This is a genomic window from Pseudomonas sp. MAG733B, assembly GCF_036884845.1.
Lineage (GTDB): Bacteria > Pseudomonadota > Gammaproteobacteria > Pseudomonadales > Pseudomonadaceae > Aquipseudomonas.
In genome coordinates, this window is the sequence record NZ_CP145732.1 from 1893748 (window position 1) to 2007924 (window position 114177).

101 protein-coding genes, 2 tRNA genes and 1 pseudogene (2 of these 104 cut by a window edge) are annotated in these 114177 nt (G+C 60.1%); 54 read left to right on the top strand and 50 right to left on the bottom strand.

Going from position 1 to position 114177, the window contains the following annotated elements; genetic code table 11:
* From V6Z53_RS08550 to rimO, 3 genes are all read right to left on the bottom strand, one after another.
* Positions 1–596: the 5' portion of an rRNA pseudouridine synthase gene (locus V6Z53_RS08550; RefSeq protein WP_338585082.1), read on the bottom strand. It extends 115 nt beyond the left edge of the window; only the first 596 of its 711 coding nucleotides appear in the window; its start codon is at positions 594–596; the stop codon falls past the left edge of the window.
* Positions 597–784: 188 nt separating this feature from the next.
* On the bottom strand, positions 785–1258 hold the full coding sequence (locus V6Z53_RS08555) for a GNAT family N-acetyltransferase (protein WP_338585083.1): 474 nt from the start codon (positions 1256–1258) through the stop codon (positions 785–787).
* 123 nt (positions 1259–1381) lie between these two features.
* A complete protein-coding gene (gene rimO / locus V6Z53_RS08560) occupies positions 1382–2719 on the bottom strand; it encodes a 30S ribosomal protein S12 methylthiotransferase RimO (protein ID WP_338585084.1) in 1338 nt (445 codons plus the stop codon).
* A gap of 291 nt (positions 2720–3010) precedes the next feature.
* On the opposite strand from rimO, the gene V6Z53_RS08565 reads away from it, so the two are divergent.
* Entirely contained in the window at positions 3011–4912 is a 1902-nt protein-coding gene (locus tag V6Z53_RS08565) for a potassium transporter Kup (protein WP_338585085.1), read from the top strand.
* A gap of 171 nt (positions 4913–5083) precedes the next feature.
* Positions 5084–5374 (top strand): type II toxin-antitoxin system Phd/YefM family antitoxin, encoded by a 291-nt coding sequence (locus V6Z53_RS08570; RefSeq protein ID WP_338585086.1) that lies wholly within the window; start codon positions 5084–5086, stop codon positions 5372–5374.
* A gap of 154 nt (positions 5375–5528) precedes the next feature.
* Here V6Z53_RS08570 and V6Z53_RS08575 read toward each other — a convergent pair whose 3' ends face one another.
* The 4 genes from V6Z53_RS08575 to V6Z53_RS08590 all read right to left on the bottom strand — a co-directional run bounded on the left by V6Z53_RS08575 (position 5529) and on the right by V6Z53_RS08590 (position 10120).
* On the bottom strand, positions 5529–6827 hold the full coding sequence (locus V6Z53_RS08575) for an AcvB/VirJ family lysyl-phosphatidylglycerol hydrolase (RefSeq protein ID WP_338585087.1): 1299 nt from the start codon (positions 6825–6827) through the stop codon (positions 5529–5531).
* The gene (gene mprF / locus V6Z53_RS08580) at positions 6827–9469 is read right to left on the bottom strand and encodes a bifunctional lysylphosphatidylglycerol flippase/synthetase MprF (protein WP_338585088.1); all 2643 of its coding nucleotides are present in this window, start codon (positions 9467–9469) and stop codon (positions 6827–6829) included. Before mprF ends, V6Z53_RS08575 begins: the two co-directional genes overlap by 1 nt.
* Positions 9470–9747: 278 nt before the next feature.
* Positions 9748–9824 (bottom strand) — tRNA-Met (locus V6Z53_RS08585).
* 219 nt (positions 9825–10043) lie between these two features.
* A tRNA-Met gene (locus V6Z53_RS08590) sits at positions 10044–10120 on the bottom strand.
* A gap of 299 nt (positions 10121–10419) precedes the next feature.
* Between V6Z53_RS08590 and dinB the strand changes: the two genes are divergently transcribed.
* The gene (dinB, locus tag V6Z53_RS08595) at positions 10420–11481 is read left to right on the top strand and encodes a DNA polymerase IV (protein ID WP_338585089.1); all 1062 of its coding nucleotides are present in this window, start codon (positions 10420–10422) and stop codon (positions 11479–11481) included.
* Positions 11482–11604: 123 nt separating this feature from the next.
* On the opposite strand, the gene V6Z53_RS08600 is transcribed toward dinB, so the two are convergent.
* The 4 genes from V6Z53_RS08600 to V6Z53_RS08615 all read right to left on the bottom strand — a co-directional run bounded on the left by V6Z53_RS08600 (position 11605) and on the right by V6Z53_RS08615 (position 16392).
* A complete protein-coding gene (locus tag V6Z53_RS08600) occupies positions 11605–12558 on the bottom strand; it encodes a hypothetical protein (RefSeq protein WP_338585090.1) in 954 nt (317 codons plus the stop codon).
* 17 nt (positions 12559–12575) lie between these two features.
* Complete coding sequence (locus tag V6Z53_RS08605) at positions 12576–14291, bottom strand: proline--tRNA ligase (RefSeq protein WP_338585091.1); 1716 nt, start codon at positions 14289–14291, stop codon at positions 12576–12578.
* Positions 14292–14434: 143 nt separating this feature from the next.
* A complete protein-coding gene (locus V6Z53_RS08610) occupies positions 14435–15994 on the bottom strand; it encodes an AmpG family muropeptide MFS transporter (protein ID WP_338585092.1) in 1560 nt (519 codons plus the stop codon).
* A gap of 44 nt (positions 15995–16038) precedes the next feature.
* Positions 16039–16392, bottom strand: a complete 354-nt coding sequence (locus tag V6Z53_RS08615) for an MGMT family protein (protein WP_338585093.1) — start codon at positions 16390–16392, stop codon at positions 16039–16041.
* Between the two features lie 176 nt (positions 16393–16568).
* On the opposite strand from V6Z53_RS08615, the gene V6Z53_RS08620 reads away from it, so the two are divergent.
* On the top strand, positions 16569–17576 hold the full coding sequence (locus tag V6Z53_RS08620) for a DUF481 domain-containing protein (protein ID WP_338585094.1): 1008 nt from the start codon (positions 16569–16571) through the stop codon (positions 17574–17576).
* A gap of 158 nt (positions 17577–17734) precedes the next feature.
* Here the strand turns inward: V6Z53_RS08620 and V6Z53_RS08625 are convergent, their stop codons facing one another.
* Entirely contained in the window at positions 17735–17944 is a 210-nt protein-coding gene (locus V6Z53_RS08625; RefSeq protein ID WP_002554837.1) for a cold-shock protein, read from the bottom strand.
* A gap of 353 nt (positions 17945–18297) precedes the next feature.
* Here V6Z53_RS08625 and dcd point away from each other — a divergent pair, with 353 nt between their 5' ends.
* The 3 genes from dcd (at position 18298) to V6Z53_RS08640 (ending at position 19797) form a co-directional block, all read left to right on the top strand.
* Entirely contained in the window at positions 18298–18864 is a 567-nt protein-coding gene (dcd, locus tag V6Z53_RS08630; RefSeq protein WP_046816561.1) for a dCTP deaminase, read from the top strand.
* Positions 18865–18971: 107 nt separating this feature from the next.
* A complete protein-coding gene (locus V6Z53_RS08635; RefSeq protein ID WP_338585095.1) occupies positions 18972–19181 on the top strand; it encodes a hypothetical protein in 210 nt (69 codons plus the stop codon).
* Positions 19182–19428: 247 nt separating this feature from the next.
* The gene (locus V6Z53_RS08640; protein ID WP_338585096.1) at positions 19429–19797 is read left to right on the top strand and encodes a hypothetical protein; all 369 of its coding nucleotides are present in this window, start codon (positions 19429–19431) and stop codon (positions 19795–19797) included.
* A 58-nt stretch (positions 19798–19855) separates the two neighbouring features.
* On the opposite strand, the gene V6Z53_RS08645 is transcribed toward V6Z53_RS08640, so the two are convergent.
* The 8 genes from V6Z53_RS08645 to V6Z53_RS08680 form a co-directional block, all read right to left on the bottom strand.
* Positions 19856–20620, bottom strand: coding sequence for an ATP-binding cassette domain-containing protein (locus V6Z53_RS08645; RefSeq protein ID WP_056856146.1), 765 nt, complete (start codon positions 20618–20620; stop codon positions 19856–19858).
* Positions 20621–20633: 13 nt separating this feature from the next.
* Positions 20634–21752 carry a succinylglutamate desuccinylase/aspartoacylase family protein gene (locus V6Z53_RS08650; protein ID WP_338585097.1) on the bottom strand — a complete coding sequence of 373 codons (1119 nt, stop codon included), beginning with the start codon at positions 21750–21752 and terminating at the stop codon, positions 20634–20636.
* Between the two features lie 11 nt (positions 21753–21763).
* Positions 21764–22474 (bottom strand): ABC transporter permease, encoded by a 711-nt coding sequence (locus V6Z53_RS08655; RefSeq protein WP_338585098.1) that lies wholly within the window; start codon positions 22472–22474, stop codon positions 21764–21766.
* Positions 22471–23199, bottom strand: a complete 729-nt coding sequence (locus V6Z53_RS08660) for an ABC transporter permease (protein ID WP_338585099.1) — start codon at positions 23197–23199, stop codon at positions 22471–22473. The genes V6Z53_RS08655 and V6Z53_RS08660 overlap by 4 nt, the downstream gene beginning before the upstream one ends.
* A gap of 56 nt (positions 23200–23255) precedes the next feature.
* On the bottom strand, positions 23256–24038 hold the full coding sequence (locus tag V6Z53_RS08665) for a transporter substrate-binding domain-containing protein (protein ID WP_338585100.1): 783 nt from the start codon (positions 24036–24038) through the stop codon (positions 23256–23258).
* A gap of 205 nt (positions 24039–24243) precedes the next feature.
* Complete coding sequence (locus V6Z53_RS08670) at positions 24244–25932, bottom strand: ATP-dependent DNA ligase (RefSeq protein ID WP_338585101.1); 1689 nt, start codon at positions 25930–25932, stop codon at positions 24244–24246.
* The gene (locus V6Z53_RS08675; RefSeq protein WP_338585102.1) at positions 25929–26963 is read right to left on the bottom strand and encodes a ligase-associated DNA damage response exonuclease; all 1035 of its coding nucleotides are present in this window, start codon (positions 26961–26963) and stop codon (positions 25929–25931) included. The genes V6Z53_RS08670 and V6Z53_RS08675 overlap by 4 nt, the downstream gene beginning before the upstream one ends.
* Positions 26964–27153: 190 nt before the next feature.
* Entirely contained in the window at positions 27154–29604 is a 2451-nt protein-coding gene (locus V6Z53_RS08680) for a penicillin acylase family protein (RefSeq protein WP_338585103.1), read from the bottom strand.
* 137 nt (positions 29605–29741) lie between these two features.
* Between V6Z53_RS08680 and V6Z53_RS08685 the strand changes: the two genes are divergently transcribed.
* Complete coding sequence (locus V6Z53_RS08685; protein WP_338586469.1) at positions 29742–30299, top strand: cysteine hydrolase family protein; 558 nt, start codon at positions 29742–29744, stop codon at positions 30297–30299.
* A 168-nt stretch (positions 30300–30467) separates the two neighbouring features.
* Here the strand turns inward: V6Z53_RS08685 and V6Z53_RS08690 are convergent, their stop codons facing one another.
* The 4 genes from V6Z53_RS08690 to V6Z53_RS08705 form a co-directional block, all read right to left on the bottom strand.
* A complete protein-coding gene (locus tag V6Z53_RS08690; RefSeq protein ID WP_034146774.1) occupies positions 30468–30668 on the bottom strand; it encodes an SEC-C metal-binding domain-containing protein in 201 nt (66 codons plus the stop codon).
* A gap of 5 nt (positions 30669–30673) precedes the next feature.
* A complete protein-coding gene (locus tag V6Z53_RS08695) occupies positions 30674–31159 on the bottom strand; it encodes an LEA type 2 family protein (RefSeq protein WP_338585104.1) in 486 nt (161 codons plus the stop codon).
* A gap of 125 nt (positions 31160–31284) precedes the next feature.
* Positions 31285–31761, bottom strand: coding sequence for a YchJ family protein (locus tag V6Z53_RS08700; RefSeq protein ID WP_338585105.1), 477 nt, complete (start codon positions 31759–31761; stop codon positions 31285–31287).
* Positions 31762–31765: 4 nt separating this feature from the next.
* The gene (locus V6Z53_RS08705) at positions 31766–32263 is read right to left on the bottom strand and encodes a DUF6231 family protein (RefSeq protein ID WP_338585106.1); all 498 of its coding nucleotides are present in this window, start codon (positions 32261–32263) and stop codon (positions 31766–31768) included.
* A gap of 190 nt (positions 32264–32453) precedes the next feature.
* Here V6Z53_RS08705 and V6Z53_RS08710 point away from each other — a divergent pair, with 190 nt between their 5' ends.
* The 4 genes from V6Z53_RS08710 (at position 32454) to V6Z53_RS08725 (ending at position 35129) form a co-directional block, all read left to right on the top strand.
* The gene (locus V6Z53_RS08710; protein ID WP_338585107.1) at positions 32454–33149 is read left to right on the top strand and encodes an OmpA family protein; all 696 of its coding nucleotides are present in this window, start codon (positions 32454–32456) and stop codon (positions 33147–33149) included.
* Positions 33150–33238: 89 nt separating this feature from the next.
* Positions 33239–33952: an OmpA family protein gene (locus tag V6Z53_RS08715; protein ID WP_338585108.1), complete on the top strand. Its 714-nt coding sequence runs from the start codon at positions 33239–33241 to the stop codon at positions 33950–33952.
* A gap of 147 nt (positions 33953–34099) precedes the next feature.
* Complete coding sequence (locus V6Z53_RS08720; protein ID WP_338585109.1) at positions 34100–34378, top strand: DUF1145 domain-containing protein; 279 nt, start codon at positions 34100–34102, stop codon at positions 34376–34378.
* Positions 34371–35129, top strand: coding sequence for a collagen-like protein (locus V6Z53_RS08725; protein ID WP_338585110.1), 759 nt, complete (start codon positions 34371–34373; stop codon positions 35127–35129). The genes V6Z53_RS08720 and V6Z53_RS08725 overlap by 8 nt, the downstream gene beginning before the upstream one ends.
* 131 nt (positions 35130–35260) lie before the next feature.
* Here the strand turns inward: V6Z53_RS08725 and V6Z53_RS08730 are convergent, their stop codons facing one another.
* Positions 35261–35725, bottom strand: a complete 465-nt coding sequence (locus V6Z53_RS08730) for a CopD family protein (protein ID WP_338585111.1) — start codon at positions 35723–35725, stop codon at positions 35261–35263.
* 98 nt (positions 35726–35823) lie between these two features.
* Here V6Z53_RS08730 and dinG point away from each other — a divergent pair, with 98 nt between their 5' ends.
* The 5 genes from dinG (at position 35824) to pdxH (ending at position 43789) form a co-directional block, all read left to right on the top strand.
* A complete protein-coding gene (gene dinG / locus V6Z53_RS08735; RefSeq protein WP_338585112.1) occupies positions 35824–37968 on the top strand; it encodes an ATP-dependent DNA helicase DinG in 2145 nt (714 codons plus the stop codon).
* A 96-nt stretch (positions 37969–38064) separates the two neighbouring features.
* Complete coding sequence (locus tag V6Z53_RS08740; RefSeq protein ID WP_338585113.1) at positions 38065–40566, top strand: beta-galactosidase; 2502 nt, start codon at positions 38065–38067, stop codon at positions 40564–40566.
* 195 nt (positions 40567–40761) lie between these two features.
* Positions 40762–41907 (top strand): serine hydrolase domain-containing protein, encoded by a 1146-nt coding sequence (locus V6Z53_RS08745; protein ID WP_338586470.1) that lies wholly within the window; start codon positions 40762–40764, stop codon positions 41905–41907.
* 115 nt (positions 41908–42022) lie between these two features.
* Positions 42023–43117 carry an OmpA family protein gene (locus V6Z53_RS08750; RefSeq protein ID WP_338585114.1) on the top strand — a complete coding sequence of 365 codons (1095 nt, stop codon included), beginning with the start codon at positions 42023–42025 and terminating at the stop codon, positions 43115–43117.
* Between the two features lie 24 nt (positions 43118–43141).
* On the top strand, positions 43142–43789 hold the full coding sequence (gene pdxH / locus V6Z53_RS08755) for a pyridoxamine 5'-phosphate oxidase (RefSeq protein ID WP_338585115.1): 648 nt from the start codon (positions 43142–43144) through the stop codon (positions 43787–43789).
* 5 nt (positions 43790–43794) lie between these two features.
* On the opposite strand, the gene V6Z53_RS08760 is transcribed toward pdxH, so the two are convergent.
* Entirely contained in the window at positions 43795–44031 is a 237-nt protein-coding gene (locus V6Z53_RS08760; RefSeq protein ID WP_338585116.1) for a hypothetical protein, read from the bottom strand.
* Positions 44032–44200: 169 nt separating this feature from the next.
* Here V6Z53_RS08760 and V6Z53_RS08765 point away from each other — a divergent pair, with 169 nt between their 5' ends.
* Both V6Z53_RS08765 and V6Z53_RS08770 read left to right on the top strand, forming a co-directional pair.
* Positions 44201–44665, top strand: coding sequence for a glycine zipper 2TM domain-containing protein (locus V6Z53_RS08765; RefSeq protein WP_338585117.1), 465 nt, complete (start codon positions 44201–44203; stop codon positions 44663–44665).
* 162 nt (positions 44666–44827) lie between these two features.
* Positions 44828–45350, top strand: a pseudogene (locus V6Z53_RS08770) (RHS repeat-associated core domain-containing protein); the annotation flags it as partial.
* A 623-nt stretch (positions 45351–45973) separates the two neighbouring features.
* On the opposite strand, the gene nhaA reads toward V6Z53_RS08770, so the two are convergent.
* On the bottom strand, positions 45974–47161 hold the full coding sequence (gene nhaA, locus V6Z53_RS08775) for a Na+/H+ antiporter NhaA (protein WP_338585118.1): 1188 nt from the start codon (positions 47159–47161) through the stop codon (positions 45974–45976).
* A 248-nt stretch (positions 47162–47409) separates the two neighbouring features.
* Here nhaA and V6Z53_RS08780 point away from each other — a divergent pair, with 248 nt between their 5' ends.
* The gene (locus tag V6Z53_RS08780; RefSeq protein WP_338586471.1) at positions 47410–48507 is read left to right on the top strand and encodes a PLP-dependent cysteine synthase family protein; all 1098 of its coding nucleotides are present in this window, start codon (positions 47410–47412) and stop codon (positions 48505–48507) included.
* 141 nt (positions 48508–48648) lie between these two features.
* Here V6Z53_RS08780 and V6Z53_RS08785 read toward each other — a convergent pair whose 3' ends face one another.
* Together V6Z53_RS08785 and V6Z53_RS08790 are read right to left on the bottom strand one after the other, a co-directional pair.
* Positions 48649–50262: an NAD(P)/FAD-dependent oxidoreductase gene (locus V6Z53_RS08785; RefSeq protein WP_338585119.1), complete on the bottom strand. Its 1614-nt coding sequence runs from the start codon at positions 50260–50262 to the stop codon at positions 48649–48651.
* A 95-nt stretch (positions 50263–50357) separates the two neighbouring features.
* Positions 50358–51023, bottom strand: a complete 666-nt coding sequence (locus V6Z53_RS08790) for a hypothetical protein (RefSeq protein WP_338585120.1) — start codon at positions 51021–51023, stop codon at positions 50358–50360.
* Between the two features lie 262 nt (positions 51024–51285).
* Between V6Z53_RS08790 and V6Z53_RS08795 the strand changes: the two genes are divergently transcribed.
* Positions 51286–52344, top strand: coding sequence for an IS110 family transposase (locus V6Z53_RS08795; protein ID WP_338586444.1), 1059 nt, complete (start codon positions 51286–51288; stop codon positions 52342–52344).
* Positions 52345–52629: 285 nt separating this feature from the next.
* On the opposite strand, the gene V6Z53_RS08800 is transcribed toward V6Z53_RS08795, so the two are convergent.
* The gene (locus V6Z53_RS08800; RefSeq protein ID WP_338585121.1) at positions 52630–53226 is read right to left on the bottom strand and encodes a short chain dehydrogenase; all 597 of its coding nucleotides are present in this window, start codon (positions 53224–53226) and stop codon (positions 52630–52632) included.
* Between the two features lie 106 nt (positions 53227–53332).
* Here V6Z53_RS08800 and V6Z53_RS08805 point away from each other — a divergent pair, with 106 nt between their 5' ends.
* Complete coding sequence (locus V6Z53_RS08805) at positions 53333–54241, top strand: LysR family transcriptional regulator (RefSeq protein WP_338585122.1); 909 nt, start codon at positions 53333–53335, stop codon at positions 54239–54241.
* Positions 54242–54411: 170 nt separating this feature from the next.
* On the opposite strand, the gene V6Z53_RS08810 is transcribed toward V6Z53_RS08805, so the two are convergent.
* The 5 genes from V6Z53_RS08810 to V6Z53_RS08830 form a co-directional block, all read right to left on the bottom strand.
* Positions 54412–55113 (bottom strand): ABC transporter ATP-binding protein, encoded by a 702-nt coding sequence (locus V6Z53_RS08810; protein ID WP_020798122.1) that lies wholly within the window; start codon positions 55111–55113, stop codon positions 54412–54414.
* The gene (gene livG, locus V6Z53_RS08815; protein WP_338585124.1) at positions 55114–55881 is read right to left on the bottom strand and encodes a high-affinity branched-chain amino acid ABC transporter ATP-binding protein LivG; all 768 of its coding nucleotides are present in this window, start codon (positions 55879–55881) and stop codon (positions 55114–55116) included.
* Positions 55878–57134, bottom strand: a complete 1257-nt coding sequence (locus V6Z53_RS08820) for a high-affinity branched-chain amino acid ABC transporter permease LivM (protein WP_338585125.1) — start codon at positions 57132–57134, stop codon at positions 55878–55880. Before V6Z53_RS08820 ends, livG begins: the two co-directional genes overlap by 4 nt.
* Positions 57131–58054 carry a high-affinity branched-chain amino acid ABC transporter permease LivH gene (gene livH / locus V6Z53_RS08825; RefSeq protein WP_007947264.1) on the bottom strand — a complete coding sequence of 308 codons (924 nt, stop codon included), beginning with the start codon at positions 58052–58054 and terminating at the stop codon, positions 57131–57133. Before livH ends, V6Z53_RS08820 begins: the two co-directional genes overlap by 4 nt.
* 233 nt (positions 58055–58287) lie before the next feature.
* A complete protein-coding gene (locus tag V6Z53_RS08830; RefSeq protein ID WP_338585126.1) occupies positions 58288–59415 on the bottom strand; it encodes a branched-chain amino acid ABC transporter substrate-binding protein in 1128 nt (375 codons plus the stop codon).
* Positions 59416–59765: 350 nt separating this feature from the next.
* On the opposite strand from V6Z53_RS08830, the gene V6Z53_RS08835 reads away from it, so the two are divergent.
* Complete coding sequence (locus V6Z53_RS08835; protein WP_338585127.1) at positions 59766–60071, top strand: DUF2288 domain-containing protein; 306 nt, start codon at positions 59766–59768, stop codon at positions 60069–60071.
* Between the two features lie 271 nt (positions 60072–60342).
* Here the strand turns inward: V6Z53_RS08835 and V6Z53_RS08840 are convergent, their stop codons facing one another.
* Positions 60343–62544 carry a hypothetical protein gene (locus V6Z53_RS08840; RefSeq protein WP_338585128.1) on the bottom strand — a complete coding sequence of 734 codons (2202 nt, stop codon included), beginning with the start codon at positions 62542–62544 and terminating at the stop codon, positions 60343–60345.
* A 199-nt stretch (positions 62545–62743) separates the two neighbouring features.
* Between V6Z53_RS08840 and V6Z53_RS08845 the strand changes: the two genes are divergently transcribed.
* Positions 62744–63640 (top strand): NAD(P)-dependent oxidoreductase, encoded by an 897-nt coding sequence (locus V6Z53_RS08845; RefSeq protein ID WP_338585130.1) that lies wholly within the window; start codon positions 62744–62746, stop codon positions 63638–63640.
* Here the strand turns inward: V6Z53_RS08845 and V6Z53_RS08850 are convergent.
* The gene (locus tag V6Z53_RS08850; RefSeq protein WP_338586472.1) at positions 63597–65813 is read right to left on the bottom strand and encodes a bifunctional diguanylate cyclase/phosphodiesterase; all 2217 of its coding nucleotides are present in this window, start codon (positions 65811–65813) and stop codon (positions 63597–63599) included. The two genes, V6Z53_RS08845 and V6Z53_RS08850, sit on opposite strands and share 44 nt — an antisense overlap.
* Positions 65814–66095: 282 nt before the next feature.
* Here V6Z53_RS08850 and V6Z53_RS08855 point away from each other — a divergent pair, with 282 nt between their 5' ends.
* Entirely contained in the window at positions 66096–67445 is a 1350-nt protein-coding gene (locus V6Z53_RS08855) for an MFS transporter (RefSeq protein WP_338585131.1), read from the top strand.
* Positions 67446–67630: 185 nt separating this feature from the next.
* Here the strand turns inward: V6Z53_RS08855 and rapA are convergent, their stop codons facing one another.
* Positions 67631–70477 carry an RNA polymerase-associated protein RapA gene (gene rapA / locus V6Z53_RS08860; protein WP_338585132.1) on the bottom strand — a complete coding sequence of 949 codons (2847 nt, stop codon included), beginning with the start codon at positions 70475–70477 and terminating at the stop codon, positions 67631–67633.
* Between the two features lie 218 nt (positions 70478–70695).
* On the opposite strand from rapA, the gene V6Z53_RS08865 reads away from it, so the two are divergent.
* The 3 genes from V6Z53_RS08865 to ccoM all read left to right on the top strand — a co-directional run bounded on the left by V6Z53_RS08865 (position 70696) and on the right by ccoM (position 71557).
* Complete coding sequence (locus V6Z53_RS08865; RefSeq protein ID WP_338585133.1) at positions 70696–71037, top strand: aspartate-semialdehyde dehydrogenase; 342 nt, start codon at positions 70696–70698, stop codon at positions 71035–71037.
* A gap of 97 nt (positions 71038–71134) precedes the next feature.
* Positions 71135–71296 carry a hypothetical protein gene (locus tag V6Z53_RS08870; RefSeq protein WP_008016476.1) on the top strand — a complete coding sequence of 54 codons (162 nt, stop codon included), beginning with the start codon at positions 71135–71137 and terminating at the stop codon, positions 71294–71296.
* A 144-nt stretch (positions 71297–71440) separates the two neighbouring features.
* A complete protein-coding gene (gene ccoM / locus V6Z53_RS08875) occupies positions 71441–71557 on the top strand; it encodes a cytochrome c oxidase subunit CcoM (RefSeq protein ID WP_056856105.1) in 117 nt (38 codons plus the stop codon).
* Positions 71558–71727: 170 nt separating this feature from the next.
* Here ccoM and V6Z53_RS08880 read toward each other — a convergent pair whose 3' ends face one another.
* A complete protein-coding gene (locus tag V6Z53_RS08880) occupies positions 71728–73203 on the bottom strand; it encodes an inorganic phosphate transporter (protein WP_338585134.1) in 1476 nt (491 codons plus the stop codon).
* A 379-nt stretch (positions 73204–73582) separates the two neighbouring features.
* Positions 73583–73783, bottom strand: a complete 201-nt coding sequence (locus tag V6Z53_RS08885; protein ID WP_338585135.1) for a hypothetical protein — start codon at positions 73781–73783, stop codon at positions 73583–73585.
* 677 nt (positions 73784–74460) lie between these two features.
* Here V6Z53_RS08885 and pcaR point away from each other — a divergent pair.
* From pcaR to pcaC, 11 genes are all read left to right on the top strand, one after another.
* Positions 74461–75303 carry a pca regulon transcriptional regulator PcaR gene (gene pcaR, locus V6Z53_RS08890; protein WP_338585136.1) on the top strand — a complete coding sequence of 281 codons (843 nt, stop codon included), beginning with the start codon at positions 74461–74463 and terminating at the stop codon, positions 75301–75303.
* A 124-nt stretch (positions 75304–75427) separates the two neighbouring features.
* Entirely contained in the window at positions 75428–76774 is a 1347-nt protein-coding gene (locus V6Z53_RS08895; RefSeq protein WP_338585137.1) for an MFS transporter, read from the top strand.
* Between the two features lie 161 nt (positions 76775–76935).
* Positions 76936–77793: a CoA transferase subunit A gene (locus V6Z53_RS08900; protein ID WP_338585138.1), complete on the top strand. Its 858-nt coding sequence runs from the start codon at positions 76936–76938 to the stop codon at positions 77791–77793.
* Positions 77793–78572, top strand: coding sequence for a CoA-transferase subunit beta (locus tag V6Z53_RS08905; protein ID WP_338585139.1), 780 nt, complete (start codon positions 77793–77795; stop codon positions 78570–78572). The genes V6Z53_RS08900 and V6Z53_RS08905 overlap by 1 nt, the downstream gene beginning before the upstream one ends.
* Positions 78569–79774, top strand: coding sequence for a 3-oxoadipyl-CoA thiolase (gene pcaF / locus V6Z53_RS08910; protein ID WP_338585140.1), 1206 nt, complete (start codon positions 78569–78571; stop codon positions 79772–79774). Before V6Z53_RS08905 ends, pcaF begins: the two co-directional genes overlap by 4 nt.
* Positions 79775–79811: 37 nt before the next feature.
* Positions 79812–80516: a protocatechuate 3,4-dioxygenase subunit beta gene (pcaH, locus tag V6Z53_RS08915; RefSeq protein ID WP_338585141.1), complete on the top strand. Its 705-nt coding sequence runs from the start codon at positions 79812–79814 to the stop codon at positions 80514–80516.
* A 1-nt stretch (position 80517) separates the two neighbouring features.
* A complete protein-coding gene (gene pcaG, locus V6Z53_RS08920) occupies positions 80518–81084 on the top strand; it encodes a protocatechuate 3,4-dioxygenase subunit alpha (protein ID WP_338585142.1) in 567 nt (188 codons plus the stop codon).
* 192 nt (positions 81085–81276) lie between these two features.
* Complete coding sequence (locus V6Z53_RS08925) at positions 81277–82581, top strand: MFS family transporter (RefSeq protein WP_338585143.1); 1305 nt, start codon at positions 81277–81279, stop codon at positions 82579–82581.
* A gap of 43 nt (positions 82582–82624) precedes the next feature.
* Positions 82625–83989 (top strand): 3-carboxy-cis,cis-muconate cycloisomerase, encoded by a 1365-nt coding sequence (locus V6Z53_RS08930; RefSeq protein WP_338585144.1) that lies wholly within the window; start codon positions 82625–82627, stop codon positions 83987–83989.
* Positions 83990–84000: 11 nt separating this feature from the next.
* A complete protein-coding gene (gene pcaD, locus V6Z53_RS08935; protein ID WP_338585145.1) occupies positions 84001–84804 on the top strand; it encodes a 3-oxoadipate enol-lactonase in 804 nt (267 codons plus the stop codon).
* A gap of 13 nt (positions 84805–84817) precedes the next feature.
* Positions 84818–85210: a 4-carboxymuconolactone decarboxylase gene (gene pcaC, locus V6Z53_RS08940; protein WP_338585146.1), complete on the top strand. Its 393-nt coding sequence runs from the start codon at positions 84818–84820 to the stop codon at positions 85208–85210.
* A gap of 132 nt (positions 85211–85342) precedes the next feature.
* On the opposite strand, the gene V6Z53_RS08945 is transcribed toward pcaC, so the two are convergent.
* From V6Z53_RS08945 to V6Z53_RS08960, 4 genes are all read right to left on the bottom strand, one after another.
* Complete coding sequence (locus V6Z53_RS08945) at positions 85343–86602, bottom strand: OprD family porin (RefSeq protein WP_338585147.1); 1260 nt, start codon at positions 86600–86602, stop codon at positions 85343–85345.
* A gap of 432 nt (positions 86603–87034) precedes the next feature.
* Positions 87035–88495 (bottom strand): efflux RND transporter outer membrane subunit EmhC, encoded by a 1461-nt coding sequence (gene emhC / locus V6Z53_RS08950; RefSeq protein WP_338585148.1) that lies wholly within the window; start codon positions 88493–88495, stop codon positions 87035–87037.
* Entirely contained in the window at positions 88495–91656 is a 3162-nt protein-coding gene (gene emhB, locus V6Z53_RS08955; RefSeq protein ID WP_338585149.1) for an efflux RND transporter permease subunit EmhB, read from the bottom strand. The genes emhC and emhB overlap by 1 nt, the downstream gene beginning before the upstream one ends.
* A gap of 3 nt (positions 91657–91659) precedes the next feature.
* Entirely contained in the window at positions 91660–92817 is a 1158-nt protein-coding gene (locus tag V6Z53_RS08960; protein WP_338585150.1) for an efflux RND transporter periplasmic adaptor subunit, read from the bottom strand.
* Positions 92818–93083: 266 nt separating this feature from the next.
* Here V6Z53_RS08960 and emhR point away from each other — a divergent pair, with 266 nt between their 5' ends.
* Entirely contained in the window at positions 93084–93716 is a 633-nt protein-coding gene (gene emhR / locus V6Z53_RS08965; RefSeq protein WP_338585151.1) for an efflux system transcriptional repressor EmhR, read from the top strand.
* A 340-nt stretch (positions 93717–94056) separates the two neighbouring features.
* On the opposite strand, the gene V6Z53_RS08970 is transcribed toward emhR, so the two are convergent.
* The 3 genes from V6Z53_RS08970 to V6Z53_RS08980 all read right to left on the bottom strand — a co-directional run bounded on the left by V6Z53_RS08970 (position 94057) and on the right by V6Z53_RS08980 (position 96699).
* Positions 94057–95106 carry an alkene reductase gene (locus tag V6Z53_RS08970; RefSeq protein ID WP_338585152.1) on the bottom strand — a complete coding sequence of 350 codons (1050 nt, stop codon included), beginning with the start codon at positions 95104–95106 and terminating at the stop codon, positions 94057–94059.
* A gap of 30 nt (positions 95107–95136) precedes the next feature.
* Positions 95137–96303 (bottom strand): MFS transporter, encoded by a 1167-nt coding sequence (locus V6Z53_RS08975; protein ID WP_338585153.1) that lies wholly within the window; start codon positions 96301–96303, stop codon positions 95137–95139.
* 93 nt (positions 96304–96396) lie between these two features.
* Complete coding sequence (locus V6Z53_RS08980) at positions 96397–96699, bottom strand: metalloregulator ArsR/SmtB family transcription factor (protein ID WP_130904349.1); 303 nt, start codon at positions 96697–96699, stop codon at positions 96397–96399.
* Between the two features lie 169 nt (positions 96700–96868).
* Between V6Z53_RS08980 and V6Z53_RS08985 the strand changes: the two genes are divergently transcribed.
* On the top strand, positions 96869–97444 hold the full coding sequence (locus V6Z53_RS08985; protein WP_338585154.1) for an ACP phosphodiesterase: 576 nt from the start codon (positions 96869–96871) through the stop codon (positions 97442–97444).
* A gap of 121 nt (positions 97445–97565) precedes the next feature.
* On the opposite strand, the gene V6Z53_RS08990 is transcribed toward V6Z53_RS08985, so the two are convergent.
* Both V6Z53_RS08990 and olsB read right to left on the bottom strand, forming a co-directional pair.
* Entirely contained in the window at positions 97566–98357 is a 792-nt protein-coding gene (locus V6Z53_RS08990; protein ID WP_338585155.1) for a lysophospholipid acyltransferase family protein, read from the bottom strand.
* Entirely contained in the window at positions 98357–99112 is a 756-nt protein-coding gene (olsB, locus tag V6Z53_RS08995) for an L-ornithine N(alpha)-acyltransferase (protein WP_034146715.1), read from the bottom strand. The genes V6Z53_RS08990 and olsB overlap by 1 nt, the downstream gene beginning before the upstream one ends.
* A gap of 155 nt (positions 99113–99267) precedes the next feature.
* Between olsB and V6Z53_RS09000 the strand changes: the two genes are divergently transcribed.
* From V6Z53_RS09000 to V6Z53_RS09040, 9 genes are all read left to right on the top strand, one after another.
* The gene (locus V6Z53_RS09000; protein ID WP_338585156.1) at positions 99268–100146 is read left to right on the top strand and encodes an acyl-CoA dehydrogenase family protein; all 879 of its coding nucleotides are present in this window, start codon (positions 99268–99270) and stop codon (positions 100144–100146) included.
* A 175-nt stretch (positions 100147–100321) separates the two neighbouring features.
* Positions 100322–101416, top strand: a complete 1095-nt coding sequence (locus V6Z53_RS09005) for a serine hydrolase (RefSeq protein ID WP_338585157.1) — start codon at positions 100322–100324, stop codon at positions 101414–101416.
* On the top strand, positions 101413–101736 hold the full coding sequence (locus V6Z53_RS09010; RefSeq protein WP_338585158.1) for an amidase: 324 nt from the start codon (positions 101413–101415) through the stop codon (positions 101734–101736). The genes V6Z53_RS09005 and V6Z53_RS09010 overlap by 4 nt, the downstream gene beginning before the upstream one ends.
* Positions 101737–102060: 324 nt before the next feature.
* The gene (locus V6Z53_RS09015) at positions 102061–103236 is read left to right on the top strand and encodes a M20 aminoacylase family protein (RefSeq protein ID WP_338585159.1); all 1176 of its coding nucleotides are present in this window, start codon (positions 102061–102063) and stop codon (positions 103234–103236) included.
* An 81-nt stretch (positions 103237–103317) separates the two neighbouring features.
* Entirely contained in the window at positions 103318–104628 is a 1311-nt protein-coding gene (locus tag V6Z53_RS09020; protein WP_338585160.1) for a citrate-proton symporter, read from the top strand.
* A 20-nt stretch (positions 104629–104648) separates the two neighbouring features.
* The gene (locus tag V6Z53_RS09025) at positions 104649–106073 is read left to right on the top strand and encodes an amidase (RefSeq protein WP_338586473.1); all 1425 of its coding nucleotides are present in this window, start codon (positions 104649–104651) and stop codon (positions 106071–106073) included.
* Between the two features lie 70 nt (positions 106074–106143).
* A complete protein-coding gene (locus V6Z53_RS09030) occupies positions 106144–106914 on the top strand; it encodes an IclR family transcriptional regulator (RefSeq protein ID WP_338585161.1) in 771 nt (256 codons plus the stop codon).
* 150 nt (positions 106915–107064) lie between these two features.
* On the top strand, positions 107065–107655 hold the full coding sequence (locus V6Z53_RS09035; RefSeq protein ID WP_338585162.1) for a YceI family protein: 591 nt from the start codon (positions 107065–107067) through the stop codon (positions 107653–107655).
* Between the two features lies 1 nt (position 107656).
* Positions 107657–108814 (top strand): phosphatidylserine/phosphatidylglycerophosphate/cardiolipin synthase family protein, encoded by a 1158-nt coding sequence (locus tag V6Z53_RS09040; protein ID WP_338585163.1) that lies wholly within the window; start codon positions 107657–107659, stop codon positions 108812–108814.
* Positions 108815–108947: 133 nt separating this feature from the next.
* Here V6Z53_RS09040 and bglX read toward each other — a convergent pair whose 3' ends face one another.
* Positions 108948–111239: a beta-glucosidase BglX gene (gene bglX, locus V6Z53_RS09045; RefSeq protein ID WP_338585164.1), complete on the bottom strand. Its 2292-nt coding sequence runs from the start codon at positions 111237–111239 to the stop codon at positions 108948–108950.
* A gap of 236 nt (positions 111240–111475) precedes the next feature.
* On the opposite strand from bglX, the gene V6Z53_RS09050 reads away from it, so the two are divergent.
* The 4 genes from V6Z53_RS09050 to V6Z53_RS09065 all read left to right on the top strand — a co-directional run.
* A complete protein-coding gene (locus V6Z53_RS09050) occupies positions 111476–112081 on the top strand; it encodes a LemA family protein (protein WP_338585165.1) in 606 nt (201 codons plus the stop codon).
* 29 nt (positions 112082–112110) lie between these two features.
* Positions 112111–112866 (top strand): TPM domain-containing protein, encoded by a 756-nt coding sequence (locus tag V6Z53_RS09055; RefSeq protein ID WP_338585166.1) that lies wholly within the window; start codon positions 112111–112113, stop codon positions 112864–112866.
* A gap of 28 nt (positions 112867–112894) precedes the next feature.
* Positions 112895–113512, top strand: a complete 618-nt coding sequence (locus V6Z53_RS09060; RefSeq protein WP_338585167.1) for a TPM domain-containing protein — start codon at positions 112895–112897, stop codon at positions 113510–113512.
* 105 nt (positions 113513–113617) lie between these two features.
* Positions 113618–114177: the 5' portion of an SAM-dependent methyltransferase gene (locus tag V6Z53_RS09065; protein ID WP_338585168.1), read on the top strand. Its footprint extends 655 nt past the window's final position; the window shows 560 of its 1215 coding nt (coding positions 1–560); its start codon is at positions 113618–113620; its stop codon lies beyond the right edge, outside the window.

Sequence of the window (114177 nt, forward strand, 5' to 3'; positions counted from 1 at the left end):
CAGAACAGGGCGAGGATGCCTGGTTGCGGGTTCTTCATGGCGAAGCGCAGACGGTTTTCGTTCTGCCAGCTGGCCTTGACCGGCGGCAGTTCCTTACCCTTGTAGGTCAGGCCGTGCTGCAGGCGGTTGAGGCCGTGCTCGACCATGTTGCCTTCGACCTCGACCACGTATTCCTGCTCGATCTTGTTGGAGTCGGCAGTGAGCTTGCGCAGAATCTTCCAGTCCTGGGTGAACACCAGCAAACCGCTGGCGTTCGCCTGCAAGTCAGTGCTGGCGGTCAGGCGCTGGAAGTGGCCCTTGAGCGGGCGTTTGCCGTAGCGGTGTTCTTCGCTCAGGGTTTCGGCGGTGATGGTCGCCATGGCGGTGTCCGCGTCCATGCCGGCGGGCACGTTGAACAGGATGGTCACCGGTTCCGGCGCAGTGGCCTTGGCCTCTGGATCCAGCTCGACTTTTTGCGCGTCGACCTTGAACTGCGGCTCGTCGATGACTTCGCCGTCCACGGTGACCCAGCCGCCCTCGATGAACAGCTCAGCCTCCCGACGGGAACAGCCGACGAGTTCGATGAGGCGTTTGGAGAGACGAATCGGGTCAGTCATGACAGGGCCGTAACAAAAAAGGGGTGGGCATTGTACCTGCCTGGCGCCGGTTAAGCCCGATTCCATTTGCGGCATGTGGCTTTTTGTGGGAGCGGGCTTGCTCGCGAAAGCGGTAGATCAGTCGATTCATCTGTTGAGTGGCACACCGTATTCGCGAGCAAGCCCGCTCCCACATTTGTTCTATGTTGTCAGGCATGTTGCGAGCGTTGCTGGTTCTGGCGCATCCGCATATGCAACAACGGATACGGCTGCCCCATGCCGTCTACTTCCGAACGACCGATCACCTCAAAACCCTGCTTGAAATAAAATCCCAGGGCCTGCGGGTTCTGTTCGTTGACGTCCAGTTCATCGGCGTTGAGATTTTCCATCGCGTAGCGCAGCAATTTCTTGCCCAGTCCCTGGCCGCGATGTGCCGGGTCGATGAAGAGCATTTCGATCTTGCCCGCCGCGACCCCGGCGAATCCGGTAATGCGCTGGCTGGAGTCCTTGGTGCAGATCAGCATCACCGCATCGAGATAGCGGGTCAGCACCAGATTCTTTAGCAGTTCGATGTAGCTGTCCGGCAGGAAATCGTGGGTGGCGCGGACCGAGGCCTCCCAGACCTGGGTCAATTCTTCGTAATCGCTTTGTTTCGGTGTATGGATGACCGAGTGTTGGCGCATGTCCGCCTGCTCCTTATTTTTGCAACCGGCTGTAAAAGATGAGAATCCGTTCTTCACCAAACGATAGCCGTAAAAAAGCCCCGCATCTCGTCAAGAGAGCAGGGCTTTTCGTATTTTTTGCGTTTAGATCTGTTCAGCCCACAGGTCGTATTCGTCGGCGTCGGTCACTTTGCACCAGACTTTATCGCCCGGTTTCAGGTTGCTGCCGTTGTCGATGAATACGTTGCCGTCGATTTCCGGGGCATCGAAGAAGCAGCGGCCGACCGCGCCTTGCTCGTCGACTTCATCGACCAGTACTTCAATTTCACGGCCGATGCGCATTTGCAGGCGCGCCGAGCTGATCGCTTGCTGGTGCGCCATGAAGCGGTCCCAACGGTCCTGCTTGACGTCATCCGGAACAACTTCCAGATCCAGGTCGTTGGCCGGAGCGCCATCCACCGGCGAGTACTGGAAGCAGCCGACGCGGTCGAGCTGGGCTTCGGTCAGCCAGTTCAGCAGGTACTGGAAGTCTTCTTCGGTTTCGCCGGGGAAGCCGACGATGAAGGTCGAACGGATAATCAGGTCCGGGCAGATCTCGCGCCAGTTCTTGATGCGCGCCAGGGTCTTGTCTTCGAACGCCGGGCGTTTCATCGACTTCAGCACTTTCGGGCTGGCGTGCTGGAACGGGATGTCCAGGTACGGCAGGATCTTGCCGGCGGCCATCAGCGGGATCAGTTCGTCGACGTGCGGGTACGGGTAGACGTAGTGCAGGCGAACCCAGACGCCGAGGGTGCTCAGGGCTTCGCAGAGTTCGGTCATGCGGGTTTTCACCGGCGCGCCGTTCCAGAAACCGGTGCGGTATTTCACGTCGACGCCGTAGGCGCTGGTGTCTTGCGAAATCACCAACAGCTCTTTGACGCCGGACTTGACCAGGCGCTGGGCCTCGTCGAGAACATCGCCCACCGGACGGCTGACCAGTTTGCCGCGCATCGACGGGATGATGCAGAAGCTGCAGCTGTGGTTGCAGCCTTCGGAAATCTTCAGGTACGCGTAGTGACGCGGGGTCAGTTTGATCCCTTGTGGCGGCACCAGGTCGATCAGCGGGTTGTGGTCTTTACGCGGCGGCACGACTTCGTGCACGGCGTTGACCACTTGCTCGTACTGCTGCGGACCGGTCACGGCCAGCACGCTCGGGTGTACGTTGCGGATGTTGCCTTCTTCGACGCCCATGCAGCCGGTCACGATGACCTTGCCGTTTTCCTTGATGGCTTCGCCAATCACTTCCAGGGATTCAGCCTTGGCCGAGTCGATGAAACCGCAGGTGTTGACCACCACGACATCGGCGTCCTGATAAGTGGACACGACGTCATAGCCTTCCATGCGCAGCTGGGTAAGGATGCGCTCGGAGTCGACCAGAGCTTTCGGGCAACCCAGGGATACGAAGCCAACCTTTGGATTGGCCGGCGCGGGAGTGGTGGACATGTCTAACCTCGGTATTTTGTGACGCCGCTTGCCGGGGTGGGCAAAACCGACGGACGGGCGCTTGAACTGCGCCTCTGATCAAAAAGTGCGCAATTCTAGCGATGAGACGTTCACTTGACCAGCTTTATGCAGGGAAATGCGACGAGTGCTGCGCTATGCTTCGCGCCGTTGGGCTTTACCGATTTTTTACAGTCAACAAAACGTCTGTAACGTGAAGTAAAACAGCGCATGCTGCATGACAAAGCATAGTGCTTCGTTCGAAGAAGCCGGTTTGGGAATCAGGAGTTTTGGATGGGTCAGGCAAGTAGTCAGGCTGCGGGCGCCGAGCATTCGGCGGCGAAGCCGATCGGCATGCTGGTCGCGGCGGTCGGGGTGGTTTACGGCGATATCGGCACCAGTCCGCTGTACACCCTCAAAGAAGTGTTCTCCGGTGGCTATGGCGTGCCGGTCAACCATGACGGCGTGTTGGGAATTCTCGCGCTGATCTTCTGGTCGCTGATCTGGGTCGTGTCGATCAAGTACATGATGTTCGTCCTGCGCGCCGACAACCAAGGCGAAGGCGGGATCATGGCCTTGACCGCGCTGGCGCGGCGGGCGGCGGCAGGGCATGCCAAGCTGCGCGGCTTTCTGGTGGTTTGCGGGTTGATCGGTGCGGCGCTGTTCTATGGCGACAGCATGATCACCCCGGCGATTTCCGTGTTGTCGGCAATCGAAGGGCTGGGATTGGCGTTCGATGGCATCGACCATTGGGTGGTGCCGCTGTCGCTGGTGGTGCTGGTGGCGTTATTTCTCATCCAGCGTCATGGCACCGCGCGCATCGGCATTCTGTTCGGGCCGATCATGGTGACCTGGTTTGTGGTGCTGGGGGCATTGGGTGTCTACGGCATCATTCAGCATCCGGAAGTGCTGCAAGCGATGAACCCGGTGTGGGGCGTGCGTTTCTTCATCGTTCATCCCGGCATGGGCGTGGCAATCCTTGGCGCAGTGGTACTGGCGTTGACCGGTGCTGAAGCGTTGTACGCCGACATGGGCCACTTCGGCCGCAAGCCGATCGCGCGCGCCTGGTTCATCCTGGTGCTGCCGGCGCTGGTGCTGAACTACTTCGGCCAGGGCGCATTGCTGCTCGGTGATCCGGAAGCGGCGCGCAACCCGTTCTATCTGCTTGCGCCGAGCTGGGCGTTGATCCCGCTGGTAGGCCTGTCGACCCTGGCCACGGTGATTGCCTCCCAAGCCGTTATCTCCGGAGCTTTCTCCCTGACCCGCCAAGCGATCCAGCTCGGCTACATTCCGCGCATGCACATCCAGCACACCTCCAGCGCCGAACAGGGCCAGATCTACATCGGTGCGGTGAACTGGTCGCTGATGGTCGGCGTAGTGCTGCTGGTGCTTGGCTTCGAATCTTCCGGTGCCCTGGCCTCGGCCTACGGCGTGGCGGTGACCGGCACCATGCTGATGACCAGCATTCTGGTGTCGGCAGTGATTCTGCTGCTGTGGAAGTGGCCGCCGGTCCTGGCGGTGCCGATCTTGCTGGGTTTCCTTGTGGTCGACGGTGTGTACTTCGCCGCCAACGTGCCGAAAATCATCCAGGGCGGGGCTTTCCCGGTGATTGCTGGTCTCGCCTTGTTTGTCCTCATGACCACCTGGAAGCGCGGCAAGCAGTTGCTGGTGGATCGTATCGACGAAGGTGGGCTGCCGCTTGAGATCTTCATCAGCAGCATCGCCGTGCAACCGCCGCATCGGGTCCAGGGCACCGCGGTGTTCCTGACTGCCCGCCCCGACGCCGTGCCTCACGCGCTGTTGCACAACCTGTTGCATAACCAGGTGCTGCACGAGCAAGTGGTGCTGCTGACGGTGGTGTACGAAGACATCCCGCGGGTACCGCCGAGCCGGCGTTTTGAGGTCGATTCCTACGGCGAGGGTTTCTTCCGGGTGATCCTGCACTTCGGCTTCACCGACGAGCCGGACGTGCCGAAGGCGCTGAAACTGTGTCATCTCGATGAACTGGACTTCAGCCCGATGCGCACCACGTACTTCCTCAGCCGCGAAACGGTCATCGCCTCCAAACTCGAAGGCATGGCCCGCTGGCGCGAAGCGTTGTTCGCCTTCATGTTGCAGAACGCCAACGGCAATTTGCGTTTCTTCAATCTGCCGCTGAATAGGGTGATTGAGCTGGGGACGCAGGTGGAGATGTAAGTCCCATCAAAAAAAGCCCCCGTTGCCATTGCGGCAGCGGGGGCTTTTTTGTGTGTGCTGTTAGCTGCCCGATCAATACTGCGTTTTACAGCTTGCTGTACGTCAAATTCGACGCAATACTCTGCGTATAAGTCTGTGTTCAATTTTGCGTAAAAAGCTAGAGAGGTGAGTATGACTGCGTTATTAGAGCGTGCTGACCAAGCAATATCGGTGACAGCAATGGTCAGGGGGTTCAGTGCGAGACTCAAAGAGATCTCCAGCCGAGCCACCGAGCGTCTGGTAATTTTCAAAGACAATCAACCGGCAGCGGTCATTATCAATGTCGATGCATATCAGGAAATGCTCGACGAGCTGGAAGACTTTCGGATTGAAGCCGCGGCAAGGGAGCGACTGGTCGGGTTCGATCAGGCCAAAGCAATCAGTCACGACGATATGCGGGCACGGTACGCCAGGAAAGACTAAAGGAGCGGTGGATGGTTTGGGGCGTGATCTACTGATCGTTGCCGTCGGCGCTCGACGCGATGAAGAGGTCTACGCTTCGGCAGAACGTCGTCTCTAACTAAAAAAGCGCCCGCAACCTAACGGCTGCGGGGGCTTTTTGCAGGTGCGGCTCAGATCATTCCTGAGCTTCGGTTTCCTGTGCCTGACGCTTCTCGATCACACCTACCAACCGCTGTGCCAGCGCCGGGTAGTTCTCATCGAAGTGGTGGCCGCCGGGCAGTTTGATGACTTCGCCCACGGCGCTCTTGTCGGTGCAGCCGCTTTCATCGACTTCTTCTTCACCGTAGATGCACACCACTTTGGCGGCGGGCAGCTTGGCCATTTCCGGGCCGGTGGCGGCTTCTTTGCCGGCGTTGCCGAGCCAGCCTTCGACTTCGATTTCGAAGCTGCCGGTGCGGGCGAAGGCCAGCAGGATGATTGCGTCGACGCGATTCTGTTCCGACTCGGCCAGGCGATTGTAGATGGCCGGCAGTACGTCGGCACCGAACGAGTAACCGGTCAGGATGAAGCGCTTGGTGCCCCATTTCTGCCGGTAGTGCTGCATCAGTTCTGCCAGGTCCAGGGCGCTTTGCTCGGGACTCTTGTGTTGCCAGTAGTAGCGCAAGGTGTCGATGCCGACCACTGGATAGCCGATTTTCGCCATCTCGCCCGCAACATCGCGGTCGAGATCGCGCCAGCCGCCATCACCGGACAGGAACAGAGTCACGGTGTCCTTGGCCTGACCGGCCGGCACTTCGACCACTGGAATCTGCAGGCCACCTGCAGCTTTGTCGCCGCCGACAAGGATTTTGCGCAGTTCGTTGTTCAGCACTTGCGGCAGGTTGATGTCGTAGTCGCTGATGCTGGTTTCGGCGTTGGGCTGATCGCGCACGAAACCGGCGCTGGTGTCGTCCGGGTTGTCGTTCCACGCCACCAGCCAATGGCCGTGGGCGGCGCTTTTCGGCAGCAGGTGAGTGCAACCACCGGGTTTCTCCAGGGCCAGGTCCACCGAAACGGCCTGGGCCTTGTCGTTCTTCTGTTCCGACAACCAGCGCCAGGCCAGCACGGCGCCAGGGCCGATGCCGCTGACCAGCGTGGCCGGGCCTTTCAGTTCGCGCAGACCTGCTTGCAGGGCGCGGCTTTGCAGCAGGCAGTCCTTGGGCAGGATCACCTGGACGATTTGCGCCGAAGCGCTGCGGCTCAGGGTGGTCAGTTGCTTGTCATTGAGCTTCTGGTCGTCGTTGACCGCCACCAGCACCTGAGCCTTCGGCGTGGTGCCGGGGATGACGCGGGTCATGGCGGCGCCATCGGCCGGGGTGAGCTGTTCTAGGGTCGGTTCCGGTGCCGGGCGTTTGAGGTACCAGAAACCGCCGCCGAGAATCACGGCCAGCACAATCAGTGCGGCCAGGATGTACTTCAGGGAGCGTTGAATCATCAGCGTTTCACCAATCCAGTCAAGCCGCCCGCGATCAGGGCAGCAGTGTCGGCCAGGGCAACCAGCGGATCAAGTCCGGCGGGCACGGCCATATAACGGGGTTCCCAGTCAGGCTGGAACTTGTCTTTGAAGCGGCGCAAGCCTTGGAAGTTGTAGAGCTGCTCACCACGGCGGAATACCATCGAGCCCAGGCGCTGGGTCAGCGGTGCGCCGCGACGGGGTTGCAACCCCGACAACGGCACCATGCCCAGGCTGAAGCGCGCGTATCCGTGACTCTTATAATGTTGAATCAGGCCGACCATCATGAATTCCATGGTCAGCTTGGGAGCGTCCGGGTGCGCGCGCATCAGGTCGAGGCTGGCCAGGTCATGGCCGTAGGTCTCGAGCAGGTTGGCGAACGCCACCGGGCGCCCTTCGAAACGGATCACCGCAATGCGGAAATGCTTGAGGTAATCATCGCTGAAACGGCCGAGGGAGAAGCCTTTCTCGCGCACGTTCTTGCCGGTCAGCCAGGCATCGGAAATCACCTTGAGCTCATCCATCGGTGCCAGACCCGGCTCGTGAATCTCCAGCGACAGACCATCGCGGGTGCCACGGTTCCAGGTGTAGCGCAGGTCTTTCATCTCTTTGCCCTTGGCCTCGAGATCAAAACGCTTGAGATCGACCCGGGCTTCTTCGCCGAGCTTGATCGCGGTCAGGCCGATGTCCATGTAGTACGGCAGGTTCTCTGCGCGCACTTGATAGAACACCGGGCGGGCGTGATGGATGTCGCAAAGGTCGCGGAACTGCCAGATCATTTCCGCCCGTTGCTGGCCCGGGCCGATAGGGTCATACAGCGCCACCAGGCTGCGGCCACGGCGGGCGTACATCAGGAACGCTTCGTCGTTGGGGTGGAACAGCAACGCCTTGTCACCGGTCAGGGCCAGGCCACCGTCCGGTTGTGCCGACGCCATGAGGATCTTGCTGGCGCGTTCCAGTTCATCGGGTGTCGGCAGATGGATTACCGGGCGTGCGGTGCGCAGCAGCCAGGTCAGGGACACCACCACCAGCAACACGGCGGCGCCGAGCAGTGAGCGCAAGCCACGGGGGGCGTCGGCGTCGAGGGTGAACTGCCACCAGAGTTGATGGCTGTACGGCACGTCTTGATAGGCGAACAGCAGCAGCCACATCGAGGCGCCGAGTACGCACAGGCTCGCCACCAGATACAGCGGCGAGAACGGCAATTCAGTCAGGCGGCTGGGGCGATAGAACGAACGCCGGAAGACCCCGAGCAGGCTCGCCGTCAGCACCATCAGGCTGGCTTCCTCCCAGTCGAACCCCTTGAGCAAGGAGAGCAGGGCGCCGACCAGCAACAGAATGGTGGTCAGCATCCACGCCGCCGACAGTCGGCGACGCAGGCCCTGGGCCAGCAATAGGCAAAGCACGCCGACCAGGCTGGCGCCAAAGTGCGAGGCGTCGACCAGACGGTGCGGGATCAGGAAGCCGATGTGTTCCAGACGGGTGTCGATTTCGGGGGTGGCTCCGGAGAACAGCAGTACCACGCCCGACAGGAATACCAGCACCGCGAGGATCGGCGCGGCGAGGCCGGAGGCTGCGCGCAGGGTCTGGCGCGTCTGGAACAGGCGCTGCCCTTCGTTGATCAGCAGCAACAGGCAAGCCACCAGCATCGGCAGCACCACATAAATCAGGCGATAGAGCAGCAGCGCGGCGGCCAGAGGCGCAGCGCCGAGCTTGTCGGAGAACGCCGCAAGCAAGATCGCTTCGAACACCCCGACACCGCCCGGCACATGGCTGAGCACGCCGGCGGCCAGCGCCAACAGGTAAACCAGCAGGAATGCACCGAAGGGCGGCGCTTCCGGCAGTAACAGATAGAGCACGGCGGCGGCGGCTGCCACGTCCAGCGCGGTAATCACCAGTTGCAGGAAGGTCAGGCGGCGACCGGGCAGGCGCAGAGTGCGACGGCCGATTCTGACCAGCAGGTTGTCGGCGTAAGGTTGCTCCGGCAGGCGCCGACGGTAAATGCCGATGGCTACGACGGAAAACAGTACCAGCACGGCGCCCGCAACGGTGCCCAGCAAGGTTTCGGAAAGACCCAGGGCGGCAGAGGCGGCTGGCAGGTTGCTGAGCGTCGCGAGAGCGGCGAGCGGCGGCAGGGCGCAGCCGAGCGAGAGGCTGGCGAACAGCGTCATGTGGGCGACTTCAGTGGCCCCCAGTCCGTGGCGTGCATATAGACGGTAGCGAACCGAGCCGCCCGACAGCATCGAAAGGCCGATGGCATTGCCGATGGCGAAAGCGGTGAACCCGCCTAGCGCCAGAGTTCGCGGTGCCAGGGTCACGCCGGCGTAGCGACTGGCCGACCATTCGTAACCCAGCAGGATGATGAAACCCACCACGGTCGCGCCGAACGCACCGAGCAAGGCTGGTTTGGGGACTTCGAGGATCGAGTCGTGCAGAGCGTCCAGATCGAGTTCGCTCAGCAGGTGACGACAGGCAATCAGCGCGATCGCAAACAACAGCAGCGTGATCGCCAGGCCGATGGGCTGACGGTATTTGCTGACGCGATCAAGCAAGCGCAACCGCTCGGCCTTGATCGGTTGTGTTGCTGTGACGGTGTCTTGTGAATCAGACGAGTTGGCGCGCATCAATCACCTCTTGGATTGTGCGCGACAGGATGGAGGTATCCAGCCAAGTTACCAATCCCTGTAGAAAAAAATAATCACAAATATTAACGCCAATCACCGGCGGTCGGTGATTGCACATCATCAGTCGAAGAGGGCTGAGTCTGCGATTGAGCATAGACTGAACTCGGCGCATTGGTGACCCCCAACGGCTCACCACACGGTGACAGATCATTGTTGCGAAAGGACTTTTTCAACAGATACAAAAAAGGCCACTCTTTCGAGTAGCCTTTTTTGATGTTTGGTTGCGGGAGCCGGATTTGAACCGACGACCTTCGGGTTATGAGCCCGACGAGCTACCAGACTGCTCCATCCCGCGTCTGTGTGGCGGCATTCTATAGAGATACGCCGGGGTGTCAACCGTTAAAACCGAACCGGGTCAAATAAACGTATAAACGCGTCAAACGGTCGCAGGGTCGGCCTAAGTTTCGGAATCTGAACGAATTCTCATTTCGGCAGTGCGGACTCATGAGGTCGTGTTCTGCAAAACAGGCGCGCACAAAAAAGGCCACTCTTTCGAGTAGCCTTTTTTGATGTTTGGTTGCGGGAGCCGGATTTGAACCGACGACCTTCGGGTTATGAGCCCGACGAGCTACCAGACTGCTCCATCCCGCGTCTGTGTGTCGGCATTCTACAGAGGATCGACGGGGTGTCAACCGTCAATTTCGGTAAAACCTCTTCAGGTTCAATCGCTTAGGTCTTCGGCCACGGTATGGATTAGCCTGAGAGGCAGGCGTAGCAAGGCTTGTGGCTCTATTAGCGCCCGTTGTGCGATTGAAAAAATAAATTCATCCGGGTTTTCCTACAGCGGGAAAAGAACATTCACACTACTGGTGCTATATACAGGTGTCAGTGAGATACTGCTTTTCTGACACGGCATGCAGCCATTTCTTCATCCCTTAAACTGCTTTCATATGACCCAGCGAAAAATCATCCACGTCGATTGTGACTGTTTCTACGCCGCCATCGAAATGCGTGACGATCCGAGCCTCGCCGGCAAACCACTGGCGGTGGGCGGCTCGGCGGATCGGCGCGGGGTGATCGCTACCTGCAATTATGAGGCTCGGGCCTATGGCGTGCGTTCAGCCATGTCGTCCGGGCATGCGTTGAAGCTGTGCCCGGACCTGACCATCGTCAGGCCGCGTATGGATGCCTATAGAGAAGCGTCGAAGGAAATTCATACGATTTTTCGTGATTACACCGACATCATCGAGCCGCTTTCCCTCGACGAGGCCTACCTCGATGTGTCGGACTGCGCGCATTTCGGTGGTAGCGCCACACGCATCGCCCAGGACATCCGTCGCCGGGTCTCGAATCAGCTGCACATCACCGTGTCGGCCGGCGTGGCGCCGAACAAATTTCTCGCCAAGATCGCCAGCGACTGGAAAAAACCCAATGGTCTGTTCGTCATTACACCGGATCAGGTCGAGGGCTTCGTCAGTGGTCTGCCGGTCAGCAAGCTGCACGGGGTCGGCAAAGTCACCGCCGAAAAGCTGGGCAAACTGGGCATCGTCGATTGTGCGCAATTGCGCGAGTGGGACAAGTTGGCGCTGGTGCGCGAATTCGGCAGCTTTGGTGAGCGAATGTGGAGCCTGGCCCGTGGGATCGATGACCGCCAGGTGCATAACGACAGTCGCCGGCAGTCGATCAGTGTCGAAAATACCTACGATGTCGATCTGCCGGATCTGCGCAGTTGCCTGGACAAGTTGCCGGAATTGCTGGAAACCCTCAAAACCCGCATGGCACGAATCGACAGCAGCTACCGGCCGGGCAAGCCGTTCGTCAAAGTGAAGTTTCATGATTTCACCCAGACCACGCTGGAGCAGGCCGGGGCAGGGCGGGATTTGGGCAGTTATCAGCTATTGCTGACCCAGGCTTTCAATCGCGGCGGCAAACCTGTGCGGTTGTTGGGGGTGGGGGTCAGGCTGGAGGATTTGCGGGGCGGGTTCGAGCAGATGGAGTTGTTTGAGCGGTAGGGATGCAGGTTTGATGCAGTGGTGTCTATCAGGCCGCCTTCGCGAGCAAGCCCGCTCCCACATTGGATTTGTGAATGTCAGAGATCCAATGTGGGAGCGGGCTTGCTCGCGAAGCTTTTGCTTTTAATTCGGCCCCGGATCCGCCACCAATCGCCCGGCATCTCTGGTCAATGACTTGAGAAATTCGGTCTGCAGTTCAGGATCGTTGCGGGTCAGTTCGATCAGGCTCTGTTCCAGCTCGCTGGCTTCTTCCTCCAACCCCAGTTCCGACAGGCGTTTGACCCGGTGAACCCACTGGCTCACTTCGTCGTCTTCAAGGTCGTCGTAAATCAGCCCGTGGGCTTCGAGCAGTTTGCCGCGCAGGCTACTGCTGAGTGCCAGGGACGAGTCGCTATGCACGTCGTCCTTGGCGTCTTCGACATTGATCTGCAGCTTGCTCAAATGATTGAGGTCATGTTCCGCGAACGGGCTGTCCAACAGGTTCAGACGCAAGACGCCGTTTTTGTCGGTGCTCAGTTCGAAGGTTTCCTTGCCGGCCTTGACCTCGACCGGACGCTCGCTCCACGGCAAGCTCGAGTATTCCGTGCGCTTGTCGCGCTGGACTTCGTCGATTCCGGCCAGGTTCTGCTGCGCACGACCGTTGGATTGCACGTTCATGAACGGGTTGAGCCCGGCAAAGCCGTAACTGAACCAGTCCTTGGTCACGCTATCCGGAAGATTGCCGAGGGCGAACACGTTGACCACGTTCGCGCCGACACCACCGACCACCGCCACTGCGCCCAGAGGGATCTCGTAGATCTCCCGCCAGGGTTGGTATGGCGTGTAGCGATCGTAATGGCGCGTGACTTCGAACTCGGTGACTTCGAAGGTCTTTTGCTCGTGGATTTTCACCCGGCGTTGCGGCAGCTCAAGCACCTTGGGCTCACCAACATCGATCTGCAGGCTGTGATCGAGCAGTTTGCGCTCGACACGTTCCTCGTGCTCGCTGCGTTGCGACATGTGATTGGCACAGCCGCTGACCAGCAGGGTGCCGCACAGGGCGGCACCACCGAGGCCTAAGGTGTTTCGCTTGAACATGACGTCTCTATCTGGTTTCAGCGGCGGATACGGGCCTGAAGGAAGGACAGTACGTCAGCGACCGGCAGCGCTTGCGGCTCGGCCTCGGTACGGCTCTTGTATTCCAGGTTGCCATCGGCGAGGCCGCGGTCGCTGACCACGATCCGGTGTGGAATGCCGATCAGCTCCATGTCCGCGAACTTGATGCCCGGGCTGGTTTTCTTGTCGCGGTCGTCCAGCAGCACTTCGAAGCCTGCCGCCGTCAGTTCGGCATACAGCTTGTCGGTGGCTTCGCGAACCAGGTCGGTTTCGTAGCGCAGCGGCACGAGGGCGATCTGGAACGGCGCCAGGGTGTCGCTCCAGATGATGCCTTTGTCGTCGTTGTTCTGTTCGATTGCAGCCGCGACCACGCGGGAAACGCCGATGCCGTAGCAGCCCATTTCCAGAGTGACCGGCTTGCCGTTCTCGCCCAGCACTTCGCACTTCATTGCCTTGCTGTACTTGTTGCCCAGCTGGAAGATGTGCCCGACTTCGATGCCGCGCTTGATTTCCAGGGTGCCCTTGCCATCCGGGCTTGGGTCGCCAGTGACGACGTTACGCAGGTCGGCAACGGTCGGAACCGGCAGATCGCGCTCCCAGTTCACGCCGAAGTAGTGCTTGTCGTCGATGTTGGCACCGATGCCGAAGTCGCTCATCAGTTCGACGGAGCGGTCGATGATGATTGGCAGCGGCAGGTTCAACGGGCCGAGGGAACCGGCGCCCGCGCCAATGGCGTCACGCAGTTCGGCATCGCTGGCCATGACCAGCGGACTGGCTACGCCTGGCTGGTTCGCAGCCTTGATCTCGTTGAGTTCGTGGTCGCCACGGATGATCAGGGCAATCAACTTGCCTTCTTCCTCAGCGTGCACGATCAGGGTCTTGATGGTCTTTTCAATCGGCAGATTGAATTTTTCCACCAGTGCGGCAATGGTTTTGGTGTCTGGAGTGTCGACCAGGCGCAGCTCTTCGCTCGGTGCGGCACGCGAGGTTTCGCGAGGCACGGCTTCGGCTTTCTCGATGTTCGCCGCGTAGTCGGAACCGTTGCTGAAGACGATATCGTCTTCGCCGGATTCGGCCAGCACGTGGAATTCGTGGGAACCAGCGCCACCGATGGAGCCGTTGTCAGCTTCCACAGGGCGGAACTTCAGGCCCAGACGGGTGAACACGTTGCAGTACGCCTGGTGCATGCGGTCGTAGGTGACCTGCAGCGAAGGCTGGTCAGCATGGAACGAGTAGGCGTCCTTCATGATGAATTCGCGGCCGCGCATCAAGCCGAAGCGTGGACGGATTTCATCACGGAATTTGGTCTGGATCTGGTACAGGTTGATCGGCAGCTGTTTGTAGCTGCTCAGCTCGTTGCGCATCAGATCGGTGATGACTTCTTCGTGGGTCGGACCGGCGCAGAAATCGCGACCGTGGCGATCCTTGAAGCGCAGCAGTTCAGGACCATACTCTTCCCAGCGACCCGATTCCTGCCACAGCTCAGCCGGTTGAGTGCTCGGCATCAACACTTCGAGCGAGCCGGCGGCGTTCATTTCTTCGCGAACGACGGCTTCGACCTTGCGCATTACCCGCAAGCCCATCGGCAGCCAGGTGTACAGGCCCGAGGCGAGTTTGCGGATCATGCCGGCGCGCAGCATCAGCTGATGGCTGATCACGACCGCGTCGGAAGGCGTTTCTTTCTGTGTGGCGAGCAAAAATTGACTGGTGCGCATGGTTGGCCGTTATCGATTGCTGATGACGAGAAATGACGGAGCATTGTACGGGCGAGATCCGCTGTCGTACAGGCGTGCGGTCGGCGGTGTGGCAGGAGGGCGGGAATCGTTCCGTCCTCCGCGTTGTTTCCTACGGATGCTTCCTACGATTCTTCTGCGACCTGGGTCGGTACGGGTTCCGGCGTGGGCGTCGGACCTTCGCGGCGGCTCTCCTGGAACCAGTGCAAGGCGATCAGCACCAGTGTCGGAACGCCCAGCAGGGCGGTGATCAGGAAGAAATTGTGGTAACCGAATTTCTCCACCATGACCCCGGAATAACCGCCAATCAGGCGTGGCAGCAAGAGCATGATCGAGCTGAGTAGGGCGTATTGGGTGGCGGAAAATTTGAGGTTGGTCAGGCTCGACAGGTAAGCCACGAATGCCGAGGTGGCCAGGCCTGAACTGAAGTTGTCCAGGGAAATGGTCACGATCAGCATGTTCAGGTTGGCGCCCATGTCGGCGAGCATCAGGAACAGGATGTTGGTCGCTGCGGAGGCCACACCGCCGATGAACAGGATCGGCAAAATACCGAAGCGCACGATCAACAGGCCGCCCATACCGGCGCCTACCAGGGTCATGATCAGGCCGAAAATTTTACTGACGCTGGCGATCTGGTCCTTGGTGAAGCCCTGGTCGATGTAGAACACGTTGGCCATCACGCCCATGACCGTGTCGGACATGCGATAGGTGGCGATCAGTCCGAGCAATAGCAGCGCTTGCCAGCGATAACGCAGAATGAAGTCATTGATCGGGGTCAGCACGGGCGCCAGTCCGCGACGGCCCATGGCTGACAGGCACAGGGCGGTTAGCGTGGTGTAGAGGATCGCTCGCAGGAAGGCGCGGTCCTGAAGCAGCAGGTCGAGCAGGCTCACGCCTTCGAACAGCACACTGGCGAAGTCGGTGTTGTAGAGCTGGGTGAACATGGCCGGCACGGACACCAGCAATACGATCAGCACGAATACCGAGGCCAGTTGATGCACAAAGCTGTAGCGCCCGGCCTGCAATTGCGTGCGCAGTGGCACAGGCGGTTCGCGCATGAACAGGGAGGTCAGCAGCGCTGGGACCATCAACACCCCGAACAGGATGTAAGTGCCGGCCCAGGCGGAATGCTTGTAGTTGAAGCCGGTTGAACCGAAGCCTTCGGCGAAGTACAGCGCGCCCGCCGTGGCCAGCAGCGCTGCGATTCGATAGCCGGACATGTAACTGGCGGCCAGCGCGGCCTGACGATTGTCTTCGGCGATTTCAAGGCGATAGGCGTCTACGGCAATGTCTTGCGTCGCGGAGGCGAAAGCAACGACTACCGCGATGGCGATCAGCCAGGACAAATGCTTTTGCGGGTCGCAGAAACCCATGCCGATCAGGCCGAGGATCACCAGTGCCTGGGAAAGCACCAGCCATGAGCGGCGTCGGCCGAGCTTGCCGAGTAACGGCAGGCGCCATTGGTCAAGCAACGGTGACCAGACCCATTTAAAGGCGTAGGCCAGACCGATCAGGCTCGCATAGCCGATGGTTTCGCGCGCCACACCGGCTTCACGCAACCAGACCGACAGTGTCGAGAACACCAGCATGTAGGGCAGGCCGGCAGCGAAACCCAGCAATAGCAGTACAAGCGTCGAGGGGCTGGCATAGGCAGCAAGCGCGGCGCGCCAGGTTTTACGGGGCATGGGCTGGAGTCTGCCTCAAGAAATACGGAAACAAAGCGCGCACTCTAACCGCTGTGCTCTACCGGGCGCCACCCATGGCGCTGAATATCAACACGATTATTCAGGATACTGATGCCCTCCATGCGCAATCGCGCGCGTTGTTCGTCCCCGGATGGGCTGCCCACTGGCAGGCTGATGCGCCCGCCGGCGCCGAGCACGCGGTGCCAGGGCAGTTTGCTGTCGCCGGGCAGTTGGCTCAAGGTCCGACCTACCCAACGGGCGGCACGCCCCAGACCGGCCAGCTCCGCCAATTGACCATAGCTCACCACCTTGCCTTCGGGCACTTGCGCCAAGGTCAGGTAGAGCGCCGTGCGTCGGATTTGTGCAGCGCTTTCTGGTTCAGCATTGGGTTCGATCACGTGCCGTTCCTAAAACAAATGTTCCTGAAAAAATTCACAGTACCGTCCGTAGAGTAAATCCTGGATCGCCAGTTGAGAAATGAACTCAATAGAAATAGTCGGGTCAGTCCTTGCTAGGGCCTTATTCGTGCGGATAATGCCGACTTTTTTTCGCGAACCTGAGCCTGTATTTGCTTATGTTGTCCAGAACCCTGCTGTGCCTCGCTGTCGTCAGTGCTTCCACTCCCTTGCTCGCGGATACCGTCTGGTTGAAGAACGGTGACAAGTTGAGCGGCAAAATCATTCTGTTCGATGGTGGCAAGCTGTTGGTCCAGACCGAGTACGCCGGCGCCGTGCCGATCGATTGGAGCAAGGTGAAAACCCTGGAGAGTGATCAGCACCTGTTGGTCAAGCAGGATGCCTACACCGGGGAAGTGGCCAAGTCGCTGCACGCGGCGGAGGACGGCAAGGTGACCCTGGCCAACGGTGATGCGCCAAAAACCGTGGAACTGGCGAGTATCCAGCAGATGCTCAAGCCCAAGCCTGTGGTCGAAGACCTGGTGTGGAAGGGCAACATCGACGCAGCGCTGGACTATCAGCGCGCCGACAAGGACACCGACGATTACGACATCGATTTCAAGACCACTGCACGCCATGGTCGTTGGCGGCACACGGCGGAAGGCGAGTACAACCGCGAATTCCAGGATGACGTGGTCACCACGGACAACTGGCGAGCCGAGTATTCGCTTGACCGCTTCCTGACGGAAAAATGGTTCTGGCAGGGTCGCCTGGTCTACAAGCGTGACAAGGTCGAAGATCTGTCGCGTCAGCGCACGGTCGGTACCGGTCCGGGTTATCAGTTCTGGGATGACGAACTGGGTGCGTTCTCCCTTGGTTCGCTGGTCAACCGCACAGATTATGAATTCGCTGATGGCAGCAAAGAGAACTTCTATTCCGTGGCCATGAAGTGGGATTACAACCGCTACCTGATTGGCAAGAAAGTCGAGTTCTTCACCAATGGCGAGGTGGGCAAGCCGCTGTCGGGTGTGGCCGAATATGCGCTGGATTCAGAGATAGGGCTGCGCTACAAGGTGACAGACTGGGCTTCGCTCAATCTCAAGGCTGAGCGCAACATCATCGACGGCACCGACGATGCTGATCTGGACAAGACTCGCTATACCGCTGGCTTTGGCGTGACCTGGTAGATCGACAAAAGATCGCAGCCTTCGGCAGCTCCTACAGGTGTACACATGACCTGGTAGGAGCTGCCGAAGGCTGCGATCTTTTTTGTGCGGGCAAAAACACTTGCCCACAAAAAAGCCCCGCTTTTGAGGGCGGGGCTTTTTACTAAAGCAAGTACAAGTTAGATAACTTGAACTTCTTCAGCTTGCATGCCTTTCTGACCGCGGGTAGCGATGAAAGAAACCTGTTGGCCTTCTTTCAGGCTTTTGAAGCCGTCGGATTGGATAGCTTTGAAGTGAACGAACAGGTCGTCACCGGATTGTGGAGTGATGAAGCCGAAGCCTTTTTCATCGTTGAACCACTTAACGGTACCGGTTTGGCGATTAGACATGGTGTAACTCCTTGAACAAAGATAACTGCGACTCAGGAAGAACCCTGGCCGAGACTGAGTGCAAAGAGCAGGAAAAATTCTTGTAGATGGTTGGATCGAAATTCAACATATCGTGTAGAGATTCTCAGTGACACAAGCAGCACAGTGGCGCCACCTTAACCCTTTTTCCGGGACGTGCCAATGCTTCTTGCGAAGGTTTCTCGGTTTTCATGATCGACGGTGCACCGTATTGCTTCGAAGCTGCGCAAATCCGGCAGTATCGTCGAGAATTGTGTCCGGCACTTTGAACCCGGCGGCGCGCCCCGGTAAGATGCCGGACAGATTTTTCCACCTCGCTATTCAGGACACCCGCCATGAGCATCAAATCGGACAAGTGGATTCGCCGCATGGCGCAAGAGCACGGCATGATCGACCCCTTCGTAGAGCGCCAGGTACGTGGCAGCGACGATAGCCGTGTGATCTCCTACGGCGTGTCGAGCTACGGCTACGATGTACGTTGCACGAATCATTTCAAGGTGTTCACCAACATCAATTCGGCCATCGTCGACCCGAAGAACTTCGACGCCGGCAGCTTCGTCGATATCCACAGCGACGTGTGCATCATTCCGCCGAACTCCTTCGCCCTGGCCAGCACCGTCGAATATTTCCGCATTCCGCGCAATGTATTGACCATCTGCCTGGGTAAAAGCACCTACGCGCGCTGCGGCATCATCGTCAACGTCACGCCGCTTGAGCCTGAGTGGGAAGGGCACGTGACTCTGGAATTCTCGAACACCACCAACCTGCCGGCGAAAATCTACGCCAACGAAGGCGTGGCGCAGATGCTGTTCCTTGAGTCTGACGAAGAATGTGAAGTGTCCTACAAAGACCGTGGCGGCAAGTATCAGGGCCAGCGTGGCGTCACCCTGCCACGGACCTGAGTCAGCCGTCTGACAAACCGTGGGAATTCCTGAGCGAGCGTACACTCTATGGAGTGTACTGCTCCGATTCGCGCAAGGCGGATCGGGCCATCGCTCAGGAGTGCGTTATGAAGATCGATCCGCGAATAAGTGCCGAACTGGCAAGGCTTGAACCCAATCAAGTGGGCGTGCTGGCCTGGTCCTTGTTGGCGCATCCCTCGGTCGTCCAGGCTGGCGGGATCCCCGGTCAACCCGACCCCGATACCCCGAACGAGCAACCTACCGAGCCTGGCGAGCCAACGTTGCCGGATGAGCCGCCTCCTGCCCCTGTCGCCTGAATCCTGTTTTTGACAAGGTCAGTGCCCCGAGGTCGTTTTCGATCTCGGGGCGCTGGCCTTGTTTGCGTTTTCCGTTTATCAAACGGTCGCCGTTTTCAGCTCTGATCCTGACTTCTCATATTCGGAAATAAGTGTGTTCGCCGTTGAAACCAATCGGCGGAACAGCCGTGTTTTCATCTCGGCCTTCCACGCGCCCAAGGCCTTATGCAAAGGCCCGCGCACAACAATATGAAAAAGGAATTTCAGGATGAGTACGAATCGAACAGGACGTTTGAGTGCCGATGTGATCGCTGCGAACGGAACTATGGAGTTTCAGGTGACGCAGGGGCTGTATTACTACGAGCGCAATGGTCTGCACTGTATCGAGGCCAGTAACGGCGAAGGGAAGGAGTTTTACGTGTATCTGCCGGTCGGAATCCAAACCGGAAACTTCGGTTTGGGGCTGAGTGAGCGGTCACCCATGATTATTCATGTGACAGATAGTTCTGAAGCGGAGCTGTATCGAGGCACGCTTGAGCTGACAGTGGGCGGGGATGCGCAATTTGCCGGCAGCTTCAGTGGGCTGGATGCCGATGGCGTGGAGGTGGAAAACGGCAGCTTCAGGCTGGAGAACTAAGCGAGTATCTAATCCTGTAGGAGCTGCCGCAGGCTGCGGCAGCTCCTACCAAGGCGTATTACTTCAGATTGCCGCTCAAGAATTGCTTCAAGCGCTCACTCTTCGGATTACCCAACACGTCTTCCGGCGCGCCTTCTTCCTCAACCAGACCCTGATGCAAGAACAGCACCTGACTCGACACTTTGCGTGCGAAGCTCATTTCGTGGGTGACCATGATCATGGTCCGGCCTTCTTCGGCCAGGCCCTGGATCACCTTCAACACTTCACCGACCAGTTCCGGGTCCAGGGCCGACGTCGGTTCGTCGAACAGCATGACTTCCGGTTCCATGGCCAAGGCCCGGGCAATTGCCACGCGTTGTTGCTGACCGCCGGAGAGGAACGCCGGGTACTGATCGGCCACTCGTGCCGGCAAGCCGACCTTGTCGAGGTAGCGACGGGCACGGTCTTCGGCTTCCTGCTTGCTGCAACCCAGCACCCGGCGCGGGGCCATGGTGATGTTTTCCAGCACGGTCATGTGGCTCCACAGGTTGAAGTGCTGGAACACCATGGCCAGGCGGGTGCGGATTCGTTGCAATTCGTCGGGATCGGCGACGTGCATACCGTGGCGATCCTTGACCATGCGGATCGCCTGGCCGTCGAGGCTCATGGCGCCGTCGTTGGGCTGTTCGAGAAAGTTGATGCAGCGCAGAAAGGTACTTTTACCCGAGCCGCTGGCGCCGATCAGGCTGATGACGTCGCCGGTGTTGGCCTTGAGCGAAACGCCTTTGAGCACCTCATGATCGCCATAGCTTTTATGCAGGCCTTCAATGGTCAGTTTGTACATGGAACAAGCATCCTCAAGGCGAAAGTAGGTAGCCGCTGCGATAGGCTTCGGCGCCCGCGACGTGGGCGATCACCATGCCGGCGGTGGCCATGCGGCGCAGCGAGCGGGCGTACATCAACCCGGCGGCGGTGCAATGGACAGGCGTGACACGGTCAAGGATCGGGTCGATGATTTCGGCGATCAGTTGCCCGGCTTCCAGGTATTCCCCTGGCAGCGCGGTGAACACCAGCAGCCCGCCGACCGGCGTTGCGACGGGTTCAACACCGGCCAGCGGTGTGGCCGGGTAGGGCAGGTCGGGCAGTGGCGCCGGTTCGCCGGCAATCGCACCGAAGTGAATCAGGTAGTCGATCAGCGCCTGGCTGTCGAGACTGGCCAGCGGGTGATTGACGTCGCCTTGGCCGCGCAGTTCGACCGTCACCGAAAAACTCCCCGGTGGAATGTCGAAGTGTTCACCGAAGCGCTCCTTCAGTTGCCACCAGAGCAAGGTGAAGCATTCATCGAACGACTGACCGCCGGAATCCGTAGCCAGCAGACTGGCCTCTGCGCCGATGTAGCGCGCCAGCGGCTCGACCTGTGGCCAGGCCTCGGGCGTGGTGTACAGGTGCGCGACGGCTTCAAAATCACAATGCAGGTCCAGCACCATGTCGGCATCGCAGGCCAGCCGCTGCAGGGTCAGGCGTTGGGATTGCAACTGAGTACTGGCAGTCTGGCGGGCCAGTGCATTACGAAGGCTGCTGCGGATGAGTTCGAGGTTGCGTTGCGAGTCGTCGCCGAGTTGGCCTTCGATCTCGTTGCCGACCTCTTCGCTCAAATCGACGAACCAGCGGTTGAAGTTCTGTCCGCTTTCCAGCTCATAGCGGCCCAGCGGCACATCCATCAGCACTTGTTCGAGGCCGACAGGGTTGGCCACCGGCACCAGGACAATTTCGCTGCGCAGGCGGCCGGCGGCTTCAAGCTCCGCCAGGCGCTGCTTGAGGTGCCAGGCCACCAGCATGCCGGGCATTTCATCGGCGTGCAGGGAGGCCTGGATGTAGATCTTGCCTTGGGCCGATGCAGGCCCGAAGTGGAAGCTGTGGATCTGTCGTGCTGTCCCCGGCAGCGGGGCCAGCAGGTCATGAATCTGGTGGCGCATTGCGAAAAATCCTAGTGGGTCGGCCCAAGGAAGGCTAGCCAGCGACGTTCGGCGAGACGGAACAGGCCGACCAGCGCAAAGGTGACGGTCAGGTAGATCAGCGCGGCGATGCCGAACGACTGAAAGGTCAGGAAGGTCGCCGAGTTGGCGTCCCGAGCGACTTTCAGGATGTCCGGGATGGTTGCGGTGAACGCCACGGTGGTCGAGTGCAGCATCAGGATCACTTCGTTGCTGTAGTACGGCAACGAGCGACGCAGTGCCGAAGGCATGATCACGTAGGCATACAACTTCCAGCCAGTCAGGCCGTAGGCCTTGGCCGCCTCGACTTCACCATGGGCCATGCTGCGGATCGCCCCGGCGAAAATCTCCGTGGTGTAGGCGCAGGTGTTCAGGGCGAATGCGAGGATGGTGCAGTTCATCGCATCGCGGAAGAAGCTGTCGAGCACCGGTTGCGCGCGCACGGCGGCCAGACTGTAGATCCCGGTGTAGCAGATCAGCAACTGGATGTAGAGCGGCGTACCACGGAACAGGTAGGTGTAGAACTGCACCGGCCAGCGAATGTAGAAGTGCGGCGAAACTCGGGCGATGGACAGCGGAATCGAGACGATGAAACCGATGAAGATCGACGCGCTGAGCAGCCACATGGTCATGGCCAGACCGGTGATGTTCTGGCCGTCGGTGTAAAGGAAGGCTTTCCAGTATTCCTGCAGAAGTTCGATCATCGTACGGCCTCCCGGGTCCCGGCGGCGTAGCGGCGTTCGAGCCAGCGCAGAATAAAATTGGAAGCACTGGTGATCAGCAGGTAGATCAGCGCGGCGAGCACCAGGAAGTAGAACAGCTGATAGCTGCTTTTACCGGCGTCCTGGGCAGCCTTGACCAGATCGGCGAGGCCGATGATCGACACCAGCGCAGTGGCCTTGAGCATCACCATCCAGTTGTTGCCGATACCCGGCAGGGCAAAGCGCATCATCTGCGGGAACACCACGATGCGGAACCGCTGACCGCGCTTGAGACCGTAAGCGGTGGCCGCTTCGACCTGGCCGCGAGGCACGGCGAGGATCGCGCCGCGGAAGGTTTCGGTGAAGTACGCGCCGTAAATGAAGCCCAGGGTCAGGACCCCGGCGCTGAACGGGTTGATCTCGATGTATTCCCATTCCATGTAGTCGGTGAGCGACGTCAGCCAGGTTTGCAGGCTGTAGAAGATCAGCAGCATCAGCACCAGGTCCGGCACCCCGCGAATCAGCGTGGTGTAGCACTGGGCAACCAGGCGCAGCAGTTTGACTTTTGACAGTTTGGCACTGGCGCCGAGCAGGCCGAGCAACACGGCCACCAGCAGCGACATCGCCGATAATTTGATGGTCATCCAGGTGCCTTCCATCAGCAAAGGACCGAAGCCCTTGAGGCTGAAGGCTGAGAGCCCCAGATTTTGTAGGAGGTTTTCGAACATAAATCAGCAACCTGATCGAATGAAAAAAGCGCCCATCTCGCGATGGGCGCCGGGCATTATTTGCCGCTGTACAGATTCAGATCGCCAAAGTGTTTCTTCTGAATGGTGGCGTAGGTGCCATCATCGTGTAACGCTTTGATACCTTTATCCAAAAGTGCTTTCAGCTCGGTGTTACCTTTCTTAATACCGACTGCTGTTTTGGCTGGCAGCAGTTCGCTGTCGACCGGCTTGCTGATTTCGTAATCAGCGCCGTTTGGTGACTTCAGGAAGCCCAGTTCAGCTTGCAGCATGTCCTGGATGCCAGCGTCGAGACGGCCGGAAGTCAGGTCGGAATACACCTGGTCCTGGTTCTGATAGGCCTGGGTTTTCACGCCAGCCTTGTCCAGAACGGCTTTGGCATAGGCTTCCTGGATGGTGCCTTGCTCGTAGCCAACGGTTTTGCCTTTCAGCGAAGCGACGTCGGCGGTGATGCCGGAGCCTTTCTTGGACACGTAAGCGGTTGGGCCGGAGAACAGCTCGCCGGAGAAGTCGATGACTTTTTCGCGGGCCGGGGTGACGGTCATCGAAGAGATCACGCCGTCGAATTTATTGGCCTTGAGGCCAGGAATCATCCCGTCGAAATCGCTTTCGACCCATTTGCACTTGACCTTCAGCTCGGCACAGATTGCGTTACCCAGATCGATGTCGAAGCCCACCAGGCTGCCGTCGGCCGCTTTCGACTCGAACGGTGCGTAGGAAGGGTCAACGCCAAAACGCAATTCTTTGTATTCCTTTGCCATGGCGGAGCCAGCGGCCATGCACAACGCCAGTGCAGAAAGGGTCAGCAATGCTTTTTTCATTATTTATTCCCTAAAACCAATATGAGCGCTTGTGGCGCAGAATTATTGTTACTGGTAAGCGTAAGACCTAATGAAAGTAGCAATTTCCGAACCAGAGTGCCGAACAAGCGTTTAACAGGCATTCAGGAAATCGCCGGGATGGGATTAGTGCACGAAAACGGGCGCCGTGGAAGACCCGCACTCTTTTGGTTCTTCGGGAAGCCGATTACCCGAGCAGGTCCTGCAGTGTTCCCAGATGGTCAGCCTCTTCGACCGGCTTGTCCTGGCGCCAACGCAGCATTCGCGGAAACCGCACCGCAATCCCGCTTTTATGCCGCTTGGACAGGGCAATGCCCTCGAAACCCAGTTCAAACACCAGGCTCGGTTTGACGCTGATCACCGGACCGAATTTTTCGACGGTGGTTTTACGCACGATGCTGTCGACCTGACGCATTTCTTCATCGGTCAGTCCGGAATAGGCTTTGGCAAAAGGCACCAGTGTGCGTTCGCTGGCGTCGGGCGGGCCGTCCCAGACCGCGAAGGTGTAATCGCTGAAAAGACTGGCCCGGCGCCCATGACCGCGCTGTGCATAGATCAGCACGGCGTCGACGCTGAACGGGTCGACTTTCCATTTCCACCAGACGCCCACATCCTTGGTTCGACCCACGCCGTAGAGTGCGTCGCGAGCCTTGAGCATCATGCCTTCTACGCCGAGCCGACGAGACGCTTCGCGCTGCCGGGCGAGATCGAACCAGTCCTCGCCGGTCAACAGGGGCGAAACCAGCAACGCCGGGTGATTGCAGTGGGCAATGACCTGCTCCAGTTGCGCCCGCCGCTGCACTTGTGGCTGATTGCGCCAGTCCTCGCCCGCCCATTCCAGCAAGTCGTACGCGAGGATGACCACGGGTACGTCACTGAGAATTTTCTTGCTGAGGGTTTTACGGCCGATCCGCTGCTGCAAGAGAGCGAAGGGTTGCACGGCGGGCGAGGTCGGCATTTGTGGATCGAAGGCGTCTTCGGTTTCCGCTGGAGCGCTTTTCCAGGCAACGATTTCGCCATCGATCACCGTGCCATCGGGCAGGCAGTGGATCAGGTTCTGCAGTTCGGGAAAGCGCTCGGTCACCAATTCTTCACCCCGTGACCAGACCCACAGTTGTCCGCCGCGCTTGACCACTTGGGCGCGGATGCCATCCCACTTCCATTCAACCTGCCAATGGCTGGCGGGGCCGAGCACCGCCTCGAATTGTTCGACTGGTTGCGACAGGGCATGGGCGAGAAAAAACGGATACGGCTGACCGCCACGCTGGGCATGTTCGTCGTCCGACTCGGCGGCGATCAACTTCAAGTAGCTGGCGGCGCTCGGGCGGTTGGACAGATCGGTGTAGCCCACCAGGCGCTGCGCCACACGTTTGCTGTCCAGATGAGCCATCGATGCGAGCGCGCGGGTCACCAGCAGTTTGGAGACACCGACGCGAAAACTGCCGGTGATCAATTTGATGCAGAGCATCAGGCTGGTGCGGTCCAGTTGCGACCAGAGCCGGGGAAGTTGTTCGGCGAGTACCTCAGGAGATTCGCCGCGCAACGGCAGCAACTTGTCTTCGATCCACATCGCCAGACCGTCAGTGGACGCGTGGGGCGCATCGGGCAGTATCAGCGAAATGGTTTCGGCCAGATCGCCGACGGCTTGATAACTCTCTTCGAACAGCCACGACGATAGCCCGGAATAGGTCACCGCCAAATCTTGCAGAACGCGCACGGGTACCAATTGCCGTGGCCGCCCCCCGGACAGGAAATACACCGCCCACGCGGCATCTTGCGGTGCGGCGTGCGCGAAGTAGCGTTGCATCGCCGCCAGTTTGGCATTGCTTGAAGTCGTGGCATCGAGCTCGGCATACAACTCGGCAAATGCCTTCATGGCAGCGTCTCGACCGGCGCGGGTTCGGGGGTCGCCGGTTCTTCTTCATCGTCGCCGTATTCGGTGTCGAAGGCCTGGGCGTCGAGACCTTGCTCGCGCAGGTGCCGTACCAGCACGGCGACAGAACCGTGGGTGACCATCACTCGTTCGGCTCCACTCTGTTCGATGGCCCACAGCAATCCAGGCCAGTCAACGTGATCGGAGAGTACGAAGCCGCGATCCACACCGCGTCGCCGACGCGTGCCGCGCAGGCGCATCCAGCCGCTGGCAAAGCCGTCACTGTAATCGCCGAAGCGACGCATCCAGGTGCTGCCACCGGCGGACGGCGGGGCGATGACCAGCGCTTTGCGCATTATCGGGTCGCTCTTTTTGACCTCGCCGGCGTAGATCGTGGGTGGCAGGTGAATACCCGCTTCGCGGTAAACCCGGTTCAACGGCTCAACCGCGCCATGAGTGAGGATCGGGCCGAGGCTGGCGTCGATACCGTGGAGAATGCGCTGGGCTTTGCCGAAGGCGTAGCACAACAGAACGCTGGTTTTATCTTCGGCCGCGTTGGCTTGCCACCACTGATTGATCTCGGCGAAGACCTGCGCCTGGGTCGGCCAGCGATAAATAGGCAGGCCGAAGGTCGACTCGGTGATGAAGGTATCGCAACGCACCGGTTCAAACGGGGCGCAGGTGCCGTCAGCTTCGATTTTGTAATCGCCGGAAGCGACCCAGACTTCGCCGCCATGTTCCAGTCGCACCTGGGCCGAGCCGAGGACGTGTCCGGCGGGATGAAAGCTCAGGGTGACGCCGTTGTGCAGCAACCGCTCGCCATAGGGCAGCGTTTGCAGGTTGATGTCTTGGCCCAATCGCGCGCGCAGCACCCCTTCACCGGGGGCCGCCGCCAGATAGTGGCGGTTGCCGATGCGCGCGTGGTCGCCATGAGCGTGGGTAATGACCGCCCGGTCGACCGGTCGCCACGGATCGATGTAGAAATCGCCGGCGGGACAGTACAAGCCTTCGGGACGCGCGATGACAAGATCCATGGCATTGCCCAGTGGAGGGACTTGTTAGCTATGAGGTTGGCGCGGGGAGAGAAGTTCTATCGGGATGTAATGGGCAGCGCCAACCCAATGTAGGAGTGAGCCTGCTCGCGATGAGGCCATGCCAGTCAGTGTTAAGGTGACTGATAGACCGCTATCGCGAGCAGGCTCGCTCCTACAGGTTGAATGCGTGTTACTTGCCCGGTGTCAGGGTCAAGCGCTTGGTTCCGTACACCTTGTCAAAGTTTTGCGGCTGCATTGGCAAGCTCTGGTATTGACCCTTGAGCCACGGATCGATGCTGTTCAGGTAGTTCGGGCTGGCCGGGTTGCCGGACTGGCCGGTGGCGTTCTGGCCCATCAGCGGTTCGGGCTGGCCGAAGTCGACGATAAAGCGCATGGCCGGTGCCAGCGTCGTATTGAAGTCCTGACCCCAAGCGAACGCAGCGGTATTGAGCGTGGTGTGATCGCCGCCGGCCGGCAGCGGACCGCGTACGGTCTGGCCATTGGCGTTCTTCCATTCATAGCGATGCAATTTGCCCCACTGCCAGGCTTTGTGATCGCCACCCAACTGGCTGTCGCCGGCGGTCATTGCCGCTGCGAGGCTGCGAGCGAGGATCGCCGGTTTGTCTTCTTTCTGAGCGGTGCGTGCATCGTCCCAGAACGGACTGTCTTCGCGGCCCAGCAAGTGGTCGGCCTGAGCGGCATAGGACAACTTGCCGTTGGCGACGAAGGCTTTCCAGGCCGGGCTGCTTTCCGGGCCCAGTTCATCGAGGAAAATCTGCTTCATGCTTTCTTGCAAGAACAGCTCGTAGATCGCCGCGTCGGTGGAGGTCGGCGCCAGTTTGCCGTCGAACGCCATCAAGCGTGTCAGCGCCTCGCGCGCCTTGCCACGATCCGCCACCGGCAGGGCTTCGATCGCCTGTTTGAGCGGCTGGGCCATGCCCGGTGCTTCGAACATTTTCTTCAGCTTGGCGGCGAAGGTAGTGGTCTGGTCGTACTGCATGGCGATCAGGCTGCGGGTGTCGTGTTTGCCCACGCCGGCCAGTTCGGCCAAACGCTCGCCGCGCTCCGGGGCAGACCAGGAGTTGGACAGCTGCATGCCGTAGCCATGGGGAATGACCCGCTGGTTGGCGGTGCCGAGCCAGCCTTGCGCCGGGTCCTGATCGTAAGGGTGCAGCATCGGGTCGGCGTAACCGTCCCAATCGTAGCGATCTTCCCAGCCCGGCGAGGGCAGCAGGCCTTCGCCTTCACGGCGGTTCGGGTAACGGCCGGTGACTTGCCAGCCGATGTTGCTGGCATCGGCAAACACCAGGTTCAAGGCAATGGCGCGGATCTCGCGGCTGGCGTCCGAGGCTTTCTCGACGCTCTGCGCACGGGACAGGTCGAAAAACGCATCAAGAGATTTGTCGTCAGTGAAGTTCGGTGTCTGCAATGCCAAGCCGAAACCGCTGCCCTGTGCCAGGCCTTGGGCGCTGTTGAGGAGCGGACCATGGCGTGTTTCGTACACGACTTCGCGAATCGGCCGCTGGCCTTTGACGAAATAGGTTTCGTTGCGCACGATCGCCGGCTGCCATTTGCCGTTGGTTTCGTAGGCGAGACCGTTGCCCTGGCGGCGGATTTTTTCCAGGAACAAATCCTGGTTGTCGCCCATGACGCTGGTCGTGCTCCACGCCACTTTGCCGTTGAATCCGCCCAGCACCATTGGCAACCCGGCGATGGTTACGCCGGAAGCCTGATACTTCGGCGCGCGAATCTGCACATAGGTGAACAGCGACGGCACGCCCAGCGGGCCATGGCTGTCGCTGGCCAGCAGGCTTTTACCGCTGCGGCTGCGTTGCGGGGCGATCGCCCAGTTGTTCGACGAAGTGGCGCCGAGCAGATTCAGGTCAGAGAGCTGGCCTGTGGCTTTGCTGATGTCAGCCAGCCCCGGAATTTGTCCATTGAGCTTGATGCCTTGCAGCTTTTCGCTTTCGGCCAATGGCAGTTTTTCGTCGGGAGCGGACGGCGTCAGCCACGGCAGTTTGTCGGTAGTGAGCGTTTGCGCGAGCACCAGCGCGGAAATTTCTTCTGGCAGGTTGGCGGACTGGCTGAAGTTCAGCAGGCAGAAAATCAGCGCCGAATCTTCCGGCTGCCAGTATTCAGGCTTGTAGCCGCTGGCGGCGAGGTCCGCCGGCAACTTGTCGCGGTAGCGGAACAGGTAAGCGTTGACCCCGCGAGCATAGACTTCGAAGAAACGCTTGAGGCGCGGCGAAGACGCCTTGTACAGCTCACCGGCGCTTTTCTTCAGGTTGACGGCGCGCATGTAGCGGTCAGCGTCCAGCAGGTCCGCACCGTGCATTTCGGCCAGACGACCCTGGGCGAGCAAGCGCAGGGTGACCATTTGCGTGATGCGGTCGCTGGCGTGCACATAACCGAGGCTGAACAGCGCGTCGTGGAACGTGCTGCTTTCGATCAACGGCATGCCCATGGCATTGCGGCGCACCGAAACATTCTGCGCCAGACCCTTCAGCGGCTGTACGCCGGAGGTCGGTGGAAGGGTGTCCTGGGCGTTGAAGCTCTGACAACCGGTCAGGCTCAAAACCCCCGCCACTGCTGCGGCAACGCCGAACCGGGGTAGAAAATGTGTAAGGGCTGGCGAGGCCATGGCAAAGCTCCTGCGGGGGTAGCGTCAGTAAAGGCGCTACGTTAGTGAGCGGGAGGTGGGCGCGCAAGCGGGGTAATGGGTTATTTCAGGATTTGTCTGATAAGTTCAGCGACCAGTGGTCAGGGAGATTCGTCGGTATGGAATTAATGGCAAACGCAGCATTGATCATCATCGATCAACAGAAAGGCATCCTTCACCCCAGGCTCGGCCGCCGGAACAATCCCGAGGCCGAGGAACGCATGCTGGAACTGCTGGGCCATTGGCGGCGCAACGGGCGGCCGATCGTTCATGTGCAGCATCTGTCGAGATCGGAAGACTCAGTGTTCTGGCCACAGCAGTCGGGCGTGGAGTTTCAGGAACGATTTCTGCCATTGCCGGGTGAGCATCTGATTCAAAAACAGGTGCCGGATGCGTTTTGTTCGACGGGGCTGGAGGCTCTGTTGCGCGAGGCGGGGATCGGGCAATTGATCATCGTTGGCGTGGCGATCCACAACTCGGTGGAATCCACGGCGCGCACGGCGGGCAACCTGGGGTTCGATACCTGGGTGGTCGAGGATGCGTGCTTTACCTTCGACAAGGCTGACTTTTTCGGGCATGCCCGCTCAGCTGAAGAGGTGCAAGGGATGTCGCTGGGGAATTTGCATGGGGAGTATGCGACGGTGGTCAGTACCGCAACGATTTTGCAGGCAGGTTGAGAAACCTGTGGGAGCGGGCTTGCCCGCGATGGCGATTTATCTGACACATCGATGTTGAATGTCCCGCCGTCATCGCGGGCAAGCCCGCTCCCACAGGGATTGGCGTTGTGGGAGCGAGCCTGCTCGCGATGGCGATTCAGCCGGCGAAGAAGCTCTTCGCCCGAAGCATCAAGCGCCGTGGCACTTCTTGAATTTCTTGCCGTTGCCGCATGGGCAAGGGTCGTTGCGGCCGACGTCTTTCAGGGCGTTGCGCACCGGTTCCTGGTGGGCGTGGCCGCAGTTCGGGCCGTGGACATGGCCATGGTCGTGATCATGGTGGTCATGATCGTGGTTGCAGTCAGGGCCATGGACATGGGGTTGCTGGGTCATCGGGGTTACTCCGGAATTAGATCGGCGGGGATTATCACGCCATTACGCGCCAGGTGCACGTAGTGAGCGATGAATAAACCGGTTTCCATCTCACCTTCCAGACGATAGGGAATGGCCTGCTCGGGTTTTTTCAGCTGTTTGACCAGATCCTTGACCTTGGGCCACAGATTAGTGCGGATCGGCACCCGGTAGGAACGGCTGGCCTTGGGCCCGATGGTCATCCAGTGTTCATGCGCGCCATCGGCCAGCAGGATGCCGCCCAGGTGAATGCGATACTCAAGGCCGCGTACGGTCAGCTCGTTTTCGCTGCGGTTGTCGATGCGAAAGTGCAGGATGAAACGCTGCTCCAGCAGCTTGGCCCGCACCACCTCAACCCTGGCCAGATGCACCTCGGGGTCTGGCTCGTCATTGCTGAACCAGGACGCGCAGCCGCCGAGCGCCAGACAAAAGGCAAGCGTGAGCAGACATTGTGCGAGTCGCCGGGTGATCATGGTCGTTCCTCTCCCTTGAACCCCAGTCTAGTCGTTAAAAGATCGCAGCCTTCGGCAGCTCCTACAGGGTGTCCGCAATCCGAAGTAGGAGCTGCCGAAGGCTGCGATCTTTTAAAAGCATCACCTCAACTGCCGAAATACCCCGAACAGCACTTCTTGAACTTCTGCCCGCTGGCGCACGGGCAGGCGTCGTTGCGCCCGATGTCGAGTGCGACGGTGGGGTCGATGAAGTACCAGCGTCCGGTGTTCTGCACGAACGATGAACGTTCGCGATGACTGTGTTCGCCGCTGCCGTCGTGCCAGCGTGCGGTAAATGTCACGAAAGCGTGTTCCGGCTGGCCGCCGAGCACTTCGGAGCTCTCTACCTCAAGGCCCAGCCAGGTGCTTTGCGCGCTCCAGTCGCTGATCGATTGCCGATCGAGCCCGGCTTGCTGGGCGGGCAGGGTGGTTGCCACCAGGTAATCGATCAGGCCCAGCACATAGGCGCTGTAGCGCGAACGCATCAAGGCTTCCGCGCAAGGAGCCGGGTGACCGGCATGGTAATGACCGCAGCAGGCGTCGAGCAGGGTGCCGCTGCCGCAAGGGCAAATGGATGTACTCATTGCGTTACCACCAATATTTCCCGAAGTTTTCCGGATTGGCCCAGAACCGCGAGTTGAGCCAGTCAGGTACTTGTTTGTAGTCAAGCAGATCATAGGTGAACAGGGTCAGCACTTGATCATCACGCTGGAAGCGCTCGCTGGCTTGCAGGGCCAGGGAGAAAAAATCCGTTTCCTGCCAGCCGCTGGCGGGCAAGTCCGCCAGTACCACGATGCGGCTGGCGTTGAGGTTGCGGATGCCGCCCAGCAGATTCAGACCGTCGCGCTTGGGCAGGTGTTCGAGGCAATCGACCACCAGCGCCAGGTCAAACCGGCGGGCCGCCAATTCGGCGGGCAACGGCCCGGGCGCCGCGTGTGCCACACAGCTGTCCGGGTGCGCGAGCTTGAAGGCTTCGAGCGCGGGGAACTCGCTGGCGCCGATCAGCAACAGGCGCGAAGGGGCGTATCGGTCCAGCAAGGCGGCCAGCGCCTGTTGCGGGGTACGCGAAGAAATACCTGCAATCATTGAATATCCTCACTCAGATCTGCCAAGACTAGCCTGCCCGCCAGTTCGAGCCTAGAGCGGGTTTGCCGCAAAAGTGACGATCTCCCGTGAATACGGGACAAAACTGCAATGGCCTATTGCTGGCGGAGAATTAAACTCCGGTCTTTACTCCCTGAATCGGTTCTAAGCCGATCCTTCAGGAGAAAACTAGATGAGCATAGTTCGGACAGCATTACCCCTGGTTCTGCTAACCAGTGTGTTGACTGGTTGCGCAGGTTTGCAGAAAACCGACTGGCCGACCTGTGCGGCGGTCGGTGGTGTCGTAGGTGCGGGTCTCGGCGCGACCGAGAGTTCCTCATGGGCCGGTTATGGCGCATTGGTAGTCGGCGCTACGGCGGCAGCCTATTGCTGGGTTCACGGTGATGGCGACGAAGACGGCGATGGCGTGCCGGATAGCCGCGACAAGTGCCCGGGCACGCCTAGAGGCGTACAGGTCGATGCCGATGGTTGCCCACCACCAGCACCTGCTCCAGTGGTTGAAGAAGTTGTGGTAGTCAAGGAAGAAACCATCGTCATTCGTGATGTCCACTTCCAGTTCGATAAAGCTACATTGACCCAGGCTGACAAAGGCGTGCTCGACAAGATCGCCACTCGCCTGAAAGGGGAAGCACCTAACGCCCAACTGACGGTAACCGGTCACACCGACAGCGTGGGCAGTGATGCTTACAACCAGAAACTGTCGGATAAACGCGCCCACTCGGTGGTTGAATACCTGATCCAGGAAGGCGTGCCACGCAGCAGCTTCGTGTCTGTTGCCGGTGCCGGTGAAAGCCAGCCGGTTGCCGACAACAAAACCGCTGACGGCCGTGCGATGAACCGTCGCACTGAAATCAAAATCAACCGCTAGGTCCCTCGCATCCGCGGCTTGTGCAGTCGCGGATGCGGGTCTTTACTCCTGTGTAACCGGCATTGGCCGGTGACACAGGAGCTTTCAACATGACCAATCTCACACGGACCGTCTTGCCGGTTCTGCTGCTTGGCAGCCTGTTGACCGGTTGCGCTACTCACAGTGATGGCACTGCCCCCCTCAATCAACGTACCTGGCCGATCTGCAGCCTCATTGGCGGACTGGTCGGCGGAGGCCTGGGCGCTATCGAAAGTGGCGGTTGGGCGGCCGGTGGAGCGGCGCTCGGTATCTTGACCGGTGGTTTGATCTGCTACGCCCAGGATGGCGATGAAGATAGCGATGGCGTTTTCGACCGCCGTGATCGCTGCCCCGACACTCCGGCCAATACTCCTGTGGAACATCACGGTTGCCCGCTGCCGCAATACCCGGCCAGCGTGAAACCTGCGGAACCGGTTGCGCCTGAAGTCATCACGTTGAGCAATGACGTGTTTTTTGGTTTCGATAAATCGGACCTGACGCCGACCGCGCAAAGCGAGCTCGATGCGATCATGAGCAAGTTGCTGGACGCCGACGTGGTGAGCATCAAAGTGATCGGGCATACCGACAGCGTCGGTGCGGATACTTACAACCAGGCCCTGTCGGAACGTCGCGCCAACAGCGTTGCCGAGTACCTGTTGAGCCAAGGCGTGGCGCCGAACAAACTCACCAGCGAAGGCAAGGGTGAAAGTCAGCCGGTGGCCGACAACGAAACCGAAGAAGGTCGCGCGAAAAACCGTCGCGTGGAGTTGCATATCAATCGCTGAGCCGCGGAATAGAGCCGTCGAGCGTGGATTAACCAGGTTTCGACGGCCATTCGGCGATCTTCATGAAGATTTTTCGTTTGCCCTCTGGCTTATCCCGCGTGGAAGCCGTTACTGTGCGCGCAAAGAATAATTCTCATCGAGGGTCGTATGAAGGTGATATGGGGGCTGGGGAAGCTGTTGACCCTGCTGTTCTGGGCGGTGGTGCTGGTCAATCTGCTCATGCCGTTTATCCATCCGCTGCACCAGTTGACCAATCTGGCCGGCGGTGTCCTGGCGATCCTTCACTTGCTTGAAGCGCTGCTGTGCAATCGCAGCCTAAAAGGTCGCGCCCATCCTTGGCTCGATCGCCTGAAGATCTTGATTTTCGGCGTTTTCCACCTGCAAACCATCCCCGCTGCCACCGCATCTAAGGCTTCCCATGCGTAAACTCTGTCTGCTCGCCGCCCTCATCAGCCCACTGGCCTGCGCTCAGGTAGTGAGCGTCGAAACCAACTCGTTGATGCGTCTGCCCAACACTGCCAGCACCCTGCAACTGGAACGCCTGGAAGTGGCGGACTATGGCACGTTGCTGATTCCCTCGAACGTGACCGAAGTGACTGTTGGCGAACTGCACCTGGGTCGTGACGCTCGAATCGCGATCGTGCCCAGTGAGCAGGCGCTGGAATTGAAAGTCAGCCGTGCAGCGTTGTCCGAGGGCAGCCAGATCACCGCTCGCGGCGCGCCGGGTACTTATCTGAAGGCCGCTCGCTCCGGACGCAATCTGAACCTGCAGATCAAGACCCTGAGCGCACCGCAATTGCTGGTTGACGCTCGCGGTGGCGCGGGCGCGCCCGGATTTGTCGGCCTTGACGGGGCCAATGGTCAGGCGCCGGGATGTACTTGGGGCCAGGCCGGACGGGGTGCCGACGGCAGCAACGGCAGTGATGGTCAGCCAGGTGCCCCGGGGGCATTGGTCAAACTGGCGGTGCCGCGAGATTACCCGGCAGAACAGATCAAGGTGCAAGTGGCCGGTGGTGCCGGTGGCCTGGCGGGTCCTGGTGGTAAACCGGGAGCGGGCGGTAAGGCCAAGGGCTGCTTTATCTATACAACCGATGGCGGCAAGGGCGGCAAACCTGGTACCGACGGGCAACCGGGGCCTGCCGGCGCGGCGGGTTCGGTAGTGGTGCAGCGGTTGTAGTCTGATTTTGAGATAGGTGTAGTCAGTTAGATCGTCATCGCGGGCAAGCCTTGCTCCTACAGTATTCATGTCGGTCGCGGATATCGTGACCGACTTCAAACCTGTAGGAGCAAGGCTTGCCCGCGATGCTTTTAGAACGCTGGACGCACCGCAGCAATGACCACAACCACCAAACCCACCAGCAAATTGATCCCCACCAACCGCCGAATCCGCCCCAGCACCGCCGCCCCGGCCGGCCAATCCTGCGCTTCCACAGCCGTGCGCAGTTCCGGCAGCATCAATGCCTGAATCCGGATAAACAGCGCGGTCATCACCACGTACAAACCCATCATCACCTGCACATAGCGCGGCGCGTGTTCAAAACCGCTGAAGTTCAGGTTCAGCATGACCACGCCACTGACCGGCAACAGCACCACCGCACCCCAGACCCAGCGGAAAAAACCTTGAAACACTTCTACCCACAGCTTCAGCCGGGCAGGGCCCTCCAGTGCGGTGATCGCCGCGGGGCGCAAGACCATCCAGGCGAAAAACATGCCCCCCACCCATACCAGTGCGGCAAGGACATGCAGGCTATAAACAAGGCTAAAAGCGGTCATTCGGGTACTCCGTTCTGCGCGGGATTCATTAGCGGGGTATGATAGCGGCCGAACCGAACTACTGAAAATTTATCCAGCGTTTTTGCGCCCGAAAATTCATGATCAGCACTGAACTCAAAACCACGATCCAGGGCGCCTACTCGCGTTTTCTCGAAGCCAAGAGCCTCAAGCCGCGCTACGGCCAACGCCTGATGATCGCCGAAATTGCCAAAGTCCTCGGTGATATCGACACCGACGACGAAGGCCGGCGCAGTGGCGACCCCGCGATTGTCGCGGTGGAAGCTGGCACCGGTACCGGTAAAACCGTGGCCTACAGCCTGGCAGCGATCCCGACGGCCAAGGCTGCTGGCAAGCGGCTGGTGATCGCCACCGCGACCGTCGCCCTGCAAGAGCAGATCGTCTACAAGGATTTGCCTGACCTGATGCGCAACAGCGGGCTGAACTTCAGCTTTGCCCTGGCCAAGGGGCGCGGGCGCTACATGTGCCTGTCCAAGCTCGACATGTTGCTTCAGGAAGGCCACGCACAAACCGCCACCGCGCAGCTGTTCGAAGAAGAAGGCTTCAAGATCGAGGTCGATGAGGCCAGTCAGAAGCTGTTTACCAGCATGATCGAAAAGCTGGCCGGCAATAAGTGGGACGGTGACCGCGACAGTTGGTCCACGGCCCTGGAAGACGCCGACTGGGCGCGCCTGACCACCGATCACAGCCAGTGCACCAATCGCCATTGCCCGAACTTCGGCCAGTGCGCCTTCTACAAGGCTCGCGAAGGCATGGGCAAAGTCGACGTGATCGTCACCAACCACGACATGGTCCTGGCCGACCTGGCCTTGGGCGGCGGCGCCGTATTGCCAGACCCGCGCGACACGATCTACGTGTTCGACGAAGGCCACCACCTGCCGGACAAGGCTATCGGCCACTTCGCCCATTACACACGCCTGCGTTCCACCGCCGACTGGCTGGAAACCACCGCCAAGAACCTCACCAAACTGCTGGCCCAACACCCGTTGCCGGGCGATCTGGGCAAGCTGATCGAACAGGTGCCGGAGCTGGCGCGAGAGATCAAGACCCAGCAGCAGTTCATGTTCACCGCGTGTGAGCAAGCCGCCGACTTCAAACCCGGCGAAGACGTCGAAGGCCGCGAACGGCCGCGTCACCGCTTCGTCGGCGGGGTGATTCCCGAGCACATGCGCGAGATGGGCATCGAGCTGAAAAAAGGCTTCGCCCGTCTGACCGACGTGTTCACCCGCCTGACCGAACTGCTCAAGGAAGGCATGGACGGCGAGGTCAACATCGGTATCGCCAGCAACCAGGCTGAAGAGTGGTATCCGCTGTTCGGCAGCCTGTTGTCGCGTTCTTCCGGCAATTGGGAGTTGTGGACCGCCTTCACCGTCGAAGACCCGGAAGACAACCCGCCGATGGCGCGTTGGCTGACCCTCGCCGAAAGCGGCTCGCTGTTCGACATCGAGGTCAACGCCAGCCCGATCCTCGCGGCGGAAATGCTTCGCCGCAACCTCTGGAACGTGGCCTATGGCTGTCTGGTGACCTCGGCGACCTTGACCGCCCTCGGCACCTTCGACCGCTTCCGCATGCGCGCCGGCCTGCCGAAAAAAGCCGTGACCGCGGTTGTGCCGAGCCCGTTCCATCACGCCGACGCTGGCGTACTGCGGGTGCCGAACCTCAACGCCGATCCGCGAGATGCCGCAGCGCATACCGCCGCGATCATCCGCGATCTGCCGGACCTGGTCGAAGGCTCGCGCGGGACGCTGGTGCTGTTCTCGTCGCGTAAACAGATGCAGGACGTGTTCGACGGTCTCGACCGCGACTGGCGCAAGCAAGTGTTCATTCAAGGCAACCTGTCGAAACAGGAAACCCTGAACAAACACAAGGCGCGGGTCGATGGCGGGGATTCGAGTGTGTTGTTCGGCTTGGCGAGTTTTGCCGAAGGGGTCGACTTGCCCGGCGCCTATTGCGAGCACGTGGTGATCGCCAAGATCCCGTTCTCGGTGCCCGACGATCCGGTCGAAGCGGCGCTGGCCGAATGGATCGAAGCCCGGGGCGGCAATCCGTTCATGGAAATCTCCGTTCCAGACGCCTCGCTGAAACTGGTCCAGGCCTGCGGGCGCTTGCTGCGTACCGAAGAAGACCGCGGCACCATCACTTTGCTCGACCGGCGGCTGGTCACCCAGCGCTATGGCAAAGCGATCCTCAATGCGTTGCCTCCTTTCCGACGTGAAATTTCCTGAAACACCGGTGGGCAGTTTTGCCCGCCGCGTTGTCTATCTTTCAGCCATCGCTTTTCCACTGGCCCATTGAAGGTCGTTAGGGAGAATTTCGTTCTCATGATTCGCCGTTCGTTGCCTGCCGTTTTTGCCCTGTTGTTCGCAACGCCTTTGCTGGCCGCTCCCGCCGGGCAGCAGACGCTGTTCAACTTTGTGCGCCCCGCCGACGTGGTCCAGGTGGCGACTCAGGACGCCAGCCTGCCGCAATCCAACGCCGAGCAAACCGCCGAAGGTGAAGTGCTGCGCCGGGTGACGTTCAATCCGGTTGCCAAGCCGACCCTGCGCCTGACGCCGCAGACCGGAGCCTGGGACTGGTCGCAATCGGGCGTCATGAGCCTGCGGATCCAGAGCGCCATGGATTGGGCCGTGACCCTTTACGTGACCATCCAGAGCAACGATGGCAAGACGCTGGTCAGCCGTGTCGATCTGCCGGCCGGCCCGGCGCAAACCCTGTTGGTGCCATTGCAACCGACGACGCCGCTGAGCCAGGGCATGAAGTCCGGGCCGCCGATGCCAATGACCGTCGACGGTCAACGCATCCTGCTGACCAGTAGCGCCGGTGAACTGGATCGCAGCCAGGTGGTGTCGGTGAGCGTGTCGATGGATCAACCGAAAGTCGCCCAGAGCATCTTGCTCGAGCGCTTTGGCGTTCAGGACAGCGAGTCCGTCACTCAGGCTGTGTATGGCGGATTGGTGGACGCCTATGGCCAATCGACCCGGGCCAAATGGCCGGAGAAAGTAAGCAACGATGAACAGCTGAAAAGCGCCGCCGCCAAGGAACAGCAACAGCTGAAAACCTGGCTGGCCGAGCGCGAAAAATCGTCGCTGGACAAATTTGGCGGCTGGAGCAAAGGCCCGGCCTTCAAGGCCAGCGGCTTTTTCCGCACCGAGAAGCGCGACGGTCGCTGGTATCTGGTGACGCCAGAAGGGCATCCGTTCTATTCGCTGGGGGTCAACACCGTAACGGCGGACGTCAACCAGACGTACATTGTCGGTCGCGAGTCGATGTTCGAATCCCTGCCTAAAGCGGACGAGCCTTTGGCCAGTCACTACGGCGAAGGCGACAACCGTGGCGGCAACGGCGTTGATCAGGGTCGGGGCTTCAATTTCGGGCGCTGGTATGACTTCTATGGCGCCAACCTGCAACGCCTGTACGGCGACCCTTGCGCACTGGGCAGCGATACCAAGGCCGGAGTCGCCGCAGCGGCCAAGGCTGACGCGGTAGAAGCCACGGCAGAAAAAGCCGCCGAGCAACCGGTTGCGCCTTCGAGCGCTGAATCCGGTATTGCCGAAGCGGCCAAAACCGATGCCGTCGACGCGACCGCAGCCAAAGCGGCCGAGCCGGCACCCACTGAACCCTGCAAAACCGCATTCGACGAAAGACGCTGGGCCAGCCACACCCTCGATCGCCTGCAAGCCTGGGGCTTCAACACTGTCGGTAACTGGAGTGCGCCGGCCTTGGCCAACGCTGACCGCGTGCCGTACACCTTGCCGCTGTCGATCGTCGGCGATTACGCCAGCATCAGCACCGGCAGCGACTGGTGGGGCGGCATGCCCGACCCGTTCGATCCACGTTTCGCCATGGCCACCGAACGTGCCGTGGCCATCGCCGCCCGTGATCATCGCGACGATCCATGGCTGATCGGTTACTACGCCGACAACGAACTGGCCTGGGCCGGTCCGGGCGATGACCCGAAAGCCCGCTACGCCCTGGCTTACGGCACTTTGAAAATGACCACCGACGTGCCGGCCAAGCGTGCCTTCCTCAAGCAACTGCGCGACAAGTACCGCAATCAGGCGGGCCTTTCCAAAGCCTGGGGTATTGATCTGCCAGCCTGGGAATTGATGGAAGATCCGGGTTTTGTGCCGCCGCTGCCAAGCGCGGAACATCCGGAAATCGAAGCGGACTTCAAATACTTCCAGAAGGTCTTCGCCGACACTTACTTCAAGACCATCTCCGACTCGCTCAAGTGGCATGCGCCGAACCAGCTGTTACTGGGCGGCCGCTTTGCCGTCAGTACGCCAGAAGCGGCCGAATCCTGCGCCCAGTATTGCGACGTGTTGAGTTTCAACCTGTACACCCTGCAACCGCAGGACGGTTACGACTTCGCCAAACTGCGCAGCCTCGACAAGCCGGTACTGATCACCGAGTTCAACTTCGGCTCCGCTGATCGCGGCCCATTCTGGGGCGGCGTGACGCAAGTGGCGAAGGAAGAAGACCGTGGCCCGGCCTACGCCAACTTCCTCAAACAGGCACTGAGCGAACCGTCGATTGTCGGTGTGCACTGGTTCCAATACCTCGACCAGCCAGTGACCGGGCGTCTGCTGGATGGCGAAAACGGCCACTTCGGCCTTGTGGGTATCACCGATCTGCCATTCCAGGGTTTCGTCGACAGCGTGCGCAAGAGCAACCTGGCGGCCGTCGATCAGTTAAGCAAAGAAGCCGAGAAGGCCGCCGCCGAGGCGAACAAGGCCAGCCACGACGCCGAGGGCGGCAGAGAAGCCGATGCCGGCAAAGGGCCGGGGAAGGGCGCAGGTGGGCATTCCGGTAAAGGCCACTAAAAGCTGATGCCGCCAAGATCGCAGCCTGCGGCAGCTCCTACAGGATGAACGCATTGTCATTGTAGAAGCTGCCGCAGGCTGCGATCTTTTGATCTTGATCTTCAATTGACCGCCCGGCCCGCCCCTGTTCCCAAAACCCTCAAGGGCTGGAACAATGCGGGCCACTTTGTAGAGCGTTTATCCGGGGAGTTGCGGGTGCAGATTCAGGGTCATTACGAGCTTAAGTTCGAGGCAGTGCGTGAGGCATTCGCGGCGCTGTTCGACGATCCCCAGGAACGTGGCGCGGCGTTGTGCATCAAGATCGGTGGCGAAACCGTGCTCGACCTCTGGTCCGGCACCGCCGACAAGGATGGCGCCGAGGCCTGGCACAGCGACACCATCGCCAACCTGTTCTCCTGCACCAAGACCTTCACCGCCGTGACCGCGCTGCAACTGGTCGCCGAAGGCAAGCTGCAACTGGACGCCCCGGTGGCCCGCTATTGGCCGGAGTTCGCAGCGGCCGGCAAAGAATCCGTGACCTTGCGCCAACTGCTCTGCCATCAGGCCGGTCTGCCGGCGTTGCGCGAATTGCTGGCTCCCGAAGCGCTTTACGACTGGCAAACCATGGTCGACGCCCTGGCGGCCGAAGCTCCGTGGTGGACGCCGGGTGAAGGCCATGGCTATGCGGCCATCACTTACGGCTGGTTGGTCGGCGAGTTGCTGCGCCGGGCTGACGGTCGCGGACCGGGTGAATCCATCGTGGCGCGGGTCGCCAAGCCGTTGGGCCTGGATTTCCACGTCGGCCTGGCCGATGAAGAATTCCATCGCGTGGCGCACATCGCCCGCGGCAAGGGCAACGTCGGCGATGCCGCGGCCCAGCGTCTGCTGCAAGTGACCATGCGCGAACCGACCGCCATGACCACTCGCGCATTCACCAATCCGCCGTCGGTGCTGACCAGCACCAACAAGCCGGAATGGCGACGCATGCAACAACCCGCGGCCAATGGCCACGGCAACGCCCGCAGCCTGGCCGGATTCTACGCCGGTCTGCTGGACGGCAGCCTGCTGGAAGGCGAGATGCTTGATGAACTGACCCGCGAGCACAGCCTCGGCGAGGACAAGACTCTACTGACCCGGACCCGTTTCGGCCTGGGTTGCATGCTCGATCAACCGGATGTGCCCAATGCCACATTCGGCTTGGGTCCGCGCGCGTTCGGGCATCCGGGCGCAGGTGGTTCCATCGGTTTTGCTGACCCGGAGCACGATGTGGCTTTCGGTTTTGTGACAAATACACTGGGGCCGTACGTCTTGATGGATCCGCGCGCACAAAAGCTTGTGCGGGTACTGGCCACTTGTCTGTAAATCCCGCTGGAGGGTCCCAGGTCAGGAACCCGATAGCCTTTTCAGTTTCAAAGCGTCTGTTTATGCGGGCCGATCGGGCCTGATTTTTTTATGACCTCATTTTTGTGGATATCCAATGTCAACCAAACCAACCCTCGCCTTGGCACTGTGCTTCGCTATTACCGGTTGCGCACAGAATCCGAAAAATGATGCGGACGGCGGCAGCTGGTGGCCATTCGGTTCCTCCGACAAAGTCGCCGCCAAAGAACCGGCTCCGGCACCCTTGAAACCCGCCGTAACTGCTCCGGTGGCAAAGGCTGAAAGCTCCAACCCGTGGTACTGGCCGTTCGGTTCCGAGGAAGTTCTCGACAAAAAGCCGGAGATCAAGCCGCAGGCCAAGCCTGTCGAAGTCGCCAAGGCTGACGCGCAAACAGGCGGAAGTTGGTGGTGGCCGTTCGGCGGCAAAGAGCAAACCACCGCCAAAGCCGTGCCGATGCCGGATCCAAAAGTCACCCAGGCCTGGCTCGACGACTATGAGCCGCGCCTACGCACAGCGATCAAGGACAGCAACCTGCAACTCGAACGCCGTGAAAACGTGTTGGTGGTGATCGCGCCGGTCGAAGGCTCGTTCAACCCTGATCGCCCGGCCATGCTGTTGCCGGTGACCCTCGGTCCGTTCACCCGTGTTGCGAAAATCCTTGAAGTCGATCCAAAGACTGCCGTGTTGGTACTCGGCCACAGCGATACCTCGGGCGCCGCGCCGGCCAACGTCAAGTTGAGCCAGGAACGTGCTCAGGCTGTCGCAGCGATCTTCCGTCTCAGCGGTTTGCAGCGTGATCGTCTGATGCTGCGTGGCATGGGCGGCGAAGCCCCGCGTGCCGCCAACGACAGCGTTGAAGGGCGTGCGTTGAACCGCCGTGTCGAACTGCTGGTGACCCCGCAAAACACCATGGTCGCGTTGCTGAGCAAATACAACATGCCAGCCCCGGCACCTGTGCGCATGGTCGCTGCCCAGGACATCAAGCCGGTTGCCAAGCCAGTGACGCCTGCACCCGCCGATGCAAAGAAAGCGGCTGCACCTGTAGCGAAAAAAGCGCCAGCCAAGAAAGCTGCCAAAGCACCAGCGAAGAAAGCCCCGGCTAAAACCGCGACTCCGGCGAAAAAGACTGCACCGGCCAAAGCCGCTGCCGACACCAAGAAAGTCGCCGCCGCCGATACCACAAAGAAGTGATTCGTTAACCAGAAGGAATGCGCCATGACCAAGGCCCTGGCTGATATGCGCCGCGACTACACCCGTGATGGCCTGACCGAGGCGCAAGCCCCGGCTGAGCCGTTTGCGCTGTTTCACCAATGGTTCGCCGACGCGGTGAAAACCGAACAGGCGCCGGTGGAAGCGAACGCCATGACCTTGGCCACGGTCGACCCGGACGGTCGGCCGCATTGCCGTATCCTGCTGCTCAAGGGGCTGGACGAGCAGGGTTTCACCTTCTTCACCAATTACGACAGCGCCAAGGGACAACACATCGCCGCGAACCCGTTTGCGGCCATGACGTTCTTTTGGCCAACCCTGGAGCGCCAGGTGCGCATCGAAGGGAGAGTGGTGAAAGTCACTCCTGAAGAATCCGATGCTTACTATCAGGTTCGTCCACTGGGTAGCCGCCTCGGTGCCTGGGCTTCACCGCAAAGCCGGGTAATCGCCGATAGGGGGGAACTGGAAGCGCTGCTCAAGGATACCGAGCAACGTTTCAGCGACAGTCAGCCGCATTGCCCTGAACACTGGGGTGGTTATCGTTTACTACCTGAGCGCATCGAGTTCTGGCAGGGCCGTTCGAGCCGCCTGCACGATCGCCTCAACTATCGTTTGCAGGGCGCCGACTGGATTCTTGAACGTCTGGCACCTTAAGCAGTCTACCGCTCGAGATAGCCTGTCGCAGCGGCCTCCAGCCACTGCGGCAGGTCTCGACGCTTGATCTTCTGCGCTTGAGCGTTCGCCAGTTGCTGGAGCATGAACGCTTTTTTGCGTTCGTCGTCGCCAGCCAACGCCAGCGCCAGGTCGCGGTCCATCCAGCGTTTGATCCGTACGTACAGCCACCAGTGGAAGTACAGACCGGCAGCGGTCGTGACGACGATGATAAAGTAATCCATGAAAATCCTCGGCCAGCGGCGCCAGATTGCCGAATTTGCCGCTAATGTGTGGTGAGTTCGCGCGCGGGGCCTGTACTGGAACTGAATGAAATCATTTTTATCCGGGCGATGCCGTGACAGGCGTCAAGCTGCGGAGTTTAATGAATACCTGTCCTTTGGAGTTGATGCTATGCGTAAGTCTGTCCTGCTGGTTGCTTCCTTTTCCACGATGGCGATGTTGCTCACCGGTTGCCAATCGAGCCTGACCGGTGACTCCTACTCCCGTGACGAAGCGCGTCGCGTGCAGACCGTTCGCATGGGCACCATCGAAGCACTGCGCCCGGTGAAAATCGAAGGCACCAAAACCCCGATCGGCGGCCTCGCCGGTGCAGCGGTCGGCGGCGTTGGCGGCAGCGCCATCGGTGGCGGTCGCGGCAGCATCGTGGCTGCGGTCATTGGCGCCGTTGCTGGCGGCCTGGTCGGCTCGGCAGCTGAAGAAGGCCTGACCCGTACCCAGGGCGTGGAAATCACCGTCCGCGAAGACGACGGCAGCACGCGCGCCTACGTGCAACAGGTTCAGGAAAACGAAGTGTTCCGTGTTGGCGAACGTGTACGGATCGCCACGGTTGACGGCACCAGTCGCGTTACACACTAAGCGGGAATTTGGGTAAAGGAAAACCCCGATCAGGTAGCTGGTCGGGGTTTTTTCTTTTGTGCAGCCATATCTTGGGTTTTTACTATCAGTTTTGATAGTGGCCGGCTTTAACCGATTGGACGATAGTAATGACCCTTTCAATGCACCAATAGGAAATCACCCATGCAATCCAAAAATGGAACATTGCTCAGTGTGTATGGATATGACGCACTGAATCGTCTGGGTTTCTGTGCGCTATTCGGGCAATCAAGCACTAAACGGTTCTATATGAAGGATCGACTGGCAACTGAAATCGATAGCGCTGTGCAACGTTCTATTTTTCAGTGTGTTGGCGCAGTACATGCGCAGCAATGGTGCAGCCGGCACCACTTTGCTCGCCACTGATTTGAAGCGCTCTGTGTTGAATACGCTCGATGTGGGAAGACAACCCAACCCTCTCATTTATACACCCTATGGTCACCATTCTTCAGCAGGCGGTTTACTCAGCTTGCTCGGTTTCAATGGTGAACGGCGAGATCCGGTGACAGGACATTATTTGTTGGGCAATGGTTATCGTGCATTTAACCCGGTGTTGATGCGATTTAATAGTCCGGACAGTTTGAGTCCGTTTGATGAGGGCGGGGTAAATACCTATGCGTATTGCGGTGGAGATCCATTGAATCGTGAGGATCGTACGGGACATGTTTGGAATTTTCTAAAGCCCTTGTTAAGGGCTATGCATATCATAAAAAAACCGAACGCTTCGATGAATGTAACTCCATCTTCATTGAGTTCCGGGAATGTTGCGCAAAATGCTCCCGTAAATGTACCAGCCTCATCTGGTTTGCAACAATTGTCTGCGGGCAATAGTTCTAACCATGGCGTTCCTGCACCAGCCATTACCCCTGGATCAGGTCCATCAAATCTCGGAAAGATTCCATTAATTCAGCGGCCAACGGATGTAGTTCGTAAGGTAGACATGGGTGGAAGAGTAATAGCTATGGTGCCTGTAAGCTCGACAGCAATGACCGATATCAGGACTCTCGCTCGACTTAATCCTGGGCTTGAGATTGGTAAACAGTCATCATTGATTCGGGGGTTTGCACAGCTTGAGGTATTACCTGAAGGCGAATATTACAGGTTCCCTAATACATGACAAATAACATGAAGGATGGAGGGCACTTTTGGAAAGTCCTTTTACTTAGCCATTAATCGCCGTGTTGTGCTCGGCCATCAGCAGCCCCCTGAAGGGGCTGCATGACATTAACGAGCGAGACTGATCGTGGCTTTAGGACGTGTCTTGAATGACTCAGTAGTTGTCCCTGTTTCTCAGGAGGGCAGGGCAGTGTTCTTGCGACTTGCCATCGCCGTCACCGCATAACCGATCAATGCAGCCAGAATCGAGCCAGTCAGAATCCCCATGCGGTCCATTCCGGCGTAGTCGCTGACACCCGGCTCGAAGGCCAGGGAGCCGACGAACAGGCTCATGGTGAAACCGATGCCGCAGAGAATTGCCACACCCAGGATCTGACCCCAATTGGCGCCTTGAGGCAGGGCGGCGATGCCGATTTTTACCGCCAGCCAGGTCAGGCCGAACACACCGACGGCCTTGCCCAGCAACAGGCCGACCGCGATGCCCATCGGTACGTCGTGGGTGAAGCTGTCGACGGTGACGCCGCTCAAGGACAGGCCTGCGTTTGCGAAGGCGAACAGCGGCAGAATGCCGTAGGCCACCCACGGGTGCAGTGCGTGTTCGAGGGTCAGCAGCGGCGAAGGCTCGGCGTTTTTCGTGCGCAGCGGAATGCAGAATGCCAGGGTCACACCGGCCAGCGTGGCGTGCACACCGCTCTTGAGTACGCAGACCCACAGGATCAAGCCAATGATCATGTATGGCCCGAGCTTGACCACGCCGAGCCGGTTCATACCGATCAGCGCCGCGATGCAAGCTGCGGCCAGCGCCAGGGACAGGGTCGACAGTGCGCCGGAATAGAAGATCGCAATGATTATGATCGCGCCGAGGTCGTCGATGATCGCCAAGGTCATCAGGAACAGCTTCAGCGACACCGGAACCCGTTTGCCCAACAGTGCCAGCACGCCAAGGGCGAAAGCGATGTCGGTGGCGGTCGGGATTGCCCAGCCGCTCAGGGCCGCCGGGTTATCGCGGTTGAGGAACCAGTAGATCAGCGCCGGCACGACCATGCCGCCGATGGCCGCCGCACCGGGCAGGACAATCTGTGACGGCTTGGACAGTTGTCCGTCGAGAACTTCACGTTTCACTTCCAGCCCGATCAGCAGGAAGAACATCGCCATCAGCCCGTCGTTGATCCACAACAGCAGTGGCTTGGCGATCTGCAAGGCGCCGACCTGGGCGACCACCGGGGTTTCCAGCAGACCGTTGTACAGCCACGACAGTGGCGAGTTATTGATGATTAGAGCCATAGCTGCCGCAGCGATCAGTAACAGACCGCTGGCAGCTTCCAACTGAAAGAAACGCGTGAAAGTGCTACGCAGAGGCAAGGTCGCTCTCCATCTGTGAATTCAAAAGGTGTTACACCCTAACAATTCCTGTTAGTTGTTAAAACAAAAGTTATATTCTTTTTTGTTATATGTCGTTACAGGCGATCCAAGGCTACGGATCTGAGCCTAGCAGTTGCCAAGCGTATTGGACCTCAGCTGTATCTGTGCGTGATGTAGGTTTTTTCCTAAGCTTGAAGGCTGAGCCTTGCACCGAGAGGCCGACCTCTGCCCGATTCAACGAGAAAACCATCATGAGCGACAACCGACAGTGGGCTCGCGAAGCCATCCGGATCATCGAAGCCGACTTTCAGCGCAGCGCCGACACCCATCTGATCCCATTGCCGCTGCCGGGTTTTCCGGGCATCGAGTTGTACTTCAAGGATGAATCCAGCCATCCCACCGGCAGCCTCAAGCATCGGCTGGCGCGTTCGCTGTTTCTTTATGCGTTGTGTAACGGCTGGCTCAAACCTGGAGCGCCGGTCATTGAAGCGTCCAGCGGTTCGACGGCGATTTCCGAAGCGTACTTCGCGCGCATGCTGGGCTTGCCGTTCATTGCGGTGATGCCGGCAACCACGTCCAAGGAAAAGATCGCCCAGATCGCCTTTTACGGTGGCCAAAGCCATCTGGTGGACGATCCGACGCAGATCTACGCCGAATCCGAGCGTCTGGCCCGTGAGCACGACGGGCATTTCATCGACCAGTTCACCTACGCCGAGCGCGCCACTGACTGGCGGGCGAACAACAACATCGCCGAGTCGATCTTCCAGCAGATGCGTTTCGAACAGCATCCGGAGCCGAGTTGGCTGATTTCCAGCCCCGGCACGGGCGGCACAACCGCGACGCTTGGCCGATACGTGCGTTATCGCCAGCATTGCACCCGCGTGCTGTGCGCCGATGCCGAACGTTCGGTGTTCTTCGATTATTACCAGACCGGCGATGCCAACCTGCGTCTGGATCACGGCTCGCGCATCGAAGGCATTGGCCGGCCGCGGGTGGAAGCGTCGTTTTTGCCCAAGGTGATCGACGCGATGGTCAAGGTGCCGGATGCATTGTCGCTGGCGGCGATGCATTACCTGGCGGAGCGCTTGGGTCGGCACGTAGGCGGATCAAGCGGGACTAATCTGATCGGCGCATTGATGGCGGCTCAGCACATGAAGACGGCGGGGGAGTCGGGATCGATGGTGGCGATTCTGTGTGATAGCGGCGAGCGTTATGCCACGACCTATTACGATCCAAAATGGCTCAAGGCACAGGGGTATGAGCTGAGTGGGTTGATTGATGCGGTGGCGGCGACGGTTGAGCGCGGGGAGGCGCTACCGGCTTCGATTTTGCGCGCCAATATCTGAATTCATAGACGCTGAGTAAACCTGTGGGAGCGGGCTTGCCCGCGATGGCGGCATCATATCCAACAAATTTGTTGGCTGATCTAACGCTATCGCGGGCAAGCCCGCTCCCACAGGGTTTTGTGTTGTATCAGATAGTGTTTATCAGGCTTCGAGGCCGAGGATATCCCGTGCGACAGCCTCGGCAATCCGGATCCCGTCCACGCCCGCCGACAGAATCCCGCCCGCATAACCTGCGCCTTCACCGGCCGGGAACAAGCCCTTCACGTTCAGGCTTTGCATCGACTCGTTGCGGGTGATCCGCAGTGGCGATGAGGTGCGGGTCTCGATCCCGGTCAACACAGCGTCGTGCAACGAGTAACCGCGAATCTGCTTCTCGAACGCCGGCAATGCTTCGCGAATCGCTTCGATGGCGAAGTCTGGCAAAGCCAAGGCCAGATCGCCCAAGGCGACACCCGGCTTGTAGGACGGTTCGACGCTGCCCAGCTCGGTGGACGGCTTGCCGGCGATGAAGTCGCCAACCAGTTGCGCCGGGGCTTCGTAGTTGCTGCCGCCCAGCACAAAGGCGTGGGACTCCAGGCGCTCCTGCAATTCGATGCCGGCCAGCGGGCCGCCCGGATAATCGACTTCCGGGGTAATCCCGACGACGATCCCGGAGTTGGCGTTACGTTCGTTACGCGAGTACTGGCTCATGCCGTTGGTCACGACACGGTTCGGCTCGGAAGTCGCCGCCACCACGGTACCGCCCGGGCACATGCAGAAGCTGTAGACCGAACGGCCGTTCTTGGCGTGGTGCACCAGTTTGTAGTCGGCGGCGCCGAGTTTCGGGTGGCCGGCGTACTTGCCCAGGCGCGCGCGGTCGATCAGCGACTGCGGGTGCTCTATACGGAAACCCACCGAGAACGGCTTGGCCTCCATGTACACACCGCGACCGTGGAGCATGCGGAAGGTGTCGCGGGCGCTGTGGCCGAGGGCCAGGATCACGTGTTTCGAGTGGATGTGCTCGCCACCGTTGAGTTCGACGCCCACCAGTTGCCCGTCTTCGATCAGTACGTCGGTGACGCGTTGCTGGAAGCGTACTTCGCCGCCCAATGCACGAATCTGCTCACGCATGTTTTCCACGACACCGGTCAGACGGAACGTACCGATGTGCGGTTTGCTGACATAGAGGATTTCTTCCGGCGCGCCGGCCTTGACGAACTCGTGCAGGACTTTGCGGCCAATGAATTTCGGGTCCTTGATCTGGCTGTAAAGCTTGCCGTCGGAGAAGGTCCCCGCGCCGCCTTCGCCGAACTGCACGTTGGATTCCGGGTTTAGCACGCTTTTTCGCCACAGGCCCCAGGTGTCTTTGGTGCGCTGGCGCACTTCGGTGCCGCGTTCGAGGATGATCGGCTTGAAGCCCATTTGCGCGAGCAGCAGGCCGGCGAAAATCCCGCACGGGCCGAACCCGACGACGATCGGGCGAGCGCTCAGATCGGCCGGTGCCTGGCCGACTTCCTTGTAGCTGACATCCGGTGCCACGTTGACGTTACGGTCATCGGCGAACTTGTGCAGCACCGCCGCCTCATCGCGAACGTTGAGGTCGATGGTGTAGATGAAACACAGTTCGGAGGACTTTTTGCGCGCATCGTAGCTGCGCTTGAACAAGGTGAAATCGAGCAAATCATCGCTGGCGATGCCCAGACGCTGCACGATGGCAGGGCGCAGGTCTTCTTCGGGATGGTCGATAGGCAGCTTGAGTTCAGTGATTCGTAACATGGCAGGATCCGGTTCGCGGGGCGCACAACTGCGCCAGGGCGTTTGAAGCCGGCGATTATAAGCTCCAACGGCCCCGCCACGTGAGGCTTAAACGATCAGTCGTCGCGCGATCCGCCGAAATACCCGCAACCGCGCTGCACCTGGCCATCGATACGCAGTTCGGCTGTCATGTGCTGAATGCTGCCGGTATTGCCGTCGACGCAGCGCTGCGGTGCGACCCACAGTTCGATGTGCTGATTGTTGGCTTCGGTGCTCAGGTTGAAGCGACCATCGCCCAGTTGTTCTTCAACGTAAGGTACTGCCAAGGGTGGCTGGCCGGCGCGATCGATGATCATGCCTTTGCCGCTGACTTTCACGTTCCACTCCGGGGTGTGGCCGGCGGCGCGCAGGATCAGCAGTTTGAAATTGGGATCTTCACAGGCATTGCCCGAGCGCTCCACACGGTACAGCGTTTCCAGATCGAGCTGGCCATCGCCGTTGCCGGTAACGATCCGCCCGCGCACATCGGCGAACAGCTTACCCTGGGCATCGGCCAGGCTCGCAGCCTGTTGCAGCACGCTGGTGCCGCCCGTGTCGTTGACCACATAACGACGCTGGTCGCCGCACGGCTGGAACAACAGCTTGCCGTCCGCCGCCGTCAACTGGCCTTGCATGCGGGTCTGGCCGACGTGGGAGGCGCTTTCACGTGAGCCATCGAGCAACTGGCAGGCGGCGAACAGCGGAAGCAGGGCAACGAGGACTAGGGAACGGGCAACACGCATCTTGGGGTCTCCTGACAAGTGCCGCCACGTTACTCAGCCTGACCGTTCATCACAACCCGTTATCGTTTCCACTTTGTATGGGTACTGAAAGATCGCAGCCTTCGGCAGCTCCTACTGGAAACACGCATACCTCTGTAATTGGATGGACTCGCCCAAGCCGAGGCGTCAATGCGCCACGGTGGCAGTCTAAACAGCCAACGACAGCGAGGGCGAGTCCATGAAAAATCATAGTTCGTTTGATCAATCCGTGTCTTCTTCCGATTTGTCGGCCTGCACAACCTTGGCGGTCGACCTGGCCAAACAGGTCTTTCAGGTCGCCGGTGAAGATATCCTCGGCCAGGTGTTCTACGAGCAGCGGATCAAGTCGCGCGAGGCGTTTTATGATTTTCTCCGACAGTTGCCGCCGCATGTCGTGGTTTTGATGGAGACCGGTCCGGGTGCCCAGGCTTGGGCCCGGCAGCTGCAAGACCAAGGCAATCCGGTGCGGATTCTTCCAGCCGGTTTGGTGGCCACACATCGCAGCGGGCCTAAAAATGATCGCAACGATGCGCTGGCGATTCTGCGGGCTAATCGCGATGAAAAAATCTGCGCAGTACCGGTCAAAAGCGTTACGGCGCTGGCAATGCAGGCGTTGCATCGCGCCCGCCAGGGCTATGTGCGTCGACGCACGGCCCTCAGTAATCAGATGCGCGGCCTGCTGCTTGAGCACGGCGTAGCCTTGGCGCAGGGCGATGTTGCGATCAGCCAGAAAATTCCGCGGGTGCTGGAAGATGCCACCCAACCGGTGCCGGGCCTGCTGCGTGAACTGATCGACGAACTGTTGGCCGAGTGGCGCCATTTGGGCGAGCGCATCAGCGTACTGACGGGACGCCTGGAAGTGGCCGCCAACACCGACATGACGGCGAAGCGGCTAATGACTGTGCGCGGCATCGGCCCGATCACTGCCACGGCACTGGTGGCCAAGGAAACCAAGCCTGAGCGATTTCCCAATGCCCGCAAGTTTGCCGCGTACTTTGGCATGGTGCCTGACCAGCACAGCAGCGGGGAGACGGTCCGGCTGGGGGGCATGACCAAGCGAGGTGATGCTTATTTACGCAGCCTGATGATCCAGGGAGCCCATGCGGTGCTGCAACAACTACGACCTGATTCCCAGCAACCCGATGACCGCCGCTTGTTGCACTGGATGAGCCGGTTGGGCCGTAAGGAGGCTGCGATCAGGCTAGCCAACCGCAACCTGCGAATCGTCTGGGTGCTTCTACAGAATGACCAGACTTATCGTCGCCACGCGGGTGATGGCCAGCCAGCGACGATGGGCCACTGAGCGACAGAGTTCTGCCACCGAGGTACTAACCGTCTGACCCTCTGCTGAAAAAAATTGACCCCAGGTAAGACCGGCGTGGATTGATGCCTAAGCTCCTACTGGCCTTCGAGGCCTGACTGTAATCGGCATACCACGAGCTTTTCCAATTTTGGCCAGAAGCCGAAGACGGCTTCCACGAATAGGCCTAATACATAGATGCAACGGGGCAGCGGTTTTTCAAAAGCGGGTAGACAGTGGGTGCGAGTCCATACATAGGAGCTGGCGCAGCCTGCGATCTTTTGATCTTCAGATGTGAAAGGTCTGACCCGTTTGCAGGCCTTCGACACTTTTGGCGTAGGCCAGCGCCACATCTACCGCAGGAACCGGCTTGAAGCCACGGAAGTAAGGCGCGTATTTGCCCATGGCTTCGACGAGGACGTTGGGGCTGATCGAGTTCACCCGCAGGCCGCGCGGCAGTTCGATGGCCGCGGCACGCACGAAGCTGTCCAGCGCACCGTTGACCAGCGCTGCCGAGGCGCCGCTGCGGATCGGATCGTGACTGAGCACGCCGGTGGTGAGGGTGAACGATGCGCCGTCATTGGCGAAATCGCGGCCGATCAGCACCAGGTTGACCTGGCCCATCAGTTTGTCCTTCAGGCCCAGGGCAAAACTCTCTTCGGTCATTTCGGCCAGCGGTGCGAAGGTCACGTTGCCGGCGGCGCAAATCAGTGCGTCGAACTTGCCGGTCTGCTCGAATAGTTTGCGAATCGAAGCGCTGTCGCTGATATCCACCTGAAAATCACCGCTGTTGCGGCCGATGCGGATGATTTCATGACGTTGCGACAGTTCTTTATCGACGGCCGATCCGATGGTGCCGCCTGCGCCGATCAAAAGAATTTTCATGGGTGCTGATCCTCAAGTGGGTTGAATGAGGTTTCAGTTTAGAGTGGTTTTTTCTGCGGATAAGCGTGCTAATAGGCAACCTTTGGTTTTCTATTGGAAACAATCCATGAGCGAGATGGATGATCTGGCGGCGTTTGCGGTACTGGTCGAAGCGGGCAGTTTTACTTTGGCCGCGCAGCAGCTCGGTTGCAGCAAGGGGCAACTGTCCAAGCGCATCAGTCAGCTGGAAGCGCAGTTTTCCGTGGTCCTGTTGCAGCGCACTACACGGCGCTTGAGCCTGACGGCGGCGGGCGCGGCGTTATTGCCGCAGGCCCAGGCACTGGTGGTTCAAGTCGAACGGGCGCGTCAGGCACTGGCGCGGTTGAAAGACGACATGGTCGGTCCGGTGCGCATGACGGTTCCGGTGTCGCTCGGGGAAACCTTCTTCGATGGTCTGTTGCTGGAATTCTCCGCGAAATACCCGCAGGTGCAGATCGAGCTCGATCTCAGTAACAACTATCGTGACTTGTCCCGCGAAGGCTTTGATCTGGCGGTTCGCTCCGACGTCGGAAATGACGAACGTCTGGTTGCGCGGCCGCTGTTGGCTTGGCACGAACTGACCTGCGCCAGCCCGGCATACCTTGAGCAACATGGCGAGCCATCGACCCCGCAGTCCCTGGCTGAGCACCAATGTTTGCTCAATAGCCACTACAGCGGCCGCGAAGAATGGCTGTATCACCAGCAGCACGAATTATTGCGTGTGCGTGTGTCGGGACCGTTCGCCAGCAACCATTACAGCCTGCTCAAAAAAGCCGCACTGGCGGGCGCCGGCATTGCGCGCCTGCCATCCTACTTGCTGCCGGCGGAATTGGCTGACGGTCGTTTACGCTGGCTACTGCGCGATTACCAGACCCGGAGCATGCCGATGTACCTGGTGCATCCGTATCAGGGCGGATTGCCGAAGCGCACGCAGGTGTTGGCGGATTATTTGATGGGGTGGTTCAAGAGGAGTGGGGAGGCGCTGGATCGGTTGTAAGTCATAACACGGTCAATGTGGGAGTGAGCCTGCTCGCGATAGACATTTCACATTCAAAAGAGATATTGCCTGACCCACCGCTATCGCGAGCAGGCTCGCTCCTACAGGGGGCTGTGCGCCAGACATAAAAAAACGGCCCGCGAAGGCCGTTTTCTGTTTACCGCAAAGGCTTAGCCGCCGAGGTACGCATCGCGCACTTTCGGATCGGTCAGCAGCGCTTCGCCGGTGCCTGTCATCACTACCCGGCCGTTCTCCAGAACGTAGGCGCGGTCAGCGATTTTCAGTGCCTGGTTGGCGTTCTGCTCGACCAGGAACACCGTCACACCATCCTTGCGCAGCTGTTCGATGATGTCGAAGATCTGCTGGATGATGATCGGCGCCAGGCCCAGCGAAGGCTCGTCGAGCAGCAGCAGCTTGGGTTTGCTCATCAGCGCACGGCCGATCGCAAGCATTTGCTGTTCGCCGCCGGACATGGTGCCGCCGCGCTGGCTGAAGCGTTCTTTCAGGCGTGGGAAAAGTCCGAGAACCTTGTCCATCTGTTCCTGATAGTCGCCTTTCGCCGTGAAGAATCCGCCCATGGAAAGGTTCTCTTCCACGGTCAGGCGGGAAAACACCCGACGACCTTCCGGCACCACGGCGATGCTCTTGCGCATGATCTGCGAAGAGTCCTGACCCACCAGTTCCTCACCCATGTAGCGGATGCTGCCGCTGTGGGCGCGCGGCGAACCGCACAGGGTCATCAGCAGCGTGGACTTGCCGGCACCGTTGGCGCCGATCAGGGTCACGATCTCGCCCTGGCGGACTTCGACGTTGACGCTGTGCAGGGCCTGGATCTTGCCGTAGAAGGTGGAAACGTTTTCGAACTGCAGCATTTACGCTTCCCCCAGGTAGGCTTTGATCACTTCAGGATTGTCGCGGATCTGTTCCGGCGTACCGTCGGCCAGAGGCGTGCCCTGGTTGATCACGACGATGTGGTCGGAAATGCTCATGACCAGTTTCATGTCGTGTTCGATCAGCAGCACGGTCACGTTGTGCTCTTCACGCAACATGCTGATCAGCGCTTTCAGGTCTTCGGTCTCCTTCGGGTTCAGGCCGGCGGCCGGTTCGTCGAGCATGAGGATCCGCGGGCGGGTCATCATGCAGCGAGCGATTTCCAGACGACGTTGCTGACCGTAGGCCAGGGTGCCGGCCGGGCGGTTGGCGAACTCTTTCAGGTTGACCTTTTCCAGCCAGAACTCGGCGAAGTCCATGGCCTCGCGCTCGCTTTTGCGGAACGCCGGGGTCTTGAACAGGCCGGACAGGAAGTTGGTGTTCAGGTGACGGTGCTGGGCGATCAACAGGTTCTCGACCGCCGTCATGTCCTTGAACAAGCGCACGTTCTGGAACGTACGCACCACGCCTTTTAGGGCGATCTTGTGGCCCGGCAGGCCTTCGATCGCCTCGCCGTCGAGCAGGATGCTGCCGCCGCTCGGCTTGTAGAAGCCGGTCAGGCAGTTGAACACGGTGGTCTTGCCGGCGCCGTTGGGGCCGATCAGGGCAACCACTTGTTTCTCTTTGACGCTCAAGGCTACGCCGTTGACCGCCAGCAAGCCGCCGAAGCGCATGCTCAGGTTTTCTACTTTAAGGATCTCGCGGCTCATTTGCGCAGCTCCATGTGAGGACGTTGCATGGGCAGCAGACCCTGAGGGCGCCAGATCATCATCAGTACCATCAAGGCACCGAACATCAACATGCGGTACTCACTGAACTCACGCATCATTTCCGGCAGCAGGATCATCACCACGGCAGCGAGGATTACGCCCAGCTGCGAGCCCATGCCACCCAGCACCACGATGGCGAGGATGATCGCCGACTCGATGAAGGTAAAGGACTCCGGCGTTACCAGACCCTGACGGGCCGCGAAGAAGCTGCCGGCGAAACCGGCGAAGCTCGCGCCCAGGGTGAAGGCCGACAGTTTGATGATGGTCGGGTTGAGACCCAGTGCACGGCAGGCGATTTCGTCTTCACGCAACGCTTCCCATGCGCGGCCCAGAGGCATGCGCAGCAGGCGGTTGATGACGAAAAGCGCACCGAGGGCCAGCAACAGCGCAACCAGGTAAAGGAAGATCACCTTGTTGATCGAGTTGTATTCCAGGCCAAAGTACTCATGGAACGTCTGCATGCCTTCGGCAGCTTTGCGTTCGAACGTCAGGCCGAAGAATGTTGGTTTCTCGATGTTGCTGATGCCGTTCGGACCACCGGTGAGGCCGGTCAGGTTCCGCAGGAACAAACGGATGATTTCACCGAAGCCCAAGGTCACGATCGCCAGGTAGTCACCGCGCAAACGCAACACCGGGAAGCCCAGCAGGAAGCCGAAAGTGGCCGCCATCAGGCCGGCGATTGGCAGGCAGATCCAGAAGCTCAGGCCGTAGTAGTGCGACAGCAGCGCGTAGCTGTAGGCGCCGACGGCGTAGAAGCCGACGTAACCGAGGTCGAGCAGACCGGCCAGACCGACCACGATGTTCAGGCCCAGGCCCAGCATCACGTAGATCAGCACCAGGGTGGCGATGTCCACCGCCCCACGGGAGCCGAAGAACGGCCAGACCAGCGCGCCGGCGATCAGCGCGATGATGATCCAGCGTTGCGTGGTCGGCAGGGTCAGGAAGTTGCTGGCCTTGGCCGGAATCAGCGGCATGCTTGGCGAGGAGCGCCAGGCCGAGCTGATCTGCTGGTCGAACAATACGCGCAGGAACATCAGCACCGAACAGACGGCAATGGTGATCAGGGTCGCGTTGCTGGTGCCATGAACTTCGAGGTTGATGCCGACGATGGTCAGCTTCAGACCCAGTACCGGGTAGGCAACGGCCCACACCAGCAAGGCGCTGAACAGCGCCTGTTTAAGATTCCTAGTCATACTTTCTCAACCTCCGGACGGCCCAGCAGGCCGGTTGGCCGGAACAACAACACCAAAACCAGGAGACCGAAGGCCACGACGTCCTTGTACTGGTCGCCGAAGATATCGGCACCGAAGGCTTCTGCCACACCCAGTACCAGACCGCCGAGCATGGCGCCCGGAATGCTGCCGATACCGCCCAGTACTGCTGCGGTGAAGGCCTTGAGGCCAACCAGGAAACCGGCGTTCGGGTTGATCACGCCGTATTGCATGCTCAGCAGCACGGCCGCGATGGCCGCCAGCGCGGCACCGATGACGAAGGTCAGGGCGATGATGTTGTTGGTGTTGATACCCAGCAGGTTGGCCATCTTGATGTCTTCGGCGCAGGCGCGGCAGGCGCGACCCAGGCGAGAGCGGGAGATGAACAGCGTCAGGCCGAGCATGGCGACCAGGGTCACCACGAACACCACGATTTGCATGTAGGAAATCAGCACTTCATGTGCGCCACCTGGACCGAAGGCAAAGTTGCCCGGAATCAGGTTGGGGATGGATTTGTCCTTGGAGTCTTGCGCCAGCAGAACCGTGTTCTGCAGGAAGATCGACATGCCGATGGCGGAAATCAGCGGGATCAGACGGTTGCTGCCGCGCAAGGGGCGGTAGGCGATCCGTTCGATGCTGTAGCCGTAGGCACTGGTGACGACAATGGTCGCCAGGAAAGCGGCGGTCATCAACAGCGGAACACTGTCGAGTCCCAGCATGGCCAGCCCGGCGATGGCGATGAACGCCACGTAGGAACCGATCATGTACACCTCGCCGTGGGCGAAGTTGATCATTCCAATGATGCCGTAAACCATCGTATAGCCGATGGCGATCAGGGCATACGTGCTGCCAATGGTCAGGCCATTAACCAGCTGTTGGAAGAAGTGATAGATGTCAGGCATTACAGCGCTCCTAAAAACCTGATACGCATTTCACTGGTGGAGTCATTTTCCCGCCCGAGCCCCGTGGATCTGCATCCACTTCGAATTCGGGGTTTGCCAGCGAACCGCTGATGACGGTTTTGAGATTTTCAGGTGGGGAGACTAGCGGATCACGCCAGCGCGGCCCAGGTACGTTCGTAAAACAAAGCCCACGGCACGCCGTGGGCTTTATTGGCAGTCAGTCAGGCAAGGCCTTACTGAGGCTTGGCTTCAGTTTTTGGTTTGCCGAAGTGCCACTCGTAAACCACAAATTTGAAGTCCTTCAGGTCGCCTTTCTCGTCGAAGCTCAGGTCGCCGGTAGGGGTCTTGAAGGTGCCGGCATGGATGGCAGCAGCCACTTTGGCGGTGTCTTCAGACTTGGCAGCCTTGATGCCGTCGGCGATCACTTCCACAGCCGAGTAGGCCGGGAACACGAACGGACCGCTCGGGTCTTCTTTCTTGGCCTTGAACGCGTCAGCCAGGGCAATGTTGGCAGGATCCTGGTCGAAGGATTTCGGCAGGGTCACCAGCAGGCCTTCGGAAGCGTCCTTGGCGATCTGCGAAATGGAGTCGTTACCCACGCCTTCCGGACCCATGAACTTGGCTTTCAGGCCTTTTTCCGCGGATTGACGCAGGATCAGGCCCAGCTCCGGGTGGTAGCCGCCGTAGTAGACGAAGTCGACGTTGGCTTGCTTGAGCTTGGCGATGATCGAGGAGAAATCTTTGTCGCCGGCGTTGATGCCTTCGAACACGGCAACCTTGGTGCCTTTCTTCTCAAGAGTGGTTTTAACGGCGGTAGCGATGCCTTCACCGTATTGCTGTTTGTCGTGCAGAACAGCAACGATCTTCGGTTTTACGAAGTCGGCGATGTAGTTACCGGCGGCAGGGCCCTGGGCGCTGTCCAGACCGATGGTGCGGAACACCATTTTGTAACCACGGGCGGTGATGTCCGGGCTGGTGGCAGCCGGGGTGATCATGATCACGCCTTCGTCTTCGTAGATGTCCGAAGCCGGTTGAGTGGAGCTGGAGCACAGGTGGCCGACCACGAACTTGACGCCGTCGTTGACGACCTTGTTCGCTACCGCTACCGCTTGTTTTGGATCACAGGCGTCATCGTATTCAACGGCTTCGAGTTTCTTGCCGTCTACGCCGCCTTTGGCGTTGATCTGTTCGATGGCCATTTTGGCGCCACTGAACTGCATGTCGCCGTATTGGGCTACAGGACCGGTTTTAGGGCCGGCGATGCCGATCTTGATGGTGTCAGCTGCGAACGAATGGCTGGCAACCCCGGCCAGAACCATAGCGGCAAACAGTTTGGAAATCTGCTTAGTAGCCTTAGTCATAGTGCTCCACTCTTACTGTTGTAGTTTTTATAGTCCTGGCGCCGTAGGCGATAGAACCGGGTCAGATATCTACGACATCCCCCGGAAATGCCCCCCGGCAACTGTACCGGTACAGTGTAGAGCGCCGATTGTCAGCCTGGGAAGCTGGCGCCAGGGGGCAAAACTTGGGGGTGTCGCTTTTTTGAAAGAAAAAGACAGAATTGCGGCGGGGGTTTGACGGGCTTATAGCCAGATTCCGTGCATTCCTTGGCTTTCCTGCGCTTTTCGTTCAGTGATGCAAATTGCATCTGGGTTTTTCTGCCGGACCACCGACGTTATCATTGCGTCGATTTCTTTTCCGGACCGGACCCATGACTGAAGAACCTAGCACCCTCTATGCCAAGCTGCTTGGTGAAACCGCATCTATTACCTGGAAGGAGTTGGAGCCGTTCTTCGCCAAGGGTGCCCTATTGTGGGTCGACCCAACCCTGGATTTGATCGCCGCGGCTGAGGCTGTAGCGACTGATGAAGGCGAGAAAGTGGCTGCCTGGCTGGCCGAAGACAAGGTCGCGAAGCTGTCTGAAACGCGGGCGCTGGATCTTTTCGAACGTGATCCGGCGTTGTGGGCAGTGGTTGTTTCGCCGTGGATTATGATCCAGGAAAGAGCGGAGGCCTGAATGTGCGCACCTGTTTGGTGCGTAGTGCCATCCGGTAAAAGTGTGTAGCCGAGTAGCGTGATGGCACGTTGCCGTAGAGAAAGGCCACAGCCTCACGGTGACGTAAACGTAACGGGAACAGTTGAGCGAGCAGCCTGAGGGCTGGTTAATTGTTTCTGGATGTTGTTTTGAGGTGTTTTTGAGGGCGCCATCGCTAGCAGGCTAGCTCCCACAGGTCGGCGATAACCTGTGGGAGCTAGCCTGCTAGCGATTGGAACGACGCGTTGTCAGTTCAGACCGAAAACGTCTTGCCCGTATGGTTATTCAACGAAATAACCTTGGTCTTGCCAATGCGATGACGATAGATCTCGCGCAGGTACTTGATCGCTTTCTTCACGCAATCGCGCGACAGGCGGATGTCGTTGATCGAGACGAACTTGTCCTTGTCGTTGATCAGTTCGCGGTACTTCTTCTCGTACATCGGTTTGATCGCGTACCAGTTGGTATCGAGGATCTTCGCCGGGTTCTCGAACTCATTGAGCAGGTCGTCGATCAGGTCTTCATCAAAGTGTTCATTGATGATGAAGTCCAGGATCGAGTTGTCCAGCGTCTCGTCGAAGCGGTACGGGTTTTTCGCGAAGCAACGCTTGATGAACGCCACGATCAGCGTCAGGAAATCGTCGGACAGGCACGGGCTCTTGGCGATCAGGGTGGTCAGCGACAGGTTGGCCGAGGCGCCGATCACCAGCGCGTAGCGCTTGAGCGTGGTGTTGGGGAACAGGCTGTTGAGATGAGTCTTGAGCCGGTTCAGGTCCATGTAGGACAGCTTGTAATCCTTCGGCAGCGAGACGATCGACACCACCGACGAGCAGTTCTTGAAGAAGTGCAGGTCGTGCAGGGCGGCGGCGTCATAACCCGAATTCTTGTACTGCTCCAGCGACGCACGATAACGCTTGGACTCGATCGGCAGCAGGCTGATGCCTTCGATGGCCTGCGTGACCTTGTTGAAGTGCGGCAGGTCGATCGAACGGAAGAACAAGTCGTCGATGTTCAGGCGCTGTGGCTCTTTCTCGAACACCTTGAATTTGTCGCTGCTTGGCGGCGGGGTTTCCGGCACCACGGATTCGGCGTAGGCAATCGCCACCGGGCCGGCCAGACTCATGAACAGGTCGTTGGCGTCCAGGCGAATGGTTTCGCCGATGTCGATGCCGGCGCGGCGGAAATAGTTCTGGTCGTAGTCAGTCGTGACTGCCTGCGCTGTCAGAATGTTGAAGATCTGCTGCGAGATGTACTGGTTGGCGTGCTTCTCCATCGCATTGACGTCAATGTTCTGGATGTTGCCGTCATCGTTCTCTTCGGCATAACGCATGATGTCGTTGGAGATCAGCATCATGGCGTTCCATGGGCGGATGCGGCCCATGACGCTGGCTTCGCTGCTGTCTTCATTGGCGAAGTTGTAGGAGAAATCCCACTCTTCCGACAGGTATTTGCACAACAAACGACCGGCGTTGATGTGCAGCGCTTCGGACATTTCGCTGCGGTGATCGGAAATGTTCGGCAGTACGCAGATGCCGCTGGTGAAGATCGGCTCGAAGACGAACGAATGACCGCTCTTGCCGTCGTGCTCGTCCATCGGCTTGGTGTCGAACGTCTTGTTCATGTACGAGTGCTGTTGGGCCAGGCCGAATTCCGAGGCCATGCCCGAACCGGTACCGCCGCCGGCACTGAAGATAGAGAAGTACAGGCGCGACTGGTTGGCCTTGATGCCGCAGCTGTCGATCAGGTACGAGTGAATCATCTTCCAGTCGGGGCTGGAGAAACGCTGGGTGTCCTTGTTCAGGATGATCTTGGCCAGGTACTGGCCGAGGATCGGCGCGTTACCGGCACCACCGGCGTGGACTTCCGACAAGTCCATGATTTTCATTTTGCTGTAGTCGCGCAGGAAGCCGCTTTTTTCGCCCTTGCGCGAAAAACGGATGCGACCGGCGATGTCTTTGTCCAAGTCGCCGAGCATGACCAGCGGCTCCACCAGGAACACCGGTTTGGTCGCCTTGTTCGGGATCAGGCGCAGGCTGTTGCGAATCCACTTTGCCGGGCTGTAGCCCTTTTCTGCGTAGCGTTTGTCCGGCGACAGGCGGTCTTCGTTGTTGAATTCGTTGAGGTAGAACTTGCGGGCGTTGTACACCAGCTCCGCGACATCCAGCGCAATGTTCGAACCGCAGCGGCCCAGGCCGATCAGGCACACCGACGGGAATTCCTGATCGCTGTGCTGTTCGCTGTCGCCTTCCAGGTGGGGGGCGCGCGGGAACACCATGTCGCGCAGGCCGTCGAGGTTATCGAGGATGCGGTCGGTGTTGGTTTCGGTGAAGTACAAATATTGCTGGGTCGCCAGCGGGCGCGACGGCGTCAATGGCTTCGACGGTGCGGGGCTGTTCGCCGCTGGGCTCAGCGTCAGATCGGAAATCGCAGTGGCCGGGGTATTTTTAGAAGTCATTGTTCGCCATGTACCTGGGCTGGTTGGTCGGGCGACACGCTGTCGTCGAACCGTCACGGAATGAGAACTCGCGTCTTTTATCAGCGCGTATTTGGCCCAAGCGTCAGAGCCTTGGCCTGAGCGTCGCTCGGGGGAATCCTTTCCTAAGTCATGATAAATCGGCCAAGATTTGCCGATCTTTAATCAAAAAGAAGGCCAAATGATGTCAACACTACCTTCGTTGGGGTTTGCCGGGATCGGATTGATGGGACTGCCAATGTGCCGGCGTTTGCTGGCCGCGGGTTACCCGCTGACGGTATGGAACCGCAATCCCGCCAAATGTGCGCCGCTGGTCGAGGCCGGTGCGCGTCAGGTCGCCACTGCGGCCGAGTTGTGCCGGCACGCCGACGTGGTGATGTTGTGCCTGGCCGACACTTCGGTGGTGCACGACGTGGTGTTTGGCGCGAACGGCGTTGCAGAGGGAGCGAAAAGCGGCCAGGTGCTGGTGGATTTCTCCAGCCTGGAACCCACCGCGACTCGGGAAATGGCGGCAATGCTTGTGGGCAAAACCGGCATGAGCTGGCTGGATGCGCCGGTGTCTGGCGGCGTGGTCGGCGCCGAGGCCGGCAGCCTGGCGATCATGGTCGGTGGCGACGCGTCTGATCTTGAACGCGTCAAACCGGTACTGCTGAGTCTGGGTCAGCGCGTGACACACATGGGGGCGGTCGGAGCCGGGCAGGTGACCAAGGCCTGTAATCAGATGATCGTCGCTTGCAACGCCCTGGTGATTGCCGAAGTAGTGGCGCTGGCGGAGCGCTCCGGGGTCGATGCGAGCCTGATCGCCGAGGCGCTGGCCGGAGGTTTTGCCGATTCAAAACCCTTGCAGATCCTCGCCCCGCAAATGGCCGAAAGCCGTTTCGAACCGGTGAAATGGCACGTGCGCACCTTGCTCAAGGATCTGGACACAGCAGTGAAGTTTTCCCGCGAACAGGGCTCGGCGACGCCGATCAGTGGCCTGGCGGCACAGCTGATGCGGTTGCATGGTGGGCAGGGAAATCTGGAAAAAGACCCGTCTACATTAGTGCAGATGTACCGTGAACCAGACTCAACGTCGTGACGGTGTAAGAGCGCTGGCGCTGGTTGATTTCGTTCAGTACCGGATGCAGTTCGGTTAGCGGCACCGGGCGACTGAGCAGGTAGCCCTGGACGAAGTCACAGCCGTGGCTTTCGAGAAACTGGTATTGCTCGAAGGTTTCAACGCCCTCGGTGACCACATCCAGGTGCAGGGTGTGGGCCATGGCGATAATTGCCTGGACGATTTCCATGTCCTGGGTCGACTTGGGGATGTCCTGAATGAACGAACGGTCGATTTTCAATGTGTTGAGCGGTAAGCGCTTGAGGTAGGCCAAGGACGAGTAACCGGTGCCGAAATCATCGATCGACAGCGACACGCCCAAGGCGCGAATCTGTCGCAGCAGCTCCAGCGTGTCGGCGATGTTGCCCATCAGCGCATTTTCGGTGACCTCCAGTTCCAATCGCTGCGGCGCTACCCCGGCGCTGCGCAATGCCTGCTCGATTTGCCCCGCCAGTTCTTCGCGGGCCAGGCTCAGGGGCGAGCAGTTCACGGCGATTTTCAACTCTTCGCAACCCTGACGCGATAACTCGCCCAGATCCTCACAAGCCTTGCGCAATACCCAGTTGTCCAGTTCGATGATCAGGCCGTTGGCTTCGGCGATAGAGATGAAACGGTCCGGGGCGAGGAAGCCGTGAACCGGGTGTTGCCAGCGAATCAACGCCTCAAGTTTGCTGACCTGCCCGGTTTTCAGGTCGTAGATCGGTTGGTAATAGAGCATCAGGCCGGCGTCTTCGCGCAGGGCGTGGCGCAGTTCTTCTTCCAGTTGCAGTTCCAGCGTGGCACGGGCCTTGAGGTTGGCGCTGAAGAAATTCAGGCCGTTGCGACCGCTGCCCTTGGACTGATATAGCGCCAGGTCGGCATTTTTCAGCAGCTCATCACAGGTCTTGCCGTCTTCGGGAAACAGACTGATACCGATACTGGTGGTCATGACCATGCGCCGTCCGGCCAGCTCGATCGGCTCTTTCATTTTTTGCATGATGCGCTGGGCCATGTGTCGCGCTTCTTCGCGATCGTGCAGGTCGATGAGCATGCAGAACTCATCGCCGCCGAAGCGCGCCACCACATCATCGTGGCTGCGCACCGAGCCTTTGATATGGCTGGCGAGCACCTTGAGCAATTCGTCGCCGGCATCATGACCGAGGCTGTCGTTGATGCGTTTGAAATGGTCGATGTCGAGGAACAGCACGGCGAGCATGCCGCCATCGTGGGTTTTCTCACTGAGCTTCTCGGCGAAGAGCTGGTTGAACCCACGGCGGTTGATCAAGTTGGTCAGGGGGTCGTAGTGCGCCACCTGTTGCAGGGACATGCGCGCCTGATCCAGTTGGCTGAGCAGTGAATTGACCCGCTGCAGGTCATGCTCCTTGTGTTGTAGCTTCTTGTCCGCCAGCGCCGCGCTGATGCTGCTGCCGATGATCAGCAGCGTCATGACCGCCACTGTAAGGCCCAGTTGCAGGTGATTGTTTTCCCCGGGCTGGGTCAGGAGGCTGCCGGTGGGCAGCACCAGATTGAAGGCGGCCATGCCGGTGAAATGCATGCTGATGATGCCGGCCCCGAGCACCAGGCTGGCGCTGTACTTGAGCAACTGATGGAACATGCCGGTGCCGTTGCGCAGGTAAGTCGCCAGCAGCAATGCGGCCAGGCTTGCGCCGATCGCAATCACGATAGACAGGGCGAACAAGGTCGGTTGGTAGTAGGCCGTCGCCTGCGAACGCAAGGCGGACATGCCGACGTAATGCATGGTGGCAATGCCCAGGCCGATCAAGACCGAAGCCTTGAGGCATTGCCAGAAACTCAGGACAGGGCGGCTGAGCGTATGCATTGCCAGCCACGATGCGAGCAGGGCGATCAACAGGGAAATCAGCGTGATGGGCAGTTGGTAGTGCACGTTGATGGGAGCCTGGAATGCCAGCATGCCGATGAAGTGCATGGCCCAGATTCCGCCGGCCAGACACCCGGCACCGACCCAGCGCCAAAGCCGGCGGGAGGCAGGTTTTTCCGCATGCGCGACGCGCTCGGCCATGTCCAGTGTGGCGAAGCTGCCAGCACAGGCGACCAGAAAAGCCAGCAGCACCAGAAAAGGGTCATGTATGCAGTTGAGCACGACCTGCCCACTCTCTGGCAGCTCGGTGAGGAAATGCAGACCAAGCCACTCCATAGCACGCCCCATCGTTGTTTCCCTGACCGGCGCAAAGGAGCGCCAGCGAACGTCTTGAAGTATAGAGGCCACGGGGGGAACGCAAGCGGTAGTGGCAAATTGGTCTCTACCATTTTGGAATGGGCGTTAGAGCGTTTGGAAATAAAATGTTGCATGGGCCGCGCCGCGCTCCATGAGCCGGTATCAGCTTTACGAATAATTACAGACAGCGTTCACAGGCCTGACTAGATTGCAGACTCCGGGAGCAGCGAAGCCCCCTCATAACAATAAAGAGATGGACCCATGCAGAACTCGACCCAAGCGGCGAATGCCTGGCGCATTCTGTTCCTGCTGTTCCTGGCCAACCTGTTCAACTTTTTTGACCGCACCATCCCGGCCATCATCATCGAGCCGATCCGCATGGAATGGCACCTCAGCGATTTTCAGCTGGGGATCATCGGCACTGCATTCACCATCGTCTACGCGATAGCCGGCCTGCCCCTGGGGCGAATGGCCGACACTGGCTCGCGCGCAAAATTGATGGGCTGGGGCCTGGCGGCCTGGAGCGGGCTGACGGCGGTGAACGGCATGGTCGGCAGCTTCTGGAGCTTCCTGATCGTGCGCATGGGCATCGGCATCGGTGAAGCCAGCTACGCGCCGGCCGCCAACTCGCTGATCGGCGACCTGTTTCCGGCCCATCGCCGGGCGCGGGCCATGGGCATCTTCATGCTCGGGCTGCCGCTGGGGCTGTTGCTGGCCTTCTTCACCATCGGTGCGATGGTCAAGGCGTTCGACAGCTGGCGCGCACCGTTCTTCATTGCTGCGGTGCCGGGGCTGATCCTCGCGGTCTTCATGTTTTTCATCAAGGAACCGAAACGCGGCGCTGCTGAAAGCGTGCAAGTCTCGCAAGAGCGCGTGGACCGGCCAATTCGCCGTGTCCTGGCAGTGCCGACCTTCTTGTGGCTGGTAATGGCCGGGTTGTGCTTCAACTTCGCCACCTATGCCTGTAACTCTTTCCTGGTGCCGATGCTGCAACGTTATTTCCTGATGCCGTTGCAGGAAGCGGCGGTAGCGACCGGGGTTATCGTCGGCGTGACCGGGTTGGTCGGCCTGACCCTGGGCGGCTGGATCGCGGACAAGATTCATCAGCGAGTCGCCAACGGCCGGCTGCTGTTTGCGGCGTTCAGCCTGATCATCTCCACCGTGTGCACGGCGTGGGCGCTGCACTCCGGTCGCATCGAGATCGGCGTGTTTGTCGCGGTGTTCAGCCTGGGCTGGTTGTTCGCCTACAACTTCTATACCTGCGTGTACACGGCGATTCAGGACGTAGTCGAGCCGCGCCTGCGGGCTACGGCCATGGCGTTGTTCTTCGCCGGGCTGTACTTGTTGGGTGGTGGGCTGGGGCCGGTGGTTGTCGGTGCGTTGTCCGACCATTTCGCCCATACGGCGATGCTCGCGGCGGGTGCCGAACAGATGACTGAAGCGTTCAAGGCGGTCGGCCTGCATGACGCGATGTACCTGATCCCGGTGGCGCTGTTTTTCACCATGGTGTTTCTGGTACTGGCTTCGCGGTGTTTCGTGCGCGATGCCCAGCGGATGAAGGATGGGTTGGTTGGCGTGGTTGAGCCTGAGGGTTCTGTGGCGACAGCTTGATCGTCTTCGCGGGCAAGCCCGCTCCCACAGTGTCCGAGTTGTGCACGGAATGTGTGGACACCTCCAAACCTGTGGGAGCGGGCTTGCCCGCGAAGAGGCCATTTGCAACAACACAATAATCAGGCAAACAAAAAAGGCCCGCATCGCTGCGGGCCTTCTTCATTTAGCAGGGCAGAGCAGGAGACTTAACCCGCCACCAACACCCGAATCGCTTCCAGTCGCAGCGCAGCCTTGTCGAGCATGGCCAGGCCTTGCTCGCGTTGTTTGCGCAGGGCAACCAGTTCACTGTCGCGTACGGTCGGGTTGACCGCTTGCAACGCGGTCAGGCGCGCCAGCTCTTCATCGGTATCGGCAGCCAGACGACGTTGCGCCTCAGCCACACGTTCGGCGTGACGCGGGTAGATCTTGTCTTCGCCGGCGTTGATCCGTGGCGTCAGCTGGTCGCGTTGAGCCTGGATGAACTTGTTGGCGCTGGCGCGCGGCACGCTTTCCAGTTGATCGTTCAGGGTCTCGAACGACACTCGGGACGACAGATCGTTGCCGTTGGCATCAAGCAGGCAGCGCAGGGCGGCCGGCGGCAGGTAACGGCCCAGTTGCAGCGAGCGCGGGGCAACCACTTCGCTAACGTAGAGCAGTTCCAGCAACACGGTGCCGGGTTTCAGCGCCTTGTTCTTGATCAGCGCCACGGCGGTGTTGCCCATGGAACCGGACAACACCAGGTCCATGCCGCCTTGCACCATCGGGTGTTCCCAGGTGATGAACTGCATGTCTTCGCGAGACAGCGCCTGGTTACGGTCGTAAGTGATGGTCACGCCTTCGTCGTCGCCCAGCGGGAAGCTGGCGTCGAGCATTTTTTCGCTCGGCTTGAGGATCAGGGCGTTTTCCGAATGGTCTTCGCTGTCGATGCCGAAGGCGTCGAACAGGGTTTCCATGTAGATCGGCAGGGCGAACTGGTCGTCCTGCTCGAGGATGTCTTCAACCAGTGCATCGCCTTCGCCAGCGCCGCCGGAGTTGAGCTCCAGCAGACGGTCGCGACCGGTGTGCAGCTCGGCTTCCAGACGTTCACGCTCGGTACGGGCTTCGTCGATCAGCGCTTGCCATTCACCGTCGTCAGCCTCTTCCAGCAGCGGCAGCAGGCGCGGGCCGAACTGGTGCTGCAAGGCGTTGCCGGTCGGGCAGGTGTTGAGGAATGCATTCAGCGCTTCGTGGTACCACTGGAACAGACGCTCTTGCGGGCTGGTTTCCAGGTACGGCACGTGCAGTTCGATGATGTGTTTCTGGCCGATCCGGTCCAGACGGCCGATGCGTTGCTCCAGCAGGTCCGGGTGGGACGGCAGGTCGAACAGTACCAGGTGATGGGAGAACTGGAAGTTGCGGCCTTCACTGCCGATTTCCGAGCAGATCAGCACTTGCGCACCAAACTCTTCGTCGGCGAAGTAAGCAGCGGCGCGGTCTCGTTCGAGGATGTTCATGCCCTCGTGGAACACCGTGGCCGGAATGCCGGAGCGCACGCGCAAGGCGTCTTCCAGGTCCATGGCGGTTTCGGCGTGAGCACAGATCACCAACACTTTGGTGCGTTTGAGCATTTTCAGCTGATCGATCAGCCACTCGACGCGCGGGTCGAATTTCCACCAGCGTTCTTCTTCGCTGGCGTCCGGCTGGGCCTGGAAGCTGACTTCCGGGTACAGCTCGGCGTGATCGCCCAACGGCAATTCGAGGTATTCGTCCGGGCATGGCAGCGGATACGGATGCAGTTTGCGTTCCGGGAAACCTTGCACCGCAGCGCGGGTGTTACGGAACAGCACGCGGCCGGTGCCGTGTCTGTCGAGCAGTTCGCGCACGAGGCGGGCGCTGGCTTCTATATCGCCGTCGTTGACGGCGGTCAGCAGGGCTTCGCCTTCGTTGCCGAGGAAACCGTGGATGGTCTTGTGTGCTGCTGGCGACAGGCGCCCCTTCTCCAGCAACTCCTGAACGGCTTCGGCCACCGGGCGATAGTTCTCGCTCTCGGCGCGGAAAGCGGCCAGGTCATGGAAACGGTTCGGGTCGAGCAGGCGCAGACGCGCGAAGTGGCTGTCCTGTCCGAGTTGTTCCGGGGTCGCGGTCAGAAGCAGCACGCCGGGAATGGTTTCGGCGAGTTGCTCGACCAGCGTGTACTCAGGGCTGGCCTGCTCTTCGTGCCACACCAGGTGGTGCGCTTCGTCGACCACCAGCAAATCCCAGCCGGCTGCGAACAACGCGTCTTGGGCCTTCTCGTCGTCCACCAGCCATTCCAGGGCCACCAGCGCGAGCTGAGTGTCTTCGAACGGGTTGGAGGCATCGCTTTCGATGAAGCGTTCTTCGTCGAACAGCGCGACTTGCAGGTTGAAACGGCGGCGCATTTCCACCAGCCACTGGTGCTGAAGGTTTTCCGGCACCAGGATCAGCACGCGATTGGCGCGGCCCGAGAGCAGTTGGCGATGAATGACCAGACCGGCTTCGATGGTTTTACCCAGGCCCACTTCGTCTGCCAGCAGGACCCGCGGCGCGATACGGTCGGCGACTTCACGGGCGATGTGCAACTGGTGCGCGATCGGTTGTGCACGCACGCCACCCAGGCCCCACAGCGCGGACTGCAACTGGCGGCTGGTGTGTTCCAGGGTGTGATAACGCAGGGAGAACCAGGCCAGCGGGTCGATCTGGCCGGCGAACAGACGGTCGCTGGCCAGTCGGAACTGGATGAAGTTCGACAGTTGGGTTTCCGGCAGGGTGACCACTTCGTTCTGCGCGTTCAGGCCGTGGTAAACCAGCAGACCGTCCATGTCATCGACTTCGCGAACGGTCAGTTTCCAGCCTTCGAAGTGAGTGATGGAGTCGCCCGGCGAAAACCGCACACGAGTGAGGGGCGCATTCCGTAGCGCGTACTGGCGGGTGTCGCCAGTGGCCGGATAGAGCACGGTCAACAAGCGGCCGTCCTGTGCCAGAACGGTGCCCAAACCCAGCTCGGCTTCGCTGTCACTGATCCAGCGTTGCCCCGGTTGATACTGCTGCGCCATGCTGCCTGACTCCCACCTTGAAAAAGCGGGCTATCTTAACGGAATGAGGGCTTGAGGGCCAAAAGACTCTCAGAAAAACTCTCAGTCTTAAGTTAGTCCACTCGCGCATAGCGCGCGGTTCAAGGCACTCACCAGTGCCAATTGGGTCACAGTTTGCGACCGATGGCTCAAGTCGCTATCCCCGCAGCCGACATCCTGCTGACAGGAGACTAAAAAATATGCTGCCACCGATGCTTCCCTTGAGTGCCGTGCCGATCACTTCCCAGCACGACCCGGTCCGCCCGCGCCCGGACATCGCGCCCGTTGTACCGGTGCAGGAAAGCTCCACCGACAGCACCATCGATCTGCAAAAACGCGATCCTGAAGAAACTGCCTTACTGCTGCGCGAGGAACAGCGCCGCAAGCAGGAACAGCAAAGGCGTCGCCGCGAAGCCGATGAGGACCCGGAGGCGCACCTGGCCATTCCCGGTGACGAACTCAATGCCGACAACACGGTGCCGGTGGCGCCACTGATGGACGATCAGCCCCGTCAGGGCTTGTGGGTCGATATCGAGATTTGAGCTCGTGGCTGGTCAGCGCCGTCGCCAGACCGCATTATTGGGGCAATCCTGCCGGATGCTGCGGCAGCTGAATTTCATTCCAAGCGATGCACAGAACATGAGCCAAGACGACAAACTGATCGACCTCAACGCCGAACGCGCCAAGCGTGTCCATGACCTCAATGACAAGCGCCTTAATGAAGTTCGCCAGGCGTTCGAGCAGGCCATGCCGCTGGGTAAAGCGAAGAAAAAGCCAAAGAACAAACCGAAAAAACGTTGAATCCCCCCTACATCGATTGATGCAGGTCAGTTTTTCCCCTCCTTTAAGCCCGGTCTCGGGCGACATTGATCCCGGTCAATATTTTCTCCTGCCTGTTTGGGTAACTTAGCCCTATCGCAACAGGGCAACAGCAGGAGACGCGTCATGTTTTTCGACAACGTGGTGATCGCCGGAGTGCTGACCGTCAGCCTCATGTTCGTTTTTTTTGCAGGATTCGGATTTTTTATCTGGAAGGATTCGCACAAGCGGAAAAAACCGTAGGTCTTTCTGGATGCAATGAGCACGCAAGGCATTTTGGGCAACTTCGGTTGCCCTTTTTTTTGCCTGAAGATTTATACGCGCGAACCTGTAGGAGCTGTTGCGTTGCGAAGATTCGGTAATAAAAAAGGCGCGGTCCTTGCGGAGCGCGCCTTTTTTCGTTCAGCGGCTTATCAGCTGCCGAGTGCCTTCGAAGCCAGCCAGAACAACCCGGCCGACAGGCCTACGGTCGCCGGCAGGGTCAGCACCCAGGCCAGCAGGATGGTCTTGACGGTGCCGCCTTGCAGGCCGCTTTTGTTGGCGACCATGGTGCCGGCCACGCCCGAGGACAGGACGTGGGTGGTCGACACCGGCAGGCTGAAGATGTTGGCCATGCCGATCAGGCTGGCGGTAGTGATCTGCGCCGACATGCCCTGGGAATAGGTCATGCCCTGTTTGCCGATCTTCTCGCCGATGGTCAGTACCACGCGTTTCCAGCCAACCATGGTGCCCAGGCCCAGGGCCAGTGCGACCGCCAGAATCACCCAGAACGGGGCGTATTCGGTGGTGGTGGTCAGGTCCTTGCGCAGTTTGTCCAGGTCAGCCTTTTCACGAGGGGCCAGGCCTGGCAGCTTGCTGACCTTCTTCGCCGTGTCATCCAGGCAGAGCAGGTAGCGACGCACTTCGATGCGGCTTTCAGACGGCAGCGAATGGTAGTCGGCTACGCCCTTGAGTGTGCCGAGCAGTGCGGTGATGGTCGGTTCGGTCTGTTGCGGGTTGCAACGGAATTTCTCTGGCAGGTCACCTTCCACGCTCTTGCCCAAGGCCAGGAATTCGCCCAGGGTTTCGGAATTGCGCTGGTAGAACTGGCTCAGGTGCAGGGTGGCGTCGCGGGTACGCTCGATCTGATAGGTGGTGCTGTTCAGGTCGAGAACGAACTGCGCCGGCACGATTCCGATCAGCACCAGCATGATCAGGCCGATACCTTTCTGACCATCGTTGGAGCCGTGCACGAAGCTCACGGCCATGGCAGAGATTACCAATACCAGGCGGTTCCAGAACGGCGGGTGTTTCTTGTCGTCGATCTTGCGGCGCTGTTCCGGCGTCTTGTGCATCTTCGACAGCGGACGCCACCATTTCAGACCGATCAGAATCAGCGCAGCGATCAGGAAACCTGCCATTGGCGAGAACACCAGCGACATGCCGATATCGATCGCTTTCTGCCAGTTCACGCCGTCGGCCAACGGAATATCGTTGATCAGGGCGTTGGCCAGGCCCACGCCGAGGATCGAACCGATCAGCGTATGGGAGCTGGAAGCGGGGATACCGAAGTACCAGGTGCCTAGGTTCCAGGTGATGGCTGCGGCGAGCAACGAGAACACCATCGCCAGTCCGTGACCGGTGTTCACATTGATCAGCAGCTCCACCGGCAGCAAGTGGACAATGGCATACGCCACGCCAACGCCGCCCAGCAACACGCCGAGGAAATTGAACACACCGGAAAAGAACACCGCCAGATGAGGCGGCATCGCTTTGGTGTAGATAACAGTGGCTACCGCGTTAGCGGTGTCATGAAATCCGTTGATGAACTCGAAGGCGAGGACAAAAGTCAGGGCGAGCAGGAGGCTCACAAGCACCCAAGCATCCAGTCCGCTGAATAAATCGATCATGAAGGTTTTCTGACCCGGTCATAAGGGGGGCGGGATTATGCCAGAAAAGCGTGCCAATCAATGCACTAGCTGCTCGTCGGTAACATTCTTCAACGAATTTTTTCGCAGCCGCAGCTTCGGTTACGGCGATTTTTCAGGGATTGCAAGTCATTGAATTTCTTTAAAAACCCTGTAATCACAAGGGTTTCGCAAGCTTGAAACAGGAGCTTGTCTACTTGTATGAAATTTCTGAGAGGAGGGTCAGTTATGAGCCTTTTACCTTGTCAGATGAGCAAGGTGGCCGCTGCCCGCTCGTAGCGGGCGCAAAAGGCAACATCAATGCATCCGGCTTTTTACCGGGTGCAAACGCAGACCCTCGGAAGGATTCAAGCCGAAGCCGTCATGGCTCTTCGGTTTTGAGATCCTTTTCCATTTTTTCCAGTTCTTGCTTGAAAACCTGATCCTGAACGGTGGCGCGTTTACGCCAGGGCTTGCGTTCCGGTTCGGGCTGGGCGGCGTAGGTGGTGACTTCCCCGCCGTAAACTTCCTTGTAACGTTGTTCCTGGCGCTCAAGTTCCGCGCGCAGTTCGTCTTTCGTCACAGTGCTACCTGATTGAGTTGAGATAAATTCTGGTGAAACGCGCTGCGTTCAATGTATTGACCACGCTCGGCGAAAAGACAAGGCCCATGCAGGCATCGTTTTTACGGCAGGGCGATCTATACATCCATGTTGCAGGCGGCCACGGCACCAGAGGCAAATAGCTGACGTAGCATCAGATTCCTGTTTCGGCGAGCGCATTGGCGATGCGAATGCATTCAGCGTAGGGCGCTTGCCGGAGGCAGCGGCGATGGGACATCGCGCCACCGGGTAGCGGGAGCGGCGAGTAAAAAACCGTCTGGCTACTGATTTGCATTATAGCGAGCGATTCACAGAACACTATCGCCAAACAGTTAAAAGTAGATCTTGATGTGTGATTGTTTTGTTGCCCGCAACTTTTACAGTCAACTAGCGCATTGGCGAAGGTCACTGTGCAGCGATGCCTTTCTGGCGCCATTAAGTCGAACAACTTAGGGCAACTTAAGCCAGCGTTTCGGCCAGCGTGAAAACATATAATAAAGGTTGCGCAATTCAGCCTGTCGGCGGTTCGGGAGGGCGGCGGGGCAATTGCGATTATCGGTCGATGGTTCGATAATCGCCCGATGTTGCTTGCCCGGTCTTGTTTACCGGGTCCATGGCGCTTGTAATAGCCGCTGATCCGTGTGGGAAAAGGACCTTAAATGAACGATCAACTGCGCAATTCCTTCGCTTCAGTCGCACCGCCGATCGTCGCGTCGCCCGCCAAGCGAATCCAGGCCATGACCGGTGACCCGGACTTCATGACGTCGCTGGCGCGTGGGCTGGCTGTCGTGCAGGCATTCCAGGAGCGCAAGCGGCACCTGACCATCGCCCAGATCAGCCACCGCACGGAAATTCCCCGCGCCGCTGTCAGACGTTGCCTGCATACGCTGATCAAACTCGGCTACGCCACCACCGACGGTCGCACCTATTCCTTGCTGCCCAAAGTGCTGACCCTCGGCCATGCCTACGTCTCCTCGACGCCGCTGGCAGTTTCGGCCCAGCCGTACCTGGACCGCATGAGCGAGCAACTGCACGAAGCCTGCAACATGGCCACCCTGGAAGGCGACGACATCCTGTACATCGCCCGCTCGGCGACCACCCAGCGTCTGATTTCGGTCGACCTTTCGGTGGGCGGGCGCTTGCCGGCCTATTGCACATCAATGGGACGGATTTTGCTCGCCGCGCTGGATGACACGTCACTCGGCGAATACCTTGATCACGCCGACTTGCAGGCAAAGACCAGCCGCACCATCCACACACCCGAGGCGCTGCTCGAATGCCTTCAGGAAGTTCGGCAACAGGGCTGGTGCATCGTCGATCAGGAACTTGAGCAAGGCCTGCGGTCGATTGCCGTCCCGGTGTACGACGCCTCCGGTCAAGTGGTCGCGGCCCTTAACGTCAGCACCCATGCCGGACGGGTCAGCCGCAACGAACTGGAACAACGCTTTCTTCCCGGTCTGTTAAGTGCCAGCCGCGACCTCAGCGCTCAGCTGTTTGCCTAAGGTGTTCGATAAACGCACAGAGTCGCGTCTGGCGAATTGACGCTGTTTCCTCCGGATCATTACTGTCGCGGCTGCGCCAGCGTTGGCTGGCTACCCGTTCGACTGTGATCCATGGATAAAAATAATGAACCAGCCTCAGTCTGCTGTAGGTAACTGCCTCGACGTGCAGTCCTTCATCAACGCTCAACCCATTTCGCGCTATCAGTGGCGGGTGGTGATCCTGTGTTTCCTGATTGTCTTCCTCGATGGCCTCGATACCGCGGCCATGGGTTTCATTGCGCCAGCCCTGTCTCAAGACTGGGGCATCGACCGCGCCAGCCTGGGCCCGGTGATGAGTGCGGCACTGATCGGCATGGTGTTCGGTGCACTGGGCTCCGGCCCGTTGGCTGACCGCTTCGGGCGAAAAGTCGTGCTGGTGGGCGCGGTATTGCTGTTCGGCGCGTTCAGCCTGGCCTCGGCGTACAGCACCAACGTCGATCAATTGCTGGTGCTGCGCTTTCTGACCGGTTTGGGATTGGGCGCGGGTATGCCGAACGCCACCACGCTGCTGTCGGAATACACCCCGGAACGCAAGAAGTCCCTGCTGGTGACCAGCATGTTCTGCGGTTTCAACCTGGGCATGGCCGGTGGCGGATTCATCTCGGCCAAGTTGATCCCGGCGTTCGGCTGGCACAGCCTGTTGCTGATCGGCGGGATTCTGCCGTTGATCCTGGCCGTCGTTCTGCTGTTCTGGCTGCCGGAATCGGCGCGCTATCTCGTCGTCCGCAACCGTGGCACCGACAAGGTGCGCAAGACCCTGGCGCCCATCGACCCGAAAGTCGTAGCCCAAGCCTCGAGCTTCAGCGTGCCGGAACAGAAAACCGTGAAGGCGCGCAACGTGTTTGCGGTGATCTTTTCCGGCACCTACAGCGTCGGCACATTGCTGCTGTGGCTGACCTATTTCATGGGCCTGGTGATCGTTTACCTGCTGACCAGTTGGCTGCCGACCCTGATGCGCGACAGTGGCGCGAGCATGGAGCAAGCGGCATTCATCGGCGCACTGTTCCAGTTTGGCGGTGTGTTGAGCGCGGTGGGCGTAGGTTGGGCGATGGACCGGTTCAATCCGCACAAGGTCATCGGCATTTTCTACCTGCTGGCCGGGGTGTTTGCCTACGCGGTAGGACAGAGCCTGGGCAACATCACGCTGCTGGCGACTCTGGTGCTGGTGGCCGGGATGTGCGTCAACGGTGCGCAATCGGCAATGCCATCGCTGGCCGCGCGGTTCTATCCGACCCAGGGGCGCGCGACCGGTGTGTCTTGGATGCTCGGCATCGGCCGCTTTGGCGCGATCCTTGGCGCGTGGATGGGCGCAACGCTGTTGGGCCTGGGCTGGAACTTCGAGCAGGTGCTGACGGCATTGGTGATTCCAGCGGCGTTGGCGACCACGGCGGTGGTGATCAAGGGCATGGTCAGCCATGCGGATGCGACCTGATCGACGATCGGTAGCCAGACAACAATGTGTTCGATAAACGAACACTCAGTCGATTATCGGATTGTTTGGCGTTTTTCACAGGCTTAATCTGCAGTCATTGCGGCGCTGCGCATCGGCGCCTTTTTCCACTGTCGGTTAATAACAAATGGGAGCCTGCCCCAATGGCTGAAATTCTTTCGCTGCACGACGCGGTGAAGCAATTCGTAAACGACGGCGATACCGTTGCGCTCGAAGGCTTTACCCACCTGATCCCTACGGCGGCGGGTCATGAAATCATTCGTCAGGGCAAGAAAGACCTGACCCTGGTACGAATGACCCCTGACCTGATCTACGACCAGTTGATCGGTGCCGGTTGTGCCCGCAAGCTGATTTTCTCCTGGGGCGGAAACCCGGGCGTCGGTTCGCTGCATCGTCTGCGTGACGCGGTCGAGAAGCAGTGGCCACACGCGCTGGAAATCGAAGAACACAGCCACGCCGACCTGGCCAATGCCTACGTCGCCGGTGCTTCCGGCCTACCGTTCGCGGTGCTGCGTGCCTACGCCGGTTCCGACCTGCCGAAGGTCAACCCGCTGATCAAATCCGTGACCTGCCCATTCACTGGCGAAGTGCTGGCCGCCGTGCCTTCGGTTCGCCCGGACATCACCGTGATCCACGCACAGAAAGCCGACCGCAAGGGCAACGTGCTGCTGTGGGGCATCCTAGGTGTGCAGAAAGAAGCCGCGCTGGCCGCCAAGCGTTGCATCGTTACCGTTGAAGAAATCGTTGATGACCTCAAGGCGCCGATGAACTCCTGCGTGTTGCCGACCTGGGCCTTGAGCGCGGTCTGCCATGTACCGGGCGGCGCGCATCCTTCCTACGCCCACGGTTACAACGAACGCGACAACCGCTTCTATCAAGCCTGGGACCCGATTGCCCGCGACCGTGACACCTTCACCGCGTGGATCAACGAGTACATCCATGGCAGCGCTGACTTCAGCGAGTTCCAGGCCAAACTGGCCGCCGCTTCGGAGGCGAAGTAATGACTTACACCACCAATGAAATGATGACCGTCGCCGCCGCTCGCCGTCTGAAGAACGGTTCGGTGTGCTTCGTCGGTATCGGCCTGCCATCGAAAGCCGCCAACCTGGCGCGCCTCACTTCCTCGCCGGACGTCGTGCTGATCTACGAATCGGGCCCGATCGGTGCCAAGCCAAGCGTGCTGCCACTGTCGATCGGTGACGGTGAGCTGGCGGAAACCGCTGACACCGTGGTCCCGACCGGCGAGATTTTCCGCTACTGGCTGCAGGGCGGGCGCATTGACGTCGGTTTCCTCGGTGCCGCGCAGGTCGACCGTTTCGGCAACATCAACACCACCGTCGTCGGTGATTACCACTCGCCGAAAGTCCGCCTGCCGGGTGCCGGTGGCGCGCCGGAGATTGCCGGTTCGGCCAAGAGCGTACTGATCATCCTCAAGCAGTCGTCGCGTTCCTTCGTCGACAAACTCGACTTCATTACCTCGGTCGGTCACGGTGAAGGCGGCGACTCGCGCAAGCGTCTCGGCCTGCCGGGCGCCGGTCCGGTCGGCATCATCACCGACTTGTGCACCATGGAGCCGGAAGAGGGCACCCACGAATTCGTGGTCACCGCATTGCATCCCGGCGTGACCCGCGAGCAAGTGGTCGCCGCCACCGGTTGGCCGATCCGTTTTGCCGACAGCGTGGCAATCACCGCCGAGCCGACCGAGGTCGAACTCACCGCACTGCGCGATCTTGAAGCCCGTACCGCTGCCGCCCACGGCCAAGCCCCCGGAGAAGCGTGATGCGTGACGTTTATATCTGCGACGCGATTCGTACCCCCATCGGCCGTTTTGGCGGTGGCTTGTCCACCGTTCGCGCCGACGACCTGGCCGCTGTGCCGATCAAAGCCTTGATGGAGCGCAATCCGTCGGTGGACTGGAACGCCGTGGACGAGGTGTTCCTCGGCTGCGCCAACCAGGCCGGCGAAGACAACCGCAACGTCGCGCGCATGGCGCTGCTGCTGGCCGGCCTGCCGGAAACCATTCCCGGCGTGACCCTCAATCGTCTTTGCGCTTCGGGCATGGATGCCATCGGCACCGCGTTCCGCGCCATTGCCAGTGGCGAAATGGAGCTGGCGATTGCCGGCGGCGTCGAGTCGATGTCCCGCGCGCCGTTTGTGATGGGCAAGGCTGACGCCGCGTTCTCGCGCAACATGAAACTGGAAGACACCACCATCGGCTGGCGCTTCATCAACCCGTTGATGAAAGCCCAGTACGGCGTGGACGCGATGCCGCAAACCGCCGACAACGTGGCTGACGACTACAAGGTATCCCGCGCCGATCAGGACGCGTTCGCACTGCGCAGTCAGCAACGCACCGCCGCCGCGCAAGCCGCAGGCTTTTTCGCCGAAGAAATCGTCGAAGTGCGCATCACCCACAAGAAGGGTGAAACCGTGGTCAGCCAGGACGAGCATCCTCGCGCCGACACCACGCTGGAAGCGCTGACCAAACTGAAACCGGTCAACGGTCCCGACAAAACTGTCACTGCCGGCAACGCCTCAGGCGTGAACGACGGTGCCGCCGCGTTGATCCTGGCTTCAGCCGAAGCCGTGAAGAAACACGGTCTTACCGCCCGCGCCAAAGTGCTGGGCATGGCCAGCGCCGGTGTTGCGCCGCGCGTGATGGGCATCGGCCCGGTGCCAGCGGTGCGCAAACTGATCGAGCGCCTCGGTGTGGCGGTCAGCGATTTCGACGTGATCGAACTCAACGAAGCCTTCGCCAGCCAAGGCCTGGCGGTGCTGCGTGAACTGGGGATTGCCGACGACGCAGCCCAGGTCAACCCGAACGGCGGCGCCATTGCCTTGGGCCATCCGTTGGGCATGAGCGGTGCGCGTCTGGTGTTGACCGCGTTGCATCAACTGGAAAAAACCGGTGGCAAGAAGGGTCTGGCGACCATGTGCGTCGGCGTCGGCCAAGGTCTGGCTTTGGCGATCGAGCGCGTCTGACGCGCTCAGAAGACTTATAAGAACTGAGGAATGTTTCATGACTGACAAGCCTGGTTACCGTCGCCCGCAGGAAGGCACTCAGCCGGAGTACCTGCACCCGACTTATCAATCCACCAACCTGCGCTCGCCGTCCAAGCCTTTGGTGTACTTGCCGCACTCGCTGTCGGAAATCACCGGTCCGACCATCGGCGCCGAGCGCGTCAATGAGAAAGACAATGACCTGACTGCCCAGCATGACGCGGAGCCTCAGGGTGAACGCATCATCATCCACGGCCGTGTGCTGGACGAAAACGGTCTGCCGGTGCCGGGGATTCTGGTGGAGATCTGGCAGGCCAACGCCGCTGGTCGCTACGCCCATGCCCGTGACCTGCACGACGCGCCGTTGGACCCGAATTTCACCGGCACCGGCCGCACCGTGACCGACGCCGATGGCTGGTACCAGTTCCAGACCATCAAGCCTGGCGCCTATCCGTGGGGTAATCACCACAACGCCTGGCGCCCGGCGCACATCCATTTCTCGCTGTTCGGGCCTAGCATCCTCACGCGGCTGGTCACGCAGATGTATTTCCCGGGCGACCCGCTGCTGGCGTACGACCCGATCTACAACTGCGTGCCCGATACCCGCGCCAAAGAGCGTTTGATCGCCACGTTCGATCTGGAAAAAACCATCCCTTCCTATGCCCTCGGTTATCGCTGGGACATCGTTTTGCGCGGCCGCGACGCCACGCCGATGGAGAAATAAGATGACGCTGACTGCGACCACGTCCCACACCGTCGGGCCGTACTATCACATCGGCCTGACCTGGCTGAACCGCGAAAACCTGACCGTCGAACAAACCCTGGGCGAGCGCGTGGCGATCACCGGGCAAGTGGTCGATGGCAACGGCGATGTCGTCAACGACGCGATGCTCGAAGTCTGGCAGGCCAACGCCGCCGGCAAGTACGACCATCCGGAAGACGACCAGGATAAACCCCTGGATCCGAATTTCGAAGGCTTTGGCCGGGTGCCGGTGGACGCTGAAGGGCGTTTCCGGTTCACCACGATCAAACCGGGTACGGTCGAAGGCCTGAAGGGCTCGACCCAAGCGCCGCACCTTGTCGTGCTGGTGTTTGCCCGTGGCCTGGTGAAGCACCTGCTGACGCGGATTTACTTCGATGGCGAGCCGGCCAACGTCGACGATCCGCTGCTCGAATGCGTACCGGCCGAGCGTCGCGGGACGTTGCTGGCCAAGCCGGATGCGGCGGGTGTGTACCAGTGGAATGTGATTCTGCAGGGCACCGATGCGGAAACGGTGTTCTTCGATTACTGAGTGAACATCGTCCCCATGTGGGAGCGGGCTTGCTCGCGAATGCGGTATGTCAGGCAACACTGTTAACGACTGACACTACGTCTTCGCGAGCAAGCCCGCTCCCACAGGGGATTTGCATTGCTGATCCATCTGCGGAACGGGACTGTTGCAAAGTATGTCTAGACTCTCACTGTCCCTATTGAGTAAAAAACAATGACAACGACCACCGCTACAGAACCTCTCTACACCGGCGAAGAACGCAGCAAGCGGATCTTCGCCATTGTCGGCGCTTCGTCCGGCAACCTCGTCGAATGGTTCGACTTCTACGTCTACGCCTTCTGTGCGATCTATTTCGCCCCGGCGTTTTTCCCGTCCGACAACCCGACGGTGCAGTTGGTCAACACCGCGGGCGTGTTTGCCGCCGGGTTCCTGATGCGGCCGATTGGCGGCTGGATCTTCGGCCGTGTCGCGGACAAGCACGGGCGCAAGAATTCGATGCTGATCTCGATTCTGATGATGTGCTTCGGTTCGCTGCTGATCGCCTGTCTGCCGACATACGCCAGCATCGGCGTCTGGGCGCCGATCCTGTTGCTGTTCGCCCGATTGCTGCAAGGTTTGTCGGTGGGCGGCGAATACGGCACCACGGCGACCTACATGAGCGAAGTCGCGCTCAAGGGCCAGCGCGGGTTCTTCGCCTCGTTCCAGTACGTGACCCTGATTGGCGGACAGCTGCTGGCGGTGTCGCTGGTGGTGATCCTGCAACAGTTCCTCAATGAGGATGAGTTGCGTGCCTACGGCTGGCGGATTCCGTTCGTGGTCGGTGCGGTGGCGGCGTTGATTTCGTTGTTCCTGCGTCGTTCGCTGAAAGAAACCAGCAGCAAGGAAATGCGCGAGAACAAGGACGCCGGCAGCATCAAGGCGCTGTTCCGCGACCATAAAGCTGCGTTCATTACCGTGCTGGGTTACACCGCCGGTGGCTCGCTGATTTTCTACACTTTCACCACGTACATGCAGAAGTATCTGGTGAACACCGCCGGCATGCACGCCAAGACCGCCAGCTACATCATGACCGGTGCGCTGTTCCTTTACATGTGCATGCAGCCGCTGTTTGGCATGCTCGCCGACAAGATCGGTCGACGTAACTCGATGCTCTGGTTCGGTGCCCTCGGCACTTTGTGCACCGTGCCGATTTTGCTGAGCCTGAAAAGCGTCAGCAGTCCGTTCCTGGCTTTTGTACTGATCACTCTGGCGCTGGCAATCGTCAGTTTCTACACCTCGATCAGCGGCCTGGTGAAAGCCGAGATGTTCCCACCGGAAGTGCGCGCACTGGGTGTTGGCCTGGCGTATGCGGTGGCGAATGCGATCTTCGGCGGATCGGCGGAATTTGTGGCCCTGAGCCTGAAGAACGTAGGCATGGAAAACTCCTTCTACTGGTACGTGACGGTGATGATGGCGATCGCGTTCCTGTTCAGCCTGCGTCTGCCGCGACAGGCGAAGTATCTGCACCACGATCTTTGATCTTTACGCGGGCCTCACCGGCCCGCGCCTCCAGGGACTGTTTATGAACCAGCGACCGGGCAATCAATTGTTCGATGCCTATTTCACTGCCCGCGATATGCGTGACGTGTTCTGCGATCAGGGCCGCGTCCAGGCCATGCTCGATTTTGAAGCGGCACTGGCCCGGGCCGAAGCGCGGGTCGGTTTGATTCCGCAGACGGCGGTGGCGCCGATCATGGCCGCTTGTCAGGCCGGGCATTACGACTTTGCAGCCCTCGGCGAGGCGATTGCCACGGCGGGCAATTCGGCGATTCCGTTGGTCAAGGCATTGGGCAAACAGATCGCCGCGAAGGACTCCGAAGCCGAGCGCTACGTGCATCTGGGCGCGACCAGTCAGGACGTGATGGACAGCGGCCTGGTGCTGCAACTGCGCAAGGCGCTGGAACTGATCGAAAGCGATCTGGCGCAATTGGGACAAGTTCTCGCGACTCAGGCCCAGCGTTATGCGGCCACGCCGCTGGCCGGGCGTACCTGGTTGCAACACGCGACACCGGTCACCCTCGGCATGAAAATCGCCGGTTGGTTGGGCGCAGTGACTCGTAGTCGCCAGCGTTTGGTCGAACTCAAACCACGCCTGCTGGTGCTGCAATTCGGCGGCGCTTCCGGGACGCTCGCCGCGCTCGGTGATCAGGCCATGCCGATTGCCCAGGCGCTGGCCGAAGAGCTGCAACTGAATCTGCCTGAACAGCCATGGCACACCCAACGCGATCGCGTGGTGGAATTTGGCGCGGTGCTTGGCCTGATCGCCGGCAGCCTCGGCAAGCTCGGCCGCGACATCAGCCTGTTGATGCAAACGGAAGCGGGCGAAGTGTTCGAACCTTCGGCGCCGGGCAAGGGCGGTTCCTCGACCATGCCGCACAAACGCAACCCGGTAGGCGCGGCGGTGCTGATCGGCGCGGCGACTCGCGTACCCGGTTTGCTCTCGACGCTGTTCAGCGCCATGCCACAAGAACACGAACGCAGCCTCGGGTTGTGGCATGCCGAATGGGAAACGCTGCCGGAGATTTGCTGCCTGGTGTCCGGCAGCCTGCAACAAGCGCTGTTGGTCGCCCAAGGTCTGGAAGTGGACGCTGAACGTATGGCGCGCAACCTCGACCTGACCCAAGGCCTGGTGCTCGCCGAAGCGGTGAGCATCGTCCTCGCGCAACGGGTTGGTCGCGATACCGCGCACCATTTGCTGGAGCAATGCTGCAAACGCGCCGTGGCCGAACAGCGTCATCTGCGCGCGGTGCTCGGTGACGAACCGCAAGTGACTGCCGAACTGTCGGCCGCCGAACTCGATCAACTGCTGGACCCCGCTCATTACCTCGGCCAGGCCAAAACCTGGGTCGAGCGAGCGGTGGCCGAACATTCTGCATTGACTGCCTGAAGGAGATTGCTGTGGCTTTCGTTCAACTCGCCGATGGCGAACTGCACTACCAAATTCAAGGGCCGCAACTCGGTGGACCGGTCGATGCGCCGGTGCTGGTGCTGTCCAACTCGCTGGGCACCGACCTGCACATGTGGGACGCGCAAATCCCGGCGTTCACCGAGCATTTTCGCGTGCTGCGTTTCGACACTCGCGGTCACGGCAAATCACTGGTCACTCCGGGGCCGTACAGCATCGAGCAACTGGGCCACGACGTGCTGGCGCTGCTGGATGCCTTGCACATCGAGCGTGCGCATTTCTGCGGGCTGTCCATGGGCGGGTTGATTGGTCAGTGGCTGGGCATTAACGCCGGCGAGCGCTTGAACAAGCTGATCGTGTGCAACACGGCAGCGAAAATCGGCGATCCGTCGATTTGGAACCCGCGCATTGAAATGGTGCTGCGCGATGGTCAGGCGGCGATGGTTGCCCTGCGTGACGCGTCGATTGCACGCTGGTTCACCCCGGACTTCTCCGAGGCCAACCCGGCGGCGGCCAAGCAGATTACCGACATGCTCGCGGCCACTTCGCCGGAAGGTTATGCAGCCAACTGCGCAGCAGTGCGCGATGCCGATTTCCGTGATCAGTTGTCGTCGATCAAGGCGCCGTTGCTGGTGATCGCCGGCGCTCAGGATGCGGTCACGCCGCCGTCCGGCGGGCACTTCATTCAGGAGCATGTGCCGGGCGCCGAGTACGCCGAGTTCCATGCCGCGCATTTGTCCAACGTCCAGGCCGGTAGCGCGTTCAGCGAGCGGGTTCTGGCGTTTCTGTCGGCTTAGTGAGGATTATTTCGTGGACGAGAAACAACGTTACGACGAGGGAATGGAAGTCCGCCGCGCAGTGCTCGGCGACGCCCACGTCGACCGCAGCCTGACCACCCTGACCGAGTTCAACTCGGAGTTTCAGGAGATGATCACCCGCCACGCCTGGGGCGACATCTGGACACGTCCCGGCCTGCCGCGCCACACCCGCAGCCTGATCACCATCGCCATGCTGATCGGCATGAACCGCGAGGGCGAACTCAAACTGCACCTGCGTGCTGCCGCCAACAACGGCGTGAGCCGTGGCGAGATCAAGGAAGTGATCATGCAGAGTGCGATCTATTGCGGGATTCCGGCGGCGAATGCGACGTTCCATCTGGCCGAGTCGGTGTGGGATGAGTTGGGAGTTGAGTCGCGGGGGTAAACTCGTACTTTCATGCTCACCGACGATCCAGGTGGGAGCGGGCTTGCTCGCGAAAGCGGTATGTCAGGCAATATTTTTATCGACTGACACTACGCCTTCGCGAGCAAGCCCGCTCCCACATTTGTTTTGTGTTTACAGCAAGCTGATCGGATAGCTGATGATCACCCGGTTCTCATCGAACTCGTTATTGCTGTAATCCCGGCGCATGGTCGAGTTGCGCCATTTCACGTTCAGGTCTTTCAGCGCGCCGCTCTGCACGGTGTAGCCCAATTCCGATTCACGCCCCCATTCCTTGCCATCGGTAATCGTGCCGGTGTGCACGTTGTCGCCGCTGATGTAGCGGTTCATCAGCGTCAGGCCCGGTACGCCGAGGGCGACGAAGTTATAGTCGTGACGCACCTGCCAGGATTTTTCCCGGGCGTTGTCGTAGCTGGAGTTGTAGCTGTCGTTGGCCAGCGTGCCGCCGCTGGTGCCGTTGACCCGCATCCACGGGCTGTCGCCGGTGAGTTTTTGCAGGCCGACGTAGAAGGTGTTGCCGCCGTACTTGGCCGAGAGCAGGCCGTACATGGTTTTGTTGTCCAACTCGCCGGCGCGGGCGCTGCCGTCGTCCTTGCCGTAGAAGAACCCGAGGTTGGCGCCGAGGTTCCAGTCGCCGATCGGTTGGCTGTGAGTCAGGTTGATGAATTGCTGGCTGTAGATGTCCTTGAGCTCGGCATTCCACACGCCGATCTGGGTGCGCTTTTCGTTGAACAGGTATTCGCCGCCCTGGAAGTTGAAACGGTCGGAAGTGAATGCCGCTTTGCCGGTCATCGACATGTCGTCCATGCTGCTGTCGTCGCGCGGGCTGTTCTGGCGGAACTGGCCGCCGTAGAGCGTCAGACCAGCGATTTCCTTCGACGTGATCTGCCCGCCACGGAAGGTTTGCGGCAGTGAACGACCATCGTCCGAACGCAGGATCGGCAGCACCGGCATCCATTCGCCCACCTTCACTTCGGTCTGCGACAGCTTGGCCTTGAACGCCACGTTGGTGCGCCCGAAGTTGTCCGCCGGGCGACCGTCGCTGTCCAGCGGCAGTAGCTGCGTACCGCCTGTGCCTTTACCGCCATCGAGCTTCACCGAATACAACCCCAGCACATCCATGCCGAACCCGACGGTGCCTTCGGTGAACCCGGATTTTGCGTCGAGGATGAAACTTTGCGTCCACTCTTCAGCCTTGCCCTGCGCCTTGGTCGGGTTGGTGAAGTTGCGGTTGATGTAGAAGTTGCGCAGGTTCAGGTTGATCTTGGCGCCTTCGACAAAGCCTGATTCTTCGGCCTGGGCGGGCAGGGCCGCACTGGCCAGAGCGACGGCGATCAGGCTGGGAACGAAATACTGCGCGGTGGAAGGCGTCATGGGCTCGGGTCTCTCTGATTCTTGGGGATGAAACGGGGTGATGCCGCGACCGGGAGGGTGCGGACAGGTAGTCGATTTTTTGGGGTGACGCCTGGGGATCAGCCGGACAGGGCAGGGCGCGGGGGCATGGTGTCGAACCTGTTGTTATTGGTTTTGTGGGTCGGATGGTGCGGGGAATGTACTGGATGGTTCAATTGCTGAAAGCGGGTTTTGGGCGATTATCGAACGTAAGATTGATCCGGGTTTTGTGCTGTATTGGCCGGCCCCATCGCCAGCAGGCTGGCTCCCACAGGTAACCGAGTTCTTGCAGAAAGAATGCGGTCGAATGTGGGAGCCAGCCTGCTGGCGATGGGGCCATAAAGAACAACACACCTTTCCCCGCAGCCAACAAAAAGCCCACCAATCGGTGGGCTCTTTATTTTCACTGCGCTATCAGAACAACTTCAACTTCGGCGCTTCTTCTTTCAACGGCTCGTTCTTCGCCGTCTGCTCATTCCAGCCACCACCCAGGGCCTTGTACAGGTTGACCTGGCTGACCAGTTGCGCCAGACGGTCGGTTATCAGCACTTGTTGCGCGCTGAACAACTGACGCTGGGCATCGAGGAAGGTCAGGTTGCTGTCGACACCGATGCGGTAGCGACGCTCGGCCAGGCGGTAGTAGTCCTGGTTGGCGCTGACGAAGTCTTGCTGCGCCTGCAACTGTTGCACGTAGGTCTGGCGGGCGGCCAGGCCGTCGGCGACTTCCTGGAAGGCCGTTTGAATGGACTTCTCGTAGTTCGCCACGCCGATGTCTTTCTGGATTTTCGAGTAATCCAGGCTGGCGCGCAGGCTGCCGGCGTTGAAGATCGGCAGGTTGATCTGCGGCTGGAACAGCCAGGTGCCCGAACCGCCCTTGAACAGACCGGACAGGTCCGGGCTCAGGGTCCCGGCATTGGCGGTCAGGCTGATGCTCGGGAAGAACGCTGCGCGCGCCGCGCCGATGTTGGCGTTGGCCGCTTTCAGGTTGTATTCGGCTTGCAGGATGTCCGGACGACGTTGCAGCAAGTCCGACGGCAGGCCAGGCGGCACTTCGGCCAGCAGATCGTCCGCCAGCGGTTTGGCCGCTTGCAGGTTGGCCGGAATGCTTGTGCCGAGCAGCAGTACAAGGCTGTTCTCGTCCTGAGCGACCTGACGGGTGTACTTCGCCAGTTGCGCACGGGCGTTTTCCACCGAGGTGCGCGACTGCGCCAGATCGAGAGCCGACGCGACCCCGACTTCGTTGCTGCGTGCGGTGAGCTTGTAGCTCTCCTCGAACGCGGCGAGGGTGTCCTGCGTCAGCTTCAGCAGTTCCTTGTCGGCCTGCCAGGTCAGGTAGGCATTGGCCACGCTGGCCACCAGGCTGATCTGCGTGCTGCGACGGCCTTCTTCAGTGGCGAAGTACTTCTGCAGCGCTTCTTCGTTCAGGCTGCGAATCCGACCGAACAGATCGAGTTCATAAGCACTGATGCCGACGGTGGCCGAGTAGGAACTGGTGATGCCCGCTTCACCGGTCTGCGAAGCATCGGCCGGAACCCGCTGACGGGTGCCGGTGCCATTGGCCGAGACGGCCGGGAACAGATCGGCGCGGGAGATGCGGTATTGAGCCGCAAACGCGTCGATGTTCAGGGCCGCGACACGCAGGTCACGGTTGTTTTCCAGGGAAACCTGGATCAGCTGTTGCAACGCCGGGTCGTGGAAAAACTGCTTCCAGCCTTGCTCGGCAGCGGCCTGCGCCGGTGCCTGGGCCGGCGAGTACGCCGGGCCCTGCGGGTATTGACCTGCCACCGGAGCTTCCGGCTGCTGATAGTCAGGTATCAGCGAGCAGCCACCGAGCACGAAGGCGGCGACTGCCAGGGAGAGTAGCGACTTGCTCATTAGCCAGCCTCTTTAGGAGTTTCAGTAGCGTCTTCCTGGTCGACGTTTTTACGCTGACCCATGGCCGACACAGTGACGAAGAACAGTGGGACCCAGAAGATCGCCAGTACGGTTGCAGTGATCATACCGCCAATCACGCCGGTACCGATTGCATGCTGGCTACCCGAACCTGCGCCCGTGGATATCGCCAGTGGTACCACACCGAGAACGAAGGCGAGCGAGGTCATGATGATCGGTCGCAGACGCATGCGGCAGGCTTCGATCGCCGCCTCGCGCAAGCTGCGTCCTTGCTCGTGCAGTTCCTTGGCGAATTCGACGATCAGAATGGCGTTTTTCGCCGCCAGACCGATGGTCGTCAACAGGCCCACCTGGAAATACACGTCGTTGGACAAACCGCGCAGGCTGGTGGCCATCAGCGCACCGATGATCCCCAGCGGCACCACCAACATTACCGCGATCGGAATCGACCAGCTTTCATACAACGCCGCCAGACACAGGAACACCATCAGCAGCGACAGGGCGTACAGCGCTGGCGCTTGCGAGCCGGACAAACGTTCCTCGTACGACAGGCCGGTCCAGGAAATACCGACACCAGCCGGCAGTTTCTTGGCAATGGCTTCGACTTCGGCCATGGCTTCACCGGTGGAATAGCCCGGCGCCGGGGCACCAAGGATTTCCATCGCTTCCACACCGTTGTAGCGGGCCAGTTTCGGCGAACCGTAGATCCATTCACCCTTGGCGAACGCCGAGAACGGAACCATGGTGCCGACGCTGTTGCGCACGTACCACTTCTTCAGATCCTCAGGGCTCATGCGAGCGCCCGGCTGGCCTTGCACGTAAACCTTCTTCACTCGACCACGGTCGATGAAGTCATTGACGTAGCTACTGCCCAAGGCAATCGACAGGGTGTTGTTGATGTCGGCGATGGTAATGCCCAGGGCACTGGCCTTCTCGTCATCGATTTCCAGCTGGTATTGCGGCTCGTCGTTCAGGCCGTTCGGACGCACCTGAGTCAGAATCTTGCTTTGCGCCGCCATGCCGAGGAACTGGTTACGCGCTTCCATCAGTTTTTCGTGACCGATACCGGCGCGGTCCTGAAGGAACACGTCGAAACCAGTGGCGTTACCCAGTTCCAGTACCGCTGGCGGGGCGAAGGCGAACACCATCGCGTCGCGGAAGGTGAAGAAGTGCTGCTGGGCACGGGCCGCCACCTTGAACACACTGTTGTCGGCGTTACGGTCGTCCCATGGACGAAGCATGATGAACGCCATACCCGAACTCTGGCCACGGCCGGCGAAGTTGAAGCCGGTCACGGTAAACACCGAGTTCACCGCATCGCCTTCACCGCCATCCTTGCCCGGACGCAGCAGGAATTCACGCATTTCGTCAACGACCACTTGGGTACGCTGGGCAGTCGAGCCGGCCGGCGTCTGTACCTGGGCGAACAGTACGCCCTGGTCTTCTTCTGGCAGGAACGCAGTTGGAATGCGGGTGAACAGCCAGATCATGCCGACGACGATGATCAGGTACGCCAACAGGTATGGCGCCTTGTGCGTCAGCATGCTGCCTACGCCACGCTCGTAGCTTCTGACACCACGGTCGAAGTTGCGGTTGAACCAGCCGAAGAAGCCGCGTTTCGGGGTGCCGTGCTCGCCTTTCTTGATTGGCTTGAGCATGGTGGCGCAGAGCGCCGGGGTGAAGATCAGTGCAACCAGTACCGACAGGGCCATGGCCGAGACGATGGTGATCGAGAACTGCTTGTAGATCACACCGGTGGAACCGCTGAAGAACGCCATTGGCAGCAGAACTGCCGAGAGCACCAGGGCGATTCCGACCAGTGCACCCTGGATCTGCCCCATGGATTTCTTGGTGGCTTCCTTGGGCGACAGGCCTTCTTCGCTCATCACCCGTTCGACGTTTTCCACCACGACGATGGCGTCGTCCACCAGCAAGCCGATGGCCAGTACCATGCCGAACATGGTCAGGGTGTTGATGCTGAAACCGGCGGCCGCGAGGATGCCGAATGTACCGAGCAATACCACCGGCACAGTCATCGTGGTGATGATGGTGGCGCGGAAGTTCTGCAGGAACAGGAACATCACCAGGAACACCAGCGCAACCGCTTCAACCAGGGTGTGAACCACGCCTTTGATCGACTCGGTCACCACCGGAGTGGTGTCGTACGGGAACACCACTTCCATCCCTTGCGGGAAGAACGGCTTGAGGTTGTCGATGGTGGTGCGCAGCGCCTTGGCGGTATCCAGCGCGTTGGCGCCGGTGGCCAGTTTCACCGCCAGACCGGATGCCGGGGCACCGTTGAACTGGGCGTTGATGCTGTAGTTCTCACCACCCAGACCAACGTCGGCGACATCTTTCAAACGAACCTGAGAACCGTCCTTGTTGACCTTGAGCAGGATCTTGTCGAACTGCTCGGCGGATTGCAGACGGGTCTTGCCGATGATCGTCGCGTTCAGCTGGGTGCCGGGCAGGGCAGGCAAACCGCCGAGTTGACCGGACGACACCTGGACGTTCTGTGCGGCGATGGCGGTCTTGACGTCGATCGGGGTCAGGTTGAAGTTGTTCAACTTGGCCGGGTCGAGCCAGATACGCATGGCGTACTGCGAACCGAACACCTGGAAGTCACCGACACCGGCAGTCCGCGAGATCGGGTCCTGCATGTTCGACACGATGTAGTTGGACAGGTCGTCCTTGGTCATGCTGCCGTCACGCGACACCACGCCGATCACCAGCAGGAAGTTCTTCACTGCCTTGGTCACGCGGATACCCTGTTGCTGCACTTCTTGCGGCAGCAGCGGGGTGGCCAGGTTCAGCTTGTTCTGGACCTGGACCTGCGCGGTATCGGAGTTGGTGCCTTGCTCGAAGGTCGCGGTGATGGTCATGGTGCCGTCAGAGTTACTTTCCGAGGACACATAACGCAGGTTGTCGATACCGTTGAGCTGCTGCTCGATCACCTGAACCACGGTGTCCTGCACGGTTTGCGCGGAAGCGCCCGGGTAGGTCACGGAAATGGCGATGGCCGGAGGCGCAATGCTCGGGTACTGGTTGATCGGCAGCTTGAGGATCGATAGTGCCCCGACCAGCATGATCACCAGGGCAATTACCCAGGCGAAAATCGGACGGTCGATAAAAAATTTCGACATGGTTTACTCCCCTTTGCCGCTGGAAGCCTTGTCAGCTGCCTGTGCGGGGGCCGGGTTCTTTGCGGCTACGTTGGTCGCATCGCTGGCCTTGACTTCAATGCCAGGTTTGACGAATTGCAGGCCTTCGGTAATCAGGCGATCGCCGGCTTTCAGACCGTCTTCGATCAGCCACTGGTTGCCGACGGTGCGGCTGGCCTTGAGCTGACGCAGTTCGACCTTGTTGTCCGGCCCGACGACCAGTGCGGTCGGTGTGCCTTTGAGGTCGCGCGTCACGCCTTGTTGCGGGGCCAGGATCGCCGCGCTGTTCACACCGGCCTGCAACTGGGCGTGGACGAACATGCCCGGCAGCAGCGTGTGATCAGGGTTCGGGAACACGGCGCGCAGCGTCACGGAGCCAGTAGTCTGGTCAACCGAAACTTCGGAGAACTCCAGCTTGCCGTCGAGTTTGTACTGGCTGCCGTCTTCGAGGGTCAGCTTGACGGTCGCGGCGTTGTCGCCGGCCTTTTGCAGGCGACCGGTTTCCAGGTCACGGCGCAGTTGCAGCAGCTCTACCGAGGACTGGGTCACGTCGACGTAGATCGGGTCGAGTTGCTGGATCACGGCCATCGCCTCGGTCTGGGCATTGCTGACCAGCGCGCCTTCGGTGACCGTAGATCGACCGATACGACCGGTCAGTGGCGCGTAGACCTTGGTGTAGCGCACATTGATCTGGGCCGTTTGCAGCGCGGCTTCCGATTGCAGGCGGTTGGCCACGGCCGTGTCGTATTCCTGGCGGCTCACGGCCTGTTCGTTGACCAGTTGCTGGTAGCGATCGGAAATCGACTTGGTCGAACGCAGGTTGGCTTCGGCGCTTTTCTGGGTCGCTTCATAGATCGATGGATCGATCTGATACAGCTGCTGGCCGGCCTTGACGTCGCTGCCTTCCTTGAACAGACGCTTGAGAATGATGCCGTTGACCTGCGGACGAACCTCGGCAATGCGGTACGCGCTGGTGCGCCCCGGCAAATCCGAGGTGAGCGTAAACGTTTGCGGCTGAAGGGTGACGACGCCGACCTGAGGCGGTGGTGCGGCCGGTGGAGCTTCTTCCTTTTTGCATCCGCTGAGCAGCGATGCCAGGGCGACGGCGGCGACCAGAGCGGTAACAGCTGGCTTGAATTGCATGAAAATCCTCGGGTCAGGCGCGAAATAAACGCACAAGAAAAGATGGAAGGTAAAAATTGGGTGCCGGGTGGATAAGTAGCATGCTAAGGAATATACTTACGTTCACGGTTGTTTGTAAATACCTTGGCTGTGTATCCACGCCGTTACAGACGCCGCTGAAAGGTTGGAATTGTAGGCCCGGGGACGATACCCAAGAGCGCTCGCCCCACTTTTATTCAGCTGATATTCAGACATCGCTGAAGCATCCTGATTGAGGTTGTACTGCCATGGTTCGTCGCACCAAAGAGGAAGCTCAAGAAACCCGTAGCCAGATACTCGAAGCGGCCGAGAAAGCCTTTTACGAGCGGGGCGTGGCCCGAACCACCCTGGCGGATATCGCGACCCTGGCCGGCGTCACGCGTGGGGCTATCTACTGGCATTTCAGCAACAAGGCGGATCTGGTGCAGGCCATGCTCGACACCTTGCACGAGCCGCTGGAAGAAATGGCCAAGGCCAGCGAGAGCGAAGACGAACTCGATCCGTTGGGCTGCATGCGCAAATTGTTGATTCATTTGTTTCATCAAATTGCACTGGACCCGAAAACCCGGCGCATCAACGAAATTCTGTTTCATAAGTGCGAATTCACCGATGAAATGTGCGACCTGCGCCAACAGCGCGTGGCAGCCAGCCTCGACTGCAATGTGCGGATCGGCCTGGCCTTGAGTAACGCAGTGAATCGCGGGCAGTTGCCGGAAAACCTCGACACCGCCCGAGCGGCCATCAGCCTGCACGCCTTTATCGATGGCATCCTGTATCAGTGGCTGTTGGCCCCCGACAGCTTTCAACTGCACATCGAGGCCGAACGTTGGGTTGATACCGGACTGGATCTATTGCGCTTCAGCCCCAGCCTGCGCAAGTGAAGCAAAATGCGTAATCGGCGACTTGTGTGTCAACCGTCGAAGCCATAGATGAACAGTTCTTCACGCGTCCTGTGGCAATGGGGTGCTTTTATATACGCAGGCTCGGCAGGTTGACAGGTAGCAAGCTCGGTATTTTGTAGGAATTTTGTGTCGGGTTTGTGAGCGTGCAATCCCTGTAGGAGCTGCCGAAGGCTGCGATCTTTTGATCTTGGCGTTATTGAACACACAAAAAATCAAAGGATCGCAGCCTTCGGCAGCTCCTACAGGGGTATCGAAGTTCTGGTAATAAAAAGCCCCGGCTCTTTCGAGTCGGGGCTTTTTGCGTTTCAGCGCAGAGTGTTTACAGCGTCGGGTAGTCGATGTAGCCGACCGGGCCCTTGGCGTAGAACAGTTCCGGGCGCGCTTCATTCAGCGGCGCGTCGGCTTTCAAGCGAGCAGGCAGGTCCGGGTTGGCAATGAACGGGACGCCGAAAGCGACCGCATCAGCCTTGCCGCTGGCCAGCCAAGCGTTGGCGCTGTCCTTGGTGAAGCGTTCGTTGATGATGTACGGGCCGCCGAAGGCTTCCTTGATTTGCGGGCCAAGGCTGTCGGCGCCTTCTTTCTCGCGCGAGCAAATGAACGCGATGCCACGCTTGCCCAGTTCACGGGCGACGTAGGTGAAGGTTTCGGCCAGATTCTCGTCGCCCATGTCATGGGAATCGGCACGAGGTGACAGGTGCACACCGACGCGGCCGGCGCCCCAGACTTCGATCGCGGCGTCGGTCACTTCCAGCAGCAGGCGTGCACGGTTTTCCAGTGAGCCGCCGTAGTTGTCGGTGCGCTGGTTGGTGCTGCTTTGCAGGAACTGGTCGAGCAGGTAACCGTTGGCGCCGTGAATTTCCACGCCGTCGAAACCGGCGGCCTTGGCGTTCTCGGCGCCGGTGCGGTAGGCGTCGACGATGTCGGCGATTTCAGCGGTTTCCAGGGCGCGCGGGGTCGGGTAGTCGGACAGTGGGCGAACCAGGCTGACGTGACCTTTGGGCTGGATGGCGCTTGGTGCAACCGGCGCTTCACCGTTGAGATAGGACGAGTGCGAAACCCGGCCCACGTGCCACAGTTGCAGGAAGATCTTGCCGCCCGCGCCATGGATCGCCTTGGTCACGTTGGCCCAGCCACGCACCTGGTCGTTGGACCAGATACCCGGGGTGTCCGGGTAGCCGACGCCCATTGGCGTGACCGAAGTCGCTTCGCTGAGGATCAACCCGGCGCTGGCGCGTTGCACGTAGTACTCGGCCATCAGCGCGTTCGGCACACGGCCTTCGTCGGCGCGGCAGCGGGTCAGCGGGGCCATGATGATGCGGTTGGCCAACTCGAGGTCGCCCAGTTTGATCGGATCGAAAATTGTCGTCATTTATTGCAACCCTCGTGAGGTAATGGTTGATCAGTTGGTAGCAGGAGCCAGCTCGGGATTGCCGTTCTGGCGGAAAGTAATCAGGGTCACCAGCAAGGCGAGTACCGCGAGTGCGGCTGCCGCGAGCGGCACGCTGGTCAGGCCGAAACCGTGGGCGATGACGCTGCCGCCGACCCAGGCGCCCAAGGCGTTGCCGACGTTGAAGGCGCCGATGTTCAGGGTCGAAACCAGGTTCGGTGCTGCTTTGCCGTAAGTCACCACGTTGACTTGCAGGGCAGGCACGGCGGCAAAACACGCGGTGGCCCAGAGGAACAGGGTGATTTCGGTCGGGATCAGCGCGACGCTGGTCCAGGTCAACACGGTGGACACCACGGCCATGGCGATGAACACGCCGATCAACGTCGCGGCCAGGCCCTTGTCGGCCATCTTGCCGCCGATGATGTTGCCGACCGTCAGGCCCAGGCCGATGAGCATCAATGTCCAGGTCACGCCACGGGGCGAGACGCCGGTGACTTCACCCAGCAGTGGCGCAACGTAAGTGAACAGGGTGAACACCGACGCGGCGAACAGTGCGGTCATGCTCAGCGACAACCAGATACCGGCGCCTTTGAGGGCGCGCAGTTCGGCACGCATGTCGAGTTTTTCTTCATCGCGCTTGGCCGGCAGGAAGCGGATCAGGCCGATCAGCGCAATCACACCAATGACGGTCACTGCCCAGAAGGTCGAACGCCAGCCGGCTTCCTGACCGAGCGCGGTGCCCAGTGGCACGCCGAGCACGTTGGCCAGGGTCAGACCGGTGAACATCAGGGCCACGGCCGAAGCACGCTTGTTCGCAGGCACCAGGCCGGCGGCTACGACTGAGCCGATACCGAAGAAGGCACCGTGACACAGGGCCGTGACCACACGGGCAAACATCAGCACGTTGTAGTCACTGGCGACTGCGCAGAGCAGGTTGCCGATGATGAAAATGCCCATCAACGCCACCAGTGCAGCCTTGCGTGGCAGCCTGGCGGTAGCCAGCGCCATGAACGGCGCACCGATGGCCACGCCCAGGGCGTAACCGGTCACCAGCCAGCCGGCACCGGGGATCGACACACCGAGGTCGGCCGCCACATCGGGCAGCAAGCCCATGATGACGAACTCGGTGGTGCCGATGGCGAAGGCGCTCAACGCGAGGATGAGTAGCGAGAGGGGCATTGGTTAATTCCTTTTGGCTGGCTGACATGGGGGGCGTTCTCAATTGGCTTTCCCGGCGCTGCGTGAAAACCAATTGAGAACACCCCCACAGGGTCAGAGCTCTTTGCTGAAGATTTTGAGGAACTCCTGAATGGTTTCCTCGTTGCGTTTGAAGAAGTGCCACTGACCGACTTTGCGGCTGCTGATCAGGCCGGCGCGTTGCAGGGTCGCCAGGTGTGCGGACACCGTGGACTGCGACAGACCGCAACGTTGATCGATCTGCCCGGCGCAAACGCCGTGCTCGTTGCTGTGGGACTGGTCGGGAAATTCGACGGTCGGGTCTTTGAGCCAGTGCAGGATGTCTCGCCGTACTGGGTGCGCCAGGGCTTTTATTATTTCGTCGAGGTCAAGGTTCATGGCAGTGTGCTCGTGATCAGTAAAACGCTATATCGCGATGAGGCGAACTTTATATCGCTATTTCGCGATACACCAATATGATTTTGGTCTGACGACCGAGTAAATCGGTATATCGGGTTATAACGATACGGTGGATGTAGATACCAGGACGCAGTGCTAAGCTGCGCCCATGAACTATCTCGCACATCTTCACCTCGGTGGCCAGCGTCCCGGTCAATTGCTCGGCAGTCTGTATGGCGATTTCGTCAAAGGCAGGTTGCAAGGGCAGTTCGAACCGGAGATCGAAGCGGCCATCCAGCTGCATCGCAGCATCGACGTATTCACCGATCGCCATCCGCTGGTGGATGTCGCGTTGTCACGGTTTTCCCTGACGCGCCGGCGTTATGCCGGGATCGTCCTCGACGTGTTTTTCGACCATTGCCTGGCGCGCGACTGGACGCTGTATGCCGATCGGCCGCTGGAGTTGTTCACTTCAGACGTTTACCGCGTACTGTCCAGCGAACAGCAATTGCCTGAGCGGTTGGCGAAGATTGCGCCGCACATGGTGGCCAACGACTGGCTGGGTTCGTATCAGGAGTTCGAAGTGCTGGAGCAGGTGCTGCGGGGGATTTCCCGGCGCTTGACCCGGCCGGAAGAGCTGGCGCCAGCGATGCAGGAATTGCGGCGATTGTATGAACCGTTGAGCGAGGATTTTCGGTTGTTCTATCCGCAGCTTCAGGATTTCGCCGCAACTCCGCGAATTTAAATGTGGGAGCGGGCTTGCTCGCGAAGGCGGTGTATCAGCTGACAATTGAGCTGAATGACACTCCGCATTCGCGAGCAAGCCCGCTCCCACATTAGGGTTTTATTCCTTCAGGTACTTCGTGTCAGGCTGCAATCGCCGGACGCATCGGTGCTCGTTGCGGTTCGACGATTTCACCAAACAACGCCTTCTGCACAGCCTGCTGCGCGTCGAACGCCAGTGCAGCACGCTCGCGGCCTTCACAAACGATCGGTTTGAGCAGATGAATCTCCACACCACCACGGTCATTGGCAAACAACCGCATCAGGTGCGAGAGCAAGTCATCATCTCCAATGAACGGTGCCAATGTATCGAGCTCACCGTCACGCACATAACGAATCGCCACCGGCTGCAACGCCACCTCGGAATCAATCGCAGCCGACAACAAGCGACCATGGAAAGTACGCAGCGAACGGCCATCGGTGGTGGTGCCTTCCGGGAACATCAGCAGTGGATGCGCCTGTTCCAGATGACGGGTCATCTGTTTGCGGATCAACTGGCTGTCGCCCGAACCTCGACGGATAAACAGGCTACCGGCCTTGGCCGCCAACCAGCCCGCCACCGGCCAGGTGCGCACTTCGGCCTTGGACAGGAAGGACATCGGCGTGAGCATCCCCAGCAACGGGATGTCGGTCCAGGACACATGATTGCTGACCCACAGCATCGGCACTTTAGGCATTTGACCGTGGACCGTCACGTCGAAGGGCAGGGCGTTGCTCAGGCGCGCCATGAAAAATCGCGACCAGCGCTGACGCCGTTCCATCGAATGGGCCATGCCCAAGCGTTCGAACACACCGAACACACTGGCCATGGTCAGGCCAAGACCCACCACCAGCAACACCCGCGCAATTCGCGCGTATACGCGCAGCCGGCTCATTACACAGCCGCCTTGAAGTGTTTGGCGTAGCGCGGGCAGAGTTCGTCGCGCTTGAGCAGGATGAACACGTCGGCCACCTGGAAGTCCTCGTCCCAGCACGGCTCGCCGCAGATTTTCGCGCCCAGGCGCATGTAGGCCTTGAGCAGCGGTGGCATTTCGGCGATCACGTTGGAAGGAATATCCAGAGTCGGCAGCGGTTTTTTCGGTTCGGCGCGCAGGTGTTCGGTGCACAGGTAGCGTTCGCGCAAGCGCTGCATGATCGCGTGGGCCTGGATGCCGCCGTCCTGCATCGGGATGCTCGCGCAACCCATCAAATAGCTGTAGCCGCCCTGGTTCAGCACTTCGGCCAGTTCGCCCCAGAGCACGGCGATGGTGCCGCCGTTGCGGTAGGCCGGGTCGACGCAGGTGCGGCCGATTTCCAGGATCGGGCCTTGCAGATGGACCAGGCCATGCAGGCTGAATTCTTCTTCGCTGTAGAATTTTCCCAGGCTGCTGGCGGCGGTGTGGTCGAGCAAACGGGTGGTCGCCACCAGGCGTCCGGTGTTCAGGTCACGCACGCCGATGTGAGCGCAGTGAACATCATAGTCATCCATGTCCAGACCCAGTTCCGCGCCTTTCAGCTTGGCGTTGAACTCGCCGCTGAACACGTTGAAACGCAAGGCCTGAGCTTCCTGCAAAGCCTCGGCGCCCACCAGGCGTTCGGCTTGCAGGCGGCGTTCGTTGCCGGTGTCGCTGATGCGGGCGATCTGAGTCATGGCGATTCTCCGTGCGGGCTGCTCACCCGTCTTTGGGTTACAGCGGATCGACTTTCTTTATCCAGCCTTGTTGTGCAAAGTCAGGCTATGTAGCCCCGGTGTCATCGCCATGAAGCTTTGGTGATGCTTATATGACAGCCCACGAGGAGCCTCTTATGCCCTGGCAAACCCTGTTGAAACGCCGCGATCGCTTGCCCGCCAACCCGGATCTGGGCGAAGGCTTCGCGACCCTGTTAGAGCAATTGGGCTGCGTCACGCCGTTCGAATTGGCAGTGGCGGGCGGGCGCTTGATGGCAACGCCGGGGCTGGCGTTTCTGGTGGGCTATCAAGCGGCACTGCGCATGCTCTGGCCGAGCGCGCCGTTGAGCCTCGGCGCCCTGTGCGTGACCGAGCAACGCAGCCTGCGCCCGGCAGACATGCAAACCCGGCTCAACGGTTTACGCCTGAGCGGGCGCAAGGATTTCGTCACCGCCGGCGATGCCGCCGACTGGCTGCTGGTCGCCGCGCGCAGTGAAGAACCTGGCGAAGATCCACGTTTGAGTCTGGCGGTGATTTATCCCGATGAACCGGGGGTGCGGGTGGAACAACTGCCGCCAATTCCGTTGATGCCGGACATCAGCCATGGCCGCTTGTTTCTCGATAACGCGCTGTGTGAGTTGCTAGCGGGGGATGGCTGGGATGCCTACGTCAAACCGTTCCGCACTCTTGAAGACATCTATGTGCTGAGTGCCATGAGCGCCTGGCTGTATGGCGTCGGCGATGACTGCGCCTGGCCGCAATCCTTGCAACTGCGCTTGCTGGCGCTGTTGGCCGGTTGCGCGGAAGTCAGCCGACAGGCACCGAGTCATCCGGCCGGGCATGTGTTGCTCGGTGGATTGTTTGCGCAGTTTGAATCGCTGAAAACTGAAATCAATGAAGCGCTGGCCGAGGGACCGTCGGAGTGGGCTGCGATGTGGCAGCGGGATCAGGCGGTGATGGAATTGGCGGCGGGGGCGCGGGGCAAGCGGTTGGCCAAGGCACTTGCGGTGATTTGACGGGCCTCATCGCGGGCAAGCCTTGCTCCTACAGGATTGATGCGTTTTCAAAAATGACACATAACCTGTAGGAGCAAGGCTTGCCCGCGATGGCGGCCTTACAGGCAACACAAAACCCGGAACTGTCATCAACCTCGACTAGGCTCAGCGGGTTATTCCCCAAGAGCCCCCCGCCATGCCCAAAGGCTTGTCCCTGTTTTTCCTGCTACTGCTCAGCCTCACGGCCCACGCCGAAAACTGGCCCGCCGAACAATGGTCGACCGCCCCGACCCTCACCGGCCCGGCGCTACAGGCTCTGGAGAGTTACGCGTTCCCACCCCGCAACGACTCCAATCGCCAAGGCATCCGCACCGATACCTTGCTGGTGATCCGCGACGGCCAATTGATCTACGAACGCTACGCCGGCCCGACCACCGCCGAAACGCCACACCTGACCTGGTCGATCAGCAAAAGCCTGATGGCCACGGTGCTGGGTGTGGCTTACGGCGAAGGCCTGTTCAAGCTCCAGGAGCCGGCGCAGAAATTTTATCCGCCGCTGAAAAAACACCCGGACATGACCATTGCCGATCTGCTGCACTGGGCCTCGGGCATCGACTGGCAGGAAGACTACGAATACGCACCGTTGAAGTCGTCGGTGGTGGCCATGCTTTACACCCGAGGCCACGGGGACATGGCCGCGTTCACCGCCGATCACTCCAGTTACGCGGCGCCGGGCCAGGCGTTCCGCTACTCCAGTGGTGACAGCAATCTGTTGTCCGCCGCGCTGAAAAACATCGTCGGGCCGAATCGCTATGCGGACTATCCATGGACCGCACTGTTCGAGCCGCTGGGCATTCGCCATGCCGTTTGGGAAACCGATGCCACGGGCACTTTCGTTGCGTCCTCGTATGCTTACCTCACCGCGCGGGATCTGGCGCGAGTCGGTTTGCTGATGGCCCGCGACGGTCGTTGGGGCGACAAACAACTGCTGCCCAAGGATTGGGTCGCTTTCAACCGCGAACCGTTCGCGAACTATCACGCCCACCAGGACGAAGCCGTACCCGGCGGACACTGGTGGCTCAATCGGGCAGCCGACGGCGCCGCCCAACCCTGGCCCGATGCCCCCGCCGACACCTTCGCCGCGCTGGGCCATTGGGGCCAGGCGATGTACGTGATTCCCAGCGAAAAACTGGTGATCGTGCGTTACGGCGATGACCGCGACGGCAGCTACCGGCACAACGAATTACTGAAACTCGCGCTCAAGGCGTTTGCGACAAAGGTGCAGCCATGACCGGTTTCATACGCCGTCGCCCGTTCAGTTCATTGTTGCTGATCCTGCTGCTCGCCTTGCTCGGCTGGATCTGGCACGAGCGCGTTGCACTGTGGGCGTTCCCCGACATCATTAGCGCCTATACCGCGAAGGAATATTGCTCGTGCCGTTACGTGATGAACAACGACACCGAGTATTGCCGTGGCTACGTGAAACAGTGGCTGCCCACCAGCGACTTTACCGATGACCCCGCCAGCAAGCGCATCACGGTCAGCGGCATGGGCCGCAGCAACAGCGCCGTGTGGATCGGCGAGCGTCAGGGCTGCCGTTTATCGCCCTGACTGGCGATGCTTTTCGTGGCGAGGGAGCTTGCTCCCGCTCGGCTGCGCAGCAGTCGTAAAGACAGCAACCTCGGCGGGTCAAATACAGCACGGTTGCAGGTTCTAGCGCCGCTTCGCAGCGCAGCGGGAGCAAGCTCCCTCGCCACAAGGTTTTGCATCGGCCATTGAAGCTTTATCCCCTCAGGTTCCACTCTGTGGAACCACATTCGATTGTCCTCGCGCGCGACTCGCGGTTATCTGGCGGTGAGCGCGACCTGCCTTTGATGTCGCGAAATCACTGCGAACAACAAGAACGGGAAATCACCCGGCCTGAGGACAATCGTCATGACCCGACATCAGCACATCCTTGCCTGGCTCAACGACGTGGCCAGCGACCTGCACGCCACCCGCCAGGACATCCACGCCCACCCGGAACTCGGCTTCGAGGAAAACCGCACCTCGGCGCTGGTGGCCAAATCCCTGGCGGATTGGGGCTACGAGGTGCACACCGGGATCGGCAAGACCGGCGTGGTCGGCGTCCTGCGCAATGGCAGCAGCCCGCGCAAGCTCGGGATACGGGCGGACATGGATGCACTGCCGATCATCGAAAACACCGGCGCAACCTACACCAGTCAGCACAAGGGTTGCATGCACGCTTGCGGACATGACGGCCACACCACGATGTTACTGGGCGCGGCGCGCTATCTGGCGGCGACCCGGCAGTTCGACGGCACCCTGACCCTGATTTTTCAACCCGCCGAAGAAGGCCAGGGCGGCGCTGAAGCGATGCTCGCCGATGGCCTGCTCGAACGGTTTCCCTGCGATGCGCTGTTCGGCATGCACAACATGCCGGGTTTGCCGGCGGGGCATCTGGGCTTTCGCGAAGGGCCGATGATGGCCTCGCAGGATTTGCTCACGGTGACCATCGAAGGCGTGGGCGGTCACGGCTCGATGCCACATCTGGCGGTCGATCCGCTGGTGGCGGCGGCCAGTGTGGTCATGGCGTTGCAAACCGTGGTCGCGCGCAACATCGATGCGCAGCAGGCGGCGGTGGTCACGGTCGGCGCGTTGCAGGCCGGGGAAGCAGCAAACGTCATTCCGCAGCAGGCGATCCTGCGCCTGAGCTTGCGTGCACTGAACGCCCAAGTGCGCGAGCAAACCCTCGACCGCGTGCGCGCAATCATCGAATCCCAGGCCCAGAGTTTCGGTTGCATCTCACGCATCGAACATCGCCCGGCCTATCCGGTGCTGGTCAACCACGCCGCCGAAACCGAGTTCGCCCGTCAAGTCGGCGTCGAACTGGTTGGCGCTGATGCGGTGGACGGCAACACGCCCAAACTCATGGGCAGCGAAGACTTCGCCTGGATGCTGCAACGCTGCCCCGGCTCGTATCTGTTCATCGGCAATGGCGTGTCGCGGCCGATGGTGCACAACCCCGCGTATGACTTTAACGACGACATCCTGCTGACCGGCGCGGCGTACTGGGGTGCGCTGACCGAGAGCTGGCTCAAGCCTGCCTGATTTCCGCACTTTCTACTGCCGCTGGACCGGGCGCGCGTCGTCGCGCCCGCCGTTACCCAACAGGTTTTTGGAGAGTTCCCCATGCAGACTTCGAGCACAGGCGTTTCGCGTACCCGGCAGGTGGTCGCCGCCGTTATCGGCAACGCGCTGGAATGGTATGACTTCATCGTTTACGGCTTTCTGGCGAGCATCATCGCCCGGCAATTTTTCCCGTCTGAAGACGAGTACGCGTCGCTGCTGATGGCGTTGGCGACCTTCGGCGTCGGCTTCTTCATGCGCCCGGTGGGCGGCATTCTGTTGGGCATGTATTCGGACCGCAAAGGTCGCAAGGCGGCAATGCAGATGATCATCCGCCTGATGACCGTGTCCATCGCACTGATCGCCTTTGCGCCGAATTACGCCGCCATCGGCATGGGCGCGCCGTTGTTGATCGTGGTTGCGCGGATGCTCCAGGGCTTCGCCACGGGCGGTGAATACGCCAGTGCCACGGCGTTTCTGGTGGAGAGCGCACCGGCGCACCGCAAGGGTTTGTATGGCTCGTGGCAACTGGTCGGGCAATGCCTCGCGGTGTTCTCCGGCGCGGCGATGGTTGCCTTGTTTACCCACCTGCTTTCCCCTGAGGCGCTGGAGAGCTGGGGCTGGCGGATTCCGTTTGTGCTGGGCTTGTTGATCGGCCCGGTAGGCTTGTGGATTCGCAAGCACATGGAAGAGCCCGAAGAGTTTTTGCAAGCGCGCAAAAAGGCCAAAGGCGCCAGCCCAAGCCTGATGCAAGTGATCCGCGAGCACCGGCGCAGCATTTTGGTATCAATGGGCCTGGCCTGCGGGGGGACCGTGTCGTTCTACGTGGTGCTGGTGAACATGCCGACTTTCGCCCACAAGAACCTCGGCCTGCCGCTGGATCAAGTGCTGCTGGTGCAAATGCTTGCCGTGGCGCTGATGGCCGTGGTCATTCCGCTGTCCGGCGCCCTGTCGGATCGCGTTGGCCGCCGTCCGGTATTGATGGCCTTCACCCTGGCGTTTTTCCTGATGGTGTACCCGCTATACGTGTGGGCGGCGGCGGCGCCATCGGTGGAGCGTTTGCTGGTGATGCAACTGTTGTTGTGCATCTCGATTGGCGGTTTTTTCGGCCCAGCGCCGACCGCGCTGGCCGAGCAGTTTCCGATTGAAGTGCGCTCCACCGGGGTCTCCGTTGCCTACAACGTTGCGGTCATGATTTTCGGTGGTTTCGCGCCGCTGATCGTCACTTGGCTGAGCAAGGTTTTGGCAACGCCGGTGGCGCCGTCGTTCTACGTGTTGTTCGCTTGCGTGCTGACGCTATTGGGCACTTACTGCATGCAGGAAGCACCACGGGCAAAGCGATCTGTCGAACTTAACCTTGGGGTGAAACCTTGAGCATCAATCCGATTGTTGAAATGGACGCCGATGCGCTGTCCTGGGCCATCCACGCGCGGCAGGTGTCGTGCCGTGAAGTGATGCAGGCGTATCTGGCGCAGATCGAGCGCTTCAATCCGCTGGTCAATGCGCTGGTGTCGCTGCGTCCGAGTGAAGAACTGCTGGCCGAAGCCGACGCCTGTGACCGGCAACTGGAGCAGGGCCAGTCCCGAGGCTGGATGCACGGCATGCCGCAAGCGGTCAAGGATCTGGCGGCCACCGCCGGTTTGCGCACCACCATGGGCTCGCCGTTGTTCGCCGAACAAGTCCCGCAACACGACGCCATCAGCGTGGCGCGGGTGCGTGACTGCGGGGCGATCATCATCGGCAAGACCAACGTTCCGGAGTTCGGCCTCGGCTCGCAGACCTACAACAGCGTATTCGGCACCACCACCAACGCCTACGACTCGACACGGGTTGCCGGCGGCAGCAGCGGCGGGGCGGCGGTGGCGTTGGCGCTGCGCATGCTGCCGGTGGCCGACGGCAGCGACATGATGGGCTCGCTGCGCAATCCGGCGGCGTTCAACAACGTCTTCGGTTTTCGTCCGTCCCTGGGCCGCGTGCCCCACGGGCCGCAACCTGAGGTGTTCGTCCAGCAACTGGCCACGGAGGGGCCGATGGGCCGCACGGTTACCGATGTCGCCCGTTTGCTCGGCACGCAGGCCGGGTACGATCCGCGCGTGCCGTTGTCGCTGACTCAAGACCCGGAGATTTTCCACCAGCCACTGGCGCAGGATTTCAGCGACGTCCGCGTTGGTTGGCTGGGCGACTACAACGGTTATCTGCCGATGGACCCCGGTGTGATGAGCCTGTGCGAATCGGCGTTGCAGGACTTCGCGGCACTGGGCTGCAAGGTTGAAGCCTGCCAGCCGGATTTCTCCATGGAACGCCTGTGGCAAACCTGGCTGGTGCATCGTCACTGGCTGGTGCAAGGCAGCCTCGGCGCGCTATACGCCGATCCGCAAAAACGCGAGCAACTCAAGCCTGAGGCGCAATGGGAAATCGAAGGCGGGTTGCACCTGACGGCAGCGGATGTCTATCAGGCCTCGGTCAGTCGCAGCGAGTGGTATCGAGCCTTGAACGAATTGTTCGAACGTTACGACTTCCTGTTGTTGCCCACCGCGCAAGTGTTTCCTTTTGATGCACAAACCCCGTGGCCACGCATCGTTGGCGGGCAGAGCATGGACACTTATCACCGCTGGATGGAAGTGGTGATCGGGCCGACCCTGGCCGGGTTGCCGAGCATGAATGTGCCGGTGGGTTTCAACCCTGCCGGATTGCCGATGGGCCTGCAAATCATTGGCCCGGCCCAGGCCGACCGCGCGGTGTTGCAACTGGCGTATGCCCATGAGCAGTTGACTCAGTGGGTCAAGCGTCGACCGCCCGGCTGTCTGCAAAACGTTTGAACGCGCCGGACGGGCGCACATCTTGCTGTATAAAACGATCATTCCATCCGGGCAGAGGGAGATCGAATCCATGGACAGCAAAGCAGAATCCGGCAGTGTGCGTTCCGTCGAGCGCGCCCTGGCGATCGTCGAGTTGCTGGGTGAGCATCAGGCGTTGGGGCTGGAGGAGTTGCATTACCTGACGGCCCTGCCCAAAGCCACGGTGTCGCGCATGTTGCTGACCTTGCAGGAGCAGGGCTGGATCTATCGCGGCTTGAGTGACCGGCGTTACCGCTTATGCGCCAAGCGCTTGTTCGGCGACAGCCAGCAGCGCTTCAAGCGGCGTCTGGTGGAAAACGCCGCGCCGCTGTTGCTGGAGTTGAGCGAGCGTACCGGGCTGGTGGCGGACCTGTCGTGCTTCGACGGTGAGCGGATCGAGGTCATGGAAAGTGCCATCCCGACGGTGTTACGCAAACGCTATCCGAACAATTGCCAGATCGTCGGCCAGCACGCCAGCCTGTTTCATTCCGCCATGGGCCGGGCCTGCCTGGGCGCACTGGACAGTTCTGAAGTGGAACGTCTGGCCCAGCGTGAACGGTTGAACGACGACACATTGTTCAGCGCCACTGAAACGGCTTTGCATCAGGGCTTCGGCCAGCGCACCGAAGGTTACTGGGAATACCCGGTGCGCCTGCCGTTCCTGATTCGCGCGGTAGCGTTGCCGATCCGCACAGGCGGCCGACTGGTCGGCAGCATGGCGTTGCACTGGCCGATGGACCAGGCGCCGGTAGAACGGGTGCTGAGCCTGCACCTCAACAGCTTGGCCACGACCATTGGCGATGTGCAGCAGGCAATGGCCTGACAGCAAAAGATCGCAGCCTTCGGCAGCTCCTACACGGTTTTTTGTACTCCTGTAGGAGCTGCCGAAGGCTGCGATCTTTTGATCTTCGGTTTGCAATAGAGCAGCGGGCAGTTAAGGTTCAGCACAGGTTTATCTGCCCTACGAGTCTTTATGTTCAAGCTGTCTGTCTGCAAAACCCTCGCCTTATTGCTGTTGGCCGGCGCTTCGCTGTCGGCCCAGGCCAACTGGTATCTGGACGGCGAGTCCTCGCGGCTGTCGTTCGTCAGCACCAAAAACGCCAATATTTCCGAAGTGCAGCGCTTTCTGGTGTTGCACGGCAAGGTCGATCCCAAGGGGTTGGCGCAGGTTGAAGTCGAGCTGGATTCGATCAACAGCGGCATTCCGCTGCGCGATGAACGCATGCGCAACAACCTGTTCGAAATCGACAAATTTCCCGAAGCACTGATCACCACGCAGATCGACCTGCGCCCCATCAACGACCTCGCTCCCGGCGCACAACTGGAATTGCGCCTGCCGCTGACCGTCGACCTGCATGGCAAGCAACACACCTACAACGCCGAATTGCTGGCGACCCGCCTCGATGATCGGCGTTTTCAGGTGGTGACGCTGGAGCCGCTGGTGATCAACGCCGAAGACTTCGACCTGGCGCCGGGCCTGGACGCGCTGCGCAAGGTCGCCGGTCTGTCGGCCATCAGTCTGTCGGTGCCGGTGGGTGCGGTACTGATTTTCACGGCGCGCTGACATGGCCGGCGCAATTTTCCCGTGGCGTGAAGGCAATCACTTCGAACTGCTGATCGACGGCCCGCAATTCTTCCCGCGCATGCTGGTGGCGATTGCCCGCGCCGAAGAACAGGTCGAGCTGGAGTTGTATCTGGTGGAGGCGGGCGCCTGCGCCGAGGCCATGGTCCAGGCGTTGGTCCAGGCTGCCGAACGCGGCGTGCGGGTGCGTTGCCTGTTCGATGATTACGGCAGTCTCGCGTTCACCCTGACTTTGCGTCAGCGCCTGATGGCGGCCGGGGTCGAGCTGCGCTTTTACAATCGCCTGAACTGGCGGCGCTGGGTCGGCAATTTCTACCGCGATCACCGCAAGTTGCTGCTGGTGGATCAGAGCATGGCGGTGGTCGGCGGCACCGGCGTCACCGATGAGTTCTGGACGCCGGGTGAAGACGTCAGCGAGTGGCACGAAGTGATGGTGGAAATCACCGGCCCGTTGGTGCTCGACTGGCAACTGCTGTTCGACCGCCAATGGATCGCCAACCGCCATCGCCGCGCGTGGAAACCCGCGTCGCATTTCGGCTTGCCGCGTTTGCCTCGCGTGCCGTCCACGGGCGAAGGCATGGGTCGTGTGGCCTATGCCGACGCCCGCCAGCACCGGGATATTCTGCAATCGCTGATTCGCGCACTGAACAGCGGCCAGAAACGCATCTGGCTGGCCACGCCGTATTTTCTGCCAACCTGGAAAGTCCGCCGCTCGCTGCGCCGTGCCGCGGGCCGAGGTGTCGATGTGCGCCTGCTGCTGACCGGGCCCCGCACCGATCACCCGTCCGTGCGCTACGCCGGGCATCGCTACTATCCGCGCCTGCTCAAGGCCGGAGTGAAGATTTTCGAATATCAGCCGTGTTTCCTGCACCTGAAAATGGTGTTGATCGACGATTGGGTGAGCATCGGTTCGTGCAACTTTGATCACTGGAATCTGCGCTTCAACCTGGAAGCCAATCTGGAAGCACTGGACCCGGCATTGACCCGGGCGGTGGCGGCGAGTTTCGAAACGGATTTTGCCCAGAGTCAGCAAGTCAGCCTGGAAGAATGGCAACGCCGGCCGTTGTGGCGGCGGGTCAAGCAAAGGGTGTGGGGATGGGTGGATCGGGTGGTGGTGAATCTGCTGGATAAACGCGGATAGTCGTCACACCCAAAACCACTGTGGGAGCGGGCTTGCTCGCGAAGGGGCTGTGTCAGTCAACGATGATGTCGACTGACAGCCCGCATTCGCGAGCAAGCCCGCTCCCACATTTGTAATGTGTTGCCTGGAAGGGTTACAGCAGTTCAAAACTCTGCTGCGTCACGTCCTGGGAATCCAGGCCGATCTGCACGTTGAACTTGCCCGGCTCGGCGGCGTACTTGAGCTGGGTGTTGTAGAACTTCAGGTCGTCCTCGGTGATGGTGAAATGCACGACTTTCTGTTCGCCGGCCTTGAGCATCACTTTCTGGAAGTTTTTCAGTTCCTTGATCGGACGGATCATCGAACCGGTTTCGTCCTGAATGTACAACTGCACCACGGTTTCACCGTCACGCTTGCCGGTGTTTTTCACCGTGACGCTGGCGTCGAGCTTACCGGTCTTGTTCAGCGTGGATGACGACAGTGCCATGTCGCTCAGGCTGAAGTTGGTGTAACTCAAGCCATAGCCGAACGGGAACAGCGGGCCGGTGGTGTCATCGAAATACTGTGAGGTGTAGTTGCCCGGTTTGCCCGGCGTGAACGGCCGGCCAATGGTCAGGTGGTTGTAGTAAGTCGGAATCTGGCCCACCGAACGCGGGAAGGAAATCGGCAGTTTGCCCGACGGGTTGTAGTCGCCGAACAGCACGTCGGCGATGGCGTTGCCGCCTTCGGTGCCACTGAACCAGGTTTCCAGAATCGCGTCAGCCTGTTCTTTCTCTTCGAGGATCGACAGCGGACGGCCGTTCATCAACACCAGCACCAGCGGTTTGCCGGTGGCTTTCAAGGCGCGGATCAGTTCACGCTGGTTTTCCGGGATGTTCAGGTCGGTACGGCTCGACGATTCGTGGGACATGCCACGGGACTCGCCCACAGCGGCAACCACCACGTCGGCATCCTTGGCGGCTTTCACCGCTTCGTCGATCAGCACGTTCGCCGGGCGCGGATCATCGACCACTTCCGGCGCATCGAAGTTGAGGAAGTTCAGGTAGTCGAGGATTTTCTTGTCGCTGGTGATGTTGGCACCACGGGCATAGATCAGCGTCGATTTATCGCCCAACGCAGTGGTCATGCCGTCGAACAGGGTCACCGATTGCGCCGGACGACCCGCCGCGGCCCAGCTGCCCATCATGTCGATCGGCGCCTTGGCCAGCGGGCCGACCAGGGCAATTTTCGCGGTCTTCTTCAGAGGCAGGGTTTCGTTCTGGTTCTTCAGCAACACCAGGCTGCGGCGCGCCACATCGCGGGCCTCGGTACGGTGCAGGCGGCTGTCGGCGTAAGTGTCGGCCGGATCATCCTCGGCTTTGCCGATGCGCAGGTACGGATCCTTGAACAGGCCCATGTCGTACTTGGCGTCGAGCACCGCACGCACGGCGTTGTCGATGTCGCTCTGCTGGATCTCGCCGGATTTCAACAGCCCCGGCAGTTCTTTGCCGTACAGGGTGTCGTTCATGCTCATGTGGATGCCGGCCTTGATCGCCAGCTTCGCGGCTTCGCGACCGTCAGCGGCGACGCCGTGTTTGATCAGTTCGAAAATCGCCCCGTGGTCGCTGACGGCCAGGCCCTTGAAGCCCCATTCCTTGCGCAACAGGTCGTTCATCAGCCAGGTGTTGGCGGTGGCGGGCACGCCGTTGATCGAGTTCAACGCGACCATCACGCCGCCGGCACCGGCATCGATCGCCGCGCGGTACGGTGGCAGGTAGTCCTGGTACATCTTGACCGGGCTCATGTCGACCACGTTGTAGTCGCGGCCACCCTCGACCGCGCCGTACAGGGCGAAGTGCTTGACGCTGGCCATGATGCTGTCGGCCGCATTCGCGCCCGTGCCCTGGAATGCCTTGACCATCACACCGGCAATGCGCGAAACGAGATAGGTGTCTTCGCCGAAACCTTCGGAGGTACGGCCCCATCGCGGGTCGCGGGAAATATCGACCATCGGCGCGAAGGTGATATCGAGGCTGTCAGACGCGGCTTCCTTGGCGGCGATGCGCCCGGACAGACCGATGGCGTCCATGTCCCAGCTCGACGCCAGGGCCAGCGGGATCGGGAAAATGGTGCGGTGGCCGTGGATCACGTCGTAGGCGAAGAACATCGGGATCTTCAACCGGCTGCGCATGGCCGCGTCCTGCATCGGACGGTTTTCCGGGCGGGTGATCGAGTTGAACGTACCGCCGATGTTGCCGGCCGCGATCTCTTTGCGAATCAGCTCCCGGGGCATTTCCGGGCCGATGCTGATCAGGCGCAACTGGCCGATTTTTTCATCGAGGGTCATTTGCTTCATCAAATTGCTGACGAAGGCTTCCTTGTTCTCCAGGGGTGCGGGCGTCGTGGCGGCCAATACGTTATGACTGGCCAGGCTGACGAACAGGCCCAGCAAACACAGCTTCTTCATGAATAGTTTTCTCAAGGGCCCAAACGGCGAGGTACACGCCGGCCAGCCAAAATTTAGGGAGCGACTATTGTTGTTCGGGTGCCGATTCAAAAAATGCCGGATGCAGTTTTTTGCGCAGGGCATCTTTTAGCCCATTGCCCCGATGCAATCCAGTGGCGCGGCCGATTATGCCCGAAGAGCCGGCCGAGAGGGTTGCCGGTTGTTTTTTCAATGAATGTGAAGGGAGCATCACTGATATGAATGTACGAGAGTCCTACCGGTCGAGGCTGCAAATCGCCACCTTGCTGGTGCTGGCCACGCTGCTGACCGCTTGCGGCATCAACAACATCCCGACCCTCGATGAGCAGGCCAAGGCCGCTTGGGGCCAGGTGCAGAACCAGTATCAGCGCCGCGCCGACCTGATTCCCAACCTGGTGGAAACCGTCAAGGGTTACGCCGCCCATGAGAAAGAGACCCTGACCGCGGTGATCGAGGCGCGGGCCAAGGCCACTTCGATCCAGGTCGACGCCTCGACCCTCGACAACCCGGAAAAACTCAAGCAATACCAACAGGCACAGGATCAGCTCAGCGGCGCCTTGAGCCGGCTGATGGTGGTGTCCGAGCGCTATCCGGACCTGAAGGCCAACCAGAACTTCCTCGCGTTGCAATCGCAGCTCGAGGGCACCGAAAACCGGATCAGCGTGGCGCGGCGCGATTTCATCCTCGCGGTGCAGAATTACAACACCGAGATTCGCACGTTCCCCGGCCGCCTGTGGCACAGCGTGATGTACAGCAACCTGCCGGTGCGCGAGACCTTCGAAGCCACGCCGGGGTCGGAAAAACCGCCCGAGGTTAAATTCTGATCGGTGCGTCACCACGGACGAGGTTCCCCATGCGCGTGTTGAAAGCTGGCCTGGTGTTGTTGCTGTGGGTGTTTGCCCTGGCGGTCCAGGCCGAATTGAAGTTCCCGGAGCTGACCGGGCGGGTGGTGGATAACGCCCAGATGATCGAGCCCTCGGTGCGTGAGCAGCTTGCGCAGCAGTTGCAGGCCCATGAGAAGGTCACGGGTGAACAGCTTGTGATCGTGACGTTGCCGGACTTGCAGGGCGCCGACATCGCCGACTTCGGCTATCAACTGGGCCGCTACTGGGGCATCGGCCAGAAAGACAAGAACAACGGCGCATTGCTCATAGTCGCCCGTGATGAGCGCAAACTACGAATTGAAGTCGGTTATGGTCTGGAAGATCGCCTGACCGACGCCCAGAGTTCGGTGATCATCAATCAGGTCATCACCCCGGCATTCAAGACCGGTAACTTCAGCAAAGGGATCAGCGACGGCGTGGCGGCGATGCTGGTTGTGCTGGGCGGCAATCCGCTGGACGAGCCGTCGACGGTGTATGAATCCGGCGGCGACCCGAGTGATGATTTTCTCTCGCGGCATCCGGGGCTGTTTGTGTTTCTGGTGTTGCTGTTCATCCTGACGGTGTTTGTTTGCCAGATGCTCGGTATCCTTCCCGCCGGCCGTGGCGGCTCCGGTGGTTCCGGAGGCGGTTTCGGTGGCGGTGGTGGTTTTGGCGGCGGTGGAGGCGGGGGCTTCAGCGGCGGTGGGGGCAGTTTCGGTGGCGGTGGTTCGTCCGGCGGCTGGTAACAATAAAAATGAGCAGGCACTTCACGACATGGCATTACTGACTGAACACGAACAACGCAAAGTCGCCGAGGCAATCGCCCGGGTCGAGCGCGACACCGACGCGGAACTGGTGACCGTGCTCGCGGCGCGCGCCGACGACTATGCGTACATTCCGCTGCTGTGGGCCAGCCTGCTGGCGCTGGTGGTGCCGGGGATCGTGCATTACCTGACTGGCTGGCTGACCCTGCACAACCTGTTGCTGGTGCAATGGGTCAGCTTCATCGTTCTGTGCCTGGTCTTCCGGATTCCGAAAGTCACCACTCACTTGATCCCCCGTTCAGTGCGTCACTGGCGCGCCTCGAACCTCGCGCGCCGGCAGTTCCTGGAGCAGAACCTGCACCACACCGTGGGCAGCACCGGCATCTTGATTTTCGTCTCTGAAGCCGAGCGTTATGTGGAAATCCTGGTGGACGAGGGGATTTCCAGCCGCCTCGACAACAAGAACTGGGACGCGATTGTCGCCGCGTTCACCCAGCAGGTGCGGCAGGGGCAGACGCTGCAAGGCTTTGTCAGCTGCGTCGAGGCCTGCGGCGAACTGCTCAAGGTACATGTGCCGGTGACGCACGTGCGCAATGAGTTGCCGAACCGGTTGGTGGTGTTGGGGTAAAGGGCGAATTCAAGCCGTTCGGTAAATAACTGCGTGTCCCGAACGGTCATCCCCCCTAAAATACCCGCCATTCCCCGATCCGCCCCGCCTGAGGCCGTTTTTTTCATGTCTGTCACCGCCACTCCCGCCAGCCTCGCGCCGGATCATCACGCCCAGTTCATCGAACTGCTGCAAACCAGCCTTGAGCAAAACGCCTTCATTAAACTGGTGCTGGCCAAGTACGCAGGCACCGAGACCGACCTGCAGCGGATCATCATCAAACCGGTGACGGTCAAGGCGCAGCCGTGCCTGTCCTTCGTTTACCGCTACAAGACCCGTGACATCACCAAGAATCTGCCGCTCGAAGAAGGCGTGACGCACATTGCCGACCTACTGCCGGCGTCGTTCAAAAATGCGCATTTGCTGTCCCTGACCGACGAAGCCCAGCTCGAATACAGCAAAAAGGGCAAGAGTTCGCTGTTCAAGAGCAAACCTCAGCAATTGCGCGAAGTGCCATCCGCCGAGCACAACCGTGAGAAAAACCGTTTCCTGGACTTGAGCCGGCCGTTCCTCGCCGACCTCGGCGTGACCAACAGCAAGCACGAGCTGATCCCGGCGATGTCGCGCAAGTGGAAGCAGATCAACAAGTTCATCGAAGTCTTCAGCCATGCGCTGACCTCGTCGCC

Excerpts from the sequence above, each read along its gene's own strand:
- V6Z53_RS08555 (WP_338585083.1), bottom strand. The coding sequence starts at position 1,258 with ATGCGCCAACACTCGGTCATCCATACACCGAAACAAAGCGATTACGAA.
- rimO (WP_338585084.1), bottom strand. The coding sequence starts at position 2,719 with ATGTCCACCACTCCCGCGCCGGCCAATCCAAAGGTTGGCTTCGTATCC.
- V6Z53_RS08565 (WP_338585085.1), top strand. The coding sequence starts at position 3,011 with ATGGGTCAGGCAAGTAGTCAGGCTGCGGGCGCCGAGCATTCGGCGGCG.
- V6Z53_RS08570 (WP_338585086.1), top strand. The coding sequence starts at position 5,084 with ATGACTGCGTTATTAGAGCGTGCTGACCAAGCAATATCGGTGACAGCA.
- V6Z53_RS08575 (WP_338585087.1), bottom strand. The coding sequence starts at position 6,827 with ATGATTCAACGCTCCCTGAAGTACATCCTGGCCGCACTGATTGTGCTG.
- mprF (WP_338585088.1), bottom strand. The coding sequence starts at position 9,469 with ATGCGCGCCAACTCGTCTGATTCACAAGACACCGTCACAGCAACACAA.
- dinB (WP_338585089.1), top strand. The coding sequence starts at position 10,420 with ATGACCCAGCGAAAAATCATCCACGTCGATTGTGACTGTTTCTACGCC.
- V6Z53_RS08600 (WP_338585090.1), bottom strand. The coding sequence starts at position 12,558 with ATGTTCAAGCGAAACACCTTAGGCCTCGGTGGTGCCGCCCTGTGCGGC.
- V6Z53_RS08605 (WP_338585091.1), bottom strand. The coding sequence starts at position 14,291 with ATGCGCACCAGTCAATTTTTGCTCGCCACACAGAAAGAAACGCCTTCC.
- V6Z53_RS08610 (WP_338585092.1), bottom strand. The coding sequence starts at position 15,994 with ATGCCCCGTAAAACCTGGCGCGCCGCGCTTGCTGCCTATGCCAGCCCC.
- V6Z53_RS08620 (WP_338585094.1), top strand. The coding sequence starts at position 16,569 with ATGTTGTCCAGAACCCTGCTGTGCCTCGCTGTCGTCAGTGCTTCCACT.
- V6Z53_RS08625 (WP_002554837.1), bottom strand. The coding sequence starts at position 17,944 with ATGTCTAATCGCCAAACCGGTACCGTTAAGTGGTTCAACGATGAAAAA.
- dcd (WP_046816561.1), top strand. The coding sequence starts at position 18,298 with ATGAGCATCAAATCGGACAAGTGGATTCGCCGCATGGCGCAAGAGCAC.
- V6Z53_RS08635 (WP_338585095.1), top strand. The coding sequence starts at position 18,972 with ATGAAGATCGATCCGCGAATAAGTGCCGAACTGGCAAGGCTTGAACCC.
- V6Z53_RS08640 (WP_338585096.1), top strand. The coding sequence starts at position 19,429 with ATGAGTACGAATCGAACAGGACGTTTGAGTGCCGATGTGATCGCTGCG.
- V6Z53_RS08645 (WP_056856146.1), bottom strand. The coding sequence starts at position 20,620 with ATGTACAAACTGACCATTGAAGGCCTGCATAAAAGCTATGGCGATCAT.
- V6Z53_RS08650 (WP_338585097.1), bottom strand. The coding sequence starts at position 21,752 with ATGCGCCACCAGATTCATGACCTGCTGGCCCCGCTGCCGGGGACAGCA.
- V6Z53_RS08655 (WP_338585098.1), bottom strand. The coding sequence starts at position 22,474 with ATGATCGAACTTCTGCAGGAATACTGGAAAGCCTTCCTTTACACCGAC.
- V6Z53_RS08660 (WP_338585099.1), bottom strand. The coding sequence starts at position 23,199 with ATGTTCGAAAACCTCCTACAAAATCTGGGGCTCTCAGCCTTCAGCCTC.
- V6Z53_RS08665 (WP_338585100.1), bottom strand. The coding sequence starts at position 24,038 with ATGAAAAAAGCATTGCTGACCCTTTCTGCACTGGCGTTGTGCATGGCC.
- V6Z53_RS08670 (WP_338585101.1), bottom strand. The coding sequence starts at position 25,932 with ATGAAGGCATTTGCCGAGTTGTATGCCGAGCTCGATGCCACGACTTCA.
- V6Z53_RS08675 (WP_338585102.1), bottom strand. The coding sequence starts at position 26,963 with ATGGATCTTGTCATCGCGCGTCCCGAAGGCTTGTACTGTCCCGCCGGC.
- V6Z53_RS08680 (WP_338585103.1), bottom strand. The coding sequence starts at position 29,604 with ATGGCCTCGCCAGCCCTTACACATTTTCTACCCCGGTTCGGCGTTGCC.
- V6Z53_RS08685 (WP_338586469.1), top strand. The coding sequence starts at position 29,742 with ATGGAATTAATGGCAAACGCAGCATTGATCATCATCGATCAACAGAAA.
- V6Z53_RS08690 (WP_034146774.1), bottom strand. The coding sequence starts at position 30,668 with ATGACCCAGCAACCCCATGTCCATGGCCCTGACTGCAACCACGATCAT.
- V6Z53_RS08695 (WP_338585104.1), bottom strand. The coding sequence starts at position 31,159 with ATGATCACCCGGCGACTCGCACAATGTCTGCTCACGCTTGCCTTTTGT.
- V6Z53_RS08700 (WP_338585105.1), bottom strand. The coding sequence starts at position 31,761 with ATGAGTACATCCATTTGCCCTTGCGGCAGCGGCACCCTGCTCGACGCC.
- V6Z53_RS08705 (WP_338585106.1), bottom strand. The coding sequence starts at position 32,263 with ATGATTGCAGGTATTTCTTCGCGTACCCCGCAACAGGCGCTGGCCGCC.
- V6Z53_RS08710 (WP_338585107.1), top strand. The coding sequence starts at position 32,454 with ATGAGCATAGTTCGGACAGCATTACCCCTGGTTCTGCTAACCAGTGTG.
- V6Z53_RS08715 (WP_338585108.1), top strand. The coding sequence starts at position 33,239 with ATGACCAATCTCACACGGACCGTCTTGCCGGTTCTGCTGCTTGGCAGC.
- V6Z53_RS08720 (WP_338585109.1), top strand. The coding sequence starts at position 34,100 with ATGAAGGTGATATGGGGGCTGGGGAAGCTGTTGACCCTGCTGTTCTGG.
- V6Z53_RS08725 (WP_338585110.1), top strand. The coding sequence starts at position 34,371 with ATGCGTAAACTCTGTCTGCTCGCCGCCCTCATCAGCCCACTGGCCTGC.
- V6Z53_RS08730 (WP_338585111.1), bottom strand. The coding sequence starts at position 35,725 with ATGACCGCTTTTAGCCTTGTTTATAGCCTGCATGTCCTTGCCGCACTG.
- dinG (WP_338585112.1), top strand. The coding sequence starts at position 35,824 with ATGATCAGCACTGAACTCAAAACCACGATCCAGGGCGCCTACTCGCGT.
- V6Z53_RS08740 (WP_338585113.1), top strand. The coding sequence starts at position 38,065 with ATGATTCGCCGTTCGTTGCCTGCCGTTTTTGCCCTGTTGTTCGCAACG.
- V6Z53_RS08750 (WP_338585114.1), top strand. The coding sequence starts at position 42,023 with ATGTCAACCAAACCAACCCTCGCCTTGGCACTGTGCTTCGCTATTACC.
- pdxH (WP_338585115.1), top strand. The coding sequence starts at position 43,142 with ATGACCAAGGCCCTGGCTGATATGCGCCGCGACTACACCCGTGATGGC.
- V6Z53_RS08760 (WP_338585116.1), bottom strand. The coding sequence starts at position 44,031 with ATGGATTACTTTATCATCGTCGTCACGACCGCTGCCGGTCTGTACTTC.
- V6Z53_RS08765 (WP_338585117.1), top strand. The coding sequence starts at position 44,201 with ATGCGTAAGTCTGTCCTGCTGGTTGCTTCCTTTTCCACGATGGCGATG.
- V6Z53_RS08785 (WP_338585119.1), bottom strand. The coding sequence starts at position 50,262 with ATGTTACGAATCACTGAACTCAAGCTGCCTATCGACCATCCCGAAGAA.
- V6Z53_RS08790 (WP_338585120.1), bottom strand. The coding sequence starts at position 51,023 with ATGCGTGTTGCCCGTTCCCTAGTCCTCGTTGCCCTGCTTCCGCTGTTC.
- V6Z53_RS08800 (WP_338585121.1), bottom strand. The coding sequence starts at position 53,226 with ATGAAAATTCTTTTGATCGGCGCAGGCGGCACCATCGGATCGGCCGTC.
- V6Z53_RS08805 (WP_338585122.1), top strand. The coding sequence starts at position 53,333 with ATGAGCGAGATGGATGATCTGGCGGCGTTTGCGGTACTGGTCGAAGCG.
- V6Z53_RS08810 (WP_020798122.1), bottom strand. The coding sequence starts at position 55,113 with ATGCTGCAGTTCGAAAACGTTTCCACCTTCTACGGCAAGATCCAGGCC.
- livG (WP_338585124.1), bottom strand. The coding sequence starts at position 55,881 with ATGAGCCGCGAGATCCTTAAAGTAGAAAACCTGAGCATGCGCTTCGGC.
- V6Z53_RS08820 (WP_338585125.1), bottom strand. The coding sequence starts at position 57,134 with ATGACTAGGAATCTTAAACAGGCGCTGTTCAGCGCCTTGCTGGTGTGG.
- livH (WP_007947264.1), bottom strand. The coding sequence starts at position 58,054 with ATGCCTGACATCTATCACTTCTTCCAACAGCTGGTTAATGGCCTGACC.
- V6Z53_RS08830 (WP_338585126.1), bottom strand. The coding sequence starts at position 59,415 with ATGACTAAGGCTACTAAGCAGATTTCCAAACTGTTTGCCGCTATGGTT.
- V6Z53_RS08835 (WP_338585127.1), top strand. The coding sequence starts at position 59,766 with ATGACTGAAGAACCTAGCACCCTCTATGCCAAGCTGCTTGGTGAAACC.
- V6Z53_RS08840 (WP_338585128.1), bottom strand. The coding sequence starts at position 62,544 with ATGACTTCTAAAAATACCCCGGCCACTGCGATTTCCGATCTGACGCTG.
- V6Z53_RS08845 (WP_338585130.1), top strand. The coding sequence starts at position 62,744 with ATGATGTCAACACTACCTTCGTTGGGGTTTGCCGGGATCGGATTGATG.
- V6Z53_RS08850 (WP_338586472.1), bottom strand. The coding sequence starts at position 65,813 with ATGGAGTGGCTTGGTCTGCATTTCCTCACCGAGCTGCCAGAGAGTGGG.
- V6Z53_RS08855 (WP_338585131.1), top strand. The coding sequence starts at position 66,096 with ATGCAGAACTCGACCCAAGCGGCGAATGCCTGGCGCATTCTGTTCCTG.
- rapA (WP_338585132.1), bottom strand. The coding sequence starts at position 70,477 with ATGGCGCAGCAGTATCAACCGGGGCAACGCTGGATCAGTGACAGCGAA.
- V6Z53_RS08865 (WP_338585133.1), top strand. The coding sequence starts at position 70,696 with ATGCTGCCACCGATGCTTCCCTTGAGTGCCGTGCCGATCACTTCCCAG.
- V6Z53_RS08870 (WP_008016476.1), top strand. The coding sequence starts at position 71,135 with ATGAGCCAAGACGACAAACTGATCGACCTCAACGCCGAACGCGCCAAG.
- ccoM (WP_056856105.1), top strand. The coding sequence starts at position 71,441 with ATGTTTTTCGACAACGTGGTGATCGCCGGAGTGCTGACCGTCAGCCTC.
- V6Z53_RS08880 (WP_338585134.1), bottom strand. The coding sequence starts at position 73,203 with ATGATCGATTTATTCAGCGGACTGGATGCTTGGGTGCTTGTGAGCCTC.
- pcaR (WP_338585136.1), top strand. The coding sequence starts at position 74,461 with ATGAACGATCAACTGCGCAATTCCTTCGCTTCAGTCGCACCGCCGATC.
- V6Z53_RS08895 (WP_338585137.1), top strand. The coding sequence starts at position 75,428 with ATGAACCAGCCTCAGTCTGCTGTAGGTAACTGCCTCGACGTGCAGTCC.
- V6Z53_RS08900 (WP_338585138.1), top strand. The coding sequence starts at position 76,936 with ATGGCTGAAATTCTTTCGCTGCACGACGCGGTGAAGCAATTCGTAAAC.
- V6Z53_RS08905 (WP_338585139.1), top strand. The coding sequence starts at position 77,793 with ATGACTTACACCACCAATGAAATGATGACCGTCGCCGCCGCTCGCCGT.
- pcaH (WP_338585141.1), top strand. The coding sequence starts at position 79,812 with ATGACTGACAAGCCTGGTTACCGTCGCCCGCAGGAAGGCACTCAGCCG.
- pcaG (WP_338585142.1), top strand. The coding sequence starts at position 80,518 with ATGACGCTGACTGCGACCACGTCCCACACCGTCGGGCCGTACTATCAC.
- V6Z53_RS08925 (WP_338585143.1), top strand. The coding sequence starts at position 81,277 with ATGACAACGACCACCGCTACAGAACCTCTCTACACCGGCGAAGAACGC.
- V6Z53_RS08930 (WP_338585144.1), top strand. The coding sequence starts at position 82,625 with ATGAACCAGCGACCGGGCAATCAATTGTTCGATGCCTATTTCACTGCC.
- V6Z53_RS08945 (WP_338585147.1), bottom strand. The coding sequence starts at position 86,602 with ATGACGCCTTCCACCGCGCAGTATTTCGTTCCCAGCCTGATCGCCGTC.
- emhC (WP_338585148.1), bottom strand. The coding sequence starts at position 88,495 with ATGAGCAAGTCGCTACTCTCCCTGGCAGTCGCCGCCTTCGTGCTCGGT.
- emhB (WP_338585149.1), bottom strand. The coding sequence starts at position 91,656 with ATGTCGAAATTTTTTATCGACCGTCCGATTTTCGCCTGGGTAATTGCC.
- V6Z53_RS08960 (WP_338585150.1), bottom strand. The coding sequence starts at position 92,817 with ATGCAATTCAAGCCAGCTGTTACCGCTCTGGTCGCCGCCGTCGCCCTG.
- emhR (WP_338585151.1), top strand. The coding sequence starts at position 93,084 with ATGGTTCGTCGCACCAAAGAGGAAGCTCAAGAAACCCGTAGCCAGATA.
- V6Z53_RS08970 (WP_338585152.1), bottom strand. The coding sequence starts at position 95,106 with ATGACGACAATTTTCGATCCGATCAAACTGGGCGACCTCGAGTTGGCC.
- V6Z53_RS08975 (WP_338585153.1), bottom strand. The coding sequence starts at position 96,303 with ATGCCCCTCTCGCTACTCATCCTCGCGTTGAGCGCCTTCGCCATCGGC.
- V6Z53_RS08980 (WP_130904349.1), bottom strand. The coding sequence starts at position 96,699 with ATGAACCTTGACCTCGACGAAATAATAAAAGCCCTGGCGCACCCAGTA.
- V6Z53_RS08985 (WP_338585154.1), top strand. The coding sequence starts at position 96,869 with ATGAACTATCTCGCACATCTTCACCTCGGTGGCCAGCGTCCCGGTCAA.
- V6Z53_RS08990 (WP_338585155.1), bottom strand. The coding sequence starts at position 98,357 with ATGAGCCGGCTGCGCGTATACGCGCGAATTGCGCGGGTGTTGCTGGTG.
- olsB (WP_034146715.1), bottom strand. The coding sequence starts at position 99,112 with ATGACTCAGATCGCCCGCATCAGCGACACCGGCAACGAACGCCGCCTG.
- V6Z53_RS09000 (WP_338585156.1), top strand. The coding sequence starts at position 99,268 with ATGCCCTGGCAAACCCTGTTGAAACGCCGCGATCGCTTGCCCGCCAAC.
- V6Z53_RS09005 (WP_338585157.1), top strand. The coding sequence starts at position 100,322 with ATGCCCAAAGGCTTGTCCCTGTTTTTCCTGCTACTGCTCAGCCTCACG.
- V6Z53_RS09010 (WP_338585158.1), top strand. The coding sequence starts at position 101,413 with ATGACCGGTTTCATACGCCGTCGCCCGTTCAGTTCATTGTTGCTGATC.
- V6Z53_RS09015 (WP_338585159.1), top strand. The coding sequence starts at position 102,061 with ATGACCCGACATCAGCACATCCTTGCCTGGCTCAACGACGTGGCCAGC.
- V6Z53_RS09020 (WP_338585160.1), top strand. The coding sequence starts at position 103,318 with ATGCAGACTTCGAGCACAGGCGTTTCGCGTACCCGGCAGGTGGTCGCC.
- V6Z53_RS09025 (WP_338586473.1), top strand. The coding sequence starts at position 104,649 with ATGGACGCCGATGCGCTGTCCTGGGCCATCCACGCGCGGCAGGTGTCG.
- V6Z53_RS09030 (WP_338585161.1), top strand. The coding sequence starts at position 106,144 with ATGGACAGCAAAGCAGAATCCGGCAGTGTGCGTTCCGTCGAGCGCGCC.
- V6Z53_RS09035 (WP_338585162.1), top strand. The coding sequence starts at position 107,065 with ATGTTCAAGCTGTCTGTCTGCAAAACCCTCGCCTTATTGCTGTTGGCC.
- V6Z53_RS09040 (WP_338585163.1), top strand. The coding sequence starts at position 107,657 with ATGGCCGGCGCAATTTTCCCGTGGCGTGAAGGCAATCACTTCGAACTG.
- bglX (WP_338585164.1), bottom strand. The coding sequence starts at position 111,239 with ATGAAGAAGCTGTGTTTGCTGGGCCTGTTCGTCAGCCTGGCCAGTCAT.
- V6Z53_RS09050 (WP_338585165.1), top strand. The coding sequence starts at position 111,476 with ATGAATGTACGAGAGTCCTACCGGTCGAGGCTGCAAATCGCCACCTTG.
- V6Z53_RS09055 (WP_338585166.1), top strand. The coding sequence starts at position 112,111 with ATGCGCGTGTTGAAAGCTGGCCTGGTGTTGTTGCTGTGGGTGTTTGCC.
- V6Z53_RS09060 (WP_338585167.1), top strand. The coding sequence starts at position 112,895 with ATGGCATTACTGACTGAACACGAACAACGCAAAGTCGCCGAGGCAATC.